Origin of the sequence: Listeria grandensis, from assembly GCF_014322885.1 — a bacterium.
In the GTDB taxonomy this organism is placed as follows: domain Bacteria; phylum Bacillota; class Bacilli; order Lactobacillales; family Listeriaceae; genus Listeria_A; species Listeria_A grandensis.
Genome location: NZ_JAASUG010000002.1, coordinates 403,699 through 489,620 on the forward strand (window position 1 = coordinate 403,699; position 85,922 = coordinate 489,620).

Annotated in this window: 87 protein-coding genes and 1 riboswitch; of the genes, 25 read left to right on the forward strand and 62 right to left on the reverse strand. The window is 43.2% G+C overall.

Annotated features, from left to right (window positions below):
- Positions 1–262: 262 nt before the first annotated feature.
- From HCJ54_RS04520 to HCJ54_RS04535, 4 genes are all read left to right on the forward strand, one after another.
- The gene (locus HCJ54_RS04520) at positions 263–958 is read left to right on the forward strand and encodes a response regulator transcription factor (RefSeq protein WP_187136777.1); all 696 of its coding nucleotides are present in this window, start codon (positions 263–265) and stop codon (positions 956–958) included.
- Complete coding sequence (locus HCJ54_RS04525; RefSeq protein WP_187136778.1) at positions 958–1,938, forward strand: sensor histidine kinase; 981 nt, start codon at positions 958–960, stop codon at positions 1,936–1,938. The genes HCJ54_RS04520 and HCJ54_RS04525 overlap by 1 nt, the downstream gene beginning before the upstream one ends.
- 96 nt (positions 1,939–2,034) lie before the next feature.
- Positions 2,035–2,805 (forward strand): ABC transporter ATP-binding protein, encoded by a 771-nt coding sequence (locus tag HCJ54_RS04530; RefSeq protein WP_187136779.1) that lies wholly within the window; start codon positions 2,035–2,037, stop codon positions 2,803–2,805.
- Entirely contained in the window at positions 2,780–4,771 is a 1,992-nt protein-coding gene (locus tag HCJ54_RS04535; RefSeq protein WP_187136780.1) for an FtsX-like permease family protein, read from the forward strand. Before HCJ54_RS04530 ends, HCJ54_RS04535 begins: the two co-directional genes overlap by 26 nt.
- On the opposite strand, the gene HCJ54_RS04540 is transcribed toward HCJ54_RS04535, so the two are convergent.
- Complete coding sequence (locus HCJ54_RS04540) at positions 4,761–5,876, reverse strand: NAD(P)/FAD-dependent oxidoreductase (protein ID WP_244966900.1); 1,116 nt, start codon at positions 5,874–5,876, stop codon at positions 4,761–4,763. The two genes, HCJ54_RS04535 and HCJ54_RS04540, sit on opposite strands and share 11 nt — an antisense overlap.
- A gap of 133 nt (positions 5,877–6,009) precedes the next feature.
- Between HCJ54_RS04540 and HCJ54_RS04545 the strand changes: the two genes are divergently transcribed.
- From HCJ54_RS04545 to HCJ54_RS04555, 3 genes are read left to right on the forward strand one after another with little or no spacing between them, the layout of a single operon-like run.
- The gene (locus HCJ54_RS04545; protein WP_187136782.1) at positions 6,010–7,644 is read left to right on the forward strand and encodes an NAD-dependent malic enzyme; all 1,635 of its coding nucleotides are present in this window, start codon (positions 6,010–6,012) and stop codon (positions 7,642–7,644) included.
- 6 nt (positions 7,645–7,650) lie between these two features.
- Positions 7,651–8,643 (forward strand): serine hydrolase domain-containing protein, encoded by a 993-nt coding sequence (locus tag HCJ54_RS04550; protein ID WP_187136783.1) that lies wholly within the window; start codon positions 7,651–7,653, stop codon positions 8,641–8,643.
- Positions 8,640–9,080 (forward strand): DUF1801 domain-containing protein, encoded by a 441-nt coding sequence (locus HCJ54_RS04555; protein WP_187136784.1) that lies wholly within the window; start codon positions 8,640–8,642, stop codon positions 9,078–9,080. Before HCJ54_RS04550 ends, HCJ54_RS04555 begins: the two co-directional genes overlap by 4 nt.
- Positions 9,081–9,140: 60 nt before the next feature.
- Here HCJ54_RS04555 and HCJ54_RS04560 read toward each other — a convergent pair whose 3' ends face one another.
- Genes HCJ54_RS04560 through HCJ54_RS04580 form a run of 5 tightly spaced genes read right to left on the reverse strand, consistent with a single transcriptional unit; the run spans position 9,141 to position 14,350 of the window.
- Positions 9,141–9,962, reverse strand: coding sequence for a PTS system mannose/fructose/sorbose family transporter subunit IID (locus tag HCJ54_RS04560; protein ID WP_187136785.1), 822 nt, complete (start codon positions 9,960–9,962; stop codon positions 9,141–9,143).
- Positions 9,962–10,738: a PTS mannose/fructose/sorbose/N-acetylgalactosamine transporter subunit IIC gene (locus HCJ54_RS04565; RefSeq protein ID WP_187136786.1), complete on the reverse strand. Its 777-nt coding sequence runs from the start codon at positions 10,736–10,738 to the stop codon at positions 9,962–9,964. Before HCJ54_RS04565 ends, HCJ54_RS04560 begins: the two co-directional genes overlap by 1 nt.
- 3 nt (positions 10,739–10,741) lie before the next feature.
- Positions 10,742–11,224, reverse strand: a complete 483-nt coding sequence (locus HCJ54_RS04570; RefSeq protein WP_187136787.1) for a PTS sugar transporter subunit IIB — start codon at positions 11,222–11,224, stop codon at positions 10,742–10,744.
- A 1-nt stretch (position 11,225) separates the two neighbouring features.
- Positions 11,226–11,660 carry a PTS sugar transporter subunit IIA gene (locus HCJ54_RS04575; protein WP_187136788.1) on the reverse strand — a complete coding sequence of 145 codons (435 nt, stop codon included), beginning with the start codon at positions 11,658–11,660 and terminating at the stop codon, positions 11,226–11,228.
- Positions 11,661–11,719: 59 nt separating this feature from the next.
- Positions 11,720–14,350 (reverse strand): alpha-L-rhamnosidase-related protein, encoded by a 2,631-nt coding sequence (locus HCJ54_RS04580; RefSeq protein ID WP_187136789.1) that lies wholly within the window; start codon positions 14,348–14,350, stop codon positions 11,720–11,722.
- A gap of 215 nt (positions 14,351–14,565) precedes the next feature.
- On the opposite strand from HCJ54_RS04580, the gene HCJ54_RS04585 reads away from it, so the two are divergent.
- The gene (locus tag HCJ54_RS04585; protein WP_187136790.1) at positions 14,566–15,618 is read left to right on the forward strand and encodes an AraC family transcriptional regulator; all 1,053 of its coding nucleotides are present in this window, start codon (positions 14,566–14,568) and stop codon (positions 15,616–15,618) included.
- 119 nt (positions 15,619–15,737) lie between these two features.
- Here HCJ54_RS04585 and HCJ54_RS04590 read toward each other — a convergent pair whose 3' ends face one another.
- From HCJ54_RS04590 to HCJ54_RS04720, 27 genes are all read right to left on the reverse strand, one after another.
- Positions 15,738–16,994, reverse strand: coding sequence for a BaiN/RdsA family NAD(P)/FAD-dependent oxidoreductase (locus tag HCJ54_RS04590; RefSeq protein WP_187136848.1), 1,257 nt, complete (start codon positions 16,992–16,994; stop codon positions 15,738–15,740).
- A 55-nt stretch (positions 16,995–17,049) separates the two neighbouring features.
- A complete protein-coding gene (locus HCJ54_RS04595; protein WP_036064396.1) occupies positions 17,050–17,733 on the reverse strand; it encodes a zinc metallopeptidase in 684 nt (227 codons plus the stop codon).
- A gap of 74 nt (positions 17,734–17,807) precedes the next feature.
- Positions 17,808–18,401: a lipoprotein heptaprenylglyceryl N-acetyltransferase LhaT gene (lhaT, locus tag HCJ54_RS04600; protein WP_187136791.1), complete on the reverse strand. Its 594-nt coding sequence runs from the start codon at positions 18,399–18,401 to the stop codon at positions 17,808–17,810.
- Positions 18,402–18,500: 99 nt separating this feature from the next.
- Positions 18,501–19,034, reverse strand: a complete 534-nt coding sequence (locus HCJ54_RS04605; RefSeq protein ID WP_036064390.1) for a ReoY family proteolytic degradation factor — start codon at positions 19,032–19,034, stop codon at positions 18,501–18,503.
- Positions 19,035–19,064: 30 nt separating this feature from the next.
- A complete protein-coding gene (locus tag HCJ54_RS04610; RefSeq protein ID WP_187136792.1) occupies positions 19,065–20,315 on the reverse strand; it encodes a tetratricopeptide repeat protein in 1,251 nt (416 codons plus the stop codon).
- A gap of 174 nt (positions 20,316–20,489) precedes the next feature.
- Positions 20,490–21,764: a 3-phosphoshikimate 1-carboxyvinyltransferase gene (gene aroA, locus HCJ54_RS04615; RefSeq protein WP_187136793.1), complete on the reverse strand. Its 1,275-nt coding sequence runs from the start codon at positions 21,762–21,764 to the stop codon at positions 20,490–20,492.
- Positions 21,765–21,776: 12 nt separating this feature from the next.
- Positions 21,777–22,877 (reverse strand): prephenate dehydrogenase, encoded by a 1,101-nt coding sequence (locus HCJ54_RS04620; protein ID WP_187136794.1) that lies wholly within the window; start codon positions 22,875–22,877, stop codon positions 21,777–21,779.
- Positions 22,878–22,889: 12 nt separating this feature from the next.
- Positions 22,890–23,975, reverse strand: a complete 1,086-nt coding sequence (hisC, locus tag HCJ54_RS04625; RefSeq protein ID WP_187136795.1) for a histidinol-phosphate transaminase — start codon at positions 23,973–23,975, stop codon at positions 22,890–22,892.
- A gap of 15 nt (positions 23,976–23,990) precedes the next feature.
- A complete protein-coding gene (gene aroH / locus HCJ54_RS04630) occupies positions 23,991–24,353 on the reverse strand; it encodes a chorismate mutase (protein ID WP_342354444.1) in 363 nt (120 codons plus the stop codon).
- On the reverse strand, positions 24,353–25,444 hold the full coding sequence (gene aroB / locus HCJ54_RS04635) for a 3-dehydroquinate synthase (RefSeq protein WP_187136849.1): 1,092 nt from the start codon (positions 25,442–25,444) through the stop codon (positions 24,353–24,355). The genes aroH and aroB overlap by 1 nt, the downstream gene beginning before the upstream one ends.
- Positions 25,445–25,446: 2 nt before the next feature.
- Positions 25,447–26,613 carry a chorismate synthase gene (gene aroC, locus HCJ54_RS04640; RefSeq protein ID WP_036064380.1) on the reverse strand — a complete coding sequence of 389 codons (1,167 nt, stop codon included), beginning with the start codon at positions 26,611–26,613 and terminating at the stop codon, positions 25,447–25,449.
- Between the two features lie 160 nt (positions 26,614–26,773).
- Complete coding sequence (gene ndk / locus HCJ54_RS04645; RefSeq protein WP_187136797.1) at positions 26,774–27,217, reverse strand: nucleoside-diphosphate kinase; 444 nt, start codon at positions 27,215–27,217, stop codon at positions 26,774–26,776.
- An 11-nt stretch (positions 27,218–27,228) separates the two neighbouring features.
- Positions 27,229–28,194: a heptaprenyl diphosphate synthase component II gene (gene hepT / locus HCJ54_RS04650; RefSeq protein WP_187136798.1), complete on the reverse strand. Its 966-nt coding sequence runs from the start codon at positions 28,192–28,194 to the stop codon at positions 27,229–27,231.
- A 9-nt stretch (positions 28,195–28,203) separates the two neighbouring features.
- On the reverse strand, positions 28,204–28,923 hold the full coding sequence (locus HCJ54_RS04655; protein ID WP_185408969.1) for a demethylmenaquinone methyltransferase: 720 nt from the start codon (positions 28,921–28,923) through the stop codon (positions 28,204–28,206).
- Positions 28,923–29,699, reverse strand: a complete 777-nt coding sequence (locus HCJ54_RS04660; protein ID WP_187136799.1) for a heptaprenyl diphosphate synthase component 1 — start codon at positions 29,697–29,699, stop codon at positions 28,923–28,925. Before HCJ54_RS04660 ends, HCJ54_RS04655 begins: the two co-directional genes overlap by 1 nt.
- Before the next feature lie 77 nt (positions 29,700–29,776).
- Positions 29,777–30,343 (reverse strand): GTP cyclohydrolase I FolE, encoded by a 567-nt coding sequence (gene folE, locus HCJ54_RS04665; protein ID WP_036064370.1) that lies wholly within the window; start codon positions 30,341–30,343, stop codon positions 29,777–29,779.
- Between the two features lie 330 nt (positions 30,344–30,673).
- The gene (locus HCJ54_RS04670; protein ID WP_003720260.1) at positions 30,674–30,949 is read right to left on the reverse strand and encodes an HU family DNA-binding protein; all 276 of its coding nucleotides are present in this window, start codon (positions 30,947–30,949) and stop codon (positions 30,674–30,676) included.
- Between the two features lie 410 nt (positions 30,950–31,359).
- Positions 31,360–32,343 (reverse strand): tyrosine-protein phosphatase, encoded by a 984-nt coding sequence (locus tag HCJ54_RS04675; protein ID WP_425324791.1) that lies wholly within the window; start codon positions 32,341–32,343, stop codon positions 31,360–31,362.
- A 101-nt stretch (positions 32,344–32,444) separates the two neighbouring features.
- On the reverse strand, positions 32,445–33,464 hold the full coding sequence (locus tag HCJ54_RS04680; RefSeq protein WP_187136800.1) for an NAD(P)H-dependent glycerol-3-phosphate dehydrogenase: 1,020 nt from the start codon (positions 33,462–33,464) through the stop codon (positions 32,445–32,447).
- A gap of 15 nt (positions 33,465–33,479) precedes the next feature.
- The gene (gene der / locus HCJ54_RS04685) at positions 33,480–34,790 is read right to left on the reverse strand and encodes a ribosome biogenesis GTPase Der (RefSeq protein ID WP_181675195.1); all 1,311 of its coding nucleotides are present in this window, start codon (positions 34,788–34,790) and stop codon (positions 33,480–33,482) included.
- A gap of 172 nt (positions 34,791–34,962) precedes the next feature.
- Positions 34,963–36,111, reverse strand: coding sequence for a 30S ribosomal protein S1 (rpsA, locus tag HCJ54_RS04690; protein ID WP_036064364.1), 1,149 nt, complete (start codon positions 36,109–36,111; stop codon positions 34,963–34,965).
- A 275-nt stretch (positions 36,112–36,386) separates the two neighbouring features.
- Positions 36,387–37,061: a (d)CMP kinase gene (cmk, locus tag HCJ54_RS04695; protein ID WP_036064361.1), complete on the reverse strand. Its 675-nt coding sequence runs from the start codon at positions 37,059–37,061 to the stop codon at positions 36,387–36,389.
- Between the two features lie 22 nt (positions 37,062–37,083).
- Positions 37,084–38,046, reverse strand: a complete 963-nt coding sequence (locus tag HCJ54_RS04700; RefSeq protein WP_185408975.1) for an asparaginase — start codon at positions 38,044–38,046, stop codon at positions 37,084–37,086.
- Positions 38,047–38,117: 71 nt separating this feature from the next.
- Positions 38,118–38,903 carry a LysM peptidoglycan-binding domain-containing protein gene (locus HCJ54_RS04705; protein ID WP_187136801.1) on the reverse strand — a complete coding sequence of 262 codons (786 nt, stop codon included), beginning with the start codon at positions 38,901–38,903 and terminating at the stop codon, positions 38,118–38,120.
- Complete coding sequence (locus HCJ54_RS15615) at positions 38,896–39,489, reverse strand: CPBP family glutamic-type intramembrane protease (protein WP_187136802.1); 594 nt, start codon at positions 39,487–39,489, stop codon at positions 38,896–38,898. The genes HCJ54_RS04705 and HCJ54_RS15615 overlap by 8 nt, the downstream gene beginning before the upstream one ends.
- Positions 39,490–39,498: 9 nt before the next feature.
- The gene (locus tag HCJ54_RS04715) at positions 39,499–40,899 is read right to left on the reverse strand and encodes a RecQ family ATP-dependent DNA helicase (RefSeq protein ID WP_187136803.1); all 1,401 of its coding nucleotides are present in this window, start codon (positions 40,897–40,899) and stop codon (positions 39,499–39,501) included.
- Positions 40,890–41,900 carry a YpbB family protein gene (locus HCJ54_RS04720; protein ID WP_187136804.1) on the reverse strand — a complete coding sequence of 337 codons (1,011 nt, stop codon included), beginning with the start codon at positions 41,898–41,900 and terminating at the stop codon, positions 40,890–40,892. The genes HCJ54_RS04715 and HCJ54_RS04720 overlap by 10 nt, the downstream gene beginning before the upstream one ends.
- Positions 41,901–42,051: 151 nt before the next feature.
- On the opposite strand from HCJ54_RS04720, the gene HCJ54_RS04725 reads away from it, so the two are divergent.
- The gene (locus tag HCJ54_RS04725) at positions 42,052–42,303 is read left to right on the forward strand and encodes a ferredoxin (protein WP_187136805.1); all 252 of its coding nucleotides are present in this window, start codon (positions 42,052–42,054) and stop codon (positions 42,301–42,303) included.
- Between the two features lie 11 nt (positions 42,304–42,314).
- Here the strand turns inward: HCJ54_RS04725 and HCJ54_RS04730 are convergent, their stop codons facing one another.
- The 14 genes from HCJ54_RS04730 to HCJ54_RS04795 all read right to left on the reverse strand — a co-directional run bounded on the left by HCJ54_RS04730 (position 42,315) and on the right by HCJ54_RS04795 (position 56,122).
- Positions 42,315–42,923 carry an ECF transporter S component gene (locus HCJ54_RS04730; RefSeq protein ID WP_036064353.1) on the reverse strand — a complete coding sequence of 203 codons (609 nt, stop codon included), beginning with the start codon at positions 42,921–42,923 and terminating at the stop codon, positions 42,315–42,317.
- Positions 42,924–43,169: 246 nt separating this feature from the next.
- Positions 43,170–43,296, reverse strand: a riboswitch (FMN riboswitch).
- 65 nt (positions 43,297–43,361) lie between these two features.
- Positions 43,362–43,871 (reverse strand): acyl-CoA thioesterase, encoded by a 510-nt coding sequence (locus HCJ54_RS04735; RefSeq protein WP_221638698.1) that lies wholly within the window; start codon positions 43,869–43,871, stop codon positions 43,362–43,364.
- Positions 43,872–43,898: 27 nt separating this feature from the next.
- Positions 43,899–45,680 carry a HAMP domain-containing sensor histidine kinase gene (locus HCJ54_RS04740; RefSeq protein ID WP_187136806.1) on the reverse strand — a complete coding sequence of 594 codons (1,782 nt, stop codon included), beginning with the start codon at positions 45,678–45,680 and terminating at the stop codon, positions 43,899–43,901.
- Between the two features lie 153 nt (positions 45,681–45,833).
- A complete protein-coding gene (locus HCJ54_RS04745; protein WP_036064349.1) occupies positions 45,834–46,553 on the reverse strand; it encodes a response regulator transcription factor in 720 nt (239 codons plus the stop codon).
- A gap of 378 nt (positions 46,554–46,931) precedes the next feature.
- Entirely contained in the window at positions 46,932–47,663 is a 732-nt protein-coding gene (locus HCJ54_RS04750; protein ID WP_185408983.1) for a pseudouridine synthase, read from the reverse strand.
- Positions 47,664–47,706: 43 nt separating this feature from the next.
- Positions 47,707–48,279 (reverse strand): SMC-Scp complex subunit ScpB, encoded by a 573-nt coding sequence (gene scpB / locus HCJ54_RS04755; protein ID WP_185408984.1) that lies wholly within the window; start codon positions 48,277–48,279, stop codon positions 47,707–47,709.
- Positions 48,276–49,022 (reverse strand): segregation/condensation protein A, encoded by a 747-nt coding sequence (locus tag HCJ54_RS04760; protein WP_185408985.1) that lies wholly within the window; start codon positions 49,020–49,022, stop codon positions 48,276–48,278. Before HCJ54_RS04760 ends, scpB begins: the two co-directional genes overlap by 4 nt.
- A 12-nt stretch (positions 49,023–49,034) precedes the next feature.
- Positions 49,035–50,345, reverse strand: a complete 1,311-nt coding sequence (lysA, locus tag HCJ54_RS04765; protein WP_187136807.1) for a diaminopimelate decarboxylase — start codon at positions 50,343–50,345, stop codon at positions 49,035–49,037.
- A gap of 175 nt (positions 50,346–50,520) precedes the next feature.
- Positions 50,521–51,339: a purine-nucleoside phosphorylase gene (locus tag HCJ54_RS04770; protein WP_187136808.1), complete on the reverse strand. Its 819-nt coding sequence runs from the start codon at positions 51,337–51,339 to the stop codon at positions 50,521–50,523.
- A 39-nt stretch (positions 51,340–51,378) separates the two neighbouring features.
- Entirely contained in the window at positions 51,379–52,272 is an 894-nt protein-coding gene (xerD, locus tag HCJ54_RS04775; protein WP_187136809.1) for a site-specific tyrosine recombinase XerD, read from the reverse strand.
- Positions 52,273–52,411: 139 nt separating this feature from the next.
- A complete protein-coding gene (gene fur / locus HCJ54_RS04780) occupies positions 52,412–52,867 on the reverse strand; it encodes a ferric iron uptake transcriptional regulator (protein WP_036064337.1) in 456 nt (151 codons plus the stop codon).
- Positions 52,868–53,080: 213 nt separating this feature from the next.
- Positions 53,081–54,103: a FecCD family ABC transporter permease gene (locus HCJ54_RS04785; RefSeq protein ID WP_187136810.1), complete on the reverse strand. Its 1,023-nt coding sequence runs from the start codon at positions 54,101–54,103 to the stop codon at positions 53,081–53,083.
- Positions 54,103–55,128, reverse strand: a complete 1,026-nt coding sequence (locus HCJ54_RS04790; protein ID WP_185408990.1) for a FecCD family ABC transporter permease — start codon at positions 55,126–55,128, stop codon at positions 54,103–54,105. The genes HCJ54_RS04785 and HCJ54_RS04790 overlap by 1 nt, the downstream gene beginning before the upstream one ends.
- Before the next feature lie 61 nt (positions 55,129–55,189).
- Positions 55,190–56,122: an iron-hydroxamate ABC transporter substrate-binding protein gene (locus HCJ54_RS04795; protein ID WP_187136811.1), complete on the reverse strand. Its 933-nt coding sequence runs from the start codon at positions 56,120–56,122 to the stop codon at positions 55,190–55,192.
- Positions 56,123–56,311: 189 nt separating this feature from the next.
- On the opposite strand from HCJ54_RS04795, the gene HCJ54_RS04800 reads away from it, so the two are divergent.
- Positions 56,312–57,157, forward strand: a complete 846-nt coding sequence (locus HCJ54_RS04800) for an ABC transporter ATP-binding protein (protein ID WP_036064331.1) — start codon at positions 56,312–56,314, stop codon at positions 57,155–57,157.
- Entirely contained in the window at positions 57,141–58,133 is a 993-nt protein-coding gene (locus tag HCJ54_RS04805) for an NAD(P)/FAD-dependent oxidoreductase (protein WP_187136812.1), read from the forward strand. The genes HCJ54_RS04800 and HCJ54_RS04805 overlap by 17 nt, the downstream gene beginning before the upstream one ends.
- Positions 58,134–58,195: 62 nt before the next feature.
- On the opposite strand, the gene HCJ54_RS04810 is transcribed toward HCJ54_RS04805, so the two are convergent.
- The 6 genes from HCJ54_RS04810 to HCJ54_RS04835 form a co-directional block, all read right to left on the reverse strand.
- A complete protein-coding gene (locus HCJ54_RS04810) occupies positions 58,196–58,726 on the reverse strand; it encodes a homing endonuclease associated repeat-containing protein (protein ID WP_187136813.1) in 531 nt (176 codons plus the stop codon).
- A gap of 146 nt (positions 58,727–58,872) precedes the next feature.
- Complete coding sequence (locus HCJ54_RS04815; RefSeq protein WP_187136814.1) at positions 58,873–59,478, reverse strand: TetR/AcrR family transcriptional regulator; 606 nt, start codon at positions 59,476–59,478, stop codon at positions 58,873–58,875.
- Entirely contained in the window at positions 59,478–60,293 is an 816-nt protein-coding gene (locus tag HCJ54_RS04820) for an ABC transporter permease (RefSeq protein WP_185525545.1), read from the reverse strand. Before HCJ54_RS04820 ends, HCJ54_RS04815 begins: the two co-directional genes overlap by 1 nt.
- A complete protein-coding gene (locus HCJ54_RS04825; protein WP_187136815.1) occupies positions 60,290–61,180 on the reverse strand; it encodes an ABC transporter ATP-binding protein in 891 nt (296 codons plus the stop codon). The genes HCJ54_RS04820 and HCJ54_RS04825 overlap by 4 nt, the downstream gene beginning before the upstream one ends.
- A 139-nt stretch (positions 61,181–61,319) precedes the next feature.
- Positions 61,320–61,748, reverse strand: a complete 429-nt coding sequence (locus tag HCJ54_RS04830; RefSeq protein WP_187136816.1) for a VOC family protein — start codon at positions 61,746–61,748, stop codon at positions 61,320–61,322.
- 25 nt (positions 61,749–61,773) lie between these two features.
- Positions 61,774–62,322: an NUDIX hydrolase gene (locus tag HCJ54_RS04835; RefSeq protein ID WP_187136817.1), complete on the reverse strand. Its 549-nt coding sequence runs from the start codon at positions 62,320–62,322 to the stop codon at positions 61,774–61,776.
- A gap of 206 nt (positions 62,323–62,528) precedes the next feature.
- Here HCJ54_RS04835 and HCJ54_RS04840 point away from each other — a divergent pair, with 206 nt between their 5' ends.
- Together HCJ54_RS04840 and HCJ54_RS04845 are read left to right on the forward strand one after the other, a co-directional pair.
- Positions 62,529–63,173 (forward strand): 5-bromo-4-chloroindolyl phosphate hydrolysis family protein, encoded by a 645-nt coding sequence (locus HCJ54_RS04840; RefSeq protein ID WP_036064312.1) that lies wholly within the window; start codon positions 62,529–62,531, stop codon positions 63,171–63,173.
- On the forward strand, positions 63,170–64,402 hold the full coding sequence (locus HCJ54_RS04845) for a toxic anion resistance protein (RefSeq protein WP_221638674.1): 1,233 nt from the start codon (positions 63,170–63,172) through the stop codon (positions 64,400–64,402). Before HCJ54_RS04840 ends, HCJ54_RS04845 begins: the two co-directional genes overlap by 4 nt.
- A 30-nt stretch (positions 64,403–64,432) precedes the next feature.
- Here the strand turns inward: HCJ54_RS04845 and HCJ54_RS04850 are convergent, their stop codons facing one another.
- From HCJ54_RS04850 to rnz, 4 genes are all read right to left on the reverse strand, one after another.
- Positions 64,433–64,972, reverse strand: coding sequence for a GNAT family N-acetyltransferase (locus tag HCJ54_RS04850; protein ID WP_187136818.1), 540 nt, complete (start codon positions 64,970–64,972; stop codon positions 64,433–64,435).
- Positions 64,973–65,046: 74 nt separating this feature from the next.
- Positions 65,047–66,117 (reverse strand): DNA polymerase IV, encoded by a 1,071-nt coding sequence (gene dinB, locus HCJ54_RS04855; protein ID WP_187136819.1) that lies wholly within the window; start codon positions 66,115–66,117, stop codon positions 65,047–65,049.
- Between the two features lie 115 nt (positions 66,118–66,232).
- Positions 66,233–67,021, reverse strand: a complete 789-nt coding sequence (locus HCJ54_RS04860) for an SDR family NAD(P)-dependent oxidoreductase (RefSeq protein WP_187136820.1) — start codon at positions 67,019–67,021, stop codon at positions 66,233–66,235.
- Positions 67,022–67,036: 15 nt separating this feature from the next.
- Positions 67,037–67,951: a ribonuclease Z gene (rnz, locus tag HCJ54_RS04865; protein WP_187136821.1), complete on the reverse strand. Its 915-nt coding sequence runs from the start codon at positions 67,949–67,951 to the stop codon at positions 67,037–67,039.
- A gap of 313 nt (positions 67,952–68,264) precedes the next feature.
- Here rnz and zwf point away from each other — a divergent pair, with 313 nt between their 5' ends.
- The 3 genes from zwf (at position 68,265) to HCJ54_RS04880 (ending at position 70,697) form a co-directional block, all read left to right on the forward strand.
- A complete protein-coding gene (zwf, locus tag HCJ54_RS04870) occupies positions 68,265–69,734 on the forward strand; it encodes a glucose-6-phosphate dehydrogenase (RefSeq protein ID WP_036064301.1) in 1,470 nt (489 codons plus the stop codon).
- Between the two features lie 371 nt (positions 69,735–70,105).
- Positions 70,106–70,543, forward strand: a complete 438-nt coding sequence (locus tag HCJ54_RS04875; RefSeq protein WP_185409004.1) for a YueI family protein — start codon at positions 70,106–70,108, stop codon at positions 70,541–70,543.
- A gap of 13 nt (positions 70,544–70,556) precedes the next feature.
- A complete protein-coding gene (locus HCJ54_RS04880; protein ID WP_124892565.1) occupies positions 70,557–70,697 on the forward strand; it encodes a hypothetical protein in 141 nt (46 codons plus the stop codon).
- Here the strand turns inward: HCJ54_RS04880 and HCJ54_RS04885 are convergent.
- Together HCJ54_RS04885 and HCJ54_RS04890 are read right to left on the reverse strand one after the other, a co-directional pair.
- The gene (locus HCJ54_RS04885; protein ID WP_187136822.1) at positions 70,684–71,142 is read right to left on the reverse strand and encodes a DUF6884 domain-containing protein; all 459 of its coding nucleotides are present in this window, start codon (positions 71,140–71,142) and stop codon (positions 70,684–70,686) included. The two genes, HCJ54_RS04880 and HCJ54_RS04885, sit on opposite strands and share 14 nt — an antisense overlap.
- On the reverse strand, positions 71,139–71,672 hold the full coding sequence (locus HCJ54_RS04890; RefSeq protein ID WP_187136823.1) for a GNAT family N-acetyltransferase: 534 nt from the start codon (positions 71,670–71,672) through the stop codon (positions 71,139–71,141). The genes HCJ54_RS04885 and HCJ54_RS04890 overlap by 4 nt, the downstream gene beginning before the upstream one ends.
- 632 nt (positions 71,673–72,304) lie before the next feature.
- Here HCJ54_RS04890 and ilvD point away from each other — a divergent pair.
- From ilvD to ilvA, 9 genes are all read left to right on the forward strand, one after another.
- Positions 72,305–73,996 (forward strand): dihydroxy-acid dehydratase, encoded by a 1,692-nt coding sequence (gene ilvD, locus HCJ54_RS04895; protein WP_036064295.1) that lies wholly within the window; start codon positions 72,305–72,307, stop codon positions 73,994–73,996.
- Positions 73,997–74,014: 18 nt separating this feature from the next.
- Entirely contained in the window at positions 74,015–75,718 is a 1,704-nt protein-coding gene (ilvB, locus tag HCJ54_RS04900) for a biosynthetic-type acetolactate synthase large subunit (protein WP_187136824.1), read from the forward strand.
- Entirely contained in the window at positions 75,719–76,201 is a 483-nt protein-coding gene (ilvN, locus tag HCJ54_RS04905) for an acetolactate synthase small subunit (protein WP_187136825.1), read from the forward strand.
- A gap of 66 nt (positions 76,202–76,267) precedes the next feature.
- The gene (gene ilvC / locus HCJ54_RS04910) at positions 76,268–77,263 is read left to right on the forward strand and encodes a ketol-acid reductoisomerase (protein ID WP_036064289.1); all 996 of its coding nucleotides are present in this window, start codon (positions 76,268–76,270) and stop codon (positions 77,261–77,263) included.
- A gap of 102 nt (positions 77,264–77,365) precedes the next feature.
- Positions 77,366–78,907: a 2-isopropylmalate synthase gene (locus tag HCJ54_RS04915; protein WP_187136826.1), complete on the forward strand. Its 1,542-nt coding sequence runs from the start codon at positions 77,366–77,368 to the stop codon at positions 78,905–78,907.
- Positions 78,904–79,956, forward strand: a complete 1,053-nt coding sequence (gene leuB / locus HCJ54_RS04920) for a 3-isopropylmalate dehydrogenase (protein ID WP_187136827.1) — start codon at positions 78,904–78,906, stop codon at positions 79,954–79,956. The genes HCJ54_RS04915 and leuB overlap by 4 nt, the downstream gene beginning before the upstream one ends.
- A 2-nt stretch (positions 79,957–79,958) precedes the next feature.
- Positions 79,959–81,356, forward strand: a complete 1,398-nt coding sequence (gene leuC, locus HCJ54_RS04925) for a 3-isopropylmalate dehydratase large subunit (protein ID WP_036064284.1) — start codon at positions 79,959–79,961, stop codon at positions 81,354–81,356.
- Positions 81,334–81,915: a 3-isopropylmalate dehydratase small subunit gene (leuD, locus tag HCJ54_RS04930; protein ID WP_187136828.1), complete on the forward strand. Its 582-nt coding sequence runs from the start codon at positions 81,334–81,336 to the stop codon at positions 81,913–81,915. The genes leuC and leuD overlap by 23 nt, the downstream gene beginning before the upstream one ends.
- Positions 81,916–81,964: 49 nt before the next feature.
- A complete protein-coding gene (gene ilvA / locus HCJ54_RS04935; protein ID WP_187136829.1) occupies positions 81,965–83,233 on the forward strand; it encodes a threonine ammonia-lyase IlvA in 1,269 nt (422 codons plus the stop codon).
- A 130-nt stretch (positions 83,234–83,363) separates the two neighbouring features.
- Here ilvA and HCJ54_RS04940 read toward each other — a convergent pair whose 3' ends face one another.
- The 3 genes from HCJ54_RS04940 to dapF form a co-directional block, all read right to left on the reverse strand.
- Entirely contained in the window at positions 83,364–83,564 is a 201-nt protein-coding gene (locus HCJ54_RS04940; RefSeq protein ID WP_036064277.1) for a cold-shock protein, read from the reverse strand.
- Positions 83,565–83,914: 350 nt separating this feature from the next.
- Positions 83,915–84,607, reverse strand: a complete 693-nt coding sequence (locus tag HCJ54_RS04945; RefSeq protein ID WP_187136830.1) for a phosphatase PAP2 family protein — start codon at positions 84,605–84,607, stop codon at positions 83,915–83,917.
- A gap of 11 nt (positions 84,608–84,618) precedes the next feature.
- Positions 84,619–85,608: a diaminopimelate epimerase gene (gene dapF, locus HCJ54_RS04950; RefSeq protein WP_187136831.1), complete on the reverse strand. Its 990-nt coding sequence runs from the start codon at positions 85,606–85,608 to the stop codon at positions 84,619–84,621.
- Positions 85,609–85,922 lie beyond the last annotated feature (314 nt).

Consider the following 85,922-nt stretch of genomic DNA (forward strand, 5'->3'; position numbering starts at 1 on the left):
GGAAGGCAGTTTCATTACACCCGTATTAAGGCTCTAAATCGGTGAGTGATGCCTCATAAGAACCGCAACAAAACATAGACCAGCACGACTTACTAAAAAAGTTCTACATTTTGTTTCATATTAAGTCTTATTTTGCATCTAAGCGCCGTTTTAATGAACGAATGCTCACTGTGTTCGCACTCATATTGAGGCTCTAATTCAGCAAGGGATGCTTCATAAGAGCCACAACAACAACAACAACAACAATAAAGGAGCTAAAACCATGGAAAAAATACTAATCGTTGAAGACGATCCAAAAATCGCCACTTTATTACAAGATTACCTACGCAAGTACAATCTAGACGCCCATATCACTACCGATTTCGATGACGTGATGCCTCTTTTTGAAGAGCTTGCGCCACATCTTGTCCTACTCGATATCAACTTGCCCAAATATGACGGTTACTTTTGGTGTCGCAAAATTCGCGAAATCTCGGTCTGTCCCATTATATTCATCTCTGCGCGTGACGGAGAACTCGACCAAGTTATGGCACTTGAAAATGGAGCGGACGACTACATAACGAAACCGTTCTCCTACCAAGTCGTTATCGCGAAAGTTCGCGCCCAATTGCGACGCGTTTATGGCGATTTTGCCAATCAATATCAAGAACCTGCATTTCATGAAGGTAGCCTCTCTTTTTACCCGTTAAAATTCACGATAGAACGTGCTGGAAAAACGCTCGAACTAAGCAAGAATGAAGCGAAATTGCTCGAAGTCATTTGGCGAACAGCTCCAAACATTGCAAATCGCGATCTCTTGTATGAAGAAATTTGGGATGAAGTCACTTTTATTGATGATAATACCCTAAGTGTCAACGTTGCTAGACTTCGCAAAAAATTACTGGATCTTGGTGTCCAAGATTCGATCAAATCTGTTCGTGGTTACGGTTATCAGTGGGTTTACAAGGAGGAATCTTGATGCGCTTATTTTTTCGCAGTCACCTGTCCTTTCTTCTGTTTACACTCATCTTGTCCCTTTTTACTATAGGCCTCTTTTGGCTAGATGGCTACAAAAGTGTTCGTCTCATCATCTATGTCCTTTTCCTCTGGGTAGTGCTTGGCGCCTTGTTCTTAACTATCCGCTACTTCGGATATCGCCGTGTTTTTAAACGCTTAGAACAAGCTAGTGTCATAGCATCCGAATTCCACCCCAACGAAGGTTCATCGTTTAGTCAAGCCTTCGAAAGCTATTTAGCACAACAATACCACGCCTATCAAGTTGACCTTCAAAAATGGCGTGCAAAAGATACCGATCGCAACATCTTCATCAATCAGTGGGTCCATCAAATGAAAACACCTGTATCGGTCATCGAACTCATGACACAAAATCAATCCGATCCAACACTTCGTAGCATTCAAGAGGAGACTGATAAAATCAAGCAAGGCCTTGACACAGTGCTTTATACGCTACGCCTCGAAACGTTTGAAAATGATTTCGTTGTCGAGCACACAGACTTAAAAACGCTCGCCACCGAAGCAATCAACGAACATAAACGGCTATTCATCAGGCATCACCTCTATCCAAAAGTCGAAATCGATCCAGATCTATTTTTAGAAACAGACAAGAAATGGTTCGTCTTCCTGTTGGGTCAACTCCTGTCTAACGCGATCAAATACTCGCCACAAAAAGGAAGTAATGTCGAAATAACAGCGATAACAGAGGCGACCGGCTATTTGCTGACCATCCAAGATTATGGCATTGGCATCGAAAAATCAGATCTTCCTCGCGTTTTCCGTCCTTTTTTTACAGGAGAAAACGGTCGGAAATACCAACATTCCACAGGTATGGGACTTTTCCTCGTATCAGAAATATGTCAGAAACTTGGGTATCAGCTCTCCATCGAATCTGAAATTGGCTCTGGTACAACCATTCTTATTCGGATTCCTATTCAAAAATAAACTTACAACAACGTAAGATTTTGTCATTAGAATCGATACCGCCCTTCCCACTTTGTCTGCTACACTAGTCCTATCAACGAAAGAGGAGGTCTTGTTATGACGCTTTTAAAAGTAGAGCAAGTCAATAAAATATACACAGGAAATGTGCAATACCAAGCGATTTCTAATCTGGATTTATCGGTCGAAAAAGGAGAATTTGTTGGGATTATGGGCCCTTCAGGTAGCGGGAAAACAACGTTGCTCAATATGATTGCTACTATCGATCCACCAACGAGCGGCACCGTGCAAATACATGATGCGAACCCCTATACATTATCTTTTGACAAACTTGCCGAATTCAGGCGGAAGGAACTCGGTTTTATTTTCCAATCTTTTAATCTATTGGACACGCTGACGGTACGTGAAAATATCTTGCTACCACTCACGCTCGATGGTACCCCACTAGCAACGATGAATGAAAAATTAGATGTAATCGCCGCAAAACTTGGCATCACGCCAATTTTAGATAAACGCACGTATCAAATTTCCGGTGGTGAGTCACAACGAACAGCCGTTGCGCGTGCTGCGATTCATGAACCAAAATTATTTTTAGCGGATGAACCTACGGGAAACTTGGATTCTAAAAATAGTGAGGAAGTGATGCAGCTACTCAGCCGATTGAATAAGGACGAAGAGGCTACTATATTGCTCGTCACGCATGATCCGCAAGCTGCATCCCACTGCGATCGTGTTGTATTTATTAAAGATGGTTCGCTGTACAATGAGATTTATCGCGGCGATAACACGGCTGTTTTTTACCAGCAAATCATGGACACTTTGACGCTACTAGGAGGAAAACAACATGTCATTCCGCCAGTTCGTCATTAATAATGTTCGCCGTAATCCGAAAGTCTATGGCCCTTATTTCTTTACTAGTTTTTTCGCTGTGACGATGTTTTTCGTCTATGCTTTACTCGTTTTTCACCCCGAATTTAAGAATAATATTGATTCTTCTAGTACAACAATGAGTTATTTCGCGATGATTGGCTTCCAAGTCTCACAGGTGATTATCGTTGTATTCTCGGCTTTTGCGATTTTTTATGCCGTTAGTACGTTTCTGAAGACTCGAAAAGCAGAATTCGGCCTGTTGCTCATTCAAGGAATCAATAAAAAACAGCTTGTTAAATTGATTTTCTGGGAGAACATGTTGGCTGGTCTTGCTGCAGTCGTTTGCGGGGTTATCTTTGGTTTTATTTTTTCGAAGGTCATTTTGCTGATTTGCTCTAAAATTTTAGCGTTAACGGAAACATTGCCATTTTACTTCCCTTGGAAACCAATTTTGCTTACATTTGGTGTTTTTGGTTTAATGTTTTTAGTCATTTCTTTGGTGACTTCTTTTACGATTCGTGTCAATAATCTAAAAGCTTTGCTGGCCTCACAGAAAGAACCGAAAAAGGAAATCAAGGCATCTTGGTATATCGCCCTACTTGCTTTGGTCCTTATTGGAACAGGATATAGCGTCGTTCTTTTGTTTACAAATCTCGAATCGTTTGCTCTCACGCCACTCTTCACTGGTGTCATTTTGGTCGTCATCGGAACCTATTTCTTCTTTAGTCAGTTGCTTGTTTTTGTGCTGACACGTTTGCGTAAGAGAGAATCTTTCTTTTTTAAACGCACGAATCTTCTTACTTTTTCAGAGTTAATTTATCAAATGCGTGATAATGTGAGCACTTTCTTCATTGTGGCAATCGTTTCTGCAACCGCAATTACAGCGATGGGAACAAGTTCAGCAATTGGTAGTAGCGGACTTGCAGAGATGTCGGAGAATCCATATGCGATTACTTATAAAGCTTACGGACAGGACGAGGTTAGTAAGGACATCATTTCCTATACGGAAAAAACGCTCCATAACGATTCTTACAAAAGAGCAGATGGATATTTCTATCAATTTTCTGATGATGCCGATGTTTTCTATTCTTTTATGTCCATTAACGATTATAATGCCTTGATGGGCTTGCGAGATGAAGCGGAGATAAAGATACCAACTGGAACCGTTGTCTTGCTACCAACAGATAGCCTCAGCGAAACGAAACTAAAAAAGGATGCTCCGAAAAAGTTCGAACTCCAGTTTTCGAATAAAACAATAACGCTACCTGTTGAGAAAGTAGCGCCGATTAATCGCTTTCCATATGGGTCTGGTTCTAACGGTATGCCAAATGTGACGTTGCTTGCCAATCAAGCGGATATCGACATGCTGTGGCAGGAATCAGAGGCGCGTTATAAAAACGCAGAGGATAACTATAATGCGAAAATCCCGTACAGCATTTTTCATACGGATGATTGGGAAAATACCACAACCACAGCGAAAAAACTATCGGACTACATCAATATTTGGAATGATAAGAATCAAAATATTAACAAAGGCATCTATACTGGTTTTGAATCACTCGCTTTACAGTGGCAAAGTATGCAGCAAGTCAACGGCCTTCTTCTCTTGCTGACCGTCTTATGTGGTGCTGTATTCTACACTTTCTCGGCAGGCTTCATCTACTTACGCCTGCACAGCGATTTAAAACGAGATGAACAACAATACAAAATGCTTTTCAAAATTGGTTTAACGAAACCAGAACTGCATAAAATCGTAGCGAGGCAACTACGGGTTATGTTTTTCCTACCGCTTTTCGTGGCAGTGATTCATTCACTCGTAGCTTTCCTCGCCCTGCAAAACTTACTTGATTTCAATATTTGGAAAAATGTTGGCATCGTGATTGGCATCTTCATCGTCGTCCAAGCCGTCTATTATTTCTTCGTGAAACACCAATACTTGAAACAGCTTCGTCGCATCATGAAGTAATCGAATTGCTCGGATCAAAACCAGTAATATCGGTTTTTGGTGTCTTTCCTTGAATCAAATCAACGAGAATTTTGGCGACGTAAGGGCCTGTTGTGAGTCCTGATGAGCCTAGCCCATTCGCTACAAAAATATGCTTTGCAGTTGGCAAGGCTCCAATAACTGGCGTGAAGTCTGGTGTAAATGGTCGCGTACCTACCCGGATTTCCGCCAGTTTTGCGTTTTTTACAGCCGGTGCAAAACGCGCAATCTCCTCTAAAATTTCTTCGATAGCCTCCTCGGTTGGCTCCAGGTCAAAACCGCCTTCATTCTCATGTGTGGCACCGATGATTACCCGACCATCATCGAATGGTACGATACTTTTCGCGCTCGGTGGCAAAACGACTGGCCAATGGTTCGTGTCGACGCCCTCCAATTGAAGGTGTAATAGCTGCCCCTTTTGTGGGTGAATCGCGGCTTGGAGTCCGAGTGGTTGGAGCAATTCTGGCAACCAAGCCCCTGCTACGAGGATGATTTTGTCGGCCAGCATCCTCTCGTTCCCTACCAAAACGGTCATTGCCTCTCCTTGTTTTTCGAGCTGCGCTTTATCGCGAATAATCCTAGCACCATGCGCCTTCGCTGCGTCTGCTAACGCCAAAACGAGCGATTTCCCATCCACCCGTGCGCCTCCGCTCACAAAAAGACCTCCGAACACTGGGTCTACTATTGGAAATTTTGCTTTCGTTTCCGCTTTTGACAGCTGTGTAATTTCGCCAATTTCTGGTGCTTCCACGTGACGACTAGCAGCGATTTGTTCCAGTTCCGAAAGTTTTGCCTCGTCTTCTCGTAAACAAAGTGCGCCGACCATTTTATAGCCTGTATTCAGCGTTGTGTCTTGCGCCAGTTCCTCAATGAGCGTCGGATAATAGCGTGCACTATCTTTGGCTAATTCATACCATACTTTGTTGCGGCGTTTCGACAGCCATGGACACACAATCCCAGCTGCTGCAACCGTCGCTTGACCTGGTTCTTTTCTATCGATAACGATAACTTCTTTTTGTTGTTTAGCAAGCAAATACGCGGCCGTCATGCCTACAATTCCTCCGCCAATAATGACGATTTTTTCCATTTTATACACCCCATCTCACTCCCCTCATTATACAAATTCCGAACATTTCTGACAAGTGCAGGGCAATTAGTCGATTTTTTAGCCACTTCTGGTGTAGAATATAGACAGGATAACGAAAGGAGTAGGATGCAAAATGATGAATGGATATGCACGATTAAATGACCCTTTTACAAATAAAGGCACGGCGTTTACAGCTACAGAACGCGCAGAATGGGGCTTAGATGGCTTGATCCCAGCGACAATCGAGACATTGGAACAGCAGGCAGCGCGTGTCTATACGGCTTTACATAAAAAAACAACACCCCTCGAGAAACATTTGTTTTTGATGACGCTTTACAGTGAGAATCGGACGCTATTTTATAAAGTAGTGATTGATCACGTGACGGAATTGATGCCGATTATTTATACGCCGACGATTGGAGATGCAGTGATGCGCTACCATGAAAACTGGGAAAATCCGCAAGATGCGCTTTTTTTGCAGGCAGATAGTATGGTTGATTTGGTATCCATTTTCCAGAACAATGTTCCGAACCATGAGAAAATTAAGATGATTGTCGTGACGGATGGGGAAGGTATCTTAGGAATTGGCGATTGGGGCTTGAATGGCGTCAGCATTGCAATCGGAAAACTGGCTGTCTATACGGTTGCGGCTGGACTTGCGCCAAATTGTGTCTTGCCGATTGTCATAGATGCTGGCACGAATAATGAAGCCTTGCGCACCGATGCCAGCTATTTAGGAAGTCGGACGCCACGCTTGGAAACACCCGCCTATGATGCTTTTATCGCCCGCTTTGTGGCTGCTGTCAAAACTTGTTTTCCAAAAGCTGTGCTTCATTGGGAAGATTTTGGGCGAGATAATGCGAGTCGAATTTTGGAGACATATCGTCAACAATTATGCACATTTAACGATGACATTCAAGGAACTGGCGCAATGGTCGTTGCTGCAGCACTAGCTACTACACGCGTCTCTAAATTACCGCTGAGCGAGCAACGGATTGTGATTTTTGGCGCTGGAACGGCGGGCATCGGTATCGCGGATCAATTGGTCGCGGAAATGGTCGTGAGTGAAGGCTTGACCGCCGAGCAAGCAAAATCACGTTTTTATATGGTGGATCGTCCTGGCTTAGTGACCACGGATTTACCAGACCTTACTTCTGGACAGCAAAAATACGCGCGTGATGCTGGCGATTTTACCCAGAAGTTAACGGACTTACTCGCAATTGTGCAACACGTGAAACCGACGATGCTGATTGGTTGTTCTGGCGTAACCGGTGCTTTTTCGGAAGAAATCGTACTGGAAATGAGTCGCCATATAGAGCGCCCTGCCATTTTGCCGTTGTCGAACCCTACGAAGCTGGCTGAAGCTACGGCGCATGATTTAATTACTTGGACAAAAGGCAAGGCGCTTGTTGTGACGGGGAGTCCTTCTGAGCCTGTTTTGTTTGATGGAAATACCTATTATATTGGACAGGCCAACAACGCGCTACTCTATCCCGGACTCGGTCTCGCAGCAGTGATTACAGAAGCACGCGAAATTACGGATGACATGTTGGCAGCTGCCAGTCACGCGGTTGCGACACAAGTTCGCGATGTTAACACGATTGGTGCCGCTTTACTCCCGCCGATTGCGACACTACGCGATACATCACATGCCGTTACGCTAGCCGTTACTCAGAAAACCATCGAACTTGGACTAAACAAACGAACGATTTCGAATCCGCTGGAAGCTGTCAATGACGCAATTTGGCTTCCTCAATATAAGGAGTGAACGCCCATGTTGGATACGCGATTAAAAAAACTAGTCACCGATGGCATTGTGCCTGGCATTTCTTATGCAATCATCACACCTCAGCGCACAAAACAACACGTGATTGGTAGGAAACAACTAACCCCTGAAAAAGTAATATTAGAACCGGACGCAGTGTATGATATCGCCTCTTTAACGAAAGTAGTGGCAACAACAACCCTCGTTTTGCAACATATCGAAGCAGGAAACTTGCAACTATCCGACAAAGTGTGCGATTTTCTGCCAGATTTCAGGTACCCCGAAGTCACGATTTTGCAACTTTTAACGCATAGTTCCGGCTTGGCAAAAAACATTCCTGCGTACACCATCGCGTCAAAAGAGGACGTCTATCGTTACTGCATCGCGACACCGCAACCCAATCCTGCGGGAACTGATGTGACCTACGCCGATGCTAATTTTTTACTTCTCGGTTATATCGTTGAGCAACTTGGTGGTGATTTAGAAACACAAGTCAAACGCAATATCCTGACGCCACTCGCTCTGCGGCACACGGGCTACCATCCCGATTCACCGCTATCCTGCGTCCCAACCGAAGATCACCCAGATCGCGGTGTCATCACAGGTATCGTCCATGATTTTAAAGCGTGGCAAATGGACGGCGTCGCAGGACATGCTGGCTTATTCAGTAATCTCCCAGACCTCATTCATTTTACAAAAGCACTACTCCATGATGGCGAACCAATTCTCAGCCAAGAAAGCATCGCCAACATTGCCAAAAACTACACATCAGGGTTAAACCGTTCACGCGGCCTCGGCTGGGATCTAGTCCCGTCTACGGATCATTTCGCCATCTACCATACCGGCTTTACAGGAACGTTCATCGTCATTGATTTACAACAAAAAACGGCGCTGATCGCCCTCACGAACCGCGTTCATCCAAGCCGTGACAATGCCGTTTTTCTAAAGCGTCGTGACGAAATCGTAGAACAATTCATGCAAGATTTAGGAGGAAAAACATGACAATCGAAGAATATTTAGATGACGTAGCACCCGATAAAAAAGAAGCTTTTGCCAAACTCATGCACGTAGTAGATGCCCACATTCCAGCTGGTTTCGAAAAAGAAATCCAGTACGGCATGCCTTCCTACGTCGTTCCAAAATCACGCTATCCCGATGGCTACCACTGCGATTCGAATCTTTCGCTTCCCTTTTTCGCCATCGCAGCACAAAAACAACACATCGCAGTCTATCACATGGGAATTTTCGGCGATGAAGCCCTCTTACAATGGTTCCAAGCCGAGTATCCGAAACATATGACAACCAAGCTCAATATGGGCAAAGGCTGTATCCGATTCACCAATCCGAAGAAAATTCCGTACGAACTCATCGGCGAGCTAGCAAGTAAAGTCACAGTAGACGATTGGATTCGACAATACGAAACAACCATTAAAAAATAAAAGGATATCTAAGCTATGATGAACCTGTCATAACTTAGATATCCTTTTTTACACTATGAACTATCCCAAAATTCCTAACATGGAGAGAACCATCCCAATAACCATAATTGCCAATATGATAGCCACTGCATTCCTAGCATTTTTCTTTTTTAATAATAGATAGATTAATATAGTCGCTAATAATGGAAAGAGATTTGGCATGATGCCATCAATCATTTCTTGCACCTTAAAGGTAGACTTCCCAACAGAATACTCAATTGGAGTCTTTATTTTAACAGTAGAAACGATGAGCGAACCAACTACCATCATTCCGACCACATTTCCCATCGTCGAAACTCTTCTTAAAATATTATTACTATTATCCCCTGTTAATAATGCCGATCCTTTTTTATAACCTAAAAACAAGCCTTTGTATTTTATCGGCCATATTGTGACACTAAACAATAACAGGAAAAGGATAGGTCCAAGAGGGTTTCCTTCAATAGCTAGACCTGCACCAATACTCATATAGATAGGCACAACCGTCATGGCAAGCAAACTATCTCCCAGTCCCGCAAATGGCCCCATCAAGCCAGTTCTCACAGAAATAACAGGCTCTTTTTCTGTTTCTTCTGTCTGTTCTTCCATCGCCATTGTTATCCCTAAAATCGGCCCATACACATACGGATTGGTATTAAAAAATTCCAGATGCCTTCTAATAGCTTCTACCCGTTCTTCCTTTGGCCGATCTGCATAGATTCTTTTTAACGCTGGAACTACCGAGTAATATGCGCCAAGAGCTTGCATCCTTTCGAAATTACTCGAAGCCATCAAAAAATTAGACCGGATAAACGCTTTATTTAAATCAGATTTAGTGATTTTTTTTTCATGTAACTCATTCATTAAAGATCATACTCCTCATCTACTGTTGTATTCACAGGCTTTTTATGCTCGTCATCTTTGTTAATGATTAGATCGTATAATACCGCAAAACAAATACCTATTATGGATATTGCGATTGTCCCTAAATCTAGGTATGCTGCAAATACAAATCCTAAAAGTAAAAATATCCACATGTTTTTACCCATCATCATCATTAGTAACATCCCCATACCGACTGCCGGAATAATACCAGCTGCAACAGTTAAGCCATCAAAGACTTGCTCTGGAATAAACTTTAGCGCTGATTCGACTGCGGGTCCACCGAAATAAGAAGCTACAAATACAGGAACCGCTCCAGCAACAAAACTTAAAGGAATCCCTAATAAATTATAACGTGCTACCTTATCAAAATCTCCTGTTTCTACAGCCTTGTCCGCTCTATGAATCCAAATAATATTTAACGTGTTAGTTAGCATGATGATCTGTTGACAGAGTAGTGCCGTTGGAATAGCAATCGCTAGCCCCGTTGCAAGCCCACCACCAGACATAATAGCTATCGCAACACCAATAATGGATCCCGTAGCTTCATTGGGCGGTATATAAGCTCCGATAGCAGAATTAGCCAACCACATCATTTGTAATGTGCCACTGATAATTAAACCCGTCGTTATATCTCCCATAATAATACCAGCCACAGATCCCGCTATGAGAGCTTTTGGAGTACCGAACCAAAAAGTTCTTTCATCAACAGTACAAATTCCAGCCCATAAAGCTAATAAGATACATTCAAAAAGCATCAATTACGCCTCCTTTCCTAACAACTCAGAAAGGAGAATGGGTTTGTCTGAAGGAATCATTTGAACTGATATATCAACATTTAATTCTGATAATTTCATCAAATTCGCTTTGTCTTCCTCGGTTAAAGAAATGGATTTGGTGTATTGTTTTCGGTCAGGCGTATACTTCATTCCACCCAGATTTAATTTTGAAAAATGCACCTCGCCTAGCCTCAGCTCCAATACATCTTTTGGATTGGTCAATAATAACAGTGTCTTTCTCTTTATCTGCGTCTTTTTAGTTATTTGAATAAACTCCTCCACCCCAAAAGTCCTAACATTTACATCTTGCGGTGCCATCAGATCAAATACTGATTTTTGAACCTCGTCATTCGCTATTTTATCGTTAATAATTAATATTTGCTCAATTTCTTTTTGCTTTACCCACGTTGTCACTACTTGCCCGTGAATCAAGCGATCATCAATTCTTACTAATTCAATCCCCATCTTAGAGCCCACCTTCCATTACTTTGTTGTGTTTATTATTTTTAAGCTCCATCCAGCTTAATTTAGCTGTTTTTTCCATAATTTTTTTGATTGCAACATACTCCTGATTTCTAGATGTAGATAACTCCAACAAAACTGGTAAATTTAATCCCGAGTAGGCAGCGATTTTTTCTTCTCTGTATTTAATCAACGTGGCCATAGCTGCATTACTCGGCGTTCCACCATAAATATCACAAATAATAATGGCACCTTTTACGTGATCTAATTTTGTATAGGCATCATCCATTCTTTTTGTGAAATCTGGCAAATCTTCTCCAGGGTGCAATGAAAGAGTGGCAATATTAGCTTGCTGCCCAACAATCATCTCTAAACTATGTAATGCCTCCTTCGCAAAATCTCCATGACTGGCTAAAATTAAAGCTATTTCTTCGTTCATTTAGCGTTCTCCCCCTCTTTGTTATAGTAAAATCAATTCCGAACGACAGACGATTTTTGTCATCCCCCCCTCGTCACTAACTGGTAGCAGATCGTTAATTCGTGAATGCCTTCTACAGACTTTCCTTCTTGTGCCATAATTATTTGTTCTTCATTTTCTTTTACTACATAGTCAAGACCTATTGGCATGTTAACCTTAACAATATATGTGCCTGCAGACCGTTGTTTCCACACCAAGCTTATTGTACCGTAATTCGACTCGATTTTCCCGCTAACATCTTTCAACCCGTCAGCAAAAAATGGTTGAATCGTTAGAAAGCTATGATTTTCATTTAACGCCAGGCCAACTAAATCCTGAATGAACCATGCGCTAAACGAGGAAAACATCGCATGATTAATGGATGACTCTTCTTGACCCGCAGTAGTAGGCGTCACAGGAAAATATTCACTAAGAACCCGATTTCCGCTTTCTAGCATGCCTTGGTAGCTTGCTTCGGAGTCCAGTGTTAACCAGCTATAAATATTCGCATTTTGCTCTAATGTTGGCAATATGTCATACGCCCATGACATACCAAAAATTCCCATCGTCAAAATCCACCGTTTTTCTTCAAGTAAGGTTAGCAAATTATTCGCTACCAGCTCTTTATTTTCGTCAACTAATTGACCATATAATGCAAAAATGTAACTCGATTGCGTACCAGAAGCAAAAAATCCTGCTTCATGATAAAACGCTTCCACAATCCTATCCTTTACAGTCGCTATTTTGTAGCGCAATCGTTCTATACGAGTGTTGTCTTGATTCAGTTTTTCAAATAAACGCAGATACGATTGCAAAATAATGGCATACATGGTAGCCGTGCAGAATAGTTGATCTGGGGTGTGTACCTTACTATTTTTGATAATTGTGTCACTTGAACCCCAATCTCCTAAACAACAATATTTAATGTAATCGTAATCAAAGCTTAGTAAATAATCTATATGCATTTCTAACTTGCTTTGATGTGACTTAACAAATGAAATTGCTTGATATTTAGTCAGTAATGCCTGCGCAATTTCTGGAAAAACTAACTGCCAGCCAATAGAACCTACACCGTTAGAAGGTCCGTGAGTCATTATTCCAACATAGGGAGCTGTTTGAGTAATCCCGCCATGAACCGTCTGATTATTCGCAAAATCAATAAAAACCTTTTCCAATAAATTTCTCACATCGAATGAGGCTACTTGTGAATTCAGTAAAGCTACGATATCCCCACCGTAACCGAATCTCTCCCGCGAGCAATCTTCAAAGTAAGAATGTATATTGTTTAATTTCGTATTAATCCCAGCTTGCCATAACAGATTCAATTGCTGATTAGATGATGTAAATGCTGCTATTTCTTCTAAATCAGTATGAACTTTGTAGGCGACTAAATCGCTGATCAACTGATCTGGAAAATCTTCAAAACCCTCTGCCTCGATTTTTAAATAGCGAAAAGAATGGTAGGTATATTGATTTTCAAAGTGAAGCGTTCTGTTTTTCGTTTTGTGGATACAATCCACTTGAATGATGGGATCATCGTGACTTATTTGGCCTTGTCCGTGATTCATGCCATAGACTCCACTAATGCTTGTAGTAAAATCAAGCTCACCATCGGCATCCACTTTTTCAGCATAGCTCACCTTTAATGTTCCTAAAAATGATGGACTAATATCCATAGAAATTTGCCCCGAAATCAATTCAGCCACGTCATAGATTTGCACATTTCTCTGCTGCTTCATCAGTTTTGGCCTAAACTTTTTCTTTCGTCTAACTTTAGGTATCTTACTTGGCATTAATTGACCACTTGGACCATGAATAATAACTGTTTCTGCTTTTCTCCTTTCATTTGTATCAACATAAGTCTCCCCAATATAGATGTCATTAGCCAACAAATGACCAAACTTCGCGTGCCAGTCTGAGTCTGTGTTTATCGTTTCTGTCTCGTTGTTTCCATAATTTATGGTTAGCTGAGCTAAGAGACATGGCCTCCCAACGGCTAAATGTTTTCGAATGTTGTACTTACCTAAAATATGAATAGGCGCTGGATTATACCAACCATTTCCCAATTCCACTTGAATCACATTTTCACCTTGAAGAAGATAGTTACTAATTTCAAAAGTATCGTAGTAAACCATGCGATCATAATTCGTTACGTCACTCGTAAGATATGAATCATGTACACGCTTACCATTAACCTTTAACGTATAATAACCCAATCCCGAAAGATCCATAAAAGCAGTTTGCGGCTTTTTTTCTACTACAAATAAACGTTCTAAAATAATGGTTCGTTCTTCTTTAAAGTATTCGTACTCTTTTTGAATCGGATTATCTAAGCGAGTAATCCAACCAGCAGCGCCGATATGTGGATTACTTGAATAGAACTCTTTTTCTAATTCGATTACTCGACCATTCCCATCTTCAATGAATAATTTAACAGTAAATTGTTTCCTACTTGTGTACGCTAACTGAGATGGGAGGTGAATCCACGCTATCTTCTTTGCCTCCTCTGGCTTTTCTTCTTGATACACGCACTTCCCATCATGAATGACTTCTAATCGGTAATGCTTTTGCCAAACAGTCTCCCTGCTCCAATCAATTACTATTTCTGCATGGACATCGATGGCGAGCGGTGTGTTCAAACCATTTATTTTCACCCTGTTTATTTTTTTCAAATTCAAACCTCTCACTTTTCGTTATTTTTAAATCCTCTGAAAATCGATGTAATATATCATTTCATGCACTGCCGTATTACAAATCATTGACATTTTCAGATGAAGGAATTAAAGTAATGGTAACGCTAACAAATTAATTGTAGCAAAAACCTCCATGCTTTATAATATCATTTTACGACAAATTAACTAACCGTTTTTTACATAGAAAGGATTTTATGATGAAAAAAAGCGAAATAAATAGTTACCTTCACCAATTAAGTGAGCGAGAAGAACTATATAAAAACAATCTAGCATCTGAATCCATAGATGATTATGCTGATTTTGATGTGTACACAAATCATGCGGGAAAATGTGTTTTTAAATATACGTTTGAGAAACACTTGCAAAAGGCTATTGAGTCACACACTCATATATCAACACACCTGCACAGTTCCCCGCTTTTAGTATTTAAGCATAATCGTTATGCATATACACCTTTACATTCTCATGATTTTATCGAGATCAACTATGTCTACAGTGGACAGGCTCATATCACCATTGACGATACTACACTTATATTAGAAAAAGGAGACTTATGTATTTTGGATACGGACGTAGTACATCGAATCTCCAATACTTCCGATGCTGATATTTTAGTTAATATTTTAATGAAAAAAGAATATTTCTCCTCTAATATGTTAAATCGTCTGGCTTCTAATAATATCATTGCAGAATTTGCTGTTCGATCCATTTCTGAAACGCATAGCCATGACCAATACATTATTTTCACTACCGGAGACAGCGAAATACTACAAGATGCGATCAGTGGCTTATTAGTCTATTACTTGGATCCCGTATCCTACTCGCTAGATGTTATCAATGCTTACATGATTATCATTTTCTCTGAGTTATTAAAGTCCTATACACAAAAAAAATCACTTGAATGCCGTAGTTCCAATCAGCAGTACATTGGCGATATCCTTCAATACATTGAAAAAAATTACGCAACATGCTCGCTAACAGATGTCGCAACCTACTTCAATTTTAATGCTAGTTATCTAAGTCGCTATCTAAAAAAACAAACTGGTACAACCTTCATGAAAATGATTCAAGACATACGCCTCAACCATGCTTGTGTATTGCTGAAAAATTCAACTTATTCTATCGAAGAAATTTGTCAGCAAATAGGTTATAGAAATCTCACTTTTTTTTATAAAAAATTCACTTCAACCTTCCACTGTTCCCCAAAAAATTACCGAACTGCCCATAGAGAACAAGTAGAAAAATAATTTTTATTGTTTTGTTATCTATCTGTTTCCTTTCTAAGAAAGATCGTTGCATTCAACCGCACAACTTATCCTTTGTACAAAAAAAGAAAGGCAGAGATAACTCTCTCTACCTTTCCAGATTAGCGCAATGCTGCGTTTATTCCAGCTAAGCGCCCAGTCACAAGTGCACACGTAATATTATAGCCACCCGTGTACCCGTTAATATCTAGTATTTCACCACAGAAAAATAAACCAGGCATCAACTTCGATTGCATTTCTTTCGGCGTAATTTCCTTCACAGATACACCGCCACCCGTCACAAAGGCCTTCTCAAAATCAAGCGTTCCACTCACTTGGAATGTGAATTTCTTCAATGTTTCGATGAATGCCTGCCATTTTTTCTGCGCCACCGAAATACAATCTGCATCGCTATCAATGTCCGCACGCTCCAATAAAAATAATAACATCCGCTCTTGCATCACCGATTTCAACGCATTTTTGACGGCCTTTTTAGGATTGTCTTTCACAAGTCCCATCACTTCTTGCTCCAACTCGCCTTTTGATTTATCTGGAAAAAAGTCAATCATCATAGTCAATTCATCCACATCGAATTTCTTCAAGCCTTGAATCACGAACTGGCTACAGCGCAATGCTGCTGGACCTGATACGCCGAAATGCGTGAAAATCATATCCATTTGATGCGTAATGATTGGTTTTCCTTTTGGATTTAGGACCGAGAGCGCGACATCACGCAGAGAAATACCTTGTAGTACCTTGCTCTTAATGAAGGATTCACGTGATGTAATCGGAACCTCTGTTGGATATAATTCCGTAATCGTATGGCCTGCCTCTTTTGCCCATGCATAACCATCTCCCGTTGAGCCTGTCCGCGGTACAGATTTCCCACCAACTGCCACAATCACAGCCGGCGCACCGATTTCTTGGCCATCCGCAAGCGTAATGCCCACAACCTCTTTGTCCTGATAGTTTACACGCTTTACAGGCGTTTTCATATAAATTTTTACGTTCAGCTTATCAAGCCGCGAAATCATCGCATCCGCCACCGAACGCGCGCTGTCTGTCACAGGAAACATCCGCCCATGATCTTCTTCCTTTAACGCCACACCCAATTTTTCAAAAAAGGTGATGATATCTTCGTTGTTAAATTCCGCAAACGGACTGTACATAAAACGCCCATTTCCCGGTATATTTTTGATGATCTCATCCGCAGGTTTGCGATTCGTCACATTACAGCGACCACCACCGGACAAAATCAATTTCCTGCCTAATTTGGGTCCTTTTTCAACGAGTAAAACCCGCTTATTCTTCTCAGCCGCAGCGATTGCAGCCATTAACCCCGATGGCCCACCACCAATTACTATCACATCAAAATCCATCATATCCCATCCTTTTCCCCATCAAAAAACGCCCATTACAGAGCGCTTTTTAAAACTAATTTCGATTCATACCTGTGAAAATTAAGATTAATCTCAAAAGTTCCAGAACAGCTACAGCCATTGCTGCAACGTATGTCATTGCCGCTGCACTCAACACTTTTCGAGCTTGCGGTAATTCGTCTGATTCAACAAGTCCTAATTGGTTAATTTGCACGAGCGCGCGTTTAGAAGCGTCAAACTCAACTGGCAAAGTAATCAATTGGAACAAGACACCGATCGCCATTAAAACAATACCAATTAACATCAGGCCTGGTATTGTCGCCAACATCCCGATGATTAAGAACACCCATGAGGCATTCGAACTAAACATTGTAATTGGAACAAGCGCCGAACGAAAACGCATGAACGCATAATCTTGCGCATCCTGAATCGCGTGCCCTACTTCATGCGCCGCGACAGCAGTACCCGCAATCGAACGACCATTATAGTTTGCAGAAGACAAGAAAACAGCTTTCTTACGCGGGTCATAGTGATCACTCAACACGCCGCCCGTTTCTTGAACAGGCACATTATGCAACCCATTCGCATCTAAAATTTGGCGTGCCACCTGCGCACCTGTTAACCCTGTTCGAATCGCTACCTTTGAGTAATGCGAGTATGTGCTCTTTACACGATACTGCGCCCACAAAGGAATTAGCGCTACGATTAAAAAATAAATAATATACATCTGAATACTCATATGAACTCGTCATCCTCCTACACCTAACTTATTACCTTAATTATAAAGGAGAAAACGCCAAACCTCAACCACTTTTAAGCTTCATGAGGAAATTCTAATTTAAACGCATTCTTCTTCAGTGTTTTTTCATAAACCGTCCACAATACAAAGATGGTCAGCCAAAACGTCCAATAACCAATGGTCGTAATGTACTGATCGAGCCCACCATAGATCGGCATCTGCCCAAATAAGTAGTCGATCACATCATTATGTAACACCCAAATCGCCGCAATCGCAAAATGACCAAACTTAATGCGATAAAATGGCGCATAAACGAGCCCTTGTATAGCCATCAATCCATGTGAAGTGAGCAACATCAGGCTCATCATATCGAGGAAGCCAAGATTCATCATGTACGCGATATTCATTCCCACAGCCCAGAGTCCATATTTTACTAAACACACAAACGCGAGCGCCTCCATCAACGGCCAATGCTTTTTCGCAAGCCACGCCATCAATACAAACACAAAAAATAAAATGGCTGTTGGGCTATCCGGTACAAAAATCCAAAACCGCGGTTCCGTAATTTTCAGTTGCGGCATATACCAAATGTATCCATACACCGCTCCCAATAAATTAACAATGAACAGCAGCCGTAAAAATGATCTGTTCCCTAAGTATCGATACATCTTGTTCCCCCATTCCAAGCACTCTTTTTCCATCATACCAAAGTTCGAACTAAAACTGAAACAAAAAACACCTGCCAGCAAAGACAGGTGTGCTACAAACTAACTATATTGCTTAAACTGTTCCATCAGGATTTGAAATCGCTCTTCGTCATGCGCATCTAGTGCCTCATCGATTTCTTGCAACAATTTCTCTTTGGAAAAATGCTCGACAACGGTATCTAAAAATTGGGCCGCCATTTTCCTTTCTTTATCTGTAATAAGCAATTCTTGGAACGGGTTATCTTCTCGGACAAACGCATAACGTGGCGAAGTCAACGCCTCTGGGAAATGCAACTGAATATAAATGTCCTCATCCCAATTCAAACGAATATCATGAAACGCCTTCTCTGGATCGGTCGTCACAATATTCCCTTTAAAGAAACGAAACGGCTCGTCATCCACTCCGAGAGAAGTGAGCACAAGTCCACGAGGGCAACCTTCTGCATTATCAACGAAGTGAACGTATTTCATGATTTGATCGTGCCCAGCAATATAATTAAGAATCCACATCGATTCTCTAATCTTCATTTGATGCTTATTTAACAGCCATCTAACAAATTCCTTCTTATCTTCAATGCTAATTGATGCTTTCATATCACTCACTCCTTCCCATCAAAATGGGGATTAATAACCTAATAAACTTAAAATTTCTTCATCACCTGGCTCCATCGTCAAATACTGCGCCAACACTTGCTCTGAATTAGCAACATCGCCATCTTCACGCAAGAACAAACCATATTCTTTCAAGAACGTCGCATTTCCCGCAAAATGGGGATGCGCCAGTTCATAGTTTTCTTTTGCTTTATTATAGAGATCTAGTTCCTGATATGCAACACTTACGTCCCAGAAAATTTGCGGTTCCGTCACAATTTCTCGTTCCAGCGACGCCACAAGCTCCACAACACCCTCATAATCCGCTTTCTTCAGCAATATCTTATTCACTTCTAAAATTGCCTCAATAAACTCTGGATCAAGCGCAATCGCCTGACGGAAATAATGTTCCGCATCTTGTGTACGGTCATTTTTCCACGCCAATTTCCCAGCTTCAAAAAATAGCTCTTTATTAAATTCATCCTGCTTCAAGCCATCCACCAAGGCATCCAGCGCCTTTTCCGGTTCGCCATTTTCCTCATAGCTTTTCGCAAGATACGTGTAAAGCGTCGTAAAACCAGGATCATGTTCCTGCAACTGCTCTAAAGCCGCAATCGCCTTCGTGTAATCCTTCGCCTGAAAACTCGTCAAACCGAGCCCAAATAACGTATTCACATCGACTTGTTCCGCAAGCGCCTTCTCATAATAACCCATCGCCTCTTCAAAAGAACCACTACTCGCCAAGCTCTCCGCAATCCGCTCAAAAATTTGACTACCTGCGATTTCTGTCATACCCGCGTCAAGCACAGCCTGGTAACTTTGTACTGCCGAAGCAAATCGTGCCGTAGACAAGTAAAATTCACCTAGCGCAAAATCGATCACTGCCTCATTTGGCAACAACGATTTCGCCTGTTGTAGCTTCGCCTCCGTCACTTCGAAAAGTCCTTGCATTTGATACAGGTCCGCTAGCACCAACAAGCTCTCTGGATACGCATCATCTTGCGTGTGAACCTGTTCCAAATACTCCATCGCAGCCTCTATGTCATCTTTTTCAATCGCGACCTCAGCAGCCCTGACTAACAGCTCGCCTTCATCTTTATATTTCGCTAATAAAAGTTCATACAAATCTTCCGCTTCCTCTAAGAAACCAAGCTGCATCAACTGTTCGGCCAACCAATATTGCTCCTCATCTGTTCCATCTTGTAAGGCTTGCTGAAAATATTTCTGTGCTTCCGGCAAATTCTCCTGCTCTAAAGCCGCTAACATCTGCTCTGCAAATTTCATCGTCCATCTCCTCACATCTCACTCGCATTTCGTAGGCTTATTATAACGGAAAGGTCAAAACAAGTCAAACAGTCTTTCTCACATACTCCACTCATTTACTCGCAAGTTCCATCCAATCAAACAATTCCCATACAAAAAGAACATGTGCAAAATCTGCACACATTCCTCATTCACTCAATATAAAGAAGTAACATCTTCAAAAAATGTTGGATAGGAAACCTTGACGGCATCCGCATCTAAAAGCGTCACATCCGAATCCGCTAAGAGCGCCGCAATTTGCAATGTCATGCCCATACGATGATCGCCATATGTTTGGACTGTTGCACCGTGTAATTTCTGCTGTCCTTCGATAATCATGCCGTCCTCAGTTCCAACAAGCACTATGCCCATTTTCGACAACTCCGCTACAACAGCATCGATGCGATTCGTTTCTTTCACTTTCAACTCTTCGGCGTCTTTAATAACGGTCCGCCCGGTTGCTTGGGATGCCAATAACGCGATTACAGGAAGTTCATCAATAAGTCGCGGAATAATATCGCCACCAATCGTGATACCTGTTAGATCGCTCGTTTCCACGGTAATCGTTCCAGCTGGTTCATCACCAACCGCGCTCGTTTCTTCCACGGTAATTTTTCCGCCCATGGCTTTTACAACATCGATAATACCCGTACGCGTTGGATTAATGCCCACGTTTTCCAGACGAATTTTACTATTTGGAACGATCAAACCGGCAACGATGAAAAATGCAGCAGACGAAATATCTCCAGGAACAACCACGGTTTGTCCGCTAAATTTCTGACCGCCAGAAACACGAATGGTTAAATCGTCGACCTCGATCTTGCCACCAAATTGACGAATCATCTGCTCGGTATGATCGCGTGTTTTTTCTTTTTCGATAATCGTTGTTTCGCCTTCTGCTTGTAACGCCGCAAAAATAATAGCACTCTTTACTTGGGCACTCGCAACAGGAAGCGTATACTCGATAGGTTTAAGCGTCGTACCGGTTACTTTCACCGGCGCAAAATTTGCTTCTTTTGCCTCGAAAACAGCACCCATTTCGCGAAGTGGTGTCATCACGCGCCCCATCGGACGTTTAGCAATCGACGCATCCCCTGCTATGGTAGCTTCAAACGCGCGCCCTGCTAAAATGCCTAACATCAAGCGAATCGTTGTCCCAGAATTACCCACATCGAGCTTTTCAGTTGGTTTTTGTAAGCCGTCCCAACCTTTTCCATGTACCACAATTTGGTTTTCAGACTCTTCAATCGACACACCAAGCGCGCGGAACACGCCAATCGTGCTCAGGCAATCTTCCCCTTTTAAAAAGTTGGTCACCGTCGTTTTCCCTTCTGCGAGTGCGCCAAACATAATGCTTCGGTGGGAAATCGATTTATCTCCAGGAACGCGAATCGTCCCATGTAATCCTTGTTTATTCGTCACTAACTGCATCGTGATCCTCCTTTAAAAATGGCATTGATAATGGCTATATTTCTCGATACAACGCTTTGCCCGTTCTCGGTCTTTTTCATTTTGGAACGTAATCTGCAAAATCCCCATGATGTCCTCGCGTGTTTCTAGAATTTTAATATTGATCAAACTAATTTCTTCTTGCGCCAGAAAACCGGTAACTTCTGAAATGACCCCTGGATAATCGGGAACGTCTACAAAGAGGTCGTAGAAAGACGGAATCGCGCCTTCTTGGTGCACCGGCAACGAGTCGCGAAACTCTTTTGCTGTATCAAAAAATTGATAAATCGCTGTGCTATCTTCTCGCTCTAGCATGTCAATCGCCTCATTCATGCCATCGCGCCAGTTTCCAAGCAATTCACGTAAGGTTTCTTTATTGGAAAGCGAAATATCTGTCCACATCGTTGGATCAGAAGAGGCAATCCGTGTTATGTCCCGAAAGCCACCCGCGGCTAACCGAAACGCAGCAGGATGCTCTTGCGTGAAATCACTCGTCTGGTTGACAAGTGCCGCCGCCACGATATGCGGCAAATGGCTCAGCATACCTGTAATATGGTCATGCTCCTGCGCCGATAACTCTAAAAACTTAGCATTCGTGCCTTCCAGCCAAAATCGTAGCGCCGCGACATGCTTCGGATCTTCCTCAGCGCTTGGCGTTAATAAATAATAGGCGTTCTCAAACAACAACGATTTCGCCGCCGTCACGCCACTTTTATGAGAACCAGCCATCGGATGCCCACCGATAAACGTATAACCAGCTTCTTGAACAGCCGTCGCATGCTCCATCACACGCATTTTCGTACTTCCCGTATCTGTAATCAGCAGATCTTTTTTCAGCGGATAGGTTGGCAATTCCGCCAAGAAGCGTTCTGTTTGTTGCACTGGACAACAAAAAATGAGTAGATCAGCGCGCGCAACAACGTCCGCTAAATTCGTCGTTCCTTCATCGATGATACCAAGCGAATCTCCTGATAAAATCGTCTGTTCTGAAATATCGACGCCAATAATATGTGCCTGCGGATGTCTCGCACGAATACAAAGTGCGATAGATCCCCCAATCAGACCAAGTCCGACGATAACGACTGTTCCTTTCATCTCAAAAACCCCTTACTTCACTAATTCTTGTAACAATGCGATCACCGCTGCGTTCTGAGCTTTCGTTCCCACCGTTATCCGGACTGCCGTTGGAAAGCCGAGCGCCGAACCAGAACGCACGATATAGCCGTTCTTTTCTAAATAGCCGAAAACCTCATCAGCCGGCTTACCAATATCCACTAGCACAAAATTTCCTTGTGACGGATATACAAAAACAGCTTCATTTTTTGCCGCAAACGTTTCGTATTGTTTTCTTCCAGCAGCATTCTCTATCCGACACTTTTCAATGAAAGCTTGATCAGCTAGTGCGATTTGCGCCAACTTTTGCCCCATTGTTGTGGTATTAAACGGCGGACGCACAATATTGATTTGGCTGATAATCGCAGCGTTTGCGATACCATACCCGACACGCGAGCTTGCTAATCCATAAATTTTGCTAAATGTGCGCGTGATAATCAGGTTTTCAAATTCGTAAATCAGCGCTGTGTGCGTCTCTGATTGCGGTTCGACGTACTCGATATACGCCTCATCCAACACAACAAGCACATCTTTTGGAACTTGATGCAAAAAGGTAACAATCTCGTTCAGCGCTATGTAATTCCCGGTTGGATTATTCGGGTTGCAAAGCCATACGATACTTGTTGTGTCATCAATAGCTGCTAGCATCGATGGTAAATCATGGTCGCCGTTCTCTGTTAGTTCAATTTCACGCACTTCTGCGCCTTCAATACACGCATTCTGACGATACTGCGGGAATGTCGGTGTTGCCATGACAGTGCTCGTTGCCGGAGATAAGAGCGTCCGCGACAAAAGCGCGATTAATTCATCGACACCGCTTGTAAAAACAAGTTCCTCCTCTTTCACACCGTGATACGTTGCAAGTTGCGTCCGTAAGTCTGACGCCCAACCATCCGGATAAATCTCAAGGCTCACATCCACTTGCTCCAAATAAGTTGCTACTTTTTTCGAAACACCATGTGGATTTTCATTCGAAGATAGCTTTGTGATTTCTGTAAGGCCTAGTTCCGCCATGACTTGCTCTTCCCGCTTGCCGGGTTTATAAGAATGCAATCCTGTTAATGTCGATTTCCATTTCATCGTTCCCGCTCCTCTCTACTCCGCCAAATCTGGTCGCAAAACGCGTGCACCTTCTAAATAAACATGTACGATATCTTGTTGCGCCATTTCGCCGACCTCGGCGCTCACCATTAAACGAATACACATCGCAAGCGCACCTGGAACCGGAATTTCCGTCACGCCCATGATCGGCACATATTGGAAACCTGCAAGTTCGCGAATAGGCTTAGCCGGAAATGCCGCATCAATATCACTCGTCACCGATACCAGCACCGATGAAATAGCTTCGGGGGTTACGTTGTTTTTCGTCACAATCGTCTCAAATAGGGCTACCGAAGCCTGGTAAATTGCTTCTGGCGTGTTTTCCGTCACCGTTGTTGCTCCTCTAATACCTCTAATCATGCTTGTCCCTCCTGACTAAGTCGTCTAAACGTTTCTGCTATCACATCATCCGATACTTTTTGAATTTGCGGTTTGCCGATTTCTTCAAGCAAGATCATCGTAATTTCATTGAACGCCGTTTTTTTATCGTGCTTCATATTTTCTAACAATACATCGAAGTCTAGGCCTACTGGCAGCTGCACATCGTACCCCAATCCTGCTAGCCATGTTAACAGCGCCTCTTTATCAAAAGTAAGACCGAGCAACCGTTCACTCATATCTAGCGCGTAAATCATCCCAAATGTAATCGACTCGCCGTGAAGCCATTTGCCAAACTCACCGTATGCTTCAATGGCGTGCCCCATCGTATGTCCAAAATTAAGAAACGCACGCACACCTTGCTCTGTCTCATCTTGTGATACGATCGCTGCTTTTATCTCGATGCCACGTGCCAAATAAGGCGTTAAATCTACGCGATACAGATCCATTGGCACTTGGTATGTTGCCATTAATTCCACGAGTAAAGCAGGGTCTTGAATCAGCGCATGCTTCACCAACTCTGCGAAACCCGAGCGCATTTCACGCTCAGAAAGCGTACCGAGTAAAGACGTATCATAAATCACTGCTTCTGGTTGATAAAAATTCCCCACCATATTTTTGCCGAGCGGATGATTAATCGCTACTTTTCCTCCGACTGCACTATCATGCGCCAAAACTGTCGTTGGGATTTGATAAAACGCGATGCCTCGCATATATGTGGCGGCAACAAACCCACCAAGGTCACCAATCACACCTCCGCCAAAAGCAAGCAACACCGACTTGCGATCCAAACCAACTTGAATCGCTTTTGTCATCGCATCTTCATATACTGCAAACGTCTTAGCAACTTCACCGGCAGGCGTCACATAGTACGACACATTCGGAAGAGGCGCTAGTAGCTCATCGATTTTTTCCATATGCGATTTCGCCACATTTTCATCCGTCATCACAAACACTTTCGAAAATCGGCCAAGTTCAGCGAGTAGATGCTCCGCCTGCTCATATAACGCATTTTGGCTAATATAGACTGGGTATACTTTATCCTTCGTCGTTACAGTGATTTCTGCCATCATTAAAACTCCTTCGTCATTGCGCGATGCTCTTCCACATGCGCCCGAAGCACATCAAAACGATCGCTATCAAATTTGTCTAACACTGCTTGCGCTACTTCCCATGCCACAACGGCTTCTGCCACAACGCTTGCCGCAGGAACCGCGCAACTATCAGAACGCTCCACGCTCGCATTAAAGACTTCCTTCGAATCAATGTCTACACTTTGAAGCGGCTTATAAAGTGTCGGAATTGGCTTCATGACACCGCGAACCACGATCGGCATTCCATTTGTCATACCGCCTTCAAAGCCACCAAGATTGTTCGTACGTCTCGTATAGCCGTCTTCTTCCGACCACAGAATCTCATCCATAACTTCACTGCCCGGTTTGCGTGCCGCCTCAAAGCCCACACCGAACTCCGCACCTTTAAATGCATTGATACTCACGATCGCCTGTGCAATTTTGGCATCCAGTTTCCGATCCCACTGCACGTAGCTTCCAAGTCCAGCCGGCACACCGCCAACCACGACTTCGACTATACCACCAATTGTGTCACCGTTTTTCTTCGCGTCATCGATTTTTTGCTTCATTTCCTCTTCTTTAGCCGTATCCAAACAACGCACCGAAGACGCTTCGGAAATCTCTTGGATCTCCTTAATGGAATAATCTCGCGTCAACTCTGCACGTATGCCGCCAATTTCCAGCACATGTCCTGCAACTTCGATTCCAAGTTCAAGTAACAGCTTCTTCGCAATCGCACCAGCAGCTACACGCACCGTTGTTTCACGTGCTGAAGAACGCTCCAACACATTTCGCATATCACGATGCCCATATTTCATTCCACCAACCAAATCCGCATGGCCTGGGCGTGGACGCGACACTTTACGCGACGCTTCTTTCTCCGCTGGAACTGGTTCAATACTCATCACCGTTTCCCATTTTTTCCAATCTTTATTTTCGACAAAAATCGCAACAGGCGATCCCATCGTTTTTCCATGACGAATCCCCGCAGAAATTTGCGCGCGATCCGTTTCAATCCGCATTCGTGCTCCCCGTCCGTGCCCACCTTGACGTCTTGTTAATTCTTTATTAATATCCTCCGCTAAAAGAGGCATCCCTGCTGGTAAGCCCTCAATAATTGTCGTAAGTCCTGGACCATGCGATTCTCCCGCCGTTAAATATCTCATTTTCTTTCCTTCCTCTCTATGCTTTTTTATATTATAACTCAAAATAGTTTAGCGCTTTAAAGTATATGTGTAATATCATATCATAATTCCTCCGTTGCGTAAACAGGGAAAACGAAAGCACACGAGAATTTCCCATGTGCTAGCCTATTCCTTATCCAATTTATAACCACACATCGATGGCCTTCTCATATGATAGTAGCTCTGCATCATTAAAAAATAGCCCTATTTCACGTTTGGCACTTTCGACTGAATCCGAACCATGAATCACATTCCGATTCATATGTACCGCAAAGTCTCCGCGAATTGTTCCTTGTTCAGCCTCTAAAGGGTTCGTTTTCCCCATCATTAAACGCGCCATCGCAACCGCTTCGTCACCTTCCCAAACCATGGCAAATACTGGACCCGATGTAATAAAAGCCAACAAATCTGGAAAAAAAGCCTTACCGACATGTTCTGCATAATGCTGTGTTGCCAATGCTTCATCGATTCGCATCAGCTTTGCGCCAACGAGTGTCAATCCTTTTTTCTCCAAGCGCGACACGATCTCACCGATTAACCCGCGCGCGACACCATCCGGTTTTACCATCACATACGTTCTTTCCATGCCTCTACCTCCTAGTATTTTCGCTTGTCCAAAAATTGCACGATTTGCTTTAATGGCTTGAGTTCTTTTGCTGGCGGAAACTCGTCTAGAATAGCGACCGCTTTTTGCAAATAGCTTTCTGCAATTATTTCCGACTTCTCAATAGCACCTGATGCCCTCACCGCTACAATAAATGCCTGCATCTCTGCTCTTTGCGTCTCTTCTGTGATTTGATGTAAACGCGACTTCAAAGCCTCATCCTCCATCGCGAAAAAGACTGGCAAGGTAATATTACCCTGGCGTAAATCCTCCCCAGCCGGCTTACCGAGCGATTTCTCCGACCCTGTAAAATCTAAAATATCATCCGTTATTTGAAATGACATGCCAACATAATAACCAAATAAGAAAAGCTTCCTGTGTAGTTTCGGATCCAGTTGCGCCACGATACCGCCCAATTGACAACTAGCCGCAATCAAAAGTGCCGTCTTACGCTTAATTCGCCGCAGATAGGTTCGCACATTTTGATTAAAATCGTATTTGGCCCGTAGTTGCTCGATCTCCCCAACTGCGAGTTCCACGGTTACTTTGGAAAGTACACGATGCGCTTCTGGGTCCGCGATTTTGGTCATGTATTCCAACGATTTCGCAAACAAAAAATCTCCCGTATACATCGCAACATGGTTTCCCCATTTTGACTTAATCGTCGGTCGACCACGCCTTACATCCGCATCATCTACCACATCATCATGCACAATCGACGCCATATGTATTAATTCAACCGCTACAGCCGCTTGCTCTACTTGATTCCACTGAAACTGACCGAGGCGCGCTGTTAAACAAACAAAAATCGGTCTAATTCGCTTGCCCCCAGCAGCTAAAAGTTGTCGTGCAGCCTCCTCAATCAGCGGTGCCTGCTCGGATGCTACAGCTACTTGCAACTCGTCCTCAATCGCCGCTACATCCGCCTGAATATTAGAATATAGAAAATTAAGTTTCATCTGCCCCACCTATTGTTCTTTCTTTTTGTACCCAAAATGCGTCGCACTTGCTCCACCACTATGTGGAACGTAGCGAACATGGTCAAATCCAGCTTCTTGAAACATATCTGCTAACTTTTTCATTCCAGGAAATGCTCGTGTCGATTCTTCTAGCCAAGCATACTCTTCATAACTTTTCGCAAATAATTTGCCCATTAACGGCATCATATGGCGGAAATAAAAGAAAAACAGTTGGTTATATCCTGGAATCGTCGGTGTCGAAGTATCCAGGCAAGTCAATAATCCGCCTGGCTTTAAGACGCGATGCATCTCGCGTAACACGGTCATATAATCTGGTACATTGCGCAAACCAAAGCCGATCGTCACATAATCAAAGGAACTATCCGCAAACGGCAATACCATCGCATTTCCGTGCATCAGCGTAATATTCGAAAACGGCGATTCCAGCACTTTCTCCTGCCCAACTGCCAACATATTCTCACTAAAATCAAGTCCGATAACAGAACCTGTCTCACCGACCGCATCCGCCATCATGAGCGTCCAATCAGCTGTACCACAACACACATCAAGCGCCTTCGTGCCTTGCTTTACACGCATGAACTCCATCGTTTTTGCACGCCATTTTTCATGTAGGTGGAAACTAATCAAACTGTTCATCCGGTCATAGCTAGGAGAAATTTTTTCAAATACACTGTGCACTTTTTCTTCTTTCGTTTCTATCCTATCCATCATTTCTCCTCCACCTGTCCGAGTAGTTCTTGCAAGCGTTTCTCTGCCATTTCAGAAATCACTAGCCCGACCATATTTGCCTTTATTTCACCCTTCACAGTCACAATCAAATCCTCCAACCACGCCTTGAAATCAGCCTGTGCATTCAGCGCCATATAGCCATGTTCGTAAGCTGTTTTAAAAAGTGATTCCCCACTCACCTGAAAATTCCCGCGCTCTCTTAAAAGATATGTCAGCAAAATCGTGTGTGTGGCAACATGAACGAAGGCCCCCTCACATCCAAAATAGGTCGCAAACTTCGCAAAAATCGCAGCCTTTGACATCACCAAGTGCGCCAAATAATCTTCATCACCCGTGATATGCAACTGATAAAGATTCACTTTCGCCTCATTGGTTTCCTGCACACCACGCTGCAAAGCCGCCAAAAGATCAATCATTTCAAACTCCGACAACGTCCGGTAATACAGACTACTGTAAAAGTCTCCAGCAAGAACAGTCAGCTGTCTTTCCTGCGATGTTTTTTGCAAATGGTCCTTCGGTTCATCAATCAAGTCATGCGTATCATGAGCTAAGATAACATACAGCGTTGCACTGATTACTTGATGTGCCACCTCGTCTTCTAAATCCGATCCCTTGATCGCCTCATGTAGCCATAACATTTGATCCCTATCCACCTTTGGCCCATCAAAATTATCGCCTAGAAAACGATAAGCTGTCCGATCCAAAACAAGGGCCTCTACTTGTTTCAACTGCGCTACGCCACCCTGATAACTCATTTACAAAATCCCCTTCAAATCTCGTTTATCTTGTGCTCTAAATTATACCATAACAGCTATAAAAACCGCTAGCCCATCTAATTCTTAATTAACGACATAACCTCACTACGCAATTTATCATCATTGCGAAAAGCACCACGAACAGCACTTGTCACCGTCTTCGCACCTGGTTTATTCACACCACGAATCGTCATACACATATGCTCTGCTTCCACAATAACCATGACGCCCAACGGTTTTAATTTGTCCATCATGATCTCAGCAACCGTCGTTGTAATACGCTCCTGCAGTTGCGGACGCTTACTCACGTCATCCACCACACGCGCCAACTTGCTAAGACCAGCAACCCGACCATTCTGCGGTAAATAAGCCACGTGTGCCACACCAAAAAATGGTACTAAATGATGCTCACACATGGATGAGAATCGAATGTCTTTTACTAATACAAGCTCCTCGTGCTGTTCCTCAAAAACAGTATCAAAATGTATCGAAGGATCTTTTTTCAATCCTGAAAATACTTCTTCGTACATTCTCGCCACACGCATTGGTGTATCAAGGAGCCCCTCGCGTTCAGGATTCTCCCCAACTGCTTCCAATATAACCTTTACTGCATCTGCAATTTTCTGTTTATCTATTTGCTCCATTATAATTATAATCCCCTTTACAAACCCGTCGTTATCTACCTCGTTATTTTAACATAGCAAGTAAACGAGGTAAACGTTAATCACTCATAGTCTTGTCGCTGCGACGGATAAATTGGCGGCGAGCGTTCGCATTCTGCAAGTTTAGCGGGCTTTCCGGCTCTATTACACAAGTATAGTTGCGTGTCATTTCTCGCATAACCATAGAAACGTAGCGTCTCCCTTTAGCCCTTCATTGGAGAGGTTAACTTGTGAAATAGTTAACTTGTTTTGAGACGACAAAAAAAGGAATTCCGGGGAACTCCTCTTTTTGTGCTTAAAAAGTGTATGTAATTATTTAACAGCTTCTTTAAGCGCCTTACCTGGTTTGAATGCAGGAACTTTGCTTGCAGGAATGTCAATCTCTTCCTTTGTACGTGGGTTGCGTCCTTTACGGGCAGCACGCTCACGAACTTCAAAGTTACCAAATCCGATTAATTGAACTTTTTCACCTTTAGATAAAGAAGTTTGGATAGTTTCAAAAACAGCTTCTACAGCTTTAGCAGCGTCTTTTTTAGAAAGATCTGCAAGTTCTGCTACGCTATTTACTAAATCAGTTTTGTTTGCCATTGTTTTTTCACCTCCTTAAGAGAATAATACCAAATGAGCAGGTCTTCCTTAACACTTGTATTATCCATTTTCCAAAATAAGCTAAACTTGTATGGAAATTCTAAGAAGAATTTCGGCTGGAATGGCATTTTAATGCCGTTTCAGTGATTCTGATAAAAGATTATCACATTATCCTTACAACTGCAAGGATTTAGAAGCAAAAAGCCTTGTTTTTTACAAAAAAGATTTTCTTGAATACTTCTAGTCCTAGTTCTGGAAACGTGATAGTATCAAGCTGTTAAGCATAATACTAACGCGAGAGACCTATAATAGCAAGTAAAAACACACCAAATAGGAAAAATAGTTCAAATTCCTTAAAAAACGAGCAAAAATCAGCGCTTTTGCCTGACAACTCTAGGTTTCAACTACTATTATCCTTCTAACATCATAGATTGAAATTTCGCCTTTTTTGTAGCGGTGATTCCAATTCCTTTTTCTAAATAGGCATCTACAGAACCATATTCTTTTTTCATTTCGTCAAACGCAATCTCTAAATAAGCCGGCTTCGCTTCTGCCATCGGTCGGAAATTCTCCAGTTTGATTTCTTGCTTGCTACCCGAAAATGCTTCCACAAGACCAGCCATTTCTCCTAATATCGCGTCGGCGTACTGGTTTGTAAGCTCGTAATCCGCTAAAATCGTTTCTTCTGGAACATCTAGTAGTTTTAATAAAAGTGCCCCTAAAACGCCTGTACGGTCTTTTCCCGCCGTGCAATGAAATAGAAACGGGAGTTCCGCACGATCGATGATATCCTCTAAAATTTCACGAAAACCGTCTTTTGAGCGAACAAAGACACGATAGCTTTCTCCCATCAACGGTTCATATACACGATGATCATCTGGGAAGTCCATCTTTTGAGATTCTTCTGGTTCATTTTTTGCGGTACCAATTGGAATGTGACGATTTTCGGTGGCAGGTATGCTTGGTGTCGGTTTTGCCGCAATCTCAGATGTACTGCGCAAATCGCAAATCCACTTAATTCCCATGTTTTCAAGCGCGTTTTTATCCGCAGATGTCAGATTGGTGAGCAAGGAAGAGCGATAGAGTTGCCCCCATTTCACCGTTTTTCCTGCAGTATTTGTGTAGCCTCCTAAATCGCGAAAATTAAAGCATCCTTTGAGCGGAATAATCCGTTCCCCAATCACGTCGCTCGTTCCATCCGGTTTTTGTATCGTGAAAAACACGGGAAGATCTTCCGTGACTAAGAGTAGCTTGTTTTCTTTTGTCACGGTTAATAATTGTTTTTTGGATGCGCTCGGTTGTAACGAATGGCTCTGATAGATGACAGAACCTGCTGGAATATCATCCAATGCCCACGTTAGCGCCAACTGATTTCCTGTTCTTTCTGTTTGTATCATCATTTGTCCCTCCAAATTGTATCATTCCACACCTCTATCTTAGCACAAAACAAAAATAAAACCTTCCATGAGCAAGAGGCCCATAAAAGGTTTGCTATTCAATATTCTTCTTTTTCTAGTTTGCGGTCGCGACCCATAAGGCGGTCTACGGCAACCTTAGGATCTTCTTTTTCAAATAATACTTGATAGATTGCTTCGGTAATTGGCATGTCGATCTGAAGCTTTTGTGCCCATTGGTGAACAGCTTTTGCCGTACGCACACCTTCAACAACCATTCCCATATTTTCAAGCACACGCTCTAGGCTTTCACCTTTACCTAGCATATTTCCTGCACGCCAATTCCGTGAATGGACACTCGTACACGTGACGATTAAATCACCAATACCCGTAAGCCCGTAAAACGTTTGCGGATCAGCACCAGCAGTAACACCCAGTCGTGTAATTTCCGCCATACCACGCGTCATAAGCGCCGCTTTGGCATTATCACCATAGCCAAGCCCATCTGTAATACCTGCGCCTAGTGCGATAATATTTTTCAAAGCACCGCCGATTTCTGCACCGATAACGTCTTCGTTCGTATAAATGCGTAAATTATTATTTAAAAAGGCATCCTGAACGATTTCTGCTGCTTTCAAATCTTTAGAACTCGCACAAAGCGTTGTTGGATGGTGACGTACAACTTCCTCGGCGTGACTCGGCCCAGAAAGAACGACGAGCGCAGAACGTTTCTCAGGCATGATTTCTTCTTCAATCACTTGTGTCATACGCAAATTTGTATCTGGCTCGATACCTTTACTTACGTGTACGAGCAATGTGGGCTCTTTTAAGGCCTTATTTAATTGACTGCAAACAATCCTCATAGCACTTGTTGGAATCGCGATAACGACCATCTGTGCGCCTTCTAAAGCTTCCTCCAATACAAGCGTTGCCCGCATTTTTGGCGAAAGCGTCATATCAGGAAGATAATGTTGATTGGTGTGCGTCGTGTTTAGCTCATCAACCACTTCGGCGTGATTTCCCCAAATAACAACATCATGCCCATTCTCGATCAAAACTAAGGCTAAACCTGTGCCCCAACTGCCAGCACCAAGCACAGCAATCTTTTGTTTTTTCGTCATTAAATTTCGCTCCTTTTATTTTCGTTGTCTTGCGATTAGTCGAATTGGTGTGCCATCAAACGGGAAGGCTTCGCGAATTCGATTTTCTAAGAAACGTTCGTAAGAGAAATGCATCATTTCGGGTTCATTGACAAAGACTACAAACGTTGGTGGTCTTACTGCAACCTGCGTGGTGTAATAAATCTTCAGACGCTTACCTTTATCCATTGGTGATGGGTTCATCGCCACAGCATCCATGATAACATCGTTTAAGAGACTGGATTGCACGCGCAAGGAATGGTTATTGCTGATATCATTAATCATTGGGAATAGGTTCGTCAGGCGTTGTTTCGTTACCGCCGACACGAAAACAATCGGTGCGTAAGATAAGAATAAGAACTGTTCACGAATATCCTGAATAAACGCGTTCATCGTCTTCTCGTCTTTTTCAATTGCATCCCATTTGTTGACAACGACCAAAATACCGCGTCCTGCTTCGTGTGCATAGCCTGCAATTCGTTTATCTTGCTCGCGAATTCCTTCTTCGGCATTTAGCACGACTAAAACAACGTCGCTTCGTTCAATCGCTCGCATCGCACGTAAAACACTATATTTCTCCGTGGATTCATAGACTTTCCCACGTTTACGCATACCCGCTGTATCGATCATGACGTATTCTTGTCCCTCAAATTCATACGGGGTATCAATCGCATCACGCGTCGTTCCAGCAACATCAGAGACAATCACTCGTTGCTCGCCTAAAAGAGCGTTCAAAATAGATGATTTCCCGACATTTGGACGACCAATAAGAGAGAATTTGATGACATTTTCATCGTATTCTTCTTCATCAAGCTCTGGGAACTTCTTGAATACTTCATCCAATAAATCACCTAGCCCTAAACCATGAGATCCTGAAATAGGAAACGGTTCGCCAAATCCTAAGGAATAGAAATCATAGATTTGATCGCGCATTTCTGGATTATCGACTTTATTAATCGCTAAAACAATCGGTTTTTTTGACCGATACAAAATTTTGGCCACTTGCTCATCAGCATCCGTGACACCTTCACGACCATTTGTAATAAAAATAATGACATCTGCTTCATCGATCGCGATTTCTGCCTGCGCTTTAATTTGCGCTAAAAATGGCTCATCTCCTAAATCGATTCCACCTGTATCTATAATATTAAAATCACGTCCAAGCCAATCAGCCGAATTATAAATCCGGTCCCGTGTGACACCTGGAATATCCTCCACAATCGAGACACGTTCGCCAACGATGCGGTTGAAAATAGTGGATTTGCCGACGTTCGGACGACCGACAATTGCTACTACTGGTTTAACCATTATTTCACCTTCTTTTTCTTTAAATTACTTAAGACTTTCTTTAGTTTAACAGTAAACGCATCCAGTATCAACTTAAATTTCACAAATAAAAAACGGGGAGCCAGTAACACGTAAACAATACGTGGTATTGGCTTCCCGCTCTGGCGGATAAAAAAGTTTGATAATGATTCGCTTATTTATCGTCGGTCGTTTTTAGATTTTTTAGTTTGTCACCAATTAAGTCACCTAGTTGGAAACCAGTGTTTTCTTCTGGCAGCTCATAATCGGTTACTTCCGCAGGCGCTTCTGTTAGCTCTTTAATGCTAAGCGACAAGCGTTTGTCTGCTTCGTTGACGTCGAGTACTTTCACTTCGATCTCTTGACCTTCTTTTAGAACTTCTTGTGGTGTACCGATATGTTGGTGAGAAATTTGCGAAATGTGAACAAGTCCTTCCACACCAGGGAAGATTTCAACAAAAGCACCAAATGTAACAAGTCGTGCTACTTTTCCTTTTAAAACGGAACCGACTGGCGCTTTTTCTGAGATATCATCCCAAGGGCCTGGTTGTGTCGCTTTAATGGATAAAGAAATACGCTCATTCGCCGGGTCTACACCGATAACTTTTACCTTCACGGATTGACCTTCTTCTAAAACATCGGATGGCGCTGCGATATGTTGATACGAGATTTGGGAAATGTGAACCAAACCATCAATACCATTCATATCCACAAATGCACCGAAGCTCGTTAGGCGTTGTACTGTACCTTCCACAACGTCACCTTCTTTGATTTCATTTAAGCGTTCTTGCTTCTTGCCGGATTTCTCTGCCTCGACAACAGCGCGGTGAGATAAAATCACGCGATTGTTCTCTGGCTCAAATTCCACTACTTTGAACGTCAATGTTTGATCTTTATACGATGCAAAGTCTTCTACGAAATGGTCTTCTACAAGCGATGCTGGCACGAATGCACGCACGCCTAAATCAACCACTAGACCGCCTTTTACAACATCGTTAACGACTGCTTCAAATACTTCTCCGGATTCAAATTTTGCTTTGATATCATCTACGGATTGAAGCGCGTCTATTTTACGTTTAGATAATACAAGTACGTCATCTTCTACTTTCAAAACGATTAAATCAAGTGTATCACCAACACTCGCAACATCAGATGCTTGCTCAATATGAACATTAGATAATTCACTGATTGGGACAACACCATCTAATTTGGAATCAGGGATACCAACATACACCTGTTTATCCTCTACACTAGTAACAGTACCAGTGACTTTGTCGCCTTCTTCAAAATTTCTAACTTCTACATCATTCAATTCTTCAGACATGTATAGCCCTCCTCTAAAAACGTTTATCGTAAGCTAGGATCTTCCTAAGATTGACTGTTCCAAGAAAAGAAAGCGCTCACCGCGCCAAAATAAGCATGAATACGACTTCAATCTAATAAGGTTAAAAAAATCCTAGTGACGAGATAAATTCTCTCTCTACTAACTTCCTACAAATGCGCTCATTTGTCAAGTTTTTTAAGTTGTTTTTGATGACTTTTTTTAAACGATCAAAAAAATAATTCGCAAGTATAGATTTTTATGATTATTGTATAGACTTAATGCTTGATTTTTGTTTGCGCTAAATCATAAATCGCGGTCGCTACTTCGGCAATGGTCATCGATGTTGTATCGAGCTCAATGGCATCTGCTGCTTTTTGCAAAGGCGAATGTTCTCTTGTGTAGTCTAGGTGATCGCGCTCCTCAATTTCCTTTTTCAGCTGTTCTAGATTGCTTGGAAACCCTTTTGATATATTTTCTTTATAACGGCGTTCGGCACGCTCATCTACACTTGCGAGTAAAAATATTTTTAGTTCTGCGTTTGGTAAAACCGCGGTACCAATGTCACGACCATCCATTACGATACCGCCTTCTTTGGCGAATACTTGTTGTCGTTTTTGTAATTCTTCACGGACAACCGGGTGGGCCGCAACCTCTGATACGTTAGCTGTTACTTCCAATGAGCGGATCACATCGGTCACATTTTCTGTACCGACGAACACTTGTTGCACCTCTCCAGGTTCAAAACGAATCGCGGTTTCAGCTAGCATATGGCCAAGCGCCACGGCGTCCCCGAGCGGAAGTTTTTGAAGTAGCGCGGCATAGGTTACTGCACGGTACATCGCTCCTGTATCAAGGTAAATATACTGTAATTCTTTCGCGACAATTTTTGCCACCGTGCTTTTTCCTGCAGCGGCAGGACCGTCAATCGCGATACAAATCTTGTTACTCATTTTCTCATTCGACTCCTTTATCTTATCTGAAATTGGTTTGGCAAATCTCTTCTTCCGCAGCAATTAAAACGGCCAATTTCATGCGTGCTTTTTTGCTATCGTAGTCTTTTCCAAGAATGACACCTTTTTTGTAAAGGTCATATGTGCTACCTTCGTAATCATAGGTTGTGTAAACATTGCCTTCTTCTGCGCTTGTGGAAATAACAATCGGAATCCCCGCAGCTAAAGCACGTTCAATTGCAGGCATCATCCGCGGCGCTACTTGGCCACGACCTACACCTTCTAAAACAATGCCATCTGCCCCAGCTTCACGCGCCGCATCAATAAATAACCCATCCGCTTCCAAGTAACATTTCACAATATAGATCGAAGGCATCGCACGTCTGATCGGATATGACTCATGCTCTACAGGCTTTTGATATAAAAAGACTTGATCGTTGTCGATGATGCCTAAATAACCAAAGCCAAAGGCGCTGAATCCTTGAATGTTGGAAGCATGTACTTTTTTGACGTATCGCGCCGCAAAAATACGTTCATTAAAAACAACCACCGTCCCTGTGTTGCGAAGTTCCTCCACACTTGCCGTATAGATGGCGTGCCGAATATTAATATACGCGTCCGTTCCAGCCTCGCCAGGCGCCCGTTGCGACCCTGTCACTACAACTGGCCTTGCATCACTAATCGCCAGATCAAGAAAGTACGCGGTCTCCTCCAACGAATCCGTTCCATGTGTTACTACGACCCCATCATATGTATCATCCTCAAAAATTTGCACTACCAAATCCTTCAGCGACAACAAATCTTGAAACGTAATGTGCATCGACGGCAACTGAAATGTCGAGAAAATATCAATCTGGATCTCCGCCGGCAATTCACATAGTGCAGCTAATTCCTGACCCGAGAGTTCTCCCGACGCCAATCTCCCCGACTCCGTTTTCGTACTTGCGATCGTTCCTCCCGTTGTAATCAAAGCTACTTTTGCCAAAAAAACACCTGCTTCCCAGAAAAAAATCGAGAAAAACGATATCGTGTCATTCTCGATTCTTCTTATTTTGTTTATTGTGGAATCGTGAGCACCGTTCCAATTGGCACATTATCGTTCGTTATTCCATTCGCTTGCTTAATCTTAGCGACATTGGCAGCGACGTTGCTGTTGCCATAAGCTTGACGCGCAATCTTATAAAGCGTATCTCCAGCCACAACTGTGTGCGAAGATTTCGCTGCTTTGGCTGCCTCTTCTTCCTTCTTCTTCGCTTCGGCCGCAATACGATCTTGCTCTGCTTTTTTCGCATTGGCCTCTTCTTGTTGTTTGCGTGTTTCTTCTGCTCTCGCTGCCGCTAGGCGCTCTTGTTCCGCTTTTTTGGCAGCTTCCTTCTGAGCGGCTTCTTCTTTTTGCTTCGCTTCGGCTTGTTCTTTCGTGGTTGTTGCTTTCTTTGCTTCCTCTTCTTTGGCTTTAGCCGCTGCTTCTTCTTTCGCTTTCTTATCAGCCGCTGCTTTTTCCTTCGCTTCCTTTACTTTCTCTTCATTGCTTGAAATATTGACCTCTTTCGGTTTCGCCGATGTCGTTTGTGCATTTTCCGTTGTCACCGTATCATCCTTGTTTGGCCCAAAGTTTAGGACGAACAAATACACACCTAAACACACGATCGGAATCAATAAAAAGAAGATAATTAATAAATTCAATATTGGATAGCGAAAAATAGCTTTCTTTGATTTGTTAGCGCGTCTGCTTTGGGAGCGTGATGGAATGGAATCAATATAATCATCGTCGTACTCTTCACCTATTTGTTTCAACTCTTGATCGTCCTCTTTACCCATGTTCTTGTCTTCTTTCTTAACCATGCGCGACCCCTCCTTCGTCCTGATATCTCATCTTCATATCCAATGCCCCAATAAAATTGAACAAGATATGAAATATTATCACAGCCATTAAGTTTTGATTACTAAATTGAAATAGTCCTGCAATAATTATACTAGTTATTGTAACATTGAACAACAGATATACTTTATTTAAATAGCGAAAATGCACAAGTACAAATAAAATGACACTTGCCCAGAAGCCAAAATAAAATTGAATAATCCCGCGGAAAATGAACTCCTCTGTGATTCCAATCAAAATACATAGTCCAAGAATGTCCAGTGGTCTCCGATCCTTAAAAATGAGCAGATTCATTCCACCGTCATCCGTCAATCGTTTGGGAAGCAAGCGATCTAGGCCAATATTGAGTCCCGCCCAAAAACAAGCAAGCAACACCGCAAAAAAGATTACCCGTAAATCATAACTCAATTCCTGCGCCCAAACAAAAATACCAGTACTGATAAAAATAATACCAATTCCGAGCACAATTAACAACCCATTTTGGAGTAAAAAAACACGTGTTATTTCTTTTTTCGACATATTCCGCATTTTGTCTACTGTATTTGCCACATATTTCCCTCATTTCAATAAATACGCGATGTATTTTTGCCAATCTTGTTGCTCTTCTATCACTTCATTATCACCATAAAAATCAGAAACCTCCATCCCACAAATGTCACAACAATTCACAGGACTCGAAAAACGCGTCGTCTCCTCAAAATAATGCCGAACAAACTGACGTCGACACGTAATTCCTTTCATAAAATTCAAGAAAGTGTAAAGATTTTCTCGTTTCCATCGCTTCCGAAACTGGATTTTTTCTTTGATCTGATTCGGTGTAAATCCAAGCTCCCTATAAAATTCTAAAAAACGGCGCTCCGTCACTGGCAATTGCTCCGTCAAAGCTGGGCTTAAATGCACCAACTCTTCTTCAGGCAAATCACGATCTTGCAATTGCAACTGAATTGCTTCGTCCCCGTCTGCATAAAGCAAAATCGCGACGCTCGGCTTCCCATCACGCCCTGCCCGACCAATCTCCTGCAAATACGCCTCCAAGTCTCCCGGCATATGAAAGTGAATCACATAACGAATGTCCCCTTTATCGATCCCCATTCCAAAAGCACTCGTCGCACAAATAAGATGCAACTGATTCTGGATAAACTGCTGTTGAATGGTCACCCGGTCCTCCCCACTCATATCTCCGTGGTAAAACGCCGTACGTAATCCATGCTGTTCCGCGATCTCATAAGCATAACGCTCCGCCAACTTCTTACTCGAAAAATAAATAATCCCCGGCCCTCGAAGCATCCCCGTTAGCCGCAAAAGTTGCTCCTGTTTTTCGAGCCGCGTCTCGACTTTTTGCACGTGCATCGCGATATTCGGCCGATCCACAGAATGAATCACATCCACACAATCCGTGAGGCGAAGTTGCGTTTTGATATCCATCCTCACTTTTTTTGTTGCTGTCGCTGTCAAAACAAGTGTAGCCGGTGAGCCAAGTTGTTCCCTAACGGCGCCGAGCTCCAAGTAATCCGGTCTAAAATCATGCCCCCATTGCGAAATACAGTGCGCCTCATCGACGACAAACAGACCGATTGTAAGGCTTGCAATCGCCGCCCTGATTCGTTGATTGGCTAACATTTCCGGTGATACAAAAATGAATTTATATTGACCCAAATTTCCGAGCGCTTGCTGCTTTTCCGGCAAACTTAAAAAGCTATTCAGCGCAATCACACGCTTTTCCCCGTTTGCCCGCATCCGCTCCACTTGGTCTTGCATCAAGGAAAGTAGCGGTGATACAATCAGTACAGCCCCCTTCAATAAATAACCAGATAATTGATAGCAAACCGTTTTCCCAGTCCCCGTCGGCAACATCGCAAAGCAATCATTACCGTCAAGCACGTGCGACACCACCTCACGCTGTCCTGCCCGAAATGCGCTAAATCCTAAAAACCGCTCTAACTGCTCTTCTAACTGCATGTCGCGCCACTCCTTTTTGCAATCAAAGCCAACCGAATTTGAAAATAATCGAGTTCGGGAAAAGCCTGCTTGATTTCTTTTAATGACTGCCACCCTTGTGCACCTATTCGCAAAACTGTAGCTTCATCGACCCATTCAGAAATATCAAATGCCGGAATCGTTGCTGCCATTTCTACGATATGATCCTGAATCGTGCTCCATTTTAAATGCCGAACTGTCATCATTTTATCAAATGGAATGCCTTGTTCCGCCAATTGCAATGTCTTCCTAGCTGATGTCGTCAGTCCCTCTTCCGCACTCGGCATCAAGCCCGCCAAAAGTGGAAACCCCTGATCCAATCTCCCAAACAACTGATGCAAGCCGTTCAACCAAGCAAAATAATAGTTCCACGGCTCCCTTCCAGTCAGCTCTGCCACTTGAAGCGCTGTTTTTCCGATATAATCGCCACCCGAAAAGCGTGGTACAAACAAAGAAGCATCAGCATCCATCAACCATCGTTCAAGCTCTGAGAAAAGATCCACACGAGCAACCTCTTTTGACCGCTCCGCTAAGTGAGTAGCTAACCAATACTTCACCGCTAACTGCGTCTCCTCATCCCGAACAATTGGCAAATAATGCTTCCGTTCATGCTTAAAATTACTAAAAACCTGTATCGCCAACAGCAAACGTTCAAAAAAACGATTCGTCCGATTTTGATATAAAAAGCCGTCTATGTACGGAAATTGCGTCTGAAAAGGGGACACTATACCAGGTACCAAAGCAATCCCGTCCTCCGTCACTTCGATCCAGCCCAACTCTTGCAGCCCCGCCAATCTCGCATCAAAACTCCGCTGCCTAAGTGTTGGTAAACACCCGAAAAGCGGTGTCACTTCAAACAGATGCGCATCCTGAACCGCCTGCCCCGTCCTTTTCCCCGTCACAATCGCAAAAAGAAAAGCAGGTTTTCGTTTCAGCGGAAAAGAAGCTATCACACTCAGTATATATTGATCTAACGTGTCCATCCGCCCACCTCTTTTCCATGCTTTTTATTTATTTTAACACGAAAACATTTGTTCGGCGATAGAAATGTGGAAATAAATTCGCTAACTGGACAATATTCCAAGCTCCTTTATAATAGGTACTAGAAAGAATACAAGGAGGTATCCAAATTTCATGAAATATACCATCGTTGATCAAACAACCTGTATCGCTTGCGGCGCCTGCTCCGTTCATGCTCCCGACCTATTTGACTACAATGACGAAGGTTTAGCCTACAGCATGCTCGACCAAAATAGCGGCAATACGCCCATCCCTGCACCATTCGAAAACGATGCACTTGATGCAGAACAGGCTTGTCCATCCCTATCCATAAAAATAGCGGATCACCCCTTTCAAGGCGACCCGCTAAAATATGAGCATCACTAATTATCCAAGCATTACACAACGCCGTGATGCTTTTTATCTTTGCTCACTTTCAATTTAACAATCGTATTCTTCAAAATCCATGCTCTCATTCTGCCGTAAACAAGAATGAATACCGCCCCAACGATGATTCCTTTTAATAAGTTAAACGGTACAATCGCTGTTGTCACAAGCGTCGCAATGTTCGTTCCTGCTGGTAAACCGCCGACTGTGATATAAAATGGCAATAAGATAAAGTAATTAAACAGGGACATCATTACCGTCATCGTCACCGTTCCAAGGCCTACAGCTAAAATCATCGCTTTCGTGGAACGCGTATAACGAAATACGTAGTAAATCGGTAACACAAAACAAATACCCGATAAGAAGTTCGCAAGTTCTCCGATTGGTACCCCAACAAAACTTCCTGTTACTAAATACTCCAACACATTCTTCACAAATTCAATCAAAATAATCGCGAGCGGTCCAAATAATAAGCCACCGATAATAGCAGGAATATCACTGAAATCCAACTTTAAGAATGGTGCACTTGGCAATAGCGGAAACTGGATTAACATGATGACAAATGCCACCGCTCCCAATACTGCAATACTTACAAACGCCTTTAAAGAATACTTCTTCATCAAAATCACTTCTCCTTAGATGTTCATCCTAAGAATCTGCGGTTTCCCCTCTATTCATGCAACGCTACAACGAAAAAAATCCCTCGTGAAAATAATTCGAGGGATGGTATGTGAAAATCCAAACAAGCATGGTACATTCAAATAAGACCCAGTAAGCCACTGAAAAAACAGTTGCCAAAAACGCCCAATCCAAATAGACCATTACTAGCCAATTTTTCAAGTAGGTGCGCTAAACAATAAGCGAACCAACATCTCCTCCCATCCAGACTATACTGTCGGTTTTGGAATTACACCAAATCAACCATCTCAAAAAAGAAACAGTTCGTGGACTTTAACCACCGGTCGGGAATTACACCCTGCCCCGAAGATGAACTATATTTTATTGTGTTACAGCCTCATTGTATCATAAGCTTTTCTTTGCTGTAAAGTCTAGAAAACTCAGCCCCAAGGTATTTCCGTGGAAAGCGATGCTGCAAGTTCTCGACTTTGCGTCAGACGTTTCTTCCGAGCCAAGCTTCGTTCCTTCGCATCACGGCTGATCATTCGCTCCTCATCCGATTGCGCCACAACAGTTGGGACTTCGACGGTTTTCCCGTTGTCATCAATCGCTACAAACGTCAAAAAAGAAGTCGCCGCTAAGTACCGATCCCCTGTTTTCAAGTTTTCCGCGATCACCTTTACAAAAATCTCCATCGAAGAACGGCCCGTCGAGGCAACGTAAGACTCCAAACAAACCGAGTGATCATTTTTAATCGGTTGCAAAAAGTCGACGGAATCTGTCGATGCCGTCACAATGCCAGTACGGCAATGGCGCGACGCACTGATGGAGGCTGTATCGTCAATATACGTCATCAATCGCCCGCCGAACAAGGTATTATGATTATTCGTATCGGACGGAAATACCCGACTAGTTTTAATTACCAATGAATCTTTACAAAATTTTTGCATGCGTTCTGTCACTTTTATCAAACTCCTTTATATATCTGTGGAAAGTGGTAATGTGATGATAAACGTCGAACCTATTCCCACATGGCTTTCCACTGTTATTTTACCATTATGCGCTTCCACGATGTTTTTTACAATCGACAAACCAATACCTGTTCCAGTTTTGCCACGCGTTCTTGCCTTATCGGCTTTATAGAAGCGCTCAAATAGGAATGGAATATCCGCTTCGTCAATACCGCTACCGTTATCAATGATTTTAATGACCAATTCATCGGTATGGTAATTCGCTGCTTCATGCACCTCAACCACGCCTTCATAATCTTCTCGACCGGTGTGTCTGATCGCGTTCATGATTAAGTTCACCAGCACTTGTTCCATCCGATCAGGGTCAAACGTATACTCAAGATCTGGATCATCCATCACTAGCTTCAAGGCAACATTGTTATCCTTCGCCAACACCTCGAAATTCGAAACGACCTTATCCAAAAACGGTACCATTGGCAAGCGTTGTTTCTCCAACTGCTCAAACCCAGCTTCCATCCTTGCCAAATCAAGCATATCATTGACCAAACGACCAATGCGGAGCGACTCGTCATAAATAATTTGCGCAAATTCACGCACCTCTTCATCTGTTTGAGCAACACCATCTATAATGGCCTCACTATAGCCCTGCAACATCGAAATTGGCGTCCGCAATTCATGAGACACATTATTCACAAAGTCGGTTTTCATCTTCTCTAGGCGTTTCTCCTCTGTCATATCACGAATAACCGTCACGATACTCCGAATATCATCGCCATTATACAACAACGTCAAAATCGCAACATACGTCTGATCCCCAAACACAATATCGCCCACCTGCTCCTCACGTGTTTCCAGAATATTCGTCAACATCACATCTAAATTCGGTGGAATCAACACCTTGTTCTCATTTTCGGTCGAGAAAAACCAATCATGCAAAAATTGTTCCGCAGGCGGGTTGCTCAAAATAATAGTCTTATCGATGTTAAACTTAATAACACCATCGGCCATACCGACTAGAATATTAGATAGTTGCTCCTTCTCCTGCCTCAGCGCACTAATATTATATTTCAGTTGCTGCGCCATCTTATTAAAGGCAATCCCTAAATCCCCAATTTCATCATGCGTATAGGTGGGCACCCGATTGTCAAAATTCCCCTTAGAAACAGCAATCGCAATTTTTTTCATTTCCCTGAGCGGATACGCCATCCGTGATGACAAAATAAAAGATAGAATCGAGGTCACTAAAACCGCCATAATCCCTGATATAATTAAGGTTCTCGTCACTTGCCCCGTAATTTTCAAGATATCCCCATACGACCTATATACATAGACCGTACTAATATTCCCATCCAATGTTTTAAAACGTTGCGCTCCCATATGTACCGTTTCATTATTCGAATCATTGTGAAAATTATATTCTTCGCTTACATAGCCACCTTTAGAAAGCCGTTCATTCAACTTCTTATCGTTGAATAAATGTTGGTACGCAGCATCATCTAAATGCATCGATGTCTGTTGCGATGCCACTACCTCTCCCTTTTGCTCCACAATAACTCCTGTTGAATTATCCAACAACTGAAAAGCCGATCCAATTACATCTAAACCCGTTCCAGCCTCAATTAAGTTACCAATCTGTTCTGTCGTCGCTTCAATCCCGTGAGCAATCTGTTCCGTATTTTTATCCTCATAAATAATTGCAATGAAAAATCCAGTTGCCACTAAAACACCCGTGAGCAAAAGAATAATCGTACCCCATATTTTTCCTACGATACTGTGCCAAAACTTCATGTTCATCAGCCCTTTAATCTGAATTTCCGATTCATCGTTACTTGCAAGTTTACATTTCTCTATCCCATTTTGCAAAAATAAGCGCTAAAATCAAGAAAAAGATAGGTTTTGTCACAAATTACATAACGTTAACCTATCTATCCTATATCCATATTACTCTGTTTCTGTCACTTCAAACTTATATCCCAAGCCCCAAACCGTCACAATCATCTTGGCAGCTTCTTCGGATACATCGTATAATTTCTCGCGAAGACGCTTCACGTGCGTATCAATGGTACGTAAATCGCCGAAAAATTCATAGCGCCAAACTTCTTTTAATAACGATTCCCGGTCAAATACTTTATCCGGTGATTTCGCTAAATAATATAGCAAGTCATATTCTTTTGGTGTCAAGTTTATTTCCTGACCTTCAACAATAACCCGATGCGCCTCATTATCAATTTTTAAATGTGGGAACGTAATGACATCACCTGGCACGCTTGCTGCAACTGGTTGGCTATGTTGTTGCGCGCGCCGTAATACAGCCTTGACTCGCAACACAACCTCACGAGGACTAAACGGCTTCACGATGTAATCGTCTGCACCGACCTCAAACCCTTGAACACGGTTTGCTTCCTCTCCTTTAGCGGTCAACATAACAACCGGAGTCGCTTTATATTCACGTAATTCCCGACAAACCTCAATGCCATCTTTTCCCGGCATCATCAAATCAAGCAAAATCACATCATAACTATTATCAATTGCGAGTTGCAACGCCTGATCGCCGTCACTAGCCTCTTCAATTTTATAATTCTCACGTTCGAGATACATCTTCAGTAAACGCCTGATTCGGTCTTCGTCATCCACAACGAGAATTTTAACTTGCTCACTCATAGGTAATCATCCCCTTACTCGTTTCTCTAAAAACTGAAACTTATTTCGGTATGTAATCATTATGTTTGCATATATTGCTAGTCTTTCGTACCTTTTTATTGACATTTTGTTCACATCTCTACCAACAACACAGAACAACCCCTAAAAAAAAGAAATCTATTGTCCTTGCACAAATTATACATGCTTTTTTTTATTTTAGCTATTTTTAAGCCTTCCTTTGTGAAAAAAAGTGAATGATTTACATACAATGACAACAAAAAACTAGGGATAATGGCATAGGCACCCCTAGTTTTTCATTGGAAAAAGTAAGATTATCTGTCAAAATGCACCATGGCTGTATTTTCTCTGAATCCCTAGGATATTCATCAGCAGACACTTTTATTTTTTATCACCAAACTGCGTGTAGGCTTTTAATTTTTTTACTTCGTGATGTGTCAATTCTCTGCGCTCGCCTGCATTTAAACCCTTTAAATCTAGAAAGGCGTATGCTTCACGTGACAACTTTTGCACAGGATGACCAATGGTATCAAACATTTTACGAACTTGGCGATTACGGCCTTCATGGATAATAACCTCAATGATCGCTTTTTCTTTCTTTTTATCGAATGATTGCATACGAACTTTCGCTTTCGCTGTTTTACGACCTTCCATCATCACGCCATTTTCCAATTTACGCAAGGCCTCACGCGAAGGAATTCCTTTGACACGAGCAATATACGTTTTTTCTACTTCAAACTTCGGATGCATGAGCTGGTTCGCAAAATCACCATCATTGGTCATCAATAACAACCCTGATGTATCATAATCTAGACGCCCCACTGGATACAAACGCTCTGGAATATCCGTGAAAAAGTCTGATACGACGCGTCGTTTTTTATCATCCGATACCGCCGACATAACACTGCGCGGTTTGTACAAAAGAAAGTAACGCTTGACTTCCTGCGTCAACTCGATGCCGTTCACTTCGATTTTATCTGAGTTACCGACCTTTAATCCCAGTTCGCGAACAACCTTGCCATTTACTTTTACCTTACCTTCTTCGATCATTACTTCTGCTTTTCTTCGCGATGTGATCCCTGCATTCGCAATTACTTTTTGCAATCGTTCCATCTTGCACCTCTTTTTAGCTATTCACTAATTATTATTTCATCGTCTATTTCCCAGCAAAACGGTCAAAAAACAAGTCCATTTCATCTTGGATCATTTCCTCCGAATCGACAGTATCCATCGATGGTAAGTCTTCTAGTTTATTTAATCCAAAGCAATCCAAAAACTCAGAAGTCGTCACATATAGTTTAGCACGACCGGCGCCTTCTACGCGACCTTTATCCATTATAAGGCCTTTGGCGGTCAGCGTATGAATCGGACCATCTGTTTTCACGCCACGAATATCATCGATTTCCATCCGTGTAATTGGTTGCCGATAAGCAATGATCGCAAGCGTCTCGAGCGAAGCCTGTGAAAGAGCCGTACTTCCCGGCACTTCTACCAATTTTCGCAAGTAGGCGGCATGCTCTTTTTTTGTGGCTAGTTGAAACGTTCCCGCAAGCTCTAAAAGAACAATACCACGTTCTGCCGTTTTTGCATAGCTATCGCTGAGTGTCTCCAACAAATTAAGCGCCTCAATATGACTGATTTCCATAACTTCTGTTAACTGCTTCGTGCTCAAACCCTCATCGCCTGCTGCAAAAAGCAAACTCTCAAGGATTCCTAATTTTTTATTCACGCCTCATCTTCACCTCTACTAAAAACATATAACGTCGCAAAACTCCCGGACTGTGAAACACTAATTTGGCGACGTTTCATTAACTCCAACACCGCTAAAAAAGTGACGATCAAATCATCTTTCGTCGCCGCATCAAAAAGGGCTTCGAATGCCACCCGACCATGCGCCACTTCAATCCGATCCATCACATCATTCATACGCTGATCAATCGAAATTTCTTGCTTCGTAATCCGCGTATGAAGGGGCTCCGCAAGCTTCTTACGGCGTAACATCTTGTGGAACGCACCTAACATATCATTTAACGACACGTCCAGATTAGCTTGTTTCCCAGACGTATCATACTCACCCAAATCCATCGGCGCCTTTCCAAAATAAAAATTGCGCTCTGATTCTTTTTCCTTTAACTGTTTTGCGGCCTCTTTGAAACGCTTATACTCCATCAGCTTTTCAACCAATTCATCACGGGGATCGACGGAATCATCAAACTCCTCAAAATCGATTTCAAGCTCCTGTTTTGGCAGTAACATCTTGCTCTTAATCGCTAGGAGCGTCGCTGCCATTACCAAATACTCACTCGCTACGTCGAGCTCCATTTCCTTCATCAAATGGATGTATTCCAAATACTGATCTGTAATATCCGCCATTGGAATATCGTAAATATCAATTTCCAATTGTTGAATCAGCTGGAGGAGCAAATCAAGCGGCCCCTCAAACGCCTCTACCTTAAAATTAATTCCAGTCATGCATAGCCCACCTTAATGAAGCGGTAAATCCAGTTGTACTAGATTTTCATACGTTTCTCGAGCAACGACGAGTTTATCTTGCCCATTCTCCACAAATACAACAGCTGCACGAGGAATTCGATTATAATTATTCGCCATCGAATAACCATAAGCTCCTGTACAAAATACTGCCAAAAGCTCGCCTGCATCCGATTTTGGGAGCGGTAAATCCCAGATTAGCATATCCCCAGACTCACAACATTTCCCAGCGATAGATACCGTTTCCTCTGGTTCTTCTAACGGCCGTGCTGCGATGACAGCATCATATTTCGCTTCATATAAAGAAGGACGGATATTATCAGACATCCCACCATCCACCGCGACATAGCTACGAATATCTGGTACTTCTTTACGCGAGCCGATCGTATAAAGCGTCGTACCCGCCTCACCAACAAGCGAGCGCCCAGGCTCAATCCAAATCTCCGGCATGTCTAAATTGTTTGCCATCGCAACCTCGCGCACATCCGCAATAATCTCGCGCACATATTGCGACGGCGGCAACGGTTGATCATCCGCCGTATAACGCACACCAAAACCACCACCAAGGTTTAGCACTTCCGCATGGAAATCCAGCTCCGTACGCCACACAACCAATTGCTCCATAATCCGATGCGCCGCTAGTTTAAACCCAGTCGTTTCAAAAATTTGCGATCCGATATGACAATGCAGACCGATTAACTGGAACGCATCTATTGCCATCACGCGCTTAATCGCGTCCTCAGCCTGTCCATTCGTTAAACCAAATCCGAATTTAGAATCATCTTGCCCTGTTAAAATATAATCATGCGTATGCGCCTCGATCCCAGGTGTTACCCGAATCAAAACCGCTACCGACGCCTGTTTCTCCGCCAACACTTCCGCTAATAACTCAATCTCATAAAAATTATCAATCACGATACAGCCGATGCCATAATCAATCGCCATTTCGAGTTCCTGTTTCGTCTTATTATTCCCATGAAAATGAACCCGCTCCGCTGGAAAACCAGCCTGCATCGCCGTGTATAATTCGCCACCAGAAACAACATCTAGCGACAACCCCTCTTCATGCATTAATTGATAAATCGCAACCGCCGAAAAAGCTTTACTGGCATAGGCTACTTGCGCCTTCACACCTAGCTCTTCAAACGTTTTCTTAAATCCACGGGCACGTTCTTTGATCAACGCAACGTCATATACATAAAGCGGGGTACCATATTTTTGCGCCAGCTTCAGAGTGTCCACCCCTCCAATTTCTAGATGTCCAACTTCATTCACTCGCATTGTCCCAAATGATTCAAACGCCACGTCAATCCCACCTTTACTCCATTTATTTTATCGAAAGTTCTTTTATATAGTAGCATACAAGCCTACCACGGGACAATAGGCAACCGTATGTTTTCCAAACAAATTTAGGCTATGTACACAAAAAAAGAGCCCGATGCAAAATGTTATGCGTATTGCACCAGACCCATTTTTACTTTTATTTCACATTTTCAACAAGTGCTTTTACATACGTTAAGAAAGTTTCTTTTACGTGCTCCGTTGTTTCGATCACTTCTTCATGGCTTAGTGGCTGGTCAAGAATGCCTGCCGCCATGTTCGTGATACAAGAAATGCCGAGACACCGCATGCCGCAATGATTGGCAACGATCACTTCAGAAACCGTTGACATCCCAACAGCGTCCGCACCCAGTGTACGCATCATTCGAATCTCTGCTGGCGTCTCATACGTTGGTCCCGTGAATCCTGCGTAAACACCTTCACGCACTTCAAGCTCCAAATCCTGGGCCAAAAGACGCGCTTGCTGACGCAAATCTAGGCGGTACGCATCCGACATATCCGGGAAACGCGGACCAAAATGTTCGTCATTTTGCCCGATGAGCGGGCTCGTCCCGGTGAAGTTAATATGATCTGAAATCAGCATCAAATCACCCGCAGAAAACAGCTCATTCACTCCACCCGCAGCATTAGTCACGATCAATATCTCGACGCCCAGCTCCTTCATCACGCGAACAGGAAACGTCACGTCTTGCATCGAATACCCTTCATAAAAATGGAATCGCCCTTGCATGGCAACAACCTCTTGTCCCTCAAGCCTTCCAAATACGAATTGTCCCGCATGCCCTTCAACCGTCGAAACTGGGAAATAAGGAACATCCTTATATTTCATGATTGTTGGCTCTAAGATCTCGTCTGCTAAAACACCAAGTCCTGACCCTAAAATCAATCCAATACGAGGCTTTCCATTGTATGTTTCCCTAATCTTTTTGACCGCTTCCATTACTTTCGTGTAATTCATTTTCCTAATCGCTCCTTCTTTCTTCACTAAAAATTCACGTCAAGCGCGTGGATGATATTGCTTATACACATCCTTCAAACGTGCTTTTGATACATGCGTATAAATCTGTGTCGTCGAAATATCGGCGTGACCGAGCAGTTCTTGCACCGACCGTAAATCTGCTCCATTCTCCAGTAAATGCGTGGCAAATGAATGGCGTAACGTATGTGGCGTAATCGGCTTATCGATACCAGCCTTAGCTGCAATCTGCTTCAAGTTTTTCCAAAAACCCTGACGTGTCATTCCGCGACCATGATGATTCAAAAATACAAAATCGTTGCGATCCGACGCACGACGCAATCTAGGCCGACCAAACTCCAAATAACGTTCCAAAACCGATGTCGCTGTTTTACCAAGTGGAATAATTCGCTCCTTTTCACCCTTGCCAATCGTTTGAATAAATCCCATTTGCAAATGTAAATCATCCATCTGAAGCCGCACTAATTCCGTTACCCGAAGCCCCGTCGCATACAATACCTCAAGCATCGCCTGATCACGCATGCCAAGTGGTTTCGCTCCATCTGGTGCCTCCAGCAATTTCTCCACATCATCCAAATTTAAAATCTTCGGTAACGCCTGTGCCTGTTTCGGTGTTTCAACCTGAATCATCGGATCCCGATCCGCCAGTTTTTCATGCAATAGAAAATGAAAAAAAGATCGCAAAGAAGCCATGTAGCGCGCAATCGTTCTCGGTGACTTGCCCTCTAATTTCGCAAAAGTCATAAAGCTCACAATATGTATCCGTTCCACGTCCCGAATCGCTATCTGCCCTTCTTCCTCTGCCAAATACCGCGCAAAAAAACGCAAATCCCGTTCATAAGCCACGAGCGTATTGGCCGACAAACCTTTCTCCACCTGCAAAAAATGCAGAAAATCCAGTATCAAATCATCCATAAATAATCCCCTCATTCGTCCAAAAAAGCTTTTCTTCGCTCCCTGAACTTTCGCGTTACCTCGTTGCCTCCTCAGTATACCAAAAAGCACCCAAATACGAAAGAAAAAAAGAGCCCGAATACATCAGGCCCTTCCAACACTACTCTGCTTTCTTCAACTTGCCTTTGCACACCGTACAGATACCTTGAAACGTCAGACGGTGATCCTTCACTAAGAAATCCCACTTCTGCTCCACAATTTTCTCCACATCGTCAAGCAAATCTTCCTGAATCTCTTCTACCGAGCCACATTCCAAGCAAACTAAATGATGATGAAAATGTTTCGCGCCTTCTTTGCGAAGATCATAACGCGCTACACCATCGCCAAAATTAATTTTATCAACAACGCGCAACTCTGTTAAAAGTTCCAACGTCCGATAAACGGTCGCTAATCCAATTTCTGGAGCGATGTCTTTCACGCGCAAATAAACATCCTCCGCGCTCAAATGATCTTTCTCATTTTCTAATAAAACACGTACGGTAGCTTCACGTTGTGGCGTTAATTTATAACTTGCTTCATGCAACTGAGATTTAATCCGTTGAATACGGCCTTCCATTTTACGCCCTCCCTCGGTAACAAACAATCCGTCTTAGGTTAGTAGTTTATAATAATTCTAAATAAAAATCAAGTCTACATACTCGCTCTTTACTACACTAAAACAATTGGAACAAGTGGTTTTTATATCTATTCAAAGATAGCATAAAAATGATGAAAAGTCCATCTGGATTATCAATTAGGTTGAAAGTACGGTTTTTCTTTATAATTATTATCATTTAGCTTTTGCAAGTAGATATAAGAAATACGGCGCCCCGATCACGGCGACGACAATTCCCGCAAAAATTTCAGATGGCTGCACGATGATTCGACCAATCGTATCTGCAACAAGAAGAAGTAACGCGCCAACTAGTGCTGAGATCGGTAGCACCCATTTATGCCCACTACCGACAAGTCTTCTCGCAATATGTGGACCAATCAAACCAATAAAGGCGATACCCCCGCTGACCGAAACACAAGCCGCAGCAAGTGCCACCGCAACTACAAGGAGAATAGCCTTTTCTTTTTCCGTTTTCACACCAAGCCCGGTCGCTACTTGGTCTCCAAAACCGAGAATATCAAGCGTTTTTACTTTAAATATGGCTACCGTCACTAAAATAAGGAGCCACGGCAACAAGGCAAAAACATATTGCCAATTACTAGCCCAGATATTCCCTGCCAACCATTCTGCAACAACTTGATAATTCTCTGGATCAAGGCGGATCGTTAAAAGCGTCATCAGCGCTGCGACCGCAGCCGAAACTGCCACACCCGTCAAAACAAGCCGATTCGGTAATAACCCTTCTTGTCGGCTATACGATAAACCATACACCACAAAAGCGGTGAGGATCGCACCTGTAAAACCAACGAACGGCATAAACATGACAGGCACATCTAGCGTGGATGGGAAATAGGAAATATATAGCATAACAGCCAACCCAGCACCATTGTTAATGCCAAGTATTCCTGGATCCGCCAAACTATTCTGTGACACAGCTTGTAAAAGCGCTCCTGAAATCGCAAGTCCAGCACCAACGAGTACAGCGACGACAATACGCGGCAAACGAAACTGCGAAATAATCAGTGTATCCTGCGCGGAACCTTGTCCGAATAGCGTTTTGATAACATCGACAAATGGAATTTTCGAAAAACCAGCGTTAACACTGTAGATAAACGTACCAACCAGCAAGATAGCGAGGGTAATCAAAATCAGCCAGCGTTTGCGTGTAACTTTTTGTTCTGCGGTGGAACCCATCATCACAGACTCCTCCTTTCTTTACGCGCCACATAAAGGAAGAAAGGCACACCAATAAGGGCAAAAATAACACTAATCGGCGTCTCATAAGGCGGGTTCACCATTCGCGCACCGATATCCGCATACAGCGTCAACAGCGCACCAATAATGGCCGAGCACGGAATAATCCAACGATAATCCACACCCACCATATAGCGCACCAAATGTGGTACGATCAGACCGATAAACCCGACCGGACCCACGACAGAAACCGCCAACCCCGCCAAAATTAACACAACAAACATCGATAGCAATTTGGTCCGCGTCGTATTTTGTCCTAACCCGATTGCGATATCGTCTCCTAGGCTAAGAATAGTCACCGACTTGCTCAGTAGCATCGCCATGATAAGTGCCCCGATCAACCACGGCCAGACAACGACAATTTGTGACCATTTCACACCAGCAACACCACCAGCAAACCAAAATGCCAAATCTTGACTCAGTTTAAAATAAATCGCAATCCCTTCACTAAGCGCTGTGAGCAGCGACGCCACAGCAGCACCAGCCAAAACAAGCCGCGTCGGAGATAAACCGCCTTTAACAAGCGCACTTACACCGAAAACAAGGACACAGCCAAGCGCGGCGCCGACGAATGAAAAGAAAATCAAATAATTGTAACTCAGTCCTGGCAAGAACGCAAAACAGACAGCAATCATAAACGCCGATCCTGCATTGAGCCCAAGCAAACCACTGTCCGCCAATGGATTTCGGGTCATTCCCTGCATCACCGCACCGGCTACTGCGAAAGCCGCACCAACCATCATGTCCGCAAGCACACGTGGCACACGAAGCTCCCAAATAATTTGATGCGTTGTTAATGCCTTGTTGTAATGAAATAACGCGTCCCATACCGTTCCCAAATCAATATCTGCCGCACCAACCGCGATACCAATAAAAGCAGAGATAATGAGGACCACAATACCTACTGTCAAAATCACTGTTGCCATCACCGGCCGCGTTTTCAATTGGGAAAGCTCCTTTGTTTTCATCGCCCGAATCCCCCATCATTCTATGTACGTGACCCAAAACACGTGGATCACCATTCTAATATTAGTTATTACCATCTAAAATCTTATTCACGACCAAATCCATCTGCCCTTCGACGGCAATTGGATCATAATTATACATGTCATCGAAATCCATTGTGAAAATATGTTTTGCCTTGTACGCCGGCAAGTCTTTCCAAATGCTCGACGCCTCCATTCCATCAAGTGCACCATTACGGCTATCGCCATGCTTAAACCGTGTGACAAACATATAGTCCGCCGCAAAATCAGGCAACACCTCTAACGAAATCTGTTTATAGCCATCACCCTTGATGACCTCATCTTGAATTTTCTTCGGCGCTTTTAATTGTAATGCGTTATAAAGAACTTGTCCACCCCGACCCCAATTATCGCCGAAAACGTAGAAATTTTTATCGTCCCCTTCATACAAACCAACCGTGGTGTCTGGGCCAACTACATCCGCTATTTTCGCTCGCGCTTTTGCCGCCTTCTGATCAAAATCCGCCAGCCAATCTTTCGCTTGCTGCTCTTTTCCAACAATTTCAGCAATCGCCGTCAACTCGTCCTGTACATTTTTATACGTATTATACGGAATCAAAATCGTTGGCGCTATTTTTTTCATTTGATTATATTGATCTTCTCCCGAAACGATGATTAAATCCGGTTGCAGTTCCGCTACTTTTTCCGCCGAAGCCGGATCACCAATGTCCTCCACACCTTTTTTATATGGGTCTAAATACGGATTTTGCAAAACAAAAGAAGTCGCTCCAATTGGTTTCACACCAAGCGCTGCGAGCGATCCCATATATTCTGTCACCACTATTTTTTTCGGATCATCAGGTATTTCTACCGTTCTTCCATTCGGCATTTTATATGTATGCGTTCCCGATTGCCCCTCCGCTTTTTCGTCACTGCCACACGCCACTAACATGACCGCCATAACAGTAGTCAACATTAAAAATAATACTCTCTTCATTGCCTCACTCCTCTTTAATTGATAATGATTATCAATATCAATTGAAATTATAGCAAGACTCCTTTCAAAAAGCAATATTTTTTAGAAAAACAGGGATTTGCCACCCTTAGCTATTGCAACTTAGAGCAAAAAAAACTATACTAGGTATGAGAATGATTATCAATCGCGAAAATATAAGGAGCGATGTTTATGAATAATTTAGAAACAGACAATTTGCAAATCTCATACGACAAGCGTGTCATTGTAGACGCTTTAAATATTGAAATACCGAAAGGCAAAATTACCGCTTTAGTCGGGGCCAATGGTTCAGGAAAATCGACCATCTTAAAAACGATGTCTCGCCTGATGAAACCATCGAAAGGCAATGTATTTCTGGACGGCAAGGCCATTCACCGCCAGTCGACTAAGGAAGTCGCCAAACAACTCGCGATTTTACCTCAAAACCCAACAGCACCAGAAGGTTTAACCGTAACAGAACTCGTTTCTTACGGCCGATCTCCACACCAAGGTGGTTTCAAATCCATGTCAACGAAAGACCGTGACATGATTCAGTGGGCCATTCGTGTAACTAGCCTAAACGATTTTGCAGACCGCTCCCTCGACAGCCTTTCCGGTGGGCAAAAACAGCGCGCTTGGATTGCAATGGCCCTTGCACAAGAAACCGATATTCTATTCCTTGACGAACCGACGACATTTCTTGATATGACCCATCAACTCGAAGTTCTGATGTTGCTGAAACAGTTGAATTTACAAGAAAATCGTACCATTGTCATGGTGGTGCATGATTTAAACCACGCTTCTCGTTTTGCCGATCACATGATTGCCATCCGGTCCGGCCAAGTTATCTCCGAGGGTGCACCCGTAAACGTTATGACCGAACAAACATTAGAAGACGTTTTTGGCATCAAGGCAGATATTATGCTCGATCCACGAACCGGCGTCCCACTCTGCCTACCGTACGAAACATGTCAAGCATGTGAAATCAGACAAGTCGCAACCAAGTTAGCAGGTGAAGTGGTTGTCAAACTTGTATGATGTCACCATTATTGGAGCCGGTCCCGTCGGCTTATTCACGACCTTTTACAGCGGTTTACGTTCCCTAAAAACGAAGATTATCGATGCTGAACCTGCAGTCGGCGGTAAAATCCGCTACTTCTATCCCGAGAAAATCATCCGCGACATTGGTGGTATTCCAGAAATTGAAGGACAAGAACTTGTGAAAAACTTGCATGCCCAAGCAAACACATTTCAGCCAACTATCGTGTGCGACGAACGAATCATCGCACTACACAAACAAACCGATGGAACATTCGAACTCGTCGCAGAAAATGGCAACAAGCATCGCAGCAAAACGATCATTATCGCAGCGGGAAGCGGTACGTACGAAGTAAACCGACTTGAAGTATCCGGAAGTGAAACCTATACAAACAATCTGTTTTACGACATTAAAGATCTTGCAAGCTTTCGAAATAAAACCGTCATCGTATCAGGCGGTGGTAATGCCGCTATCGACTGGGCACAATCACTTGAACCAATTGCTAAAGAAGTCCACCTCGTCTATCGCGGCGAGAATTTCAAAGGACACGAAGAACGCGTGAAAGAAATGCATGCATCTAGTATTTTTGTTCATGTCAATCACGAAATCACTGCTTTACAAGGTGGCACCAACAGCCTACAAAGCTGCATCATCCATTGTAACAAAAATGGTAGCACCACCAAGATCGCGACAGATGCCATCGTTGTCAATCACGGCGTAAAAGTTGACCTAGGTTCCATGCTTGATTGGGGATTTGATATTTCTGATTACGGCATCCTTGTTAATCAAGAAATGGAAACTAGCGTACCTGGAATTTATGCATGTGGCGATATTTGCACATATCCGCGCAAGATGCGTATCATCGCCGCTGGTTTACACGAAGGCCCCATCGCACTCAATAGCGCTAAAAACTATCTCGATCCTGAAGCCGACCATGTTGCCATGATCAGCACCCACCATGAAAGTTTCAACTAATATAATAAAAACAAGGCTCGTAACTTCTCTATTCCTCAGAGAACTGCGAGCCTTTTCCTAATTTATTTTGAGGATATCTCTTGCTTTTTAGCCTCACACGCTACTTTGAAATTCTTCCAACTACCGAAATAATAACGCACTAATCGGTAATCTTTAAACTCGCTCATTATTGGGAATCTACGTATAATTCGCTCCATTTCCAAAATATCCAAAATCAGCTTCTCTTTTATCTCCACACCATCTGCTTCCCTCGCAAATTTCGTAAGACCAGCTCGTTCCAGAAACGCCTCCCAAGAATCATAATACTCCATCACAGACATATATAGCGGAAACTCACGCGGTCCACTTACAGGCGGACGACCAAGTTCCACAGAAATACGCTTCACCTCTGCAATCAAATACTCTTCCTTAAAAAATCGCTTCGGTTCATTTTCCAATCCAGCCGCTTTAAGCGCATCTGGCCATGAGCCAAAAAGTTGTCTTGCTTTTTCAAAATGATTGTACATGCTCCGTCTTGGCACACGCCCCTGTTCTTGCGCCAATTGTTGCAATTCCGCAATAATCTGTTCTTTTGTCACAACACTATCGACCATCCATTGTTCCCCTTCTCCTGTGTAATAACTTCATTTGGTATACCATTATGTTGTATCATAAAAAAAGCGACTTAACAACTGAAAAAATTACCAATTCAAAAAAAACAAACCCAACCAAACACAGTCAGGTTTGCCTTCCACCATATTCAGGCTTTATCTACCATTCCTCGCTCAACAATGGCCATCATATTTTTAAACTTATCCGCAAGTGGCTGCATATCTTCCATTGTCGCATTCGGGTGCCGCTGCATGTAATCCGTCGCCATCTTAATCGTATAATCAAACAGCCCCTGCACAACATCGCGTGCATCCTCATAGGACACATCCTCCCGCAATGTTACTTTCTCAAAAACCTGGTTCACATACACCTCTTGCACCTGCATCAATTCCGCATAATACGCACGCAACCGTTCTGCAAGCACTGCCGGAGGATTAGCATAAGACTGCATAATCAATTGGAAAACCGCCGGATACTTTCTGCTAAAGCTCAACTTTTGCTTCGTTGACCAAATCGCTCCCTGGACAAAATCCCCTTTAGGCATTTCTTCCATCGACACTTCCCGCATCGCTAAGTCCATCGAATACGTAACAGCCGCCGTGTACAATTTCTCCTTTGAGCCAAAATAGTGGAAAATCAAGCCTTTCGAAACACCTGCAGCATCACAGATCTGATTCGTACTCGCCGCCTTATAGCCATGCTCCGCAAATTCCCGCACCGCCACCTGCAAAATTTTATCTCGCTTGTCCTCCATCACACTTTCAAATCCTTTTTCCGATACAGCACAAAGGTCAACATGGCAAAAGCCGCGATCGCAATGAGTGAAATCCACACATTCACGCCTTCCATCGATGTATGCAGTAGATCAGATGGTATCGCAAAATTAATTGGCGAGAAATACTTGAAGAATTCCACCGTATCATTGAGCCCTGAAAGAATGCCTAAAATATACGTAATGAAAACAAGTGCCAAGGCCACAGGTGTTGCCTGTTTCGCCGAGTGGACAATCGCTGAAAAGCAAAAACCAGCACTCATAAACAATAACGCCACAAGCAATTCACCCGAGAAAATCCGTACCAGTGACTGTACTAAATCCCCCGTATTGGCACCATCTTGCTTCAAGAAAATCACCAAAATTGTCGAAATCACGAATGTAATCACCCAAAAAGCAACAAACGAAATCACGTTTCCAACCATTTTCCAAGCCACAAGTTCCGAACGTGTTATTGGTTGCGCGTATAAGAACTCAATCGTTCCATCTGTCTCCTCTTTCACCAACGCTTGCGCTCCAATCATAGCCGCATACACACACGCTGCAATAAAAATATACTGAAACACATACGCAAAATAAGCATCGATTTTCGTCAAATCTGCCATCGAGCTGATGTGCAAAACACTCATCATTTCCTTTGGTAAAGCGTTCATTTTCGTGTTGACTAACTCCTGCATCCCACTTGACTGCATACTAGGAAAGAACGCCATGAAAACGCCAAGTACAAGCGCCACAACCGCCGACCAGACTAGTAAACTTTTAAAATGAGTCTTCCATTCAATTTTTAAAATGTTCATTTCGTCGTTCCTCCTTCATAGAGCGTCAAGAATTTATCCTCTAACTCTTGGTTTGTGATCGATAAATCTTTAATTCCTTCCGCGCCAAGAATCGGTAATACGGTTTGTACATTCCCATCAAACGTGAGTCGCGCCGTCGTTTCTGTCGTTTCCACAACTTTCGCGCCCGCATTCACAAGTTCAGTGACCGGTAGTGCATCACCCTTCAAAATAATCACTTTCCCAGACATTTCTTGATCCGCAATATTTTCTAGCGCAACGATTTCACCGCCACGAATAAATGCCGCTCGTGTGCTGTACTCCTGAATTTCGCGCAAGTTATGACTCGATAAAAAGATAGTCATACCGTCTTCCTGGTTTTGCCGTGTCATTTCTTTAAATAAATGATGCTGCATGAGCGGATCTAGCCCATTCGTCGGTTCATCTAAAATAAGCAATTTCGGTTTGGTTATCAGTCCGGCCACAATCGCGACCTTCTTCTTATTCCCAAGGGACATATCTCCGAATCGCTTATGCGGGTCAATATCAAACATCTCATAGTAACGCTTCATCTGAATGGATGCTTGGTCAATATGGTGAAACTTCGCTGCAAAGCCAATAATATCATTCGCTGTCATCTGTGGATAATAACGCACTTCACTCGGCACATATCCCACCATTTTCTTAATCGCTGCCGATTCCTTCACAATATCCTTCCCGAGAACTGCGCCGCTGCCTCTGGAAGCATAAATAAAATTGAGTAGTAGCTTGATCGTTGTCGATTTACCGGCTCCGTTTGGTCCGATAAATCCGAATAATTCTCCTTCCTCTACGGTCAGATTTACACCTTCAATGGCCCGTTTTTTATGATAGAATTTCGTCAAATCATTCATCTCTATTGCCTTCATTTTCGACCCCTCCAATTCACAATTGACCATCTAGTCAAAGTGATTATACATCCGTTTGACCAAGTAGTCAATCAATAACTATTCTCTGTGTCTAGACAAAGCAAAACGCATCGAGAAATTCCCGACGCGTCCCCTTTGTTTATTCTGTACGAAAATCACCGTAACTAAAATGCCATTGCGTTCCAAATTTATCGCCAAGCATCCCGTATCCCTTACTCCAAAACGTTTCTGCTAACGGCATATAAATTTTGCTATCCTTTTCAAACTTCGAAAAAATAGCTTTTAAATCTTCTAAGTTATCGCTTTCCAACACAATACTCACGTTATCACCAGCCGTCGCTGGAAGCCCATCTGGCATGTCAGACATCATCACGCGCAGACCTCTCACATCAATCTCGCTATACATGATCCTGTCTGCGTTCGCCGCACTCTCCTCACTAGCATTTGGGCTCGTTGGAGGTGCCTCACCATATGTCGCTACGCCTTTTGGTGTCACCTCAAAAATTTCCGCATAATAATCCAAAGCCTCCCGACAATTCCCCGTAAAATGTAGAAAAATAGCTGTCATCTCACTCAACTTCCTTTCCATTCGTTTATTTTGTTGCTATAAGTAACTGCCAATACTGCACAGCGTACACCGTTTTTGCATCACAAATGACTTTTTCTTCTATTAATTGTAGCGCTTCGTCCAAGGTGACTTCCACAATGTTCACAAACTCATCCTCGTCTGCTTGAAGTGGGTTTACCTGTTTTTGCAAATCTCCCGCAAGATAGATATGTAATAATTCATCCGCGAAACCTGGAGACGTGTAAAAAGATACTAGGTGCGTTAAATCATCTGTCTTATATCCCGTTTCTTCCTCTAATTCGCGCCCAGCAGTCCATTTAGGATCCTCATTTGGCTCTATTTTCCCAGCAGGAATTTCAACAATTGTATTTTCTAATGGCTTACGATATTGTTCCACCATGATCATTTTATTGTCCGGTGTAATCGCGATAACCGCGACAGCCCCAGGATGCTTCACAATTTCACGCTTACTCGTTGCACCATTTGGCAACACCACGTCATCCACCACAACTTTGATAATTTTACCGTCAAAAATAGTCTCACTTTTTATTGTCTTTTCTTCCAATGAATCCATGCTACCACTCCATTCTCAAGTCTTTTTCACCATTATACCATAACGTAGACTGAGGGGAATTTACATCGCACGACTGATAACATCTTTTCCGGCAATATGGTATGATATACTCAAATCAGTTAGCCGTTTCCAATGATTTTCTAATGAACAATTTTTACAAATACTTAATCCTTAAAAAAATAAGGAAGCCTAAGGAGAAGATAGACATGGTAGTTTTTAAAAAATTTATGGCCTTCACCGGCTCAATCGTTTTAACACTTATTTTGTTCGGCATCTTGGCAAGCATCTTTGTGAACAACTGGTTGCTTATTAGCGTAGTGACACTCGTTGTTGCCGCCGTCCTGTTCTTCTTTTCTGCAAAAGCGGGAGATAAAGCGCATGCTATACAAACCGGGCTGACGAAAAAAGAGTACAAATACATTCGCGTGAACCTAGAAGAATCGCGTGCTAAAATACTTCGTCTGCAAAAGATAACTGCGGCACACCGTACGTTATTCACCTTCCAAGAACGCGACAAAACACTGCTACTTACAAAACGAATTTACGGTATTGTGAAAGAAGAACCAAAACGCTTTTACGATGCAGAGGATTTCTTCTTTTCCCACTTGGACTCTTTAGTTGAGCTAACAGAAAAATATGCTTTCTTAAACAGTCAACCTGTAAAAGACAAGAAGATCTACCAAACCCTCTCAGACACACGTGCGCTCTTGAACGATCTAAGCCGCGTCATCGAGAAGGACCTGTTTGCACTTCTTAATAAAGACGTATCAAGCCTTGATTTCGAACTAGAAGTTGCGAAGAACTCGATCTCCAAACAGGAAAAGAAATTTGAAAGGAGAACACCCAAATGACCGAGAACCAAAAGCCTAACGAACCTGAATTAGAAACAAAAGAAACACCAACATATGATCAACCGAAAGCCGAGGTTATCGATGCCAATTTCAATAAGACATTGGATGACCTACTCGCCGATCCTTTTGGCACCAACGGATCACAAACGGTACAAGAAATCGTAAATAATGAGACTGACAAAGCACCGCGCCTTGTAGATATGTTACCTGAGGCTAACCGCCGTCAAGCGGTTGAACTCGCTAAACAAATCGAACCTGGTAATCAAGCCGCAATCCTCGGATATGGTGCACCAGCTCAAGCCAAATTACATGACTTCTCGCATTCGATGCTAAACCAAGTTCAAAAGCAAGATGTTGGTCCTATCGGCGAAATTATTAGCGATCTGATGTTCCGTTTACAAGAAGCTGACCCAGACGAACTTGCCGCGCGCAACAAGAACGTTTTTACAAAGATGTTCTCGCGTGTGAAACAATCCATCAATGAAATCACATCCAAATATCAAAAAATGGGCACACAAATCGATCGTATTGCCCTCAAATTAGAACATGCAAAAAAACGCTTAATGGAAGACAACTCCTTCTTAGAACAACTTTACGACAAGAACAAAGATTACTTCCAAGCCTTAAATATTTACATTGCAGCCGGTGAATTAAAACAGGAAGAAATCAATACAAAACTACTTCCAGAACTACGTAAAAAGGCCGAACAATCCGGTGATCAAATGGATTTCCAAGAAGTAAACGACCTAACACAATTTGCAGACCGCTTAGAAAAACGCGTCCACGACTTGAAACTTAGCCGACAAATCACTATTCAACAAGCACCACAAATTCGTCTTATCCAAAACACAAACCAAGTGCTCGCTGAAAAAATCCAATCATCCATCATGACGGCTATTCCGCTTTGGAAAAACCAAGTAGCAATCGCGCTTACACTACTACGACAACAACAAGCAGCAGAAGCACAGCGCCAAGTATCTGAAACAACAAACGAGCTTCTCAAACGCAATGCCGATATGCTTAAGACAAACGCAATCGAAACAGCACGTGAAAACGAAAGAGGAATCGTAGATATCGAAACATTAAAAGAGACCCAATCAAGTTTAATCGAGACATTACAAGAAACATTGAAAATCCAACAAGAAGGCCGTGCTAAACGCGCCGTAGCAGAAAAAGAACTCATAACCATGGAACAAGAACTCAAAGACCGCTTACTAGAAATGAAATAAAAGAAAAGAGGATAAGACGCTGACTCAAAATCAACGCCTTATCCTCTTATTTTTGGTGTACTCTGACTGAAGTATACTGAAAACAGCTACATCATGATACTCGCCGTTGAAGTATTCATGTTCTCGCAATACACCATCCTGATGAAAGCCTATCGATCGCATCATATTCATCGATCTATCGTTAAATGTATATACTTCACAGTAAATCTTATGTAAATGTAGCTCCGCAAATGCCCAGCCTAACAAGTCACAAATCGCCTGTTTTCCGTATCCCTTTCCCCAACATGACTTGTCCCCAATAACGATACCAAAGGCGGCATTGCCATTCTCACGATCAATCAAACCTAGCTCTGCTCGCCCAATAACCCTTCCGCCTAGTGTAATACTAAACAAGCGTAAAGAATCGCTCACCTTCAAAAAATACTTCGCATACGCCGCTTGAAATACTTCCAACGAACGTGGCTTTATGATGCCGCTTGCTGTTGCAATCTCCTCATCATGTTCCCAAGCATGCATCACTTCCACATCTTCCATCCTGATGGGTCTAATTATCCCTTTTTCCTCAGCCATTTACTACAACTCCCAACAAAAGTTATCATGTAAAGTATATCAATGACTCGGCACAATTAACAAGCTATTTTTCACTAAAAACCTTCTAGCTTTAAATTTTCAAAGTGAAGTGGTTTTAAATTAGTTACCGTAAGTCCCACTAAGCGAACGCTTTCTTCCCCGCTGTACACATCTCGTAAAAGGCTAACTCCCGCTTCATAAATGACCCTTGCATCCCGTGTATACTCCATGAGAGATAATCGCCTGGTTACTGTACTAAAATCACTGTAACGCAACTTCAAAACAACAGTTTTACCATGTTTCCCAATACGCTCAAGGGAGCTCTCAATCTTTTGCGAGAATAATAATAGCATTTCTTGCATTTCTCGTTCATCAAAAATATTATTGGCAAATGTCGTTTCTCTACCCACTGATTTACGTTCACGATGTGGATTAACCAACGAATCCGACAATCCCCTTACCGCACGATACAAACGATACCCCTGTTTATTCAATGCTCGAATGAGATCCCATTCATCCCAAGCTTTCAAATCAGCTCCAGTATGAATACCTAATTTATGTAACTTCTCTGCGGTCACCTTTCCCACGCCATGAAACTTCGTAACAGGTAGTCTTTCAAGAAAGGCTTCCGCTTCATCAGGCATTACAACTGTCATTCCTGCTGGCTTTTTGAAATCAGATGCAATCTTAGCAATAAATTTATTGTAAGAAACACCAGCAGATGCGGTTAAACCTAGTTCATGATAAATCGCATATTGGATTTCTAGCGCCACTTTCATTGCTGATTTAATCCCTTTCTTATTCTCCGTCACATCTAAATAAGCCTCATCGAGAGACATCGGTTCCACTAAATCTGTATAACGATGAAAAATCTCACGAATCTGGTTAGAAACTTCTCGATAATGTTCCATATTCCCATGAATAAAAATACCGTGCGGACACAGTTTATACGCTTGTTTCGTCGGCATGGCCGAATGAACGCCAAATTTCCTTGCTTCGTAAGAACACGTAGAGACAACACCGCGCTTGTTCGGGTCTCCACCAATAATAAGCGCCTTCCCGCGATATTCCGGATGATCTCGTTCCTCCACAGAAGCAAAAAAAGCATCCATATCTATATGAATAATTTTACGTGTCTTATCCATTCTTTCCATCGCCTTTCACAATTAAAACGAACATTTGTTCTTGTTTTTTATTATACCTTGCCACTATAAAAAATGCAAGCAAGATTCCCACCTATTTGGAATCTTACTCGCCTCTTTATTTTTTCTCAAAAGCACCTTTTCCAAAAAACTCAATAACGCGTGGCATGACTTGATACATTCGCGAAATGATGTTCATTAAAAATGGTAAATTAATTTCGCGTTTTGATCTCCCCATAATCCTTACAATCTTCGCTGCTACTTTCTCAGGTTGCAAAACAAGGAATCCTACATTATCGAGGTAATCTCCTGATTTATCGGCAATATCGAAGAAACTGGTCGCAATAGGGCCTGGATTGACCGTTGTCACATGAATGTTCGCTGGTTTCACTTCCATTCGTAAAGCGTTGGAATAGCCCAAGACAGCGAATTTAGTTCCAGAATAAGCCGATGATTTCGGTGTTGCAATTTTGCCAGCTTGGGAAGCGATGTTGATAATATGACCAGATTTCCGCGCCAGCATAGCCGGCAAAACTAGCTGTGTCAGACGCATCAAACCAAGTACATTCGTTTCAAACATTTGTTTCACTGTCTCAAAATCGGTAGTCACTGCCTCTTCAAAAATTCCGAAACCTGCGCAGTTTACCAAGACATCAATCTTCGTATCCCCGATTTTCTGAACCACTGCTGCAATCTCATCAAAGTTGGTCATATCCATCTTATGATAAGCGCTGATGACTCCATATTCCGCTTGAATCTGCGTCGCTAATTCCGCTAGCTTTTCCGTTCGCCTAGCAGTCAAAATCGTATGTGCCCCCTGCGCCGCAACCTGCCTCGCAATCTCTGCACCAAGGCCGTTTGATGCCCCCGTAATCAAAACTGTTTTTCCTTTCAAAAAATCATTCATCCTAGTTAAACTCCTTTATAGTTCAAATATGGCAAAATCTGTTGCGATTTCTGTATTTGGGAAAACGGACTGGCACTCCGCAACAAGCTCACGATTATCTTCACGATTGTAACGCGAACTAATATGGGTCACAATAAGTCGTTTCGCACCCGCATTCTTTGCCAAAGTGGCAGCTTCTATCGTCGTTGAATGCATATATTCGCAGGCCACATCACCCATCTCCGCACCAAATGTTGCCTCATGGACGATTACATCTGCATCGCGTGCAATCATTAGCTCATTTGGCGCTGCTCGAGTATCTCCGAAAATAGCAATAATCCGGCCTTTTTTTGTAGGGCCAATAAACCTGCTTCCATCTACAACTGTACCGTCTTCAAGCGTCACCATCTTACCTTCCTTTAATTCTTTAAAAATCGGCCCTGGTTTCACACCAAGCGCTGCAAGTCCCGCAGCATCAAGCGCTCCCGTCTTATCTGCTTCCTCAATCCGGTAACCGTAACTCATAATCCCATGATCTAACTCACCGCAGGTCACCTTAACATCAGCATCTTCAAACACCGTTTCATCGGAAATTTCTATGATTTCTAGCGGATATTTCAGATGCGTCCCACTCACCGCTAGACTCGTTCGAATATAGTTCGCAATACCAACTGGACCATAGACCGTGAGCCTCGTCTCCCCACCTTGAAAAGAACGGCTACTAAGAAGACCCGGCAAGCCAAAAATATGATCACCATGTAAATGCGTAATAAAAATCTTTTCCAGTTTACTTAATTTAATCGAACTTCGCAAAATCTGATGTTGCGTTGCTTCTCCACAATCAAAAAGCCAAATACTATTTCGCTCGTTTAGCATCGTGAGCGCAATCGCCGTTACGTTACGGCCTTTGGAAGGGACACCCGCTCCTGTTCCGAGAAAAATCAGTTCCATTTTGTCTCACAATCCTTTCTCTAATTCGCTACTAATCATACCATATTTACCATGCTTGTTGCACTCGTCCTCAAGTTGTTTTCTAATTTTTCTGGTTCAATCAGTTGCACATTAGAAATCAAACGGCTAAAATAGTAAGGAATAATGAGGCCGACTTTGATTAGATCTTATTTACCTCATTTTAAAGAATAGCTTGAAACAACTTCGAGAGCAAGCTGGGTAAGATGTGTCACCAGCTTTATACGAATCGAGCGCTTGAAAGCCGATGTATCTCAGGTATGTTCCATATAATAATGAAAGAGGGTAAGCACGTATGACAGAAGTGAAAGAACAAGTAGCTTTAATTACAATTTTTGGCGGTACGGGAGATCTAGCAAATCGCAAACTTTACCCTTCGCTATACCATCTCTTCACGAAAGGCTTTTTGAAAGAGAATTTCGCCGTGATTGGTACAGCTCGTCGCCCATGGACGAATGATTTCTTCCGCGAAAAAGTCGTGGAATCATTGAAAGGTATTGAAAAAGAAGGGTTCGACCCAAAAGAATTTGCTTCTCATTTCTACTACCAATCACATGACGTAACGAACCGCGAATCCTACGTAGAACTGAAAAATCTATCTGATGAACTCGATAAGCAATACGAACTAAAAGGAAATCGCCTATTCTACCTTGCTATGGCGCCGAATTTCTTTGGAACTATCGCTAGTCGATTAAAATCAGAAGGTTTTGTCGATAATGCTGGATTTAGCCGCTTAATTATTGAAAAACCATTCGGTCGTGATTTAGCTAGCGCGAAGGAACTCAATGAATCGCTTCGCCAAGCTTTTGCTGAGGATGAGATTTACCGCATTGACCATTATCTTGGTAAAGAGATGATTCAGAACATTTCTGTTATCCGTTTTGCGAATTCGATTATTGAATCGCTTTGGAACAACCGCTATATTGATAATGTGCAAGTAACACTCAGTGAAACGCTTGGCGTGGAGGATCGCGGACGTTATTATGAGGAAAGTGGCGCTTTGCGTGATATGGTTCAAAATCACATTTTGCAAATCGTTTCCTTACTTGCGATGGAACCGCCAATCAAGTTAACGACACAAGAAATTCGCCATGAAAAAGTGCGTGCGCTCCGTTCGTTGCGTGTTATTGAAGGCGATGATGTGTATAAATATTTCGTTCGTGGTCAATATGGTCCTGGAAAAGTAGACGGCGAAGAGCTTCTTGGTTACCGCGAAGCAGATAATGTCGATCCTGATTCCAACACCGAAACATTTGTTGCAGCAAAACTAATGATCGATAATTTCCGTTGGAGCGGCGTACCTTTTTATATTAGAACTGGTAAGCGTCTTGCTAAGAAAACAACCCAAATTGCGATTCAATTCAAGAGCGTCCCAATGAACCTATTTGGAGGGCAACAGTCCCTTGCTGGAAATGTACTGGTGATACATATCCAACCAGATGAAGGTATCACGCTACACATGAATGTTAAAGAGCCGGGTCAAGGAATGCTGACCATGCCAATCAACCTGAACTACGCACACTCTTCGCCAGACGGTATGAACACTCCTGAGGCCTATGAAAAACTAATTCAAGATTGCCTAAATGGCGATGCCACCTACTTCTCACATTGGGATGAAGTTTCCCTATCATGGAACTTTGTCGACAAAGTAGCCAACGTCTGGTCAAAAACCAAAGAACACTTCCCGAACTACACATCTGGCACGATGGGACCAAAAGAAGCAGACAAGCTAGTATCACAAGATGGATTTGAGTGGTTTGAATAGTGAAAAGCGGAAACAGCTCGTTAGCCTCGGTTGGAGCTAGATCTGAGAACAGAAATTAGTTAGAAAACCCTAAGAAGTAAGAGCAGCTGTAAAAAGTCGCTCTTACTTTTTTTCTTAGCGCCGTCACCGCTCCGCTGCCTTTGCATCCCGTACCTCTAGTCAACACGTAATATTTCCTAATTCTTTCAACAAAAATAGGTTGACCAACCACCCACAAAGCTGATATCATTAAGTTCAATGGGTAACTAAGTAACACCTCCCATTCCAATTATGAGTCTTAGTTTTTGGAAAACACTTCGCCATCATGTATATGGACGTACTAAGTAAGTACAGCGTGTTTCCTAATAGCCTCAACAAAGGAGAGTCATGATATGCCTGAAAGCATTGACGATTATATCGATCGCGGAATACATGGCACAAAAGAAATTAATCCAGCGGAACGAAAAAAATATCTTGGCACATTTCGAGAACGTATCGAAATCCAAATGACCAAACAGGAAGTTTTCCAAAAATATTGTACTAAAGAATTAGAACAGGAAATGAAAGATCACCCAAAGGCCAAACTACTACTAAATGGCTCAATTTCCTATGAGATATTGCGTTCCTACATCATGCTTGCTGAAAAACATAAAATGCCGTTTTCCATTGTGGCACGCGAAGATGAAGATACGCCAATCGGTCTCGTCTTAGCTGAAGATCACGAAATCAATCGTGAGGATACGCACCTTCATGAAGCACCGATTATCACAGAGGACCAAACTGGTAAAGTAAGTTTACTCGACAAAATCAAAGCTATTTTTCAAGATTAAGGAAGTGACATAGATGCTTCATACGATTGTACTTGCACTCGCGATCCTCATTTTTCTACAAACAATCTATTTCTTCATACGAAAAAATACCGATATGGGCGTGATGTTCCTGCTCATCGGTATCGCATTGCTTATTATTTCTACGATTGGTTGATCTTCAAAGGCTCTCCAGTATCCAATGCTGCGCGGAGCCTTTTTTGCATGTCGCCGATGCCTTCGCTTCCGTGAAGTGGAAAAACAAATGGCTGTCCTCCTGTCACCTCTGCAAGTAGCGGTTTAAATTTCTTCCCGCCTAGCATCACAATCGTTTCCTGCGCAATGCCTAATGAGCGCCATTGGTCAGATAATGCTTCTACAGAAATCGTCTCCGCTGTCACGCCGCGCGCTGTAAATCTTACATCATACGTCTCTAAAACAAGCGAATCAGGCTTCAAAAAACCATATTTCGGCGACAAAATAACATAGTCCCCGTCAAATTTCTCTGCATAAGCCTTACATAAGCGATGGAAATTCCCAGTATACGCCTCACTAGCTACGACAGGTCCCGCATCCTCTTTTTTATCCCAAATTTTTGGCTTACCTGACGGAATGATAATCATGATGCATCCTCATTCATCGGGTATTCCCATAAAACAATCGTCCCCCGCGAGTCTACCTTATCTCTCTCTGGCTGATAGACAAATCCCGATTTACGTAATACTTGAATCGAATACGTATTACTTTCAAAGCTTCTTGCAAAAATCCGGTGAATCTCTGGCTGATTTTTGAGCCATATCAATAACTCCTCTAGCGCTTCTGTCACGTAGCCATTATTCTGATAAGCAGGCACGATGCTATAACCAAGCTCAATCTCTCCGGTTTCCTCGGGTTTTCCTTGGCCGCCAATTTCCCCGATAACCTTGTTCTCGTCCTTCAAAACGATCAAATGCGTCCATTTCGTCATCTCCGGCTCTTTTTTTACGTTCTCCAATACATATGGCAGATAAAAAAAGAAATCGATGCCAGGCCAATCTCTGGACACGGTGTAGCCTGATACGCGCTCCAGCTCGTCTACACCCGCAATCGTCGCTTTGATCCACTCTAAATTATACTCTACTAATAACAGCCGCTTTGTTTCTAATTTCCCCATATTAAAACCCGACTTTCCATTTCAGTATATCTTCTCTCTAAATTATCAAATTATGCTTGATTACGCAAATTTTTCGTAGAATACTACCTGTTATTATTACCACATACTAATTTTTTAAAAACTTTTTTCAAAATAATTGTATCCGCTTACATCATTCTCTTTCAATAGATTTAGCTATGTATTCCCGTTTTTCACTGAAATCCAAAAGCAACAAATTTTCAAAAAACGGTTGACATTTGGCTGTCAAAAGCTATAATTAATAATAATATTACATGCATTGATACTTATGAGATTCTTTAAGGCTACATACGAATTTGATACGTATCCCAAATTTGATTTTAGAGGAGATAATGACTTATGAAAACATGGAACCGACATTACGTCATTACAATTTTATTACTCTAGCAAGGGTCTGGAACACTGTTTAAAACAAGCAGTCGTTTAGATCCTGTTTAGCATTAAATGGGATTTGTATCTAGGCATCCCATTTTTTACTCAAAAATGGGATGCCTTTTTTGTTGCCAAACACGCTATCAATGGTATTTATTTGAAACAAAAGGTCGTGCTAGTTATTATATTCTAAAAATTCAGCGTCGACCAACAATTATAATAAAGAAACGGGGAATATGCTCATGCGTAGTGATAAAATCAAAAAAGGTGTCGAACAAGCTCCCGCTCGGAGTCTTCTGCACGCAACAGGTCAAATTAAAAGTCCAGGTGATATGGATAAACCATTTATCGCCATTTGTAACTCCTACATCGATATTGTCCCTGGTCATGTGCATTTGCGTGAACTAGCCGATATTGCAAAAGAAGCGATTCGCGAAGCTGGTGGTATTCCTTTTGAATTTAATACGATTGGCGTTGATGACGGGATTGCGATGGGTCATATTGGGATGCGTTATTCCCTTCCGAGCCGTGAAGTGATCGCGGATGCTGCAGAAACAGTGATCAATGCTCACTGGTTTGACGGTGTTATGTATATTCCAAACTGTGACAAAATCACACCAGGCATGTTGCTTGCCTCCGTCCGTACGAATGTGCCGGCAATCTTTTGTTCCGGTGGTCCGATGAAGGCTGGTCTTTCTGCCACTGGGAAAGCTTTGACGTTATCCTCTGTATTCGAAGCGGTTGGTGCTTTTAAAGAAGGTAGCATGAGTCAAGAAGAATTTTTAGATATGGAAGCGAATGCGTGCCCAACGTGTGGTTCATGTGCTGGGATGTTTACAGCGAACTCGATGAACTGCTTGATGGAAGTGCTTGGTATGGCAGTGCCGTTCAATGGTACAACGCTTGCTGTATCCGAGGCGCGGCGCGAGTTGATTCGTGAATCAGCCTTCCACTTGATGGATCTTGTGAAAAAAGATATTCGTCCTCGTGATATTATTACACGCGATGCGATTGATGATGCTTTTGCGCTTGATATGGCGATGGGCGGCTCGACAAATACGGTGCTACACGTGCTGGCTCTGGCAAATGAAGCGGAGATTGATTACGATTTGGAGCGCATTAATGAAATCGCCAGTCGTGTCCCTTACCTTTCTAAAATCGCTCCATCCTCTGCTTATTCCATGCATGATGTCCATGAAGCTGGCGGTGTCCCTGCAATCATGAAAGAGCTCGTGGACTTAGAAACCGCGATTCATCCCGATCGAATTACCGTCACTGGGAAAACAATACGGGAAAACGTTGAAAATGCGAAAATTAACAATACGGACGTGATTCATCCGAAAGAAAATCCGTATACGAAAACGGGTGGTCTCTCCATCCTCTTTGGAAATATTGCGCCAAAAGGTTCAGCGATCAAAGTTGGCGGGGTCGATCCATCGGTATCCGTCTTTACTGGAAAAGCCATTTGTTTTGATTCCCATGATGCGGCTGTTGAGGCCATTGACAATCATACAGTTCGCGAGGGGCATGTGGTCGTGATTCGTTACGAAGGTCCGCGTGGTGGTCCAGGAATGCCGGAAATGCTTGCTCCGACTTCTTCCATTGTTGGACGCGGACTTGGAAAAGATGTCGCTCTGATCACGGATGGTCGTTTCTCTGGTGCGACTCGTGGGATTGCGATTGGGCATATCTCGCCGGAAGCCGCTTCTGGTGGTCCGATTGCGCTAATTGAAGATGGTGATACAATCGTGATTGACCTGCCAAATAGAACGCTGAATGTCGATGTTGCGCCCGATGTTTTAGAAGCACGCCGCGCTGGTATTCCTAAATTTGTACCGAAAATTAAAAAAGGCTATCTGGCTCGCTATGCTGCACTCGTGACGTCTGCTCACACTGGTGGCGTATTGCAACTTCCAGATGATTTCTTAGAGTGATAAGGAGAGGTGAAGAAAATGATGAAAGTAGAAAAGCAAACAACGACGAAAAGTGGCGCGGAACTTTTAATTGATGCCTTGAATGAGCAGAGCGTAGAAATGATTTTTGGCTATCCTGGTGGCGCCGTTCTTCCTTTGTACGATGCCTTTTATGATTGCGATATTCCGCATATCTTGACGCGGCACGAACAAGGCGCAGTCCACGCAGCAGAAGGTTATGCGCGTGTAACAGGAAAGGCTGGCGTTGTCGTCGTAACCAGCGGACCTGGAGCTACCAATGCTTTGACAGGGATTGCGGATGCGATGAGTGATTCGATTCCATTGGTTGTCTTCACTGGGCAAGTGGCCACACCGGGAATTGGGAAAGATGCCTTCCAAGAAGCGGATATGATTGGCTTGACGATTCCGATCACCAAATATAATTATCAAGTACGCGACGTAAAAGATATTCCGAAAATTATTAAAGAAGCTTTCCACATTGCGACAACAGGTCGACAAGGCCCAGTCGTGATTGATTTACCAAAAGATATGTCGATTGCAACCACCGATAAAGTAAACGACGCTACGATTGATTTACCAGGTTATCAGCCAACTGTAAAACCGAATGGCATGCAACTGGAAAAATTGATGCAAGCGTTGGCGGCTTCTAGCAAACCGGTTATTTTAGCCGGAGCTGGCGTGAATCATTCTCGTGCGACTACAGAGCTGCTTGATTTTGCGGAACGCTATCAAATCCCTGTTGTGAATACATTGCTCGGACTTGGCAGTTTTCCACAAGATCATCCCCTCTTCCTAGGAATGGGTGGCATGCACGGTTCTTATGCGGCGAACATGGCTCTGACGGATCCTGATTTACTCATTAATTTTGGATCGCGATTTGATGATAGAATGGTCGGCTCGCCTCAAGAATTCGCGAAACATGCGGTGATTGCGCATGTCGATATTGATCCCGCAGAGATCGGTAAAGTTTTAACAACAAAAATTCCGATTGTGGCGGATATTAAAGAAACATTAACGCAATTACTTGAGATGAACGTGACGGACGAGGCGGATAAAACACATTGGTATAAGCTGAATATGACGCGTAAAGAACGCCATCCGTTCACGTATAATCGCGATGCAAAAACCGAGATCAAACCGCAAAAAGTCATCGAAATTATTGGCGATATCACAGAAGGTAAGGCGCTCGTTGCAACAGATGTTGGACAGCATCAAATGTGGGTCGCGCAATTTTACCCGTTTAGCCATGATCACCAAATTATGACGAGTGGTGGTCTTGGCACGATGGGCTTTGGTTTTCCAGCCGCAATTGGTGCACAACTCGCCTATCCTGAACAAACCGTTGTTGCTTTTGTTGGTGATGGTGGCTTCCAGATGACGAATCAGGAACTGGCTATTTTGAACGATTATAAAATCAATTTGAAAACGGTCATTATCAATAATGGATCACTTGGCATGGTGCGGCAGTGGCAAGAGAAGTTCCATAACGAGCGCTTCTCCCACTCCATTTTCCAGAGTCAGCCTGATTTTGTGAAATTGTCGGAGGCTTACGGTATCAAAGCAGTTCGTCTCACCAATCCTGAGACGCTCGCCGCTGATCTCGCAGAAGCTTTTGCCTATCCTGGTCCCATTGTTATTGATTGTGTGGTTTCCCCAGGTGAGCTTGTACTACCAATGATCCCGCCAGGCAAAGCGAATCATCAAATGGAAGGAGTGGAATAAATGCGACGTATCATTACAGCTACTGTTAATAACTCAAGTGGTGTGCTTAACCGAATTACAGGTGTTATCTCTCGCCGCCAGTACAATATTGATAGCATCTCGGTTGGTTGGACAGAAACCGCGAATGTTTCCCGCATCACCATCGTCGTTCATGTCGATTCACTCTATGAAATTGAACAAGTGACGAAGCAACTAAACAAGCAAATCGATGTGCTCAAAGTCAGTGACATTACAGATGATCCACATATGGAGCGTGAACTGGCTTTAATTAAAGTCAATGCCCCAGCTGCAACACGTGCGGAGCTTAATTCCATTATTGAGCCGTTTCGCGCAACGATTATCGATGTTGGTAAATCAAGCGTCGTGGTGCAGGTCGCAGGGACGAGCGAGAAAGTCAATGCGTTTGTTGATAGCATTCGCCCTTACGGTATCAAACAAATGGCGCGAACTGGTGTAACTGGTTTCACACGAAGCGCTAAATAATCATTTTGAATCCCAGAAATCCTTTTTCTGAGAAATATATATAGATAATTTATGGAGGTTAGGAAAATGACAAAAGTATATTATGAAGATGCAGTACAAGAGAGCGCGTTACAAGGTAAGAAAATTGCAGTGATCGGTTATGGTTCACAAGGTCATGCCCATTCACAAAACTTACGTGATAACGGAAACAATGTCATTATTGGGATTCGTGAAGGAAAATCAGCCGAGGCTGCTCGCAATGATGGTTTTGAAGTCTTGTCTGTCGCAGATGCTACGAAAGCGGCTGATGTCGTGATGATTCTTTTGCCAGATGAAACGCAAGGAGATACTTATGAAGCTGAAATCAAGCCTAACTTAGAAGCAGGAAATGCCTTAGCTTTTGCGCATGGTTTTAACATTCATTTTGACGTAATTAAACCACCGGCTGACGTGGATGTGTTCTTAGTAGCACCAAAAGGTCCAGGACATTTAGTTCGTCGTACATTCGTGGAAGGTGGCGCGGTTCCAGGGTTATTCGCGGTTTACCAAGACGCTACTGGAAAAGCAACAGATGTCGCGTTATCTTACGCAAAAGGTATCGGTGCGACTCGTGCTGGCGTGATCGAAACAACATTTAAAGAGGAAACGGAAACGGATCTATTCGGCGAACAAGCGGTTCTATGCGGCGGTACCACGCATTTAGTACAAGCTGGTTTTGAGACATTAGTCGAAGCTGGCTACCAACCAGAGCTTGCTTACTTCGAGGTATTGCATGAGCTAAAACTGATTGTTGACTTGATGTATGAAGGTGGCATGGAAAAAATGCGTGATTCGATCTCGAATACAGCGGAATACGGCGACTATGTTTCCGGCCCTCGCGTAGTAACGAGCGACACGAAAAAAGCCATGAAAGAAGTCTTAACGGACATCCAAAATGGTAACTTTGCCAAAGCATTTATCGATGATAATAAAAATGGTTTCAAAGAATTCCATCGTCTGCGCGCAGAACAAAAAGGACACCAAATCGAAGCGGTTGGTGCGAGCTTGCGCGAAATGATGCCTTTCGTCAAACCACAAAAATAATAGGAAGAGATTTGGGGATTAGGAAACCTACAAGCGTGTTGAGCCACTAAAGATAGGTATTTATCGGCACGCTGGTCCCCTTTTCTAATGAGGTGAAGGTTTATGGCTTATATTCAATTTTTTGATACGACGCTACGTGATGGCGAACAAACGCCAGGCGTCAATTTTAACCAGCAAGAAAAAATGCAAATCGCACGTCAACTAGAAACGTATGGGATTGATGTTATTGAAGCTGGATTCCCGATTGCGTCTGACGGTGATTTCCACTCGGTAAAAGAGATTGCCAGCATGATTAAAACGGCGACAGTTTGTGGATTAGCGCGTGCTGTGGAGCGCGATATTGACCGAGCTTACGAAGCGCTAAATGGTGCCGCAAATGCTCAGGTACACGTTTTTCTTGCTACCAGTGATGTACATATGAAGCATAAATTAAAAATGAGTAGGCCTGAGGTTTTAGCGTCGATTAAACATCATGTCGCACATGCCCGTAAGCTTTTTCCAATCGTCCAATTCTCACCTGAGGATGCGACGCGAACAGATCCTGCGTTTCTAGTAGCGGCTGTCCAAACAGCGATCGATGCTGGGGCGACGGTGATTAATATTCCGGATACGGTTGGTTTTACGAATCCGACAGAGTTTGGCGCCCTCTTCCGCTACTTGCGTGAAAATATTCCGCGCTTCGATGAGGTTATTTTTTCTACCCATTGTCATGATGACCTTGGTATGTCGGTTGCAAATGCGCTTGCTGCGATCGAAAATGGAGCTCGTCGTGTTGAAGGTACGGTAAACGGTATCGGTGAACGCGCAGGGAATACAGCGCTAGAAGAAGTTGCAGTGGCGCTTCACATTCGCAACGATTATTACAAAGCGGAGTCTGGCATTATTTTGAATCAGACGAAGAAAACGAGTGACCTAATCAGCCGCCTTTCTGGAATGCCTGTACCACGCAATAAAGCGATTATCGGTGGCAATGCTTACGCGCATGAATCCGGGATCCACCAAGATGGCGTTTTGAAAGAACCGACCACGTATGAAATTATCACACCAGCACTTGTTGGTGTCGAGAAAAATGCGCTACCACTTGGCAAACTGTCTGGCCGTCACGCTTTTGTCGCGCGTATGGAAGAACTTGGCTACTCCATGACGGACGACGAGAGAAACGATGCATTCAAACGCTTCAAACATTTGGCCGATGTGAAAAAAGACGTAACCGAAGACGATTTACACGCATTGATTCTTGGTCAAACATCCGAGAAAGCCGATGACTATGAATTGAATCACCTGCAAGTACAGTATGTGACCGGCGGCGTTCAAGGCGCGATTGTTCGAATCCATACGGAAGATGGCTCTGTTTTAGAAGATGCAGCGACTGGGGCTGGTAGTATCGAAGCGATTTACAACACGATCAACCGCCTGATGGAGCAAGACATCGAACTGACTGATTATCGTATTCAAGCGATTACGGCAGGTCATGACGCGCAAGCAGAGGTTCATGTTATCGTCAAAGACAAAAAAGGCGCGACGTATCATGGCATTGGTATTGACAATGATGTCCTCACCGCTTCCGCCAAGTCTTACTTGCATGCAAGCGCCAAAGCTACCGAAAAAAAACAAACGACTAGCGAGGAGGTCCCAGTCAAGTGACATATCACATTACCGCCCTTCCTGGCGACGGGATTGGCCCAGAAATCATGGCGAGCGGACTAGAAGTGCTAGAAGCCCTTGCTCAAAAATTCCAACTAGATTTTAAAATAGAAACACACCCATTTGGCGGCGCTGGCATTGATGCCCTGTCCGATCCACTACCAGAAACAACACTGGCCGCGTGCCAAAAAGCAGATGCCATTTTGCTCGGTGCTATTGGTGGTCCAAAATGGGATAACGCATCAAAACGGCCAGAACAAGGCTTACTAGCGTTACGGAAAGCACTTGGCCTATTCGCTAATATCCGCCCGATTCAAGTACCAAACACCATCGCCCACCTCTCTCCACTGAAAAAGGAAATCGTAGAAGGTACCGACTTTATCGTCGTTCGCGAACTAACAGGCGGCATTTATTTTGGTGAACCGAAGCATTGGGATGAAAACAGCGCGGTCGACACCTTAACGTACACAGCGCAAGAAATCGAACGCATCGCTGTCCAAGCTTTTGAACTCGCAAAAACGCGTCGCAACAAAGTGACCTCGGTCGACAAAGCCAATGTGCTAGCATCGAGTAAACTTTGGCGTCAAGTCGTAGAACGCGTCGCTACGCGCTATCCAGAAGTCACACTAGAACATCTTTACGTGGATGCGGCTGCCATGATTCTCATCCAACGCCCTACCACTTTTGATGTCATCGTCACAGAAAACATGTTTGGTGATATTTTGAGCGATGAGGCCTCCGTTATTACTGGCTCGCTTGGCATGTTACCATCTGCGAGCCATCCAGAATCAGGTCCATCACTCTACGAGCCCATTCACGGCTCCGCGCCAGATATCGCTGGTCAAAACATCGCCAATCCAATGTCGATGATTTCATCTGTGGCCATGATGCTACGCCAATCGTTCCAACTTTTTGAAGCCGCAGATTATCTTGACAAAGCAGCCTCAGAAACCATGGAAGCAGGGTTCCTAACCAAAGATATTGGCGGTAACACATCGACTACCGATTTTACAAAAGAAGTTAAAAAACGAGTTAAAGGAGGAGAATAACAATGGCTAAAACAATGTTCGATAAGTTGTGGGATCGTCACGTCATATTTGGAAAAGAAGGTGAACCGCAACTGTTATACATCGATCTGCATTTGGTGCATGAAGTTACCTCCCCTCAAGCTTTTGAAGGATTGCGAATGGAAGGAAGACAGGTTCGTCGCACGGATCGCACATTTGCCACGATGGATCACAACGTCCCAACCGAAGACATTTTCAACATTCACGATGTCGTTGCTAAAAAGCAAATCGATGCCCTACGCAAAAATTGCGAAGAATTTGGTGTCACACTGGCAGATGTCGGTAGTGAGCGTCAAGGCATTGTGCATATGGTCGGGCCAGAAACTGGGCTGACACAACCTGGTAAAACAATCGTATGTGGTGACTCACATACCGCAACACATGGCGCTTTCGGAGCAATGGCCTTTGGTATTGGCTCGAGTGAAGTGGAACATGTCCTTGCTACGCAATCCATCTGGCAACAAAAACCAAAATCAATGGGTGTCAAAATCAACGGCACCCTTCCAAAAGGCGTTTATGCAAAAGACGTTATTCTGCATCTGATTGCAACATACGGCGTCGCATTCGGTAACGGATACGCCGTTGAATACTACGGAGAAGCCGTGCGCAATATGACGATGGAAGAACGCATGACCATCTGCAATATGTCCATTGAAGGCGGCGCTAAAATGGGGATGATGGCTCCTGATGCTACCACTTTTGCTTACATTCAAGGTCGCGAGTATGCACCAACAAATTGGGAGGCCGCTATCGCCGATTGGACGACGCTACCAAGTGATCCTGATGCGACATATGATCGTGACATCGAAATTGACGTCTCAGAGCTAGCACCATATGTTACTTGGGGAACCAATCCAGGTATGGGCGTTCCAGTAACCGAAGCTTTCCCAGAAATCGAAAGCATCAACGACGAGCGCGCTTATCAATACATGGGACTAAAACCCGGTCAAACCGCGTCCGAAATCGACCTTGGCTACGTTTTTATCGGCTCTTGTACCAACTCACGACTTTCTGATCTAGAAGAAGCTGCACAAATCGTCAAAGGACACCAAGTCGCATCTGGTATTCGCGCCATGGTCGTTCCTGGTTCCCGCCAAGTTCGCTTAGCCGCAGAGCGCATCGGTCTCGATCAAATTTTCATCGACGCTGGCTTTGAATGGCGCGAGCCTGGTTGTTCCATGTGCCTAGGTATGAATCCCGACCAAGTACCAGAAGGCATTCACTGCGCATCAACATCCAATCGTAATTTTGAAGGCCGCCAAGGAAAAGGTGCACGAACTCACTTGGTAAGCCCTGCAATGGCCGCAGCAGCAGCAATTCACGGTCGCTTTATCGATATTCGCAAAGGAGTGTGGCAAAATGGAAGCAATGGTGTTGCATAAAGGAAAAACCGTAGCCCTCATGAACGATAACATTGACACGGATCAAATTATCCCAAAACAATTTTTAAAGCGGATCGAACGCACCGGATTTGGCAAATTTCTTTTTGATGAATGGCGCTATCTTCCCGATCGTTCCTTAAATCCTGAATTCCCGCTGAACGCTCCTGACCGACAAGAAGCTACCATCCTTGTCACCGGTGAGAACTTCGGCTGTGGTTCCAGTCGCGAACATGCTCCTTGGGCCCTACTTGACTACCGTTTCCGGGTCATTATCGCCGGCGGATACAGCGACATTTTTTACATGAACTGTACAAAAAACGGGATTTTACCGATCAGCCTACCAAAAGAAGCCCGCGAAAAACTGGCCGCGATTCCAGCTAACGAAGAAATCGCTATCGACCTCCCCAATCAGCAAGTCATTAGCACGGCGGGCACCTACGATTTCGAGATCGACGCTACATGGAAAGAAAAGTTCATCAAAGGTCTCGATGATATTGCACAAACAATGGAACACGAATCCATGATTACAGAATACGAAAATCAAGCACGCGCCTACTAAACGCTTTGTCTGGGGTATGCCTCAATCTTAAGAAGGATGTGAAGATGTTATGGAAATGGTTGATGTGGATGCTTTAGTTAGCAAACAAGACGTGCTGGATGCATACGATACATTAAAAACGATCGTCAAACACACACCGCTTGAAAAAGACTACTACTTATCGCAAAAATATGACTGCAACGTCTACTTAAAACGGGAAGATTTACAATGGGTTCGTTCCTTCAAATTACGCGGTGCCTACTACGCCATCGCCCAATTAAACAAAGAACAACTCAAAAATGGCGTCACTTGCGCAAGTGCTGGAAATCATGCACAAGGGGTCGCCTTCACCTGCCAAAAACTCGGCGTACCTGCTACTATATTCATGCCAACAACGACACCGCAACAGAAAGTATCGCAAGTTCGCTTCTTTGGTGGCGATTTTGTCGAAGTTCGCCTTACGGGAGATACGTTCGACGCCTCCGCCTACTCTGCGAAGAAATTTAGCGCAGAACAAAATAAAGCATTTATTGCGCCTTTTGACGATGCAGACATTATTGCTGGTCAAGGTACCGTTGCTGTAGAAATGTTGGATGACCTCGGTAGCGAAGCCTGTGACTTTGTTTTCGCAGCAATCGGTGGTGGAGGGCTTGTATCTGGTGTTGCCTCTTACGTCAAAGCTGTCCGTCCAGAAACAACCATCATCGGTGTCGAACCCGCTGGTGCTCCTTCTATGGCCAAATCACTGCTAGCCGGCAAAGTTGTCAACCTACCGAAAATCGATAAGTTCGTTGATGGTGCAGCCGTAAAACAAGTTGGCCAACTAACCTATAGCCATTGCGCGAAACTCGTCGATGAAGTAACCGAAGTGGATGAAGGCGAAGTGTGCTCTACCATCCTAGATATGTACACAAAACAAGCCATTGTAGCAGAGCCAGCCGGTGCCTTATCCGTCGCAGCACTCAATCATTTCCGACCACAAATCAAAGGTAAAAACGTGGTTTGCATTGTCAGTGGTGGTAATAATGACATCAACCGGATGCAAGAAATTGAAGAACGGTCTCTCGTCTTTGAAGGCTTAAAACACTACTTCATCGTCAATTTTCCACAGCGCCCTGGTGCTTTGCGTGAATTTGTCAATGACGTACTCGGACCTTACGATGACATCACAAAATTCGAATACACAAAAAAAGTAAACCGGAATCAAGGCCCCGTTATTATCGGTGTCTTACTACAAGATCCAAACGACTATGAAAAACTATTAGAACGCATCGCCGTTTTTGATCCAAGTTTCATGCCGATCAATGATAATCAGATGCTATACACCTTACTTGTTTAATAAACAAAATAAAGTGCCCTGCTCAAGCAAATCCTGAGTACTGGCACTTTATTTTTTGCTAACAAAAAAATTGAGCAATGACCGCACATGTCGGTCATTGCTCAATCCTCTTCGCATACTCTCGCTATTCTTAAAGTTTTGTTACGTTATCAGCTTGAGGTCCGCGTTGTCCTTCTACGATTTCAAACTCTACTTTTTGACCTTCGTCAAGTGTTTTGAAACCTTCTCCTTGAATTGCGCTGAAGTGAACGAATACATCGTCGCCGCCTTCAACTTCGATAAATCCAAAACCTTTTTCGCCATTGAACCATTTTACTGTACCTTCTTGCATCTGTCAAAAACCTCCAAAAATTTTCTTAATATGTTCCTTTTACAAATATAAAACTTACTGGGAAACTGCTTAACAACAAGCTTACCTTTTGTTTTCATTTCAAAATTCACATATTATAAAAGATACTCATCATCGGATTAATATCCTTTATAATGTGTGAATGATAGCCAGCCGCGCCTACAGCATCCCAACAATGCAGAGTAAAAGTAACGTATCAATACAACTATTTTAACGCTTTCATTCTAAAAATGCAAGCAATATTTACCTAAGTGCGCCATTATTGCGACAACTCTGTCGATAAAAAAATCGCGCACCCCCACAGTATATGGGAGACATCGCGATTCTTCGGCTTATTTAATAATGCTACGGTCCTTGATACGCCATTTCACCAATAAGTTGTGTAATGGTTCGCGGACAAGGAAGTACACGCCCAAGGAGATAAAAATCGAGGCGATTCCGAACAAGAATCCTCCTAGCACATCCGTTGGGTAATGAACACCAAGATACACGCGAGAGTACATAATGAAGAAAATCCAGCCAAGACCAACGACACCAATAACAATCTTCGCCCACATTTGTTTCACGGTGAAGATAAGAAACATCGCCGCTAAGCCATAAAAAATCGTCGTTCCAGTCGCATGCCCACTTGGAAAACTAAATCCCGTTTCTGCAATAAGGCGATTGAAATTTGGACGTGGACGCTCAAAAATATGTTTTAACACTGCATTGAGTAGAATCGCACACACGAGTACGGTACCACCAAACCAAAGGCCGACGACAAATTTACGCAGGAAGAAAAGAATAACGACAACGATAATCGTTAAAATAATTGCTGTTTCTGCACTCCCAATCATTGTTAAGCTATCGATGAGATTCGTTTTGGAAGCTGATACATTTGTTTGAATTCGGCCAATCCAGTTTAAATCAAATTTTGCGACCCATCTTGGTTCTGAATGGACCGCTAGTGCTACGATTACGAATAATAGCAAGGCGAAACCACCAATCGTGAACAGTGGTATGGCCTTTTTTTTGTTTGTGTTCATAAATCTACTCCTCACTTATTTTTTTGCAGGTAGGCTTGTACTTCTTCTACCATGCTTTGATATTTCGCTTGTTCGTTTGTATCTTCTTTTAGAATGAGATTCACGAAATCTTTTGTGACTGCGAGCGTGCCGCGATACACAAATGTGGCGTTACCGATGAGCTGTAGGTGTAGATTACCCCCCGCATCTTTTGTAGCGGTTACTTTCACACGACCACCGTTATTATACACGTTGACCGGCGTTTCCAGCTTATCATTGTGCAATAGTTTTTTCATCAGACTTGAGGCCGACATCGCAGTCCCGCAAGCATTTGTAAAACCAACACCGCGCTCAAAAGTCCGGACATAGATCGTGTCTTCTGCCAGCTCTTTAACAAAACTAACGTTCACACCATCTGTAAAATATGGATTCTCACCGTTTAAGTAAGTGGCAAGTTCGGCTTGCTTATCCGAGTCTAGCGTCGCCTGATCAACAAATGTAATCAAATGTGGATTAGGAACCGCGACGGCAGAGAAGCGTAAATCTGGATCAAATGCGGGTACCATTTCGTTTATCATTTCTGATTCTGACCAATTTAGCGGCAGTGCTTCAGGAGCAAATAAAACCGGTGAGATTTCGACTTGGTATGTTGGAATGCCATCACCGATTTCCGCTGCTTTTGAGACGTGCAATGTTGCTTTCATCGTCTCAATGGTAGCTTCATCTAGATCATGCGCTTCTAACAAGTAACGAGCCACCGTACGTAAGCCGTTTCCACACATCGATGCTTCAGAGCCATCTGCATTAAAAACGCGCATACGGCCGATAGAGGTATCATTTGAGCTTTCAGACACAAATAGAATTCCATCCGCGCCACCGAGAAATTCCCCGCGATCACAAATACGCGTAGCCAGTTTAGCGCGATCACTGTCTTGCCAGTTTGTTAAGTTATTTTTAGTTTCATCGATGAGAAAGAAATCATTTTGTGAACCGTGTACTTTAATAAAATGAATATGTGCCATCGGATTACCTCCATTGTTGATGAACTTTCAAAGCGTCCTTTGCTTTGATTTAGAGAATCAATATGAGTGCGAGCGTAGAGAGCATTCGTTCTATTGTTGTGGCTCTTATGAAGCGTCCTTTGCTGAGTTAGAGCCACAATATGCATGAGAACGTAGTGATCATGTAATCCACCAGTGGTCTGCTTACGCCTATTCTCAGCTTAGCTTCCTATTTCCAGTCCAGCCTCCACATGCATAAGAACGTAGTGAGCATATAATCCATGTACTGCATCGTGTCCTGCGCCTTCGGATCCAGCTTCTACGGCCAACTCCTC

Bases quoted from the DNA above. Each gene is read 5' to 3' on its own strand.
- HCJ54_RS04830 (WP_187136816.1), bottom strand. From the start codon at position 61,748: ATGACAGCTATTTTTCTACATTTTACGGGGAATTGTCGGGAGGCTTTG.
- HCJ54_RS04725 (WP_187136805.1), top strand. From the start codon at position 42,052: ATGAAATATACCATCGTTGATCAAACAACCTGTATCGCTTGCGGCGCC.
- HCJ54_RS04770 (WP_187136808.1), bottom strand. From the start codon at position 51,339: ATGAATTACACGAAAGTAATGGAAGCGGTCAAAAAGATTAGGGAAACA.
- HCJ54_RS04820 (WP_185525545.1), bottom strand. From the start codon at position 60,293: ATGAACATTTTAAAAATTGAATGGAAGACTCATTTTAAAAGTTTACTA.
- HCJ54_RS04760 (WP_185408985.1), bottom strand. From the start codon at position 49,022: ATGACTGGAATTAATTTTAAGGTAGAGGCGTTTGAGGGGCCGCTTGAT.
- HCJ54_RS04845 (WP_221638674.1), top strand. From the start codon at position 63,170: ATGACCGAGAACCAAAAGCCTAACGAACCTGAATTAGAAACAAAAGAA.
- HCJ54_RS04720 (WP_187136804.1), bottom strand. From the start codon at position 41,900: ATGGACACGTTAGATCAATATATACTGAGTGTGATAGCTTCTTTTCCG.
- HCJ54_RS04785 (WP_187136810.1), bottom strand. From the start codon at position 54,103: ATGATGGGTTCCACCGCAGAACAAAAAGTTACACGCAAACGCTGGCTG.
- HCJ54_RS04715 (WP_187136803.1), bottom strand. From the start codon at position 40,899: ATGCAGTTAGAAGAGCAGTTAGAGCGGTTTTTAGGATTTAGCGCATTT.
- leuC (WP_036064284.1), top strand. From the start codon at position 79,959: ATGGCTAAAACAATGTTCGATAAGTTGTGGGATCGTCACGTCATATTT.
- HCJ54_RS04705 (WP_187136801.1), bottom strand. From the start codon at position 38,903: ATGGTTAAGAAAGAAGACAAGAACATGGGTAAAGAGGACGATCAAGAG.
- rpsA (WP_036064364.1), bottom strand. From the start codon at position 36,111: ATGTCTGAAGAATTGAATGATGTAGAAGTTAGAAATTTTGAAGAAGGC.
- ndk (WP_187136797.1), bottom strand. From the start codon at position 27,217: ATGGAAAGAACGTATGTGATGGTAAAACCGGATGGTGTCGCGCGCGGG.
- HCJ54_RS04840 (WP_036064312.1), top strand. From the start codon at position 62,529: ATGGTAGTTTTTAAAAAATTTATGGCCTTCACCGGCTCAATCGTTTTA.
- lhaT (WP_187136791.1), bottom strand. From the start codon at position 18,401: ATGTATCGATACTTAGGGAACAGATCATTTTTACGGCTGCTGTTCATT.
- folE (WP_036064370.1), bottom strand. From the start codon at position 30,343: ATGGAGCAAATAGATAAACAGAAAATTGCAGATGCAGTAAAGGTTATA.
- HCJ54_RS04795 (WP_187136811.1), bottom strand. From the start codon at position 56,122: ATGAAGAGAGTATTATTTTTAATGTTGACTACTGTTATGGCGGTCATG.
- aroC (WP_036064380.1), bottom strand. From the start codon at position 26,613: ATGAGATATTTAACGGCGGGAGAATCGCATGGTCCAGGACTTACGACA.
- HCJ54_RS04555 (WP_187136784.1), top strand. From the start codon at position 8,640: ATGACAATCGAAGAATATTTAGATGACGTAGCACCCGATAAAAAAGAA.
- HCJ54_RS04590 (WP_187136848.1), bottom strand. From the start codon at position 16,994: ATGGATTTTGATGTGATAGTAATTGGTGGTGGGCCATCGGGGTTAATG.
- HCJ54_RS04655 (WP_185408969.1), bottom strand. From the start codon at position 28,923: ATGGATAGGATAGAAACGAAAGAAGAAAAAGTGCACAGTGTATTTGAA.
- HCJ54_RS04520 (WP_187136777.1), top strand. From the start codon at position 263: ATGGAAAAAATACTAATCGTTGAAGACGATCCAAAAATCGCCACTTTA.
- HCJ54_RS04535 (WP_187136780.1), top strand. From the start codon at position 2,780: ATGTCATTCCGCCAGTTCGTCATTAATAATGTTCGCCGTAATCCGAAA.
- HCJ54_RS04875 (WP_185409004.1), top strand. From the start codon at position 70,106: ATGCCTGAAAGCATTGACGATTATATCGATCGCGGAATACATGGCACA.
- HCJ54_RS04550 (WP_187136783.1), top strand. From the start codon at position 7,651: ATGTTGGATACGCGATTAAAAAAACTAGTCACCGATGGCATTGTGCCT.
- aroB (WP_187136849.1), bottom strand. From the start codon at position 25,444: ATGGCAGAAATCACTGTAACGACGAAGGATAAAGTATACCCAGTCTAT.
- HCJ54_RS04815 (WP_187136814.1), bottom strand. From the start codon at position 59,478: ATGGAGGACAAGCGAGATAAAATTTTGCAGGTGGCGGTGCGGGAATTT.
- HCJ54_RS04790 (WP_185408990.1), bottom strand. From the start codon at position 55,128: ATGAAAACAAAGGAGCTTTCCCAATTGAAAACGCGGCCGGTGATGGCA.
- HCJ54_RS04750 (WP_185408983.1), bottom strand. From the start codon at position 47,663: ATGGAACGATTGCAAAAAGTAATTGCGAATGCAGGGATCACATCGCGA.
- cmk (WP_036064361.1), bottom strand. From the start codon at position 37,061: ATGAGTAACAAGATTTGTATCGCGATTGACGGTCCTGCCGCTGCAGGA.
- HCJ54_RS04545 (WP_187136782.1), top strand. From the start codon at position 6,010: ATGATGAATGGATATGCACGATTAAATGACCCTTTTACAAATAAAGGC.
- HCJ54_RS04670 (WP_003720260.1), bottom strand. From the start codon at position 30,949: ATGGCAAACAAAACTGATTTAGTAAATAGCGTAGCAGAACTTGCAGAT.
- aroA (WP_187136793.1), bottom strand. From the start codon at position 21,764: ATGCAGTTAGTGACGAATAAACAAGGATTACATGGGACGATTCGCGTT.
- HCJ54_RS04885 (WP_187136822.1), bottom strand. From the start codon at position 71,142: ATGATTATCATTCCGTCAGGTAAGCCAAAAATTTGGGATAAAAAAGAG.
- HCJ54_RS04660 (WP_187136799.1), bottom strand. From the start codon at position 29,699: ATGAGTTATCAGGGTGGCGTAGCGCAGTTGAAACAAGTAGAGGCCCTT.
- HCJ54_RS04585 (WP_187136790.1), top strand. From the start codon at position 14,566: ATGATGAAAAAAAGCGAAATAAATAGTTACCTTCACCAATTAAGTGAG.
- HCJ54_RS04945 (WP_187136830.1), bottom strand. From the start codon at position 84,607: ATGAACACAAACAAAAAAAAGGCCATACCACTGTTCACGATTGGTGGT.
- HCJ54_RS04620 (WP_187136794.1), bottom strand. From the start codon at position 22,877: ATGAAAGGAACAGTCGTTATCGTCGGACTTGGTCTGATTGGGGGATCT.
- HCJ54_RS04565 (WP_187136786.1), bottom strand. From the start codon at position 10,738: ATGCTTTTTGAATGTATCTTATTAGCTTTATGGGCTGGAATTTGTACT.
- ilvD (WP_036064295.1), top strand. From the start codon at position 72,305: ATGCGTAGTGATAAAATCAAAAAAGGTGTCGAACAAGCTCCCGCTCGG.
- ilvN (WP_187136825.1), top strand. From the start codon at position 75,719: ATGCGACGTATCATTACAGCTACTGTTAATAACTCAAGTGGTGTGCTT.
- HCJ54_RS04890 (WP_187136823.1), bottom strand. From the start codon at position 71,672: ATGGGGAAATTAGAAACAAAGCGGCTGTTATTAGTAGAGTATAATTTA.
- der (WP_181675195.1), bottom strand. From the start codon at position 34,790: ATGGTTAAACCAGTAGTAGCAATTGTCGGTCGTCCGAACGTCGGCAAA.
- fur (WP_036064337.1), bottom strand. From the start codon at position 52,867: ATGGAAGGCCGTATTCAACGGATTAAATCTCAGTTGCATGAAGCAAGT.
- dinB (WP_187136819.1), bottom strand. From the start codon at position 66,117: ATGGATAAGACACGTAAAATTATTCATATAGATATGGATGCTTTTTTT.
- HCJ54_RS04740 (WP_187136806.1), bottom strand. From the start codon at position 45,680: ATGAAGTTTTGGCACAGTATCGTAGGAAAAATATGGGGTACGATTATT.
- HCJ54_RS04745 (WP_036064349.1), bottom strand. From the start codon at position 46,553: ATGAGTGAGCAAGTTAAAATTCTCGTTGTGGATGACGAAGACCGAATC.
- HCJ54_RS04810 (WP_187136813.1), bottom strand. From the start codon at position 58,726: ATGGTCGATAGTGTTGTGACAAAAGAACAGATTATTGCGGAATTGCAA.
- HCJ54_RS04525 (WP_187136778.1), top strand. From the start codon at position 958: ATGCGCTTATTTTTTCGCAGTCACCTGTCCTTTCTTCTGTTTACACTC.
- HCJ54_RS04940 (WP_036064277.1), bottom strand. From the start codon at position 83,564: ATGCAAGAAGGTACAGTAAAATGGTTCAATGGCGAAAAAGGTTTTGGA.
- rnz (WP_187136821.1), bottom strand. From the start codon at position 67,951: ATGGAACTGATTTTTCTCGGAACAGGAGCGGGTGTCCCTTCCAAAGGC.
- HCJ54_RS04560 (WP_187136785.1), bottom strand. From the start codon at position 9,962: ATGAATGAGTTACATGAAAAAAAAATCACTAAATCTGATTTAAATAAA.
- HCJ54_RS04850 (WP_187136818.1), bottom strand. From the start codon at position 64,972: ATGGCTGAGGAAAAAGGGATAATTAGACCCATCAGGATGGAAGATGTG.
- hepT (WP_187136798.1), bottom strand. From the start codon at position 28,194: ATGAAACTTAATTTTCTATATTCTAATATTCAGGCGGATGTAGCGGCG.
- HCJ54_RS04570 (WP_187136787.1), bottom strand. From the start codon at position 11,224: ATGGGGATTGAATTAGTAAGAATTGATGATCGCTTGATTCACGGGCAA.
- HCJ54_RS04880 (WP_124892565.1), top strand. From the start codon at position 70,557: ATGCTTCATACGATTGTACTTGCACTCGCGATCCTCATTTTTCTACAA.
- HCJ54_RS04915 (WP_187136826.1), top strand. From the start codon at position 77,366: ATGGCTTATATTCAATTTTTTGATACGACGCTACGTGATGGCGAACAA.
- dapF (WP_187136831.1), bottom strand. From the start codon at position 85,608: ATGGCACATATTCATTTTATTAAAGTACACGGTTCACAAAATGATTTC.
- HCJ54_RS04680 (WP_187136800.1), bottom strand. From the start codon at position 33,464: ATGACGAAAAAACAAAAGATTGCTGTGCTTGGTGCTGGCAGTTGGGGC.
- HCJ54_RS04825 (WP_187136815.1), bottom strand. From the start codon at position 61,180: ATGAAGGCAATAGAGATGAATGATTTGACGAAATTCTATCATAAAAAA.
- HCJ54_RS04595 (WP_036064396.1), bottom strand. From the start codon at position 17,733: ATGAGTATTCAGATGTATATTATTTATTTTTTAATCGTAGCGCTAATT.
- xerD (WP_187136809.1), bottom strand. From the start codon at position 52,272: ATGGATGATTTGATACTGGATTTTCTGCATTTTTTGCAGGTGGAGAAA.
- ilvB (WP_187136824.1), top strand. From the start codon at position 74,015: ATGATGAAAGTAGAAAAGCAAACAACGACGAAAAGTGGCGCGGAACTT.
- HCJ54_RS04800 (WP_036064331.1), top strand. From the start codon at position 56,312: ATGAATAATTTAGAAACAGACAATTTGCAAATCTCATACGACAAGCGT.
- hisC (WP_187136795.1), bottom strand. From the start codon at position 23,975: ATGAAATGGAAATCGACATTAACAGGATTGCATTCTTATAAACCCGGC.
- zwf (WP_036064301.1), top strand. From the start codon at position 68,265: ATGACAGAAGTGAAAGAACAAGTAGCTTTAATTACAATTTTTGGCGGT.
- ilvA (WP_187136829.1), top strand. From the start codon at position 81,965: ATGGAAATGGTTGATGTGGATGCTTTAGTTAGCAAACAAGACGTGCTG.
- HCJ54_RS04530 (WP_187136779.1), top strand. From the start codon at position 2,035: ATGACGCTTTTAAAAGTAGAGCAAGTCAATAAAATATACACAGGAAAT.
- HCJ54_RS04735 (WP_221638698.1), bottom strand. From the start codon at position 43,871: ATGCAAAAATTTTGTAAAGATTCATTGGTAATTAAAACTAGTCGGGTA.
- leuD (WP_187136828.1), top strand. From the start codon at position 81,334: ATGGAAGCAATGGTGTTGCATAAAGGAAAAACCGTAGCCCTCATGAAC.
- HCJ54_RS04860 (WP_187136820.1), bottom strand. From the start codon at position 67,021: ATGAATGATTTTTTGAAAGGAAAAACAGTTTTGATTACGGGGGCATCA.
- HCJ54_RS04605 (WP_036064390.1), bottom strand. From the start codon at position 19,034: ATGAAAGCATCAATTAGCATTGAAGATAAGAAGGAATTTGTTAGATGG.
- HCJ54_RS04835 (WP_187136817.1), bottom strand. From the start codon at position 62,322: ATGGATTCATTGGAAGAAAAGACAATAAAAAGTGAGACTATTTTTGAC.
- HCJ54_RS04610 (WP_187136792.1), bottom strand. From the start codon at position 20,315: ATGAAATTTGCAGAGCAGATGTTAGCGGCTTTAGAGCAGGAGAATTTG.
- HCJ54_RS04540 (WP_244966900.1), bottom strand. From the start codon at position 5,876: ATGGAAAAAATCGTCATTATTGGCGGAGGAATTGTAGGCATGACGGCC.
- HCJ54_RS04575 (WP_187136788.1), bottom strand. From the start codon at position 11,660: ATGAACGAAGAAATAGCTTTAATTTTAGCCAGTCATGGAGATTTTGCG.
- HCJ54_RS04730 (WP_036064353.1), bottom strand. From the start codon at position 42,923: ATGAAGAAGTATTCTTTAAAGGCGTTTGTAAGTATTGCAGTATTGGGA.
- ilvC (WP_036064289.1), top strand. From the start codon at position 76,268: ATGACAAAAGTATATTATGAAGATGCAGTACAAGAGAGCGCGTTACAA.